General features: G+C 60.3%; 93 protein-coding genes, 1 other RNA gene and 1 pseudogene (2 of these 95 running past the window's edge). 40 read left to right on the top strand and 55 right to left on the bottom strand.

What is annotated here, in order from left to right:
• The 5 genes from AB4N73_RS03770 to AB4N73_RS03790 form a co-directional block, all read right to left on the bottom strand.
• Positions 1-144: the 5' portion of a DUF6896 domain-containing protein gene (locus AB4N73_RS03770; RefSeq protein ID WP_409037392.1), read on the bottom strand. The gene continues 15 nt to the left of window position 1, outside the view; 144 of the gene's 159 nt are visible here — the first part of the coding sequence; its start codon is at positions 142-144; its stop codon lies off the left edge, out of view.
• 300 nt (positions 145-444) lie between these two features.
• Positions 445-858, bottom strand: a complete 414-nt coding sequence (locus AB4N73_RS03775; RefSeq protein ID WP_217851032.1) for a DUF6896 domain-containing protein — start codon at positions 856-858, stop codon at positions 445-447.
• 170 nt (positions 859-1,028) lie between these two features.
• On the bottom strand, positions 1,029-1,424 hold the full coding sequence (locus tag AB4N73_RS03780) for an Imm50 family immunity protein (RefSeq protein WP_353956312.1): 396 nt from the start codon (positions 1,422-1,424) through the stop codon (positions 1,029-1,031).
• Positions 1,425-1,562: 138 nt separating this feature from the next.
• Positions 1,563-1,949, bottom strand: a complete 387-nt coding sequence (locus AB4N73_RS03785) for a hypothetical protein (protein WP_217851028.1) — start codon at positions 1,947-1,949, stop codon at positions 1,563-1,565.
• On the bottom strand, positions 1,946-6,802 hold the full coding sequence (locus AB4N73_RS03790; RefSeq protein ID WP_460142929.1) for an RHS repeat-associated core domain-containing protein: 4,857 nt from the start codon (positions 6,800-6,802) through the stop codon (positions 1,946-1,948). Before AB4N73_RS03790 ends, AB4N73_RS03785 begins: the two co-directional genes overlap by 4 nt.
• Before the next feature lie 239 nt (positions 6,803-7,041).
• Between AB4N73_RS03790 and AB4N73_RS03795 the strand changes: the two genes are divergently transcribed.
• On the top strand, positions 7,042-7,737 hold the full coding sequence (locus tag AB4N73_RS03795; RefSeq protein ID WP_056784114.1) for an HAD-IA family hydrolase: 696 nt from the start codon (positions 7,042-7,044) through the stop codon (positions 7,735-7,737).
• 62 nt (positions 7,738-7,799) lie between these two features.
• Here the strand turns inward: AB4N73_RS03795 and AB4N73_RS03800 are convergent, their stop codons facing one another.
• Entirely contained in the window at positions 7,800-8,546 is a 747-nt protein-coding gene (locus AB4N73_RS03800; protein ID WP_056784118.1) for a 3-oxoacyl-ACP reductase family protein, read from the bottom strand.
• A gap of 125 nt (positions 8,547-8,671) precedes the next feature.
• Between AB4N73_RS03800 and AB4N73_RS03805 the strand changes: the two genes are divergently transcribed.
• Entirely contained in the window at positions 8,672-9,595 is a 924-nt protein-coding gene (locus AB4N73_RS03805; protein ID WP_252885637.1) for a LysR family transcriptional regulator, read from the top strand.
• Positions 9,596-9,726: 131 nt separating this feature from the next.
• On the opposite strand, the gene AB4N73_RS03810 is transcribed toward AB4N73_RS03805, so the two are convergent.
• The 3 genes from AB4N73_RS03810 to AB4N73_RS03820 form a co-directional block, all read right to left on the bottom strand.
• Positions 9,727-10,455, bottom strand: coding sequence for an aspartate/glutamate racemase family protein (locus AB4N73_RS03810; protein ID WP_252879741.1), 729 nt, complete (start codon positions 10,453-10,455; stop codon positions 9,727-9,729).
• A gap of 53 nt (positions 10,456-10,508) precedes the next feature.
• Positions 10,509-12,047 carry an NCS1 family nucleobase:cation symporter-1 gene (locus tag AB4N73_RS03815; protein ID WP_460142930.1) on the bottom strand — a complete coding sequence of 513 codons (1,539 nt, stop codon included), beginning with the start codon at positions 12,045-12,047 and terminating at the stop codon, positions 10,509-10,511.
• Between the two features lie 574 nt (positions 12,048-12,621).
• Positions 12,622-13,362 carry a phosphoadenylyl-sulfate reductase gene (locus AB4N73_RS03820; protein ID WP_243241704.1) on the bottom strand — a complete coding sequence of 247 codons (741 nt, stop codon included), beginning with the start codon at positions 13,360-13,362 and terminating at the stop codon, positions 12,622-12,624.
• A 165-nt stretch (positions 13,363-13,527) separates the two neighbouring features.
• Here AB4N73_RS03820 and thrH point away from each other — a divergent pair, with 165 nt between their 5' ends.
• Positions 13,528-14,145 (top strand): bifunctional phosphoserine phosphatase/homoserine phosphotransferase ThrH, encoded by a 618-nt coding sequence (thrH, locus tag AB4N73_RS03825; RefSeq protein ID WP_252869072.1) that lies wholly within the window; start codon positions 13,528-13,530, stop codon positions 14,143-14,145.
• Between the two features lie 94 nt (positions 14,146-14,239).
• Here thrH and pabB read toward each other — a convergent pair whose 3' ends face one another.
• The 4 genes from pabB to rloA form a co-directional block, all read right to left on the bottom strand.
• Positions 14,240-15,583 carry an aminodeoxychorismate synthase component I gene (pabB, locus tag AB4N73_RS03830; RefSeq protein ID WP_460142931.1) on the bottom strand — a complete coding sequence of 448 codons (1,344 nt, stop codon included), beginning with the start codon at positions 15,581-15,583 and terminating at the stop codon, positions 14,240-14,242.
• A gap of 303 nt (positions 15,584-15,886) precedes the next feature.
• Complete coding sequence (locus tag AB4N73_RS03835) at positions 15,887-16,873, bottom strand: alpha-L-glutamate ligase-like protein (RefSeq protein WP_056784132.1); 987 nt, start codon at positions 16,871-16,873, stop codon at positions 15,887-15,889.
• Positions 16,873-18,408: an osmotic stress tolerance membrane protein RloB gene (gene rloB / locus AB4N73_RS03840; protein WP_125927626.1), complete on the bottom strand. Its 1,536-nt coding sequence runs from the start codon at positions 18,406-18,408 to the stop codon at positions 16,873-16,875. Before rloB ends, AB4N73_RS03835 begins: the two co-directional genes overlap by 1 nt.
• Before the next feature lie 5 nt (positions 18,409-18,413).
• Positions 18,414-18,950, bottom strand: coding sequence for a retropepsin-like aspartic peptidase RloA (gene rloA / locus AB4N73_RS03845; protein WP_016773819.1), 537 nt, complete (start codon positions 18,948-18,950; stop codon positions 18,414-18,416).
• A gap of 404 nt (positions 18,951-19,354) precedes the next feature.
• Here rloA and AB4N73_RS03850 point away from each other — a divergent pair, with 404 nt between their 5' ends.
• The 6 genes from AB4N73_RS03850 (at position 19,355) to prpD (ending at position 27,941) form a co-directional block, all read left to right on the top strand.
• Positions 19,355-20,077 carry a GntR family transcriptional regulator gene (locus tag AB4N73_RS03850; protein ID WP_177180867.1) on the top strand — a complete coding sequence of 241 codons (723 nt, stop codon included), beginning with the start codon at positions 19,355-19,357 and terminating at the stop codon, positions 20,075-20,077.
• Positions 20,074-20,967 carry a methylisocitrate lyase gene (gene prpB, locus AB4N73_RS03855; protein ID WP_024012298.1) on the top strand — a complete coding sequence of 298 codons (894 nt, stop codon included), beginning with the start codon at positions 20,074-20,076 and terminating at the stop codon, positions 20,965-20,967. Before AB4N73_RS03850 ends, prpB begins: the two co-directional genes overlap by 4 nt.
• A 138-nt stretch (positions 20,968-21,105) precedes the next feature.
• Positions 21,106-22,233: a bifunctional 2-methylcitrate synthase/citrate synthase gene (prpC, locus tag AB4N73_RS03860; RefSeq protein ID WP_122750984.1), complete on the top strand. Its 1,128-nt coding sequence runs from the start codon at positions 21,106-21,108 to the stop codon at positions 22,231-22,233.
• Positions 22,234-22,431: 198 nt separating this feature from the next.
• Entirely contained in the window at positions 22,432-25,026 is a 2,595-nt protein-coding gene (acnD, locus tag AB4N73_RS03865) for a Fe/S-dependent 2-methylisocitrate dehydratase AcnD (protein ID WP_016773823.1), read from the top strand.
• A 53-nt stretch (positions 25,027-25,079) separates the two neighbouring features.
• Entirely contained in the window at positions 25,080-26,270 is a 1,191-nt protein-coding gene (gene prpF / locus AB4N73_RS03870; RefSeq protein WP_460142932.1) for a 2-methylaconitate cis-trans isomerase PrpF, read from the top strand.
• Positions 26,271-26,456: 186 nt separating this feature from the next.
• Positions 26,457-27,941, top strand: a complete 1,485-nt coding sequence (prpD, locus tag AB4N73_RS03875; protein WP_460142933.1) for a 2-methylcitrate dehydratase — start codon at positions 26,457-26,459, stop codon at positions 27,939-27,941.
• Positions 27,942-28,052: 111 nt separating this feature from the next.
• On the opposite strand, the gene ppsR is transcribed toward prpD, so the two are convergent.
• A complete protein-coding gene (ppsR, locus tag AB4N73_RS03880; RefSeq protein WP_016773826.1) occupies positions 28,053-28,871 on the bottom strand; it encodes a posphoenolpyruvate synthetase regulatory kinase/phosphorylase PpsR in 819 nt (272 codons plus the stop codon).
• A 174-nt stretch (positions 28,872-29,045) separates the two neighbouring features.
• Here ppsR and ppsA point away from each other — a divergent pair, with 174 nt between their 5' ends.
• The 8 genes from ppsA to AB4N73_RS03920 all read left to right on the top strand — a co-directional run bounded on the left by ppsA (position 29,046) and on the right by AB4N73_RS03920 (position 37,184).
• The gene (ppsA, locus tag AB4N73_RS03885) at positions 29,046-31,415 is read left to right on the top strand and encodes a phosphoenolpyruvate synthase (RefSeq protein WP_039762994.1); all 2,370 of its coding nucleotides are present in this window, start codon (positions 29,046-29,048) and stop codon (positions 31,413-31,415) included.
• Between the two features lie 98 nt (positions 31,416-31,513).
• Complete coding sequence (locus tag AB4N73_RS03890) at positions 31,514-32,503, top strand: alpha/beta fold hydrolase (protein WP_252879746.1); 990 nt, start codon at positions 31,514-31,516, stop codon at positions 32,501-32,503.
• Between the two features lie 210 nt (positions 32,504-32,713).
• Complete coding sequence (rraA, locus tag AB4N73_RS03895) at positions 32,714-33,205, top strand: ribonuclease E activity regulator RraA (RefSeq protein ID WP_039762996.1); 492 nt, start codon at positions 32,714-32,716, stop codon at positions 33,203-33,205.
• A gap of 21 nt (positions 33,206-33,226) precedes the next feature.
• Positions 33,227-34,222, top strand: a complete 996-nt coding sequence (locus AB4N73_RS03900; protein WP_016773830.1) for a zinc transporter ZntB — start codon at positions 33,227-33,229, stop codon at positions 34,220-34,222.
• 63 nt (positions 34,223-34,285) lie between these two features.
• Positions 34,286-34,534 (top strand): hypothetical protein, encoded by a 249-nt coding sequence (locus tag AB4N73_RS03905; RefSeq protein ID WP_003223293.1) that lies wholly within the window; start codon positions 34,286-34,288, stop codon positions 34,532-34,534.
• A 2-nt stretch (positions 34,535-34,536) separates the two neighbouring features.
• Positions 34,537-35,361 carry a mechanosensitive ion channel family protein gene (locus tag AB4N73_RS03910; RefSeq protein WP_016773831.1) on the top strand — a complete coding sequence of 275 codons (825 nt, stop codon included), beginning with the start codon at positions 34,537-34,539 and terminating at the stop codon, positions 35,359-35,361.
• Positions 35,362-35,451: 90 nt separating this feature from the next.
• A complete protein-coding gene (gene sigX / locus AB4N73_RS03915) occupies positions 35,452-36,042 on the top strand; it encodes an RNA polymerase sigma factor SigX (RefSeq protein ID WP_016773832.1) in 591 nt (196 codons plus the stop codon).
• Between the two features lie 107 nt (positions 36,043-36,149).
• Positions 36,150-37,184, top strand: coding sequence for an OmpA family protein (locus AB4N73_RS03920; RefSeq protein ID WP_039762998.1), 1,035 nt, complete (start codon positions 36,150-36,152; stop codon positions 37,182-37,184).
• Between the two features lie 88 nt (positions 37,185-37,272).
• Here the strand turns inward: AB4N73_RS03920 and cobA are convergent, their stop codons facing one another.
• The 8 genes from cobA to AB4N73_RS03960 all read right to left on the bottom strand — a co-directional run bounded on the left by cobA (position 37,273) and on the right by AB4N73_RS03960 (position 49,059).
• Positions 37,273-38,025 carry a uroporphyrinogen-III C-methyltransferase gene (cobA, locus tag AB4N73_RS03925; RefSeq protein ID WP_460142934.1) on the bottom strand — a complete coding sequence of 251 codons (753 nt, stop codon included), beginning with the start codon at positions 38,023-38,025 and terminating at the stop codon, positions 37,273-37,275.
• A gap of 13 nt (positions 38,026-38,038) precedes the next feature.
• On the bottom strand, positions 38,039-40,750 hold the full coding sequence (locus tag AB4N73_RS03930) for a nitrate reductase (RefSeq protein ID WP_460142935.1): 2,712 nt from the start codon (positions 40,748-40,750) through the stop codon (positions 38,039-38,041).
• Positions 40,750-41,067: a nitrite reductase small subunit NirD gene (gene nirD / locus AB4N73_RS03935; protein WP_041479130.1), complete on the bottom strand. Its 318-nt coding sequence runs from the start codon at positions 41,065-41,067 to the stop codon at positions 40,750-40,752. The genes AB4N73_RS03930 and nirD overlap by 1 nt, the downstream gene beginning before the upstream one ends.
• A complete protein-coding gene (gene nirB, locus AB4N73_RS03940) occupies positions 41,064-43,517 on the bottom strand; it encodes a nitrite reductase large subunit NirB (protein WP_460142936.1) in 2,454 nt (817 codons plus the stop codon). Before nirB ends, nirD begins: the two co-directional genes overlap by 4 nt.
• A 418-nt stretch (positions 43,518-43,935) precedes the next feature.
• Positions 43,936-45,606 carry a protein kinase domain-containing protein gene (locus tag AB4N73_RS03945; protein ID WP_460142937.1) on the bottom strand — a complete coding sequence of 557 codons (1,671 nt, stop codon included), beginning with the start codon at positions 45,604-45,606 and terminating at the stop codon, positions 43,936-43,938.
• Positions 45,607-45,613: 7 nt separating this feature from the next.
• Positions 45,614-46,825, bottom strand: a complete 1,212-nt coding sequence (locus AB4N73_RS03950) for a nitrate/nitrite transporter (RefSeq protein WP_305382544.1) — start codon at positions 46,823-46,825, stop codon at positions 45,614-45,616.
• Positions 46,826-47,256: 431 nt separating this feature from the next.
• Complete coding sequence (locus AB4N73_RS03955) at positions 47,257-47,832, bottom strand: ANTAR domain-containing response regulator (protein WP_007916390.1); 576 nt, start codon at positions 47,830-47,832, stop codon at positions 47,257-47,259.
• Positions 47,833-47,847: 15 nt separating this feature from the next.
• The gene (locus tag AB4N73_RS03960) at positions 47,848-49,059 is read right to left on the bottom strand and encodes a CmpA/NrtA family ABC transporter substrate-binding protein (protein ID WP_460142938.1); all 1,212 of its coding nucleotides are present in this window, start codon (positions 49,057-49,059) and stop codon (positions 47,848-47,850) included.
• A 218-nt stretch (positions 49,060-49,277) separates the two neighbouring features.
• Between AB4N73_RS03960 and AB4N73_RS03965 the strand changes: the two genes are divergently transcribed.
• Positions 49,278-50,297: a quinone-dependent dihydroorotate dehydrogenase gene (locus AB4N73_RS03965; protein WP_460142939.1), complete on the top strand. Its 1,020-nt coding sequence runs from the start codon at positions 49,278-49,280 to the stop codon at positions 50,295-50,297.
• A gap of 298 nt (positions 50,298-50,595) precedes the next feature.
• Here AB4N73_RS03965 and rmf read toward each other — a convergent pair whose 3' ends face one another.
• Positions 50,596-50,811: a ribosome modulation factor gene (gene rmf, locus AB4N73_RS03970; RefSeq protein WP_003223300.1), complete on the bottom strand. Its 216-nt coding sequence runs from the start codon at positions 50,809-50,811 to the stop codon at positions 50,596-50,598.
• Positions 50,812-51,341: 530 nt separating this feature from the next.
• Between rmf and rlmKL the strand changes: the two genes are divergently transcribed.
• Both rlmKL and AB4N73_RS03980 read left to right on the top strand, forming a co-directional pair.
• Positions 51,342-53,612: a bifunctional 23S rRNA (guanine(2069)-N(7))-methyltransferase RlmK/23S rRNA (guanine(2445)-N(2))-methyltransferase RlmL gene (rlmKL, locus tag AB4N73_RS03975; RefSeq protein WP_024012311.1), complete on the top strand. Its 2,271-nt coding sequence runs from the start codon at positions 51,342-51,344 to the stop codon at positions 53,610-53,612.
• Between the two features lie 144 nt (positions 53,613-53,756).
• Entirely contained in the window at positions 53,757-56,141 is a 2,385-nt protein-coding gene (locus tag AB4N73_RS03980) for a sensor domain-containing diguanylate cyclase (RefSeq protein WP_460142940.1), read from the top strand.
• 159 nt (positions 56,142-56,300) lie between these two features.
• Here the strand turns inward: AB4N73_RS03980 and dacB are convergent, their stop codons facing one another.
• Positions 56,301-57,761: a D-alanyl-D-alanine carboxypeptidase/D-alanyl-D-alanine endopeptidase gene (gene dacB, locus AB4N73_RS03985; protein WP_041479117.1), complete on the bottom strand. Its 1,461-nt coding sequence runs from the start codon at positions 57,759-57,761 to the stop codon at positions 56,301-56,303.
• Positions 57,762-57,995: 234 nt separating this feature from the next.
• Between dacB and AB4N73_RS03990 the strand changes: the two genes are divergently transcribed.
• Positions 57,996-58,340: a YggL family protein gene (locus AB4N73_RS03990; protein ID WP_016773843.1), complete on the top strand. Its 345-nt coding sequence runs from the start codon at positions 57,996-57,998 to the stop codon at positions 58,338-58,340.
• A gap of 242 nt (positions 58,341-58,582) precedes the next feature.
• Here the strand turns inward: AB4N73_RS03990 and AB4N73_RS03995 are convergent, their stop codons facing one another.
• Positions 58,583-59,773 carry a benzoate/H(+) symporter BenE family transporter gene (locus tag AB4N73_RS03995; protein WP_056784186.1) on the bottom strand — a complete coding sequence of 397 codons (1,191 nt, stop codon included), beginning with the start codon at positions 59,771-59,773 and terminating at the stop codon, positions 58,583-58,585.
• A gap of 358 nt (positions 59,774-60,131) precedes the next feature.
• Here AB4N73_RS03995 and AB4N73_RS04000 point away from each other — a divergent pair, with 358 nt between their 5' ends.
• On the top strand, positions 60,132-60,896 hold the full coding sequence (locus AB4N73_RS04000; RefSeq protein WP_007918375.1) for a GntR family transcriptional regulator: 765 nt from the start codon (positions 60,132-60,134) through the stop codon (positions 60,894-60,896).
• A gap of 249 nt (positions 60,897-61,145) precedes the next feature.
• Here AB4N73_RS04000 and guaD read toward each other — a convergent pair whose 3' ends face one another.
• The 4 genes from guaD to xdhA form a co-directional block, all read right to left on the bottom strand.
• Positions 61,146-62,450: a guanine deaminase gene (guaD, locus tag AB4N73_RS04005; protein ID WP_056784189.1), complete on the bottom strand. Its 1,305-nt coding sequence runs from the start codon at positions 62,448-62,450 to the stop codon at positions 61,146-61,148.
• Between the two features lie 13 nt (positions 62,451-62,463).
• Entirely contained in the window at positions 62,464-63,321 is an 858-nt protein-coding gene (xdhC, locus tag AB4N73_RS04010; protein WP_024012316.1) for a xanthine dehydrogenase accessory protein XdhC, read from the bottom strand.
• Positions 63,322-63,439: 118 nt separating this feature from the next.
• Positions 63,440-65,839, bottom strand: a complete 2,400-nt coding sequence (gene xdhB / locus AB4N73_RS04015; protein WP_460142941.1) for a xanthine dehydrogenase molybdopterin binding subunit — start codon at positions 65,837-65,839, stop codon at positions 63,440-63,442.
• A complete protein-coding gene (xdhA, locus tag AB4N73_RS04020) occupies positions 65,832-67,286 on the bottom strand; it encodes a xanthine dehydrogenase small subunit (RefSeq protein ID WP_460142942.1) in 1,455 nt (484 codons plus the stop codon). Before xdhA ends, xdhB begins: the two co-directional genes overlap by 8 nt.
• Positions 67,287-67,554: 268 nt before the next feature.
• On the opposite strand from xdhA, the gene AB4N73_RS04025 reads away from it, so the two are divergent.
• The 8 genes from AB4N73_RS04025 to AB4N73_RS04060 all read left to right on the top strand — a co-directional run bounded on the left by AB4N73_RS04025 (position 67,555) and on the right by AB4N73_RS04060 (position 79,739).
• Positions 67,555-68,214 carry a GntR family transcriptional regulator gene (locus AB4N73_RS04025; RefSeq protein ID WP_039763015.1) on the top strand — a complete coding sequence of 220 codons (660 nt, stop codon included), beginning with the start codon at positions 67,555-67,557 and terminating at the stop codon, positions 68,212-68,214.
• A gap of 2 nt (positions 68,215-68,216) precedes the next feature.
• The gene (smc, locus tag AB4N73_RS04030) at positions 68,217-71,705 is read left to right on the top strand and encodes a chromosome segregation protein SMC (protein ID WP_016773850.1); all 3,489 of its coding nucleotides are present in this window, start codon (positions 68,217-68,219) and stop codon (positions 71,703-71,705) included.
• Positions 71,706-71,964: 259 nt separating this feature from the next.
• Entirely contained in the window at positions 71,965-72,828 is an 864-nt protein-coding gene (gene zipA, locus AB4N73_RS04035; protein WP_016773851.1) for a cell division protein ZipA, read from the top strand.
• A gap of 162 nt (positions 72,829-72,990) precedes the next feature.
• Positions 72,991-75,348 carry an NAD-dependent DNA ligase LigA gene (gene ligA / locus AB4N73_RS04040; RefSeq protein ID WP_460142943.1) on the top strand — a complete coding sequence of 786 codons (2,358 nt, stop codon included), beginning with the start codon at positions 72,991-72,993 and terminating at the stop codon, positions 75,346-75,348.
• Positions 75,349-75,623: 275 nt separating this feature from the next.
• Positions 75,624-76,787 carry a zinc-binding metallopeptidase family protein gene (locus tag AB4N73_RS04045; RefSeq protein WP_323621429.1) on the top strand — a complete coding sequence of 388 codons (1,164 nt, stop codon included), beginning with the start codon at positions 75,624-75,626 and terminating at the stop codon, positions 76,785-76,787.
• A 146-nt stretch (positions 76,788-76,933) separates the two neighbouring features.
• Positions 76,934-77,030, top strand: an RNA gene (gene ffs / locus AB4N73_RS04050) — signal recognition particle sRNA small type.
• A 204-nt stretch (positions 77,031-77,234) separates the two neighbouring features.
• On the top strand, positions 77,235-77,735 hold the full coding sequence (locus AB4N73_RS04055; protein WP_256810893.1) for a hypothetical protein: 501 nt from the start codon (positions 77,235-77,237) through the stop codon (positions 77,733-77,735).
• Positions 77,736-77,771: 36 nt separating this feature from the next.
• A complete protein-coding gene (locus tag AB4N73_RS04060; RefSeq protein ID WP_460142944.1) occupies positions 77,772-79,739 on the top strand; it encodes a hypothetical protein in 1,968 nt (655 codons plus the stop codon).
• Between the two features lie 16 nt (positions 79,740-79,755).
• Here AB4N73_RS04060 and AB4N73_RS04065 read toward each other — a convergent pair whose 3' ends face one another.
• Positions 79,756-80,505 (bottom strand): substrate-binding periplasmic protein, encoded by a 750-nt coding sequence (locus tag AB4N73_RS04065; protein ID WP_350567812.1) that lies wholly within the window; start codon positions 80,503-80,505, stop codon positions 79,756-79,758.
• A 145-nt stretch (positions 80,506-80,650) separates the two neighbouring features.
• On the opposite strand from AB4N73_RS04065, the gene dnaX reads away from it, so the two are divergent.
• The 5 genes from dnaX to AB4N73_RS04090 all read left to right on the top strand — a co-directional run bounded on the left by dnaX (position 80,651) and on the right by AB4N73_RS04090 (position 86,440).
• On the top strand, positions 80,651-82,732 hold the full coding sequence (dnaX, locus tag AB4N73_RS04070) for a DNA polymerase III subunit gamma/tau (RefSeq protein WP_460142945.1): 2,082 nt from the start codon (positions 80,651-80,653) through the stop codon (positions 82,730-82,732).
• A 66-nt stretch (positions 82,733-82,798) separates the two neighbouring features.
• Positions 82,799-83,137 carry a YbaB/EbfC family nucleoid-associated protein gene (locus AB4N73_RS04075; RefSeq protein WP_003223337.1) on the top strand — a complete coding sequence of 113 codons (339 nt, stop codon included), beginning with the start codon at positions 82,799-82,801 and terminating at the stop codon, positions 83,135-83,137.
• A gap of 260 nt (positions 83,138-83,397) precedes the next feature.
• Positions 83,398-84,432 carry an NADP-dependent oxidoreductase gene (locus AB4N73_RS04080; protein ID WP_460142946.1) on the top strand — a complete coding sequence of 345 codons (1,035 nt, stop codon included), beginning with the start codon at positions 83,398-83,400 and terminating at the stop codon, positions 84,430-84,432.
• A 66-nt stretch (positions 84,433-84,498) separates the two neighbouring features.
• Positions 84,499-85,101, top strand: coding sequence for a recombination mediator RecR (gene recR, locus AB4N73_RS04085; protein WP_016773861.1), 603 nt, complete (start codon positions 84,499-84,501; stop codon positions 85,099-85,101).
• 190 nt (positions 85,102-85,291) lie between these two features.
• Entirely contained in the window at positions 85,292-86,440 is a 1,149-nt protein-coding gene (locus AB4N73_RS04090) for an acyl-CoA dehydrogenase family protein (RefSeq protein ID WP_460142947.1), read from the top strand.
• A gap of 110 nt (positions 86,441-86,550) precedes the next feature.
• On the opposite strand, the gene AB4N73_RS04095 is transcribed toward AB4N73_RS04090, so the two are convergent.
• The gene (locus tag AB4N73_RS04095; protein ID WP_024012326.1) at positions 86,551-87,099 is read right to left on the bottom strand and encodes an adenine phosphoribosyltransferase; all 549 of its coding nucleotides are present in this window, start codon (positions 87,097-87,099) and stop codon (positions 86,551-86,553) included.
• Between the two features lie 75 nt (positions 87,100-87,174).
• The gene (gene fnr, locus AB4N73_RS04100; RefSeq protein ID WP_016773865.1) at positions 87,175-87,909 is read right to left on the bottom strand and encodes a fumarate/nitrate reduction transcriptional regulator Fnr; all 735 of its coding nucleotides are present in this window, start codon (positions 87,907-87,909) and stop codon (positions 87,175-87,177) included.
• A 154-nt stretch (positions 87,910-88,063) separates the two neighbouring features.
• On the opposite strand from fnr, the gene AB4N73_RS04105 reads away from it, so the two are divergent.
• Positions 88,064-88,546: a hypothetical protein gene (locus AB4N73_RS04105; RefSeq protein WP_150741395.1), complete on the top strand. Its 483-nt coding sequence runs from the start codon at positions 88,064-88,066 to the stop codon at positions 88,544-88,546.
• Here AB4N73_RS04105 and hemN read toward each other — a convergent pair.
• The 6 genes from hemN to ccoG all read right to left on the bottom strand — a co-directional run bounded on the left by hemN (position 88,543) and on the right by ccoG (position 95,667).
• Entirely contained in the window at positions 88,543-89,925 is a 1,383-nt protein-coding gene (gene hemN / locus AB4N73_RS04110) for an oxygen-independent coproporphyrinogen III oxidase (protein ID WP_236169137.1), read from the bottom strand. The genes AB4N73_RS04105 and hemN overlap by 4 nt on opposite strands.
• Before the next feature lie 197 nt (positions 89,926-90,122).
• Positions 90,123-90,806, bottom strand: a complete 684-nt coding sequence (locus tag AB4N73_RS04115; RefSeq protein ID WP_460142949.1) for a sulfite exporter TauE/SafE family protein — start codon at positions 90,804-90,806, stop codon at positions 90,123-90,125.
• Positions 90,799-91,011 (bottom strand): cbb3-type cytochrome oxidase assembly protein CcoS, encoded by a 213-nt coding sequence (ccoS, locus tag AB4N73_RS04120; protein WP_039763029.1) that lies wholly within the window; start codon positions 91,009-91,011, stop codon positions 90,799-90,801. The genes AB4N73_RS04115 and ccoS overlap by 8 nt, the downstream gene beginning before the upstream one ends.
• A gap of 23 nt (positions 91,012-91,034) precedes the next feature.
• Positions 91,035-93,485 carry a heavy metal translocating P-type ATPase gene (locus tag AB4N73_RS04125; protein WP_460142950.1) on the bottom strand — a complete coding sequence of 817 codons (2,451 nt, stop codon included), beginning with the start codon at positions 93,483-93,485 and terminating at the stop codon, positions 91,035-91,037.
• 213 nt (positions 93,486-93,698) lie between these two features.
• Positions 93,699-94,238: a FixH family protein gene (locus tag AB4N73_RS04130; protein ID WP_375123358.1), complete on the bottom strand. Its 540-nt coding sequence runs from the start codon at positions 94,236-94,238 to the stop codon at positions 93,699-93,701.
• Positions 94,239-94,251: 13 nt separating this feature from the next.
• The gene (gene ccoG, locus AB4N73_RS04135) at positions 94,252-95,667 is read right to left on the bottom strand and encodes a cytochrome c oxidase accessory protein CcoG (RefSeq protein ID WP_073474016.1); all 1,416 of its coding nucleotides are present in this window, start codon (positions 95,665-95,667) and stop codon (positions 94,252-94,254) included.
• Between the two features lie 483 nt (positions 95,668-96,150).
• Here ccoG and AB4N73_RS04140 point away from each other — a divergent pair, with 483 nt between their 5' ends.
• Positions 96,151-97,155 (top strand): metallophosphoesterase family protein, encoded by a 1,005-nt coding sequence (locus AB4N73_RS04140; RefSeq protein WP_460142951.1) that lies wholly within the window; start codon positions 96,151-96,153, stop codon positions 97,153-97,155.
• Between the two features lie 38 nt (positions 97,156-97,193).
• Here AB4N73_RS04140 and AB4N73_RS04145 read toward each other — a convergent pair whose 3' ends face one another.
• The 10 genes from AB4N73_RS04145 to ccoN (AB4N73_RS04190) form a co-directional block, all read right to left on the bottom strand.
• The gene (locus tag AB4N73_RS04145) at positions 97,194-97,613 is read right to left on the bottom strand and encodes a type II toxin-antitoxin system VapC family toxin (RefSeq protein WP_252869093.1); all 420 of its coding nucleotides are present in this window, start codon (positions 97,611-97,613) and stop codon (positions 97,194-97,196) included.
• Complete coding sequence (locus AB4N73_RS04150; RefSeq protein WP_056786773.1) at positions 97,613-97,867, bottom strand: type II toxin-antitoxin system Phd/YefM family antitoxin; 255 nt, start codon at positions 97,865-97,867, stop codon at positions 97,613-97,615. The genes AB4N73_RS04145 and AB4N73_RS04150 overlap by 1 nt, the downstream gene beginning before the upstream one ends.
• Before the next feature lie 526 nt (positions 97,868-98,393).
• Positions 98,394-99,377 (bottom strand): cytochrome-c oxidase, cbb3-type subunit III, encoded by a 984-nt coding sequence (ccoP, locus tag AB4N73_RS04155; RefSeq protein ID WP_150635810.1) that lies wholly within the window; start codon positions 99,375-99,377, stop codon positions 98,394-98,396.
• Entirely contained in the window at positions 99,374-99,559 is a 186-nt protein-coding gene (locus tag AB4N73_RS04160) for a CcoQ/FixQ family Cbb3-type cytochrome c oxidase assembly chaperone (RefSeq protein WP_016775513.1), read from the bottom strand. The genes ccoP (AB4N73_RS04155) and AB4N73_RS04160 overlap by 4 nt, the downstream gene beginning before the upstream one ends.
• Positions 99,560-99,564: 5 nt before the next feature.
• Positions 99,565-100,173, bottom strand: coding sequence for a cytochrome-c oxidase, cbb3-type subunit II (gene ccoO, locus AB4N73_RS04165; RefSeq protein ID WP_007917161.1), 609 nt, complete (start codon positions 100,171-100,173; stop codon positions 99,565-99,567).
• The gene (gene ccoN, locus AB4N73_RS04170; protein WP_024012334.1) at positions 100,173-101,615 is read right to left on the bottom strand and encodes a cytochrome-c oxidase, cbb3-type subunit I; all 1,443 of its coding nucleotides are present in this window, start codon (positions 101,613-101,615) and stop codon (positions 100,173-100,175) included. The genes ccoO (AB4N73_RS04165) and ccoN (AB4N73_RS04170) overlap by 1 nt, the downstream gene beginning before the upstream one ends.
• A 478-nt stretch (positions 101,616-102,093) precedes the next feature.
• Complete coding sequence (gene ccoP / locus AB4N73_RS04175) at positions 102,094-103,050, bottom strand: cytochrome-c oxidase, cbb3-type subunit III (protein WP_056784245.1); 957 nt, start codon at positions 103,048-103,050, stop codon at positions 102,094-102,096.
• A complete protein-coding gene (locus AB4N73_RS04180) occupies positions 103,047-103,244 on the bottom strand; it encodes a cbb3-type cytochrome oxidase subunit 3 (RefSeq protein WP_042608410.1) in 198 nt (65 codons plus the stop codon). The genes ccoP (AB4N73_RS04175) and AB4N73_RS04180 overlap by 4 nt, the downstream gene beginning before the upstream one ends.
• Before the next feature lie 3 nt (positions 103,245-103,247).
• The gene (gene ccoO, locus AB4N73_RS04185) at positions 103,248-103,856 is read right to left on the bottom strand and encodes a cytochrome-c oxidase, cbb3-type subunit II (RefSeq protein ID WP_003223389.1); all 609 of its coding nucleotides are present in this window, start codon (positions 103,854-103,856) and stop codon (positions 103,248-103,250) included.
• Between the two features lie 10 nt (positions 103,857-103,866).
• Positions 103,867-105,291, bottom strand: a complete 1,425-nt coding sequence (gene ccoN / locus AB4N73_RS04190; protein WP_024012337.1) for a cytochrome-c oxidase, cbb3-type subunit I — start codon at positions 105,289-105,291, stop codon at positions 103,867-103,869.
• A 92-nt stretch (positions 105,292-105,383) separates the two neighbouring features.
• Between ccoN (AB4N73_RS04190) and AB4N73_RS04195 the strand changes: the two genes are divergently transcribed.
• Together AB4N73_RS04195 and AB4N73_RS04200 are read left to right on the top strand one after the other, a co-directional pair.
• A complete protein-coding gene (locus AB4N73_RS04195; protein WP_460142952.1) occupies positions 105,384-106,064 on the top strand; it encodes an alpha/beta family hydrolase in 681 nt (226 codons plus the stop codon).
• 895 nt (positions 106,065-106,959) lie between these two features.
• Positions 106,960-107,314 (top strand): annotated as a pseudogene (locus AB4N73_RS04200) (DUF6124 family protein).
• 172 nt (positions 107,315-107,486) lie between these two features.
• Here AB4N73_RS04200 and AB4N73_RS04205 read toward each other — a convergent pair.
• From AB4N73_RS04205 to inhA, 4 genes are all read right to left on the bottom strand, one after another.
• On the bottom strand, positions 107,487-107,957 hold the full coding sequence (locus tag AB4N73_RS04205) for a hypothetical protein (protein ID WP_252869097.1): 471 nt from the start codon (positions 107,955-107,957) through the stop codon (positions 107,487-107,489).
• 328 nt (positions 107,958-108,285) lie between these two features.
• The gene (locus AB4N73_RS04210; protein ID WP_041479077.1) at positions 108,286-109,851 is read right to left on the bottom strand and encodes a methyl-accepting chemotaxis protein; all 1,566 of its coding nucleotides are present in this window, start codon (positions 109,849-109,851) and stop codon (positions 108,286-108,288) included.
• 102 nt (positions 109,852-109,953) lie between these two features.
• Positions 109,954-110,745, bottom strand: coding sequence for a CPBP family intramembrane glutamic endopeptidase (locus AB4N73_RS04215; RefSeq protein WP_460142953.1), 792 nt, complete (start codon positions 110,743-110,745; stop codon positions 109,954-109,956).
• 209 nt (positions 110,746-110,954) lie between these two features.
• Positions 110,955-111,641 carry an isonitrile hydratase gene (gene inhA, locus AB4N73_RS04220; RefSeq protein ID WP_460142954.1) on the bottom strand — a complete coding sequence of 229 codons (687 nt, stop codon included), beginning with the start codon at positions 111,639-111,641 and terminating at the stop codon, positions 110,955-110,957.
• Positions 111,642-111,730: 89 nt separating this feature from the next.
• On the opposite strand from inhA, the gene AB4N73_RS04225 reads away from it, so the two are divergent.
• Positions 111,731-112,753: a GlxA family transcriptional regulator gene (locus AB4N73_RS04225; RefSeq protein WP_460142955.1), complete on the top strand. Its 1,023-nt coding sequence runs from the start codon at positions 111,731-111,733 to the stop codon at positions 112,751-112,753.
• A gap of 2 nt (positions 112,754-112,755) precedes the next feature.
• Here the strand turns inward: AB4N73_RS04225 and AB4N73_RS04230 are convergent, their stop codons facing one another.
• The 3 genes from AB4N73_RS04230 to AB4N73_RS04240 all read right to left on the bottom strand — a co-directional run.
• Positions 112,756-113,388, bottom strand: coding sequence for a BRCT domain-containing protein (locus tag AB4N73_RS04230; protein WP_460142956.1), 633 nt, complete (start codon positions 113,386-113,388; stop codon positions 112,756-112,758).
• A 12-nt stretch (positions 113,389-113,400) separates the two neighbouring features.
• Positions 113,401-113,790 (bottom strand): hypothetical protein, encoded by a 390-nt coding sequence (locus AB4N73_RS04235; protein ID WP_041479072.1) that lies wholly within the window; start codon positions 113,788-113,790, stop codon positions 113,401-113,403.
• A 389-nt stretch (positions 113,791-114,179) separates the two neighbouring features.
• A protein-coding gene (locus AB4N73_RS04240; protein ID WP_460142957.1) for a glycoside hydrolase family 15 protein crosses the window boundary here: on the bottom strand, positions 114,180-115,343 show its 3' portion. 663 nt of this gene lie beyond the right edge of the window; only the last 1,164 of its 1,827 coding nucleotides appear in the window; the start codon falls outside the window, past its right edge — the gene reads right to left on this strand; the stop codon is at positions 114,180-114,182.

A 115,343-nucleotide genomic window follows, 5' to 3' on the forward strand; every position in this document is an offset into this window, starting at 1 on the left:
ATCAAAACCATCGATCCTGTTATTCGAACCGTAATCGAAATCCACTGATTCAGTGGGAAAATGAATAGCACAGCCTATGCCGTGTAGTTCATATTCAACGCCATCGATGACTTCTCCGCAACTTTCTATTTTGCCGCTCCCCAAAGTCTTAGGATGTTTCGAGTGCCAAATTTTTCTTGTAATAGCGTTGTTCCTTCTTCAACTTTGCTGGGGAAGTCTTTGATCAAGTCTTCGAGATGTATCATATTGTTACTCATGTTTTTCTATTGTCATCCAGTCGATCGATATCGAGTCTTTTTAGGCTGACATGTTTTATTCACTCTTGTCTCAAAAATGGTTTCCCAAATATTTCTAATGATTTTTACGTTGTGAATTTTGGTGTTTGTCTCACAAGCAGGTGCGGAAGTCAGGGGGATTTTATGTGTTTTGGTCTATTCGTTTTTTTCAGTTGGTCCATATATACAAGTTGCTAATTAAGGAAATTTTCTTGATTTTTTTTAGATCTATGTATTCGGCGAATTCTTTTTCGATTATTTTTTTGTCGCAGTATTTTCTATATTTAGATGGTCTTTCACAAGCAAAGAAGTATAAGCGGCGAATGTCAAACCCATTGATTTCACCATTAGGCCCATAGTCAAAATCTACAGTTCCTGTCGATAGATTAATGCGGCAGCCAATGCCGTGCAGTTCATATTTAACGCCTCGAGTGACTCTCCCGCGACGCTTTATCGCCCTGGTATGCCAAAGCCTTCGAATGTCCCGAGTGCCAAATTTTTTTTCAAATATAAGCGTGCTTGTCTCTACCATAGAAGTAAAGTCATGTATCAGGGTATCCAAAGTTTGATCTTGGTCACTCATTTTTTTCTCCGGTTTTGCGAAATATCTAGTCCAATGATTTGGCTGGCTGGATTGCATTTTTATTGTTTAAAAATTGCTGAGTGCTCTTTGGGGTGGTAGTGATTTTCAGCCTTGGTGATATTGCTTTTGGTCTTGCAGGCGATGCGCGAGGAGTGTTTGATGCGTGATGTTTAGAAAAGTGACTCTGTTAAGTAGACGCTAGGTTCTCTTAATCTCAATGATGATGTAATGAATTTTATCTCGGAAGTCTCTGATGCAACGCAAACTAAGTGCCTGCTCTCAATAGTTTGAATGGATAATTGAAATTTTTCCCGTGTGGGGAGATTGGATGTCGTCAAGCTTGTAACTTCACTGCACGTCATCCCTATGCGGCAAGCATTGTATTCTATGGATTCCCACGTCTTCGGAGGCGTGTCTGGAATTTCTCTGATGTCAAATGCCAGAGTCAGTGTTGAAAGATTATTGTCTATGTTTAGAGTGAAGAGCTTAATCTCTCCGATAGGTATATTTCGGCTGAAGACCATATTGAAGAATTTGCTGCCATTTATCTCATTCCAGTATTTCATGTGTTTCTTTTACTCTGTCGATCTATTTCTAGAAAGCGCCTTCATGTAGTGTTGGTTAATGCTCGGCCTGCGTTTTTCTAAATATTCACATGGGCGCCATTTGTCCATTCTGTCGTCACGAGATATGTCGTTCTTCCCCTAAGTCCCTATCCACTGTAAGAAAAATTCCCTCTGTAATTCTGGCGAGTTTGTTAGGTTTTCATTTTCGTAGTCAAATATCGACACTACGTCTTTTAGTGATGGTTCTGCTCCATTTGTCAATTCATAAGCTTTTAATCCAAGAGACATTTGTGATGATAAGCTCGAGGGGTGAACATTTAGCTTTGAGCCTTTGCAAAAAAAAGTTACTAGAGGGTTGTCCTTTCGGATCAAACCGAAACAATGATAAAAATTTTTGCCGGCATATGTTTTTGGCGATAAACCGTCCAGGTTTAGAGTTATGCTTATTTTCTCGCTATCGCAAATCAGAACTACATCTTTGATTGCATATTCTTTTTCTACGATAATTGTGAATTCCGAAATCATTTGTCAATTTTCCTATATGGATTCGGGATGGAGTAACCAAAGTCACGCCCATCATCAATAATTATCGTGGCGCCTAGAATATCTTCGTTTTTGATGATTTTTGGGACGGCGAATTCCTGTTCTCGGGAAAATTTGTATCGGTTTCCTAATTCTTGCTTCAAATCATAGCCATTGACTCTCTTCAAAGTATAAAGAAACCCGGTTTTTGTAAAAAAGCTGGTAGCAAACTCTTTTCCCACGTCTCGAGAGGGGGAGGTGCTGATAAAGCCGCTTGGAGGAAAATCGCTATCAATGGAGTGGAGGAATAAGTCCTCGCTGTCTCCCTTGCTTTTGAATCCGTTCACAAAAACATCGGACGGGTCTCTTGAATCTCCTCGGTACAGATATTCCTGCTTTTTCTTAGGCGCTGGTGCATCAGGCTCCCCCTCATCAACCTTAACCCCATCACTCGCCCCCGGAACCTCACACCCAGGCTTCTTCGGCGGTGGGCAATTGGACGTCAACCCCAATGGATCCACCCACCCCGTCGGATTCGGCACGTACTGGTACTGATTCAACCCACCCGCGAGCTTCACCGGGTCCGGCGTCAAATACCGCCCCAATCTCGGGTCGTAATACCGATGCCGGTTGTAATGCAGCCCACTTTCAACATCGAAATACTGCCCCTGAAAGCGCAGCGGTTGGTCGAGGTAGTCTTCGCCGGCCAAGGTGACGGCGGCGACTTTGCCGTAGGCGTCGTATTGCGCGGACCAGACGATTTCGCCGCTGTAGTCGGTGAGTTCCTGTGGGGTGCCGAGGTGGTCGAGTTGGTAGTAGAACGGGCAGGCTTTTTTCGGGCCTTTGCCGTCGAGCATCGCCAACGGGCGGAAGGTGCCGGGTTCGTAGAGGAAGCTGCGGTATTGCGTGGCGCTGCTTTCGGCGACGAGGTGTTCGCCTTGCCAGAAGAACTCGGTGATGGCGCCGTCGACGGTTTTGCGGATACGGCGGCCGAAGGCGTCGTATTGATAAGTGGCGGTCTGGCCGTCGGGGCGGGTCAGGCCGATCAGGCGGTGCTGGCAGTCGTAGCGGTATTCGGTGACCAGGGTCTGGCCGTGGCCTCGGCGTTCGCGGATCAGGTTGCCGAAGGCGTCGTAGTCGTAATGGCGGTCGCCTTGCATCAGCAGGCGGTTGCCCTTGATCTGCGCGGGACCGGGGCGGTCCTGCATCAGCAGGTTGCCCGCCGGGTCGTGGGCGAAGGATTCGGGCAGTTCGTCGCGCGAGTGACGTACGCGGATCAACCGGTCGAGGGCGTCGTAGCCGTAGGTGCGCTGGCCGTGGCGGCTGTCGGCGATGTGCTCGAGATTGCCGTTGGCGCTGTAGGCATAATCGCGGCGGTACAGCGAAGCGTGGCGATGACCTACAGCGTGGGCAAGCAAGCGGCCCTGATCGTCGTAGGAGTATTCGCTGAGCAGCAGACCTTGCTGGCGTTGCTGTTCGCGACCGGACTGATACACATGCCGGGTCAGCGGCGTGCCGTTGAGGTCGATGGCTGACAGCGCACCGCCCTTGGCGTAGTGATAATCGAGCTTGCTGTTGTCCGGCAGACGCAGGCGTTTGAGCTGACCGCAGGCGTCATAGGCGTAGCGCAAGGTGCCCCAGCCCTGATGCTCGGTGATCAGCCGATCCTGACGGTCGTACTCGAAGGCCAGCGGATGGTTTTGCCCGTCATCAACGGCAACCAAGCGCCCGAGGCGATCATAGTCGTAGCGGACTTTGAGCCCATCGGGCAGGGTTTTGACCCGCAAGCGCCCGGCCTTATCGCGCTGGTAGTGGGTGACCAGCGATAAACCCTGCTCGCCAAACTCGGTCTTCTCCAGCAGGTGCCCGTTGAGGTCGTAGGCATACGCCGTGCGCCGCCCATCAAACCCGGTTTCCTGTCGGATCAATCCGGTCGGCGTGTAATCCAGGCAGTATTTTTCCCCTGACTCGTTTTCAATTTCGGTCAGCAGCAACCGCGCATGGTCGTAGCGGTACTGCACGCGGGTGCCGTCGGGATTGATCCGTCGCGAGACCAGGTGCAAATCATCGTCATATTCGTAGCGGGTAATGCGCCCGAGTTCATCGCGCTCAGCGGTGATCTGGCCGTAGGCGCCGTAGCTGTAGGCGCGCGTGCTGCCCGTAGGAGAAGTCGTCAGGATCAGTCGGCCGGCCGCGTCCCACTGCTGACGACTGACAACACCAAATTCGTCCTGGGTGGTAATCCGCCGGCCCAGCGCATCGTAGGAAAAACGCCGCACGCCGCCGTCCGGCAGGGTTTCTTCGATGAGCTGGCCGAGCTCGTTCCACACCCAGCGGTGGCGGCTGCTGTCCGGATAGCGCAGCGACAGCAATTGGCCGCGCAGGTTGTAGTAGTAATGGGTGACCTGGCCGTCGGGATCGACCGCTTCGGTGACGGCGCCTTCAGCGTTGCGCCGGTAGATCCACACCGCATCACCACGGCAACGCTTGTAGAGAAAACCGTTGCGGTACTCGTAGGACGTTGGTGCATCGTCCGGCGGAATCAGCGCGATCAGCCGTCCGACCTCGTCGTAGCGGTATTCGGTAACCGCGCCCAACGCATCCTGCTCGGCGATCAACCGGCCCTGCTGGTCATAGGCCTTGAGCTGCTCGCCACCATCGGCCGCGACCTGCCGCACCAGCCGTGCGCGCTCGTCGTGGACGTAGACTTCTTCGGTACCGTCGACGTAATGCACGGTCACGCTGGCGTCGTCATCGTTCCAGACGTAACGGGTGTTCATCTGCGAGAACGACGCCCAGTGCCTCACGCAGCGCGCCGCTTTGCCCTCGCGCTGCCACTCCCAGAAGAAGCTCGCGCCGCCGGTCAGCTGGCGCTGGAGGATGACGTGATGGTCGTCGTAGTCGTAGCGTTCGCTGTCGCCGACCGCGTTGGTCGCGGTCAGCAGGCGTTGCCGGGCATCGAAGCTGTAGGTGGCGAGGGTTTGCTCGGTGGTCCACTCGCCCTGGACGAACACCTGATAATCAATCGCCACCAGCTGCGCGCGGTCATAACGCAACAGCAATGAGCGGCCGGCGCCGTTGTCCAGACGCTGAATGCGGTCGGAGCGATCACGTTGCAGGGTCAGACGATTGCCGTAGACATCGCTGATTGCGGTCAGCCGGCCGGCGCGAAAGTGGTAGAAGCGCGCGTTTTCCCCGGCCAGGGCGAGGATCAGTTCTTCCGGTTCATCACCGAGAAAGATCGCCGCCCGCGACAGGCTGTTGTGAATCGCCGGACGCGCGACGTTGGGCAGGGGAAAACGAGTGCGGCGGTTTTCGTGGTCGATCCAGATCACGCCATCGCCGTCGAAGGACAGGCGATGGGCCAGCGTGTGGCTCCAGCCAAAACCCAGGCCGATGTCGATCTCGACCGCGCTGCTGCGGTACAAGCGGGTGAACTCGAAGGGCAGCACGCCATCGAGCACCGCGTCGGTCAGGGTCAGCAGTTCTTCGCCGGTGACCATCGACACCGGGCAGCCGTTTTTGCAGGTATTGGGGACGCAGTCGGCGGCGTCGCCGTTGGGGTTTTTCGCTTGATCGGGGACGTCGTCGTGGGGCTCGTGGCGCTCAAGGCGCGCCATGCCCTGGGATTTTTCCCGCGCGAGCGGCGCCGGATTCGGCACGCGGAGCACCACCGCGTCGGCCTGACGAATGTTCAGCGGAATCGATGGCGTCGGCTTCAGCTCCACTTCGCGGGCATGGAACATCAGCGGCTTCAGCGTGCTCGCGTGCTGCTTAAGTTCCGGTGCCGAAGTCAGCTCAGCCAGACGCAAGGCTGAGGCGGCCAGCCACTCCCGCGCCCGTGGCGATTTGATCTTCGCCAGGACCTTGCTGCTCAAACGCAGCGATACGCCGGCACCGCCCGCCACGCGCATCAACAGGAAGCTGATCAGCAACTCGGTGCGAACTTCGGCCACCACCTCGGCGAGGTATTGCGGCGGCAGCATTTTTAGCCAACTGGTGAACGCGGCCAGATGAATGAACAACAACGGCTCGTCGCTGAGCATCAACAAGGCGTTGGCGATCGCTTCGTTTGAAGCGGCAAGCAGCGCCTCGAGTTCGACTTCGCTCAGGTATTCGAGGAGCTTTGCGCTGTGCTCCTGCAGATCGGCAAGTAGGGCGAACAGCTGTTGAATGTCATCCCAGACGCCATTCAGGGCTTTTTCCAGGCCGCGCCAATCGGCCCGCTGCAACTGCCCGTAACGATCAAGAAAACCGGCGCTGGAAAACTCCGTCCACTGCGGCTGGAAGCCTGTCCATTCGCTGCGCAGCCAGCCTTCAAGGCCGGCAATGACCCCTTCATATGAGGCATACAGGGCGCGGACATGGGCGGAGGAAACGTTGGGAAAGAAGGTGACGCGATAGCGCTGGCCACGCATGCAATCGGTCACCTCGAGGATCCCGCTCGGGCCAATGGTGTAGCGCTTTGGTTCGCCGAAGGTCAGCACGCCGTCGACGTCGCTGAGCAGCGGTTCGAGGGTCACCGGGGTGTCGCCGATCGGCACGAAGCGCGCTGCTTCAAACAGATGCACCAGGGTCAGCGGTCCGCTGGCCGAACACATGACCACCGATGAACTGACAGGTGCGCGCGAAGTGATCGGCGCGCTCAGTTGTACGTCATTGCCAACCTTGAACACCTGCTCGATGTCCAGCGCCGTCCCCGTCCAGAATTGCTCGGCCCAGGCGTCGTAGTTGTTCAGGCACAGGCGGAACTCGTCGATCAGCGCTTCAAAATCTGGCTGCTTCGGATTCAGGGCGGCCACCACCAGCAGTCCGATGCTGTTGTTCAGGGCCAGGAGCTGATCGGGTTGAAGCATTCGCAGTCGCTCGCGCATATGAAGAAACGGGAGCGCGGACTTTGCGGGGGATCAAAAAGGAAAGAAGTCGGGGAAGTAGGCAGTGTCTGTAGGAGTTTTCGCTAAATGCGAAAAGGCGTCGATGGCATTGCCCGTTGCTCAATGTCCATCGGCCTCGCTATGCTGCTGAACCCATTAATCAGATCCGCGTTGCGGCACGTTGCCTGTCGCCCGGGATGTCTTTGTTAACGGATCCGATGATGAATGCACCGCTGAAGACGTTCGGCCCGATCAAGGCCGTGATTTTCGATATGGACGGTTTGCTGCTCGACACCGAGGGCATTTACACCGAGGTCACCTCGCTGATTGCCGGGCGCTACGGGAAAACCTTCGACTGGAGCGTCAAGCAGAACATCATTGGTCGCGGTGCCAATGATCTGGCCAACTACGTGGTGCAGGCGTTGGAGTTACCGATCACTCCGGAAGAATTTCTGCAGATCCGCGAGCCGCTGATGCGCGAGCGTTTCCCCAAGGCGCAAGCGATGCCGGGGGCCGAAGCGCTGGTGCGTCACCTCAAGGCGCACAACATCCCGATCGCAGTCGGCACCAGTTCGTCGCGCCAGTCGTTCGGGCAGAAAACCACCTTGCACCGTGAGTGGTTTGCGCTGTTCGATTTCATCGTCACGGCGGACGATCCGGAAGTCGGCGCGGCCAAACCGGCGCCGGATATCTTCCTCACCGCCGCCCGGCGCCTGGGCATCGCGCCCGGGGATTGTCTGGTGTTCGAGGATTCGCCGTTCGGCGTCACCGCCGCGAAAGCGGCAGGCATGACCGCAATCGCCATCCCCGACGCAGCGATGGCTGATGAGAAATATGCTCACGCTGACGGCATTATCCGCTCGCTGAAAGCATTTATGCCCAGCGCCTTTGGCTTGCCGACGCTGGAACTGGCTTGACCGTCCGCACAAAAACGCCGCCCTTCCTATAAAGAAGAGCGGCGTTTTTTCTTGCCGGTCTGTCAGGCGCCGAAACCACCGTCGATGGTCAGGCTGGCACCGGTGATGTAGCCGGCTTCCGGCCCGGCCAGGTAGGCGACGAAGCTGGCGATTTCATCGGCGGTGCCGTAACGACCGACGGCCATCAGCGGGATCAGGCTGTCGGCGAATTCGCCGTGGGCCGGGTTCATGTCGGTGTCGACCGGGCCAGGTTGCACGTTGTTGATGGTGATACCGCGTGGGCCGAGATCGCGGGCCAGGCCTTTGGTCAGGCCGACCAGTGCCGATTTGCTCATTGCGTACACGCCGCCACCGCCGAAGGGCATGCGGTCGGCGTTGGTGCTGCCGATGTTGATGATCCGCGAGCCTTCGCCCATGTGTTTCGCCGCTTCCTGGGACGCAATGAACACGCTGCGCACGTTGATGGCCAGGGTCTGATCGAAGTCTTCGAGTTTGAAGTCTTCCAGCGGCGCGATGGCCAGCACGCCGGCGTTGTTGACCAGAATGTCCAGGCGCCCAAACGCTTCGACGGTGGCGCTGACGGCGTGGCGAATCGCGCTGGCGTCGGCGCTGTCAGCCTTGATCGCCAAGGCTTTGCCGCCGTTGCCGGTGATGCTGTTCTGTAGTTCTTCGGCTTTGGCGGCGGAGCTGACGTAAGTGAAAGCGACGGCGGCGCCTTCAGCGGCCAGACGTTTGACGATGGCTGCGCCGATGCCGCGCGAACCGCCTTGAATCAGAGCGACCTTGCCGCTGAGGTGTTGAGTGGTCATGTTCGATCTCCAAGTGTTCAAGGCGGAATGCCTTGGTGTTGGTGCCGAGTATCGGCCTGGCATCGACAACCGGGTAGACCATGATTGCTATAGTCTGTGTAAACCAGAAGTTTATAGTGGCGATCATGGAAACATTCAGCAGTATCGAATGCTTTGTGCGCAGCGCCGAAGTCGGCAGCTTTGCCGAAGCCGCGCGACGCTTGAGCCTGACCCCGGCGGCGGTCGGCAAAAGCGTGGCGAAACTGGAGGCGCGGCTCGGCGTGCGGCTGTTCCAGCGCAGTACACGCAGCCTGACCCTGACCGAAGCGGGGCAGCTGTTTTTGAGTGAAGTCAGCGCCAGCCTGACCACCATCCAGAATGCCGTAGCCAATCTGGCCAGTGCCGGCGGGCAACCGGCCGGCACGCTGAAAGTCAGCATGGGCACGGTGTTCGGTCGTCTGTATATCGTGCCGCTGCTCGGTGAGTTCTTGCGGCGCTATCCGGCGATCAACCCGGACTGGCATTTCGATAACCGCCAGGTCGACCTGATCGGGCAGGGCTTCGACGCGGCGATTGGCGGCGGCTTTGAGCTGCCACAAGGCGTGGTTGCGCGCAGGCTGACACCGGCGCATCGGGTGTTGGTGGCATCGGAGGACTATCTGCAAAAACATGCGCCGATCAGCCATCCCGATGACCTCAGGCAACACGACGGCATTCTGATTCGCTCACCGCAGACCGGGCGCGTGCGTTCCTGGCAACTGACTCACCGCGATCAGCAACACAGTCCGCTGACATTGCGGGCGCGGATGACCATGAGTGATTCCGAGGCTGCCTGTGCAACGGCGATGCAAGGTTTGGGCATTGCGCTGGTGAGCATGCCGTTTGCGGTCGCGTATCTTCACGCAGGGACGTTGCAGCGAGTGCTGCCTGACTGGTTTGTCGATGACGGCAACATTTCGATCTATTACGCCGAGCACAAATTGTTGCCGGGCAAGACCCGGGCGTTTGTGGATTTCGTGATTGAACAGTTTGCTGAGCAGGGACTGGGGCGTCGGTTTAGTGCTATCTGAGCCAGGCATCAAACCGAGTTGCGGCTATCGCGGGCAAGCCCGCTCCCACAAGTTTTGAGTTGTTCACACATCTTGCAAACAACACAAAACCCTGTGGGAGCGGGCTTGCCCGCGATGAACGATAACTCGGTCTATCGAGCAAAGCGCTGCGCCCAACCAACAATGTTCTTCGGCCGTGGCGTCGCATAAGTGCGCACCTTGGACGTCGACAACTTCAAACGCACCAGCGACTCGGCAATCGTCACCGCCGCTGTCACGCCATCCACCACCGGCACGCCGGTGCGCCGACGGATCTGTTCATCCAGCCCGGCCATGCCGCCGCAGCCCAGGCAAATCACCTCGGCCTTGTCCTGGGTCACCGCCAGTTCGGCCTGCTGCACGATCGCTTCCAGTGCGCGCTGCGGTTCGTGTTCAAGCTCCAGAACCGCCAGACCACTGGCGCGCACCGAGGCACAGCGATCCCACAGGCCGGACAATTTCAGCCGATCCTCGATCAGCGGCACGGTGCGATCCAGCGTGGTCACCACCGAGTAGGCATGGCCGAGAAACATCGCGGTGCTGGCCGCCGCGTCAGTGATATCTACTACTGGCACGTTGAGCAGTTCCTGCAAACCTTCGCGGCCATGTTCGCCGTAGCCGGCCTGGATCACCGCATCGAAGGGTTGATCGTAAGACATCACTCGATCCATCACGGCGATGGCGGCCAGGTAGCTTTCGAAATTGCCTTCAATCGATTCGGCGCCGAAGTACGGCGTCAGGCCGACGATTTCGGTACCGGGCGAAGCGACGGCCTGCGCCGAGCGGGCGATGGCGTCGGTGATGGATTCGGTGGTGTTGACGTTGACCACGAGAATACGCATGGAAAATCCTTATTGCGGGCAGTGGTGCGGCCCGAAACCGGGCCGCGAAGGGATCAGTGGCTGACGTTATCCACAGCGATGCACTCGCCGCTGACGTCGGCGTAATGCGTGTGGCGTTTGGCGACGATCAGGTAAAGCATGCCGGCGATGCCGGCACCGATCAGCCAGGAGAACGGCGAGACGCTGTGGAAACCGGGTACCAGCGCCAGGATGATGGCGATCAGCGCTGCAGGAATAAACGCCGCCACCGCGCGGAAATTGATGCCACGGCTGTAGTAATAAGCGCCGTTGGGGTCTTCGCTGTAGAGCTGCGGCACGTTGATCCGGCCTTTGCGGATCAGCCAGTAGTCGACCATGATCACGCCGTACAACGGGCCGAGCAGGGCGCCGAGGCCCGACAGGAAATACACGATCACCAGCGGGCTGTTGTAGAGGTTCCACGGCAGGATCAGCACGGCGATGGTCGCGCTGATCAACCCGGCGCGGCGGAAGGTCAGGTACTTCGGCGCCAGGTTGCTGAGGACGAACGCCGGGGCGACGAAGTTGGCCATGATGTTCACCGCAACGGTGACGATCAGAAAAGCCAGGCAGCCGAGCACCAGAAAGAACGTGTTGGGGATCGAAGCGATGATCTCGGTCGGACTTTCGATGATCCGCCCGTTGATCTGGAACTGCGCGCCACACAGCAACACGGTAATCGCGGCGAATACCAGAATGTTCACCGGCAAGCCCCAGAAATTTCCCACCTTGATGGTTTTGCGGCACGGCGAAGAACGGGCGAAGTCGCAGAAATTGAGGATCAGCGTGCCGTAGATCGCCAGCCACAACGCGCCGCCGGCAAAGATGTTGCGCCACATCTCGCCACCGGTCAGCGGCTCGCGGATCGACCAGGCAATGGTCGCGTTGGCCTGGAAGTACATCCACCCGGCGAGCGCAGCAACGGTCAGCAGAATCACCGGCCCGGCAAATGCCTCGTAACGGCGCACCATCTCCATGCCGTAGGCGAGGATCGCCAGTTGCACCAGCCAGATTGCTACAAAGCACACCCAGCCCAGACTCGACAGGCCCAGAATTGAGTCGTGATCGTATTCGGCAAAGCCGGGATGCACGGCGGTCAGCAGGACGCGGAATACCACCGAGGCGAGGTACGTCTGAATACCGAACCAGGCGATGGCGATAACCGCCCTGATCAATGCAGGAATTTGCGCACCGTGGATGCCAAAACTGATCCGGCTGATCACCGGAAACGGCACCCCGGTTTTCTGCCCCATGTACCCGGACAGGTTCATGAAGAAATACACCAGCGCCGCGCCGATCCCCAGCGACAACAGAATCTGCCAGCCGCCCAGACCCAGTGCATACAAGCCGATGGCGAACGAGTAGTTGGCGATGTTGTGCACGTCATTCGTCCACAGGGCGAAGATGCTGTACCGGCCCCAACGTCGGCCTTCGGCTTTGGTCGGCGCCAGATCGCTGTTGTGCAGACGCGGGCTCAGTTGCAGCGGCTCGCTCAGTCCGTCATCGGGCAACGGTTGATCAAGCGTGGAGGAGGGCAGATTCAGCACGATGTTATTCGAAAGACTTGTACGCATTCCGGCAGGCTCCTGACGTTCACTCCCGCGATGACTGTGCATGAGCGCTCAGGCTCGACAAATCTTCGTCGCGGCGGTGAAAACATCACTGGTTACGGGGCATCTGCAGCCTGTACGGGATAGGGCGCTTCAGGCTTGCGGATCGAAAGTGTGCATGTTTTGCAGTTTTGTATACAAAACATGTATGCGATAAAGCCAGATTTATGCCAGTTATGAATCTATGGGCAGCCACGTTCATTTCGAATAGTTATCGATGCAGCATAAGTCGCTGAAAAACCGGCGATATAAATTGATCGATTGGACAGGAATTTTTTTCAGGGGAGGGAGTTTGCAGACGGGCAAGCAGATGGGGATTCTGCTGGGGGATGTAACTTTTCAGGGCGTAAAAACAGAAAGTGCACACATAAATGGCACCGATGGTGACAACCTTGTGTACACCTTTTGCGTGCCTGGCACATATCAATGTGGGAGCGAGCCTGCTCGCGAATGCGGTGTATCAGGCAACTGAAACGTTGACTGGAACTGCGCTTTCGCGAGCAGGCTCGCTCCCACAGGTCTTTCTATAAATGGGGGATCAAGCCTTGCTCTTGCTGATGATATTCCCCGCATGCAGTCCGCATTCTTTCTGCGTGGCTTCTTCCCACCACCAGCGGCCTTCACGCTCGTGCTGGTTCGGCAGCACCGGGCGGGTGCAGGGTTCGCAGCCGATGCTGATGAAACCGCGCTCGTGCAGGCTGTTGTAGGGCAGTTCGAGCATGCGGATGTAACCCCAGATCTCCTCGCTGGTCATCTGCGCCAGCGGGTTGAACTTGTACAGGGTGCGTTCCGGTGTCGAGAAGGCTGTGTCGATTTCCAGCACCGCCACGGCGCTGCGGGTGCCCGGGCTCTGGTCGCGGCGCTGGCCGGTGGCCCACGCTTTGACGTCGGACAGCTTACGGCGCAGCGGCTCGATCTTGCGGATGCCGCAGCATTCGCCGTGGCCGTCCTTGTAGAAACTGAAAAGGCCTTTTTCCTTCACGAACGGTTCGAGTTTCGTGTAGTCCGGCGAGACGATTTCAATATCGATCTTGTAGTGCTCGCGCACTTGCTCGATGAAGCGGTAGGTCTCCGGATGCAGGCGGCCGGTGTCGAGGCTGAACACTTTGACGTTCTTGTTCAGCTTCCACGCCATGTCCACCAGCACCACGTCCTCGGCGCCGCTGAAGGATATCCACAAGTCATCGCCGAACTCGGCGAAGGCGAGCTTGAGGATGTCCTGGGCGGATTTGTTGGCATAGGTCGTGGCGAGTTCCACGACGTCGAACGTTGGGCTCATCAGGGCGGCTTCCTACAGGTCAATGGCGCTCGGGCGCTCTATAGGGGGCCGATGGTAACAAAAAGCTGCCGCGGCCGGGGCGTCCTCTGCGTTGCGCGCCTCGGGTGCAGACGCTAGAGTTCGGCCTCGCTTGACTCAAATAATCACTATAAACGGGAGTGTCTTGTGGAAATTGCTTGCCTGGATCTTGAAGGGGTACTGGTACCGGAAATCTGGATCGCCTTCGCCGAAAAAACCGGAATCGACGCCCTCAAGGCCACCACCCGGGACATTCCCGATTACGACGTATTGATGAAGCAGCGTTTGCGCATCCTCGATGAGCACGGCCTCAAACTCTCGGACATTCAGGAAGTGATCGCCACGCTGAAACCGCTGGATGGCGCAGTGGAGTTCGTCAACTGGCTGCGCGAGCGCTTTCAGGTGGTGATTCTCTCGGACACCTTTTATGAGTTTTCACAGCCACTGATGCGCCAGCTGGGCTTCCCGACTCTCCTTTGCCATCGCTTGATCACTGACGAAAGCGGGCGGGTGACCAGCTATCAACTGCGCCAGAAAGATCCCAAGCGTCAGTCGGTGCTGGCGTTCAAGAGCCTGTACTACCGGGTGATCGCGGCGGGGGATTCATACAACGACACGACCATGCTCGGCGAGGCGGACGCGGGGATTCTGTTTCATGCGCCGGACAACGTGATTCGCGAGTTTCCGCAGTTCCCGGCGGTGCATACGTTTGAAGAGCTGAAGCAGGAATTTCTCAAGGCCTCTAATAGAGAGCTGAGTTTGTAGTCGTCTGGAAGGACGTCTTCGCGAGCAGGCTCGCTCCCACATTTGGAATACATTTCCCTGTGGGAGCGAGCCTGCTCGCGAAGCTTTTAAGTTTTTAGAGGTTTTGCAGGGTATCGAGCAGGATCCGCACTTTGGTCATCGACTCCTGATACTCCGCCTGCCAGTCCGAATCGGCAACAATCCCGCCGCCGCCCCAGCAGCACACCTGGCCATCCTTGACCAACAGACTGCGAATAGCGATGGAGCTGTCCATCTCACCGCGCACGTCCAGGTACAGCAACGATCCGCAATACAAACCGCGCCGGGTTGGCTCCAGCTCGTCGATGATCTGCATCGCCCGTATCTTCGGTGCGCCGGTGATCGAGCCGCCGGGGAAGCTGCCAGCGATCAGGTCCAGCGCATCACGATCCGTCGCCAATTCACCGGTCACGCTGCTGACCAGATGATGCACATTCGGATAGCTCTCCAGGCTGAACAACTCCGGCACCCGCACCGAGCCGATGCGGCAGGTGCGCCCGAGGTCGTTGCGCAGCAGGTCGACGATCATCAGGTTTTCCGCGCGATCCTTGGGGCTGGCTAGCAGTTCGGCGGCGTTGGCAGCGTCTTCGGCTGGAGTCAGGCCGCGTGGGCGAGTGCCTTTGATCGGTCGGGTTTCGACTTGGCGCTGGCTGACTCTGACGAAACGTTCCGGTGACAGGCTCAGCACCGCGCCGCCGTCGGGCAGGCTCTGGAAGCCGGAGAACGGCGTCGGGCAGGCCTGACGCAAAGCGCAGTAAGCCAGCCACGGATCGCCCTGGCATTGCGCGCGGAAGCGTTGCGCGAAGTTGACCTGATAGCAGTCGCCGGCCTGGATGTATTCCTGAATGCGTTCGAACGCCTGACGGTAATCGTCGGCCGAAATATCAGCGGCCATCGGGGCGCTCAGTTTGAAGGGAGCCATCGCGTCAACTTGCGGCTGAGTGAACAGCGCGACCAATCGCTGCCGTTCACTGTCGACAAGCGAAGGATGAAAGACCAGTTGGCTGGTTTGCCCGTGGTGATCGCTGATCAGCGCCCAGTCGTACAGGCCAAAACGCGCATCGGGCAGTTGCAGGTCATCCAGTGCCTGACTCGGCAGGTTTTCCAGATGCCGGCCGAAGTCGTAGCTCAAATAACCGATCAGTCCGCCGGCGAACGGCAATTGGTACCCGGCAGGCAATTGTGCTTCGCCCAAGCGGCTGAGATTGTCACGCAGGCGCTGGAGGAAATGCGCGCCGCTCTCGTCCGGCAACACCGCCAGTTGTTCCAGCGGCCAGGCGCTGAGCAAGTCATAACGGCCGCGTTCAGCGCTCGGCCGGCCGCTGTCGAGCAGCACGGCGCCGGGTGCGTTGCGAATGGCCGCGAAATAGTCGGCCGGATTGGCGCGGTAGGGCAGTGGGTGTACGGAGCAGGTCAGCATGGGCGGGGCAGATCGGCCGTTGAGGCGGGGTGGGGATTGTAGTCCTCTGCGCTGCCAGATCAAAGTCAAAAGCCTCCCCCTCACCCCAACCCTCTCCCCCAAGGGGGCGAGGGGGAAAGGGAGCAGATCGGGGGCTTTTCAAAACTTGGGTTCGGCTCGATATCTTGGGGGAGGGAGCCGATCTTCATGCTTTTCAAAGCTTGAGTTCGACTCAAGACGTTCAGGTCGGCGTACCTCCAACATCCACCTCGGTCAGTCCCCTCTCCCTTTGGGAGAGGGTTAGGGTGAGGGGCTCTTGAGCTTTTAGCCTTCGACAGCTGGAATATGCCCAAACATCTCCTGGGTAAACGCCACCCGCTCTTCAACCGACTCCGTCACGCCCCGCGCCTTCAGCTCTTCCAGCCGCGCTTCAACCGCGTGGGTACGCAAGGTCAGGCCGCAATCGTTGGCGATCTGAATGTTCAGCCCCGGCCGCGCATTCAGCTCGAGGATCAGCGGGCCTTTTTCCTGATCGAGCACCATGTCCACGCCGATATAACCCAGCCCACACAACTCATAGCAGCCGGCGGCGAGTTTCATGAAACCGTCCCAGTAGGGCAGTTGCACGCCATCCACCGCGTTGGTGGTGTCAGGGTGTTTGGTGATGATGTTGTTCAGCCAGGTGCCGCGCAGCGTAAGGCCGGTGGCCAGATCGACGCCGACGCCAATGGCGCCCTGGTGCAGGTTGGCCTTGCCGCCGGACTGGCGGGTCGGCAGACGCAACATCGCCATCACCGGGTAACCCATCAGTACGATGATGCGGATGTCCGGCACGCCTTCGTAGCTGATGCTCTTGAAGATCTGATCCGGGGTCACGCGGTATTCGATCAGTGCGCGGTCGCGGTGGCCGCCCAGCGAGTACAGGCCGGTGAGGATGCTGGAGATGTGATGCTCCAGCTCTTCGTGGGCGAGGATCTTGCCCGACACCGTGCGATAACGGCCTTCGAAGCGGTCGGCGATGACGATGATGCCGTCGCCACCCGCGCCCTGCGCCGGTTTGATCACGAAGTCGCTGCGCCCGCCGATGATCTCGTCGAGCTTGTCGATTTCCTTCTCGGTGGAGATCACCCCGTACAGCTCCGGCACGTGAATGCCGGCGGCGATGGCGCGTTCCTTGGTGAGGATCTTGTCATCGACGATCGGGTACAGGCTGCGCTTGTTGTACTTGAGCACGTAGTCCGCGTTTCGGCGGTTGATGCCCATGATGCCGCGCGCCTCGAGGGCCTTCCACGTCTTCCAGAAACCGAACATCAGACGTCAGCCTTCTTCAGGAAGGCCTTGAAACGTACTAGTTCGGTCAGGCGGTAGCCGCGATAGCGACCCATCGCCAGCATGAAACCGACCAAAATCAGCAGGATCGCCGGGAAGGTAAACACGAAGTACACCAGCTCCGGCACGGTCATGATCAGGTGCGCGAGGGAGGCAGCGAACAGCGTGCCGATCGCGACTTTCAGCGCATGGTTGGCGCCGCGTTCTTCCCAGGTGATCGACAGACGTTCGATGGTCATGGTCAGAATCACCATCGGGAACAGCGCCACCGACAAGCCACGCTCAAGCCCCAGCTTGTGGCTGAACAGACTGATCGCCGCAATCAACACCACCACGAACGTCAGCACCACCGACAGGCGCGGCAGCATTTGCAGCTTTAGATGTTCGAGATACGAGCGCAGCGACAGGCCCAGCGCGGTGATCACCGTGAACAGCAGAATGCCGAAGCCCAGCTGCGTTTCGCGAAAGGCGAGGGCGATCAGGACCGGGGTGAATGTGCCCAGGGTCTGCAGGCCGACCAGGTTGCGCAGGATCAGGATCACCAGCACGCCGATCGGGATCATCACCATGATCATGAAGGTCTGCTGGGTCTGCAGCGGCAAGCCGTACAGCGAGTAATCGAGGAAGTTGGCGTCAGTGTTTTCGTCGGTCAGCTTGGCCAGACGAATCGCGTTCATCTCGCTGTTGTTCAGGCTGAAGGTCACGTTGGCTTTCTTGCCGCCGTCGACGGTGATCAGGTTTTCGTCACCGGTCCACCACAGCAGGCGATCGGTCGGCAGGCCTTGCTCACCGGTTTCCGGGTTGAAGTACAACCAGTCGTTGCCGTTGAAGCTGCGCAGCCACAGTTCGGGAGTCTGAGGCTGATCGGCGACGAGGCGGATGGTGTGGACTTTTTCTACCGGAACGTGGGCAATCGACAGCAGCAGTTCGACGATCTTGGCTTTGTGCGAAGTCGACGGATCGCCGGCCAGCAGCAATTTGACGTTGTCGTCGTTGACGTTGTTGACGCGCTTGATCGCCTCGCCAATAAAGGTTTCGACGTCGGCCGAATGTTGGCGGATCGGCGCGAGCAGGGCTTCGGCGGCGATTTTTTCCGGGCCTTCGATGACCATGCTGTCACGGAAGGTCGGGCCTTTGACCTTGGATTTTTCCGCGGTGTAGCGCTTGGTCAGCACCAGACGGTAATACAGCGTCTGATTGCCCTTGGCGCGACGGGCCGACCAGGTCACCTTGCGGTTGCCGTCGATGCGGTTGACTGCGACGCCGTAGTTATTGGAGATGAAGCTTTCGTTGAGGCTCACGTAATCGCGGCTCAACGGCGGCACGAACATCTGGATCTTCACCGGATCTTTGGTGCTGGCGACGAACTCGACCTTGGCGTCGATGTTCCACAGGTCGTCGGTGGCGTCTTCGGTCACCGGGATGCCGAGCACGAAAATCTGATAGGCCGTAACCGAAACGCCCAGCAGCACCAGCACGGCGATCAGGATTTTCAGGTGGAAGGTTAGAGAACGCATGGAAATTACTCGGCGGTGTGAGCGGCGATGGTGCAGGCAGGTTTGCCGGCAGCGTATTTAAGACTGGGGTCGACCAGCGCGTCGAAGCGTTTCAGCGCCTCGGAGCCGATCAAAAGCGGGTATTGGAACGCACTTCGGTCGGTGAGGTTCACTTCGATGCTGCGCATTGCCGAACCCATGCAGATATCCAGCTCGATCACCGGACGGGCGGTGTACTGCTTGCCTTCTTCCGGATCGTAGTCGCCGGCGCGGCGCTTGATCTTGCTGACCCGCGCCAGCGGCCGTTCGATGGGGTGCGAATGCGCGGTGTCGATCGCCAGGTAGAAACGTACCCAGGATTCACCGTTGCGTTTGAAGCGTTTGATGTCGCGGGCACTCAGCGAGGCGGTTTTCGCCCCGGTGTCGAGTTTGGCCGCAACTTCGAGATTGATGCCGTCAAGCGAAGCGTATTCGTTGAGGCCGTACACGGTTTTTTCCCCCGCGGCGGCGAGGCCGGGCAGGCAAAACAGAGCAAAAAAGGTGGGGAAAGGCTTGAGTCTCATAAATCCTGGTGCGCAGCGTTCCGTTATCGGTTCAGGTGCCCGCACAACCGTGCGCAAGCCCCCGCGTGTGCCTGGCAGCTTTTTATGGCAAGCCGTACAAAAGACCCGCAAATGCGGGCGGCATTCTAGCACGGTGGTTTTATGGCGCCAGCGCTTGCGCCGACCCATGAGCTGCAAGGGATGCCACTCTTGTGGGAGCGAGCCTGCTCGCGAAAGCGCTGTGTCATTCGATGCAGAAGCCGGCTGATGTGCCGCCTTCGCGAGCAGGCACGCTCCCACAGTAATAGATGATCGATTGGCTGCGGTTATTAGACGATTGTCGACAATACCTATTTATCCTTTGACTCATCGGGCCAGATTGGCTAGTTTTTGCCGCATTGGATTTAAAGGTGTCGACAATCATGCTGGATCAACTCGATCCCCCGGTCATCAGTGGCGACGATTCCGAGACGCTGTCGGAAAACGTCTTCCGGCGCATCCAGGCCGCAATCGTCAAAGGCGAAATCGCCCCGGGCAGCAAGATCTCCGAGCCGGAGCTGGCGCGCACCTATGGCATCAGCCGGGGGCCGCTGCGTGAGGCGATCCATCGTCTGGAAGGGCAGCGCTTGCTGGTGCGCGTGCCGCACGTCGGTGCGCGGGTGGTCTCGCTCAGCCATGCCGAATTGATCGAACTCTACGAAATCCGTGAATCTCTCGAAGGCATGGCCTGCCGCCTCGCTGCCGAGCGCATGAGCGTCGAGGAGATCGACGAACTGCGCCGGGTCCTGGAAACCCACGAGCGCGATGCGGCGTTTCAGGCCGGCGTCGGTTACTACCAGCAGGAAGGCGATTTCGACTTTCATTACCGGATCATCCAGGGCAGCGGCAATCGCACGCTGACGCAGATGCTCTGCGGCGAGCTGTATCAACTGGTGCGCATGTACCGCATCCAGTTTTCCACCACGCCGAATCGCCCGCACCAGGCCTTCGCCGAACACCACCGCATTCTCGATGCCATCGCCGACCGTGACGGCGAACTCGCGGAACTGTTGATGCGCCGCCACATCGGCGCCTCGAAACGCAACATCGCCCGTCACTACGAGGACGGCGCCCACAACAAGACAGCCACTGAACGAGGTGATGCATGACTTCCAACCTGAACACGCCGGGCCAGCGCTTCCGCGATGCGGTCGCCAGCGAGCATCCTTTGCAAGTGGTCGGCGCGATCAACGCCAACCACGCGCTGCTGGCCAAGCGCGCCGGTTTCAAGGCGATCTACCTGTCCGGTGGCGGTGTAGCCGCAGGTTCTCTGGGCGTGCCGGATCTGGGCATCACCGGGCTGGACGACGTGCTCACCGACGTGCGCCGCATCACCGATGTCTGCGACCTGCCGCTGCTGGTGGATGTCGACACCGGTTTCGGCTCGTCGGCGTTCAACGTCGCGCGTACGGTCAAGTCGATGATCAAGTTCGGCGCGGCGGCGATTCACATCGAGGACCAGGTTGGCGCCAAGCGCTGCGGCCATCGCCCGAATAAAGAAATTGTCAGCCAGCAGGAAATGGTTGATCGCATCAAAGCCGCCGTCGATGCGCGCACCGACGACAGCTTCGTGATCATGGCGCGCACCGATGCGCTGGCGGTGGAAGGTCTGGAGTCGGCACTCGATCGTGCGGCGGCGTGCATCGAGGCCGGCGCTGACATGATTTTCCCTGAGGCGATTACCGAGCTGGACATGTACAAGCTGTTCGCCAACCGCGTGAAAGCGCCGATCCTGGCCAACATCACCGAGTTCGGCGCAACGCCGCTGTACACCACCGAACAACTGGCCGGCGCCGACGTTTCTCTGGTGCTGTATCCGCTGTCGGCATTCCGCGCGATGAACAAGGCGGCGGAAAATGTCTACACGGCGATCCGCCGCGATGGCACGCAACAGAATGTAATCGACACCATGCAGACTCGCATGGAGCTCTACGATCGTATCGATTACCACACGTTCGAGCAGAAGCTCGATGCGTTGTTTGCACAGAAGAAAGGCTGAACAAAACCCTGTGGGAGCGAGCCTGCTCGCGAAGACGGACTGACATCCAACATTGATGTCGACTGATCCAGCGCTTTCGCGAGCAGGCTCGCTCCCACAAGTTTTCCCCATACAAATTCAAGAAGATTGGAGAACACAATGGCCGAAGCAAAAGTACTCAGTGGCGCCGGGCTCCGTGGCCAGGTAGCCGGGCAAACCGCACTGTCCACCGTGGGCCAGGCCGGAGCCGGGCTGACCTATCGCGGCTACGACGTGCGTGAACTGGCCGCCGACGCGCAATTTGAAGAAGTCGCGTATCTGCTGCTGTACGGCGAACTGCCGACCAAAGCGCAACTGGCCGACTATCAAAGCAAACTGAGCAAGCTGCGCGACCTGCCGCAGGCGCTTAAAGAAGTGCTTGAACGCATTCCCGCCGACGCGCATCCGATGGACGTCATGCGCACCGGTTGCTCATTCCTCGGCAACATCGAACCGGAGAAGGACTTCGCCGAACAGCGCGACAAGACCGACCGCCTGCTCGCCGCTTTCCCGGCGATCATGTGCTACTGGTATCGCTTCAGCCACGACGGCAAGCGCATCGACTGCGTCAGCGACGAGCCGACCATTGGCGGCCACTTCCTGCATTTGCTGCACGGCAAGAAACCGAGCGAACTGCACGTCAAAGTCATGAACGTGTCGCTGATCCTCTACGCCGAACACGAATTCAATGCCTCAACCTTCACCGCGCGAGTTTGCGCCTCGACCCTTTCCGATCTGTACTCGTGCGTGACGGCGGCGATCGGCTCGCTGCGTGGCCCGTTGCACGGCGGCGCCAACGAAGCGGCGATGGAAATGATCGAGCGCTTCTCGTCGCCGGAAGAGGCGATTAAAGGCACCCTCGGCATGCTCGAGCGCAAGGACAAGATCATGGGCTTCGGCCACGCGATCTATAAGGACAGCGACCCGCGCAACGAGGTGATCAAGGGCTGGTCGAAAAAACTCGCGGACGAGGTCGGCGACAAGGTGCTGTTCCCGGTTTCCGAGGCCATCGACAAGACCATGTGGGAGCAGAAGAAACTGTTCCCGAATGCCGACTTCTATCACGCCTCGGCTTACCACTTCATGGGCATCCCGACCAAGCTGTTCACGCCGATCTTCGTCTGCTCGCGCCTGACCGGCTGGGCCGCGCACGTGTTCGAACAACGCGCCAACAACCGCATCATCCGCCCAAGCGCCGAGTACACCGGCGTCGAACAGCGCAAGTTCGTGCCAATCGAACGTCGCTGAAATGGTGGGCTGACCCGGAACCAGAGAACACCGCTAGACCCTGTGGGAGCGAGCCTGCTCGCGAAGACGGACTGACATTCAACATTGATGTCGACTGATATACCGCTTTCGCGAGCAGGCTCGCTCCCATAGTGGACGGTGTGTAACTCAGGTTTCTGGCCCACCCTTTGCAATCACCGTGACCCGAGTCCTGACCCGATGAACACAGAATTCCGCAAGAACCTGCCCGGCACGCCGCTGGATTACTTCGACACCCGCGCGGCGGTCGAGGCGATTGCGCCCGGCAGCTACGACACCCTGCCGTACACCTCCCGCGTGCTGGCGGAAAACCTTGTGCGTCGCTGCGACCCGGCCACGCTCACCGACTCGCTCAAGCAACTGATCGAACGCAAGCGCGACCTCGATTTCCCGTGGTTCCCGGCGCGGGTGGTCTGCCATGACATCCTCGGCCAGACCGCGCTGGTCGACCTCGCCGGTCTGCGTGACGCCATCGCTTTGCAGGGCGGTGACCCGGCGCAGGTCAACCCGGTGGTGCCGACGCAACTGATCGTCGACCACTCGCTGGCCGTCGAGGCGGGCGGTTTCGATGCCCAGGCCTTCGAGAAGAACCGCGCCATCGAAGACCGCCGCAACGAAGACCGTTTCCACTTCATCAACTGGACCAAAAAGGCCTTCAAGAACGTCGACGTGATCCCGCCGGGCAACGGCATCATGCACCAGATCAACCTGGAGAAAATGTCGCCGGTGATTCAGGTGCGCGAAGGCGTGGCGTTCCCCGACACTTGCGTCGGCACCGACAGCCACACGCCGCACGTCGATGCGCTGGGTGTGATTGCCATCGGCGTCGGCGGCCTCGAAGCCGAGAGCGTGATGCTCGGCCGTGCGTCGTGGATGCGTCTGCCGGAAAGCGTTGGCGTCGAACTGACCGGCAAGTTGCAACCGGGCATCACCGCCACCGACATGGTCCTGGCCCTGACCGAATACCTGCGCAAACAGAAAGTCGTTGGTGCCTGGCTGGAGTTCTTCGGTGAAGGTGCAGCAGCGCTGACCCTCGGCGACCGCGCGACCATTTCCAACATGGCCCCGGAATACGGCGCCACGGCGGCGATGTTCTACATCGACCAGCAGACCATCGATTACCTGAAACTGACCGGCCGTGAAGACCAGCAGGTTCAATTGGTCGAGCAGTACGCCAAACTCACCGGCCTGTGGGCTGACAGCCTCAAAGGTGCGCAATACGAGCGCGGCCTGACCTTCGATTTGTCCTCGGTGGTGCGCAACATGGCCGGCCCGAGCAACCCGCACGCCCGCGTCGCGGTGTCCGATCTGGCGGCCAAAGGCATCTCCGGCCAGTGGGATGACGTGCCGGGGCAAATGCCCGACGGCGCGGTGATCATCGCCGCGATCACCAGTTGCACCAACACCAGCAACCCGCGCAACGTCATCGCCGCCGGCCTGTTGGCGCGCAATGCCAACAAGCTCGGCCTGACGCGCAAGCCATGGGTCAAATCCTCGCTGGCGCCGGGCTCGAAAACCGTGGCGCTGTACCTCGATGAAGCGGGGCTGACCACTGAACTTGAACAGCTCGGCTTCGGCGTCGTCGCGTTTGCCTGCACCACTTGCAATGGCATGTCCGGCGCGCTCGATCCGCTGATCCAGCAAGAGATCATCGACCGCGATCTGTACGCAACCGCCGTGCTTTCCGGCAACCGCAACTTCGACGGCCGCATTCACCCGTACGCCAAACAGGCATTCCTTGCTTCGCCGCCGCTGGTGGTTGCCTACGCGATCGCCGGGACCATCCGTTTCGATATCGAGAAGGATGTGCTGGGCGTGGTCGATGGCCGGGAAATCCGCCTCAAGGACATCTGGCCGAGCGACGAAGAAATCGATGCGGTGGTGAAGTCGTCGGTCAAGCCCGAGCAGTTCCGTCAGGTCTACATTCCGATGTTCGCCGTGCATGAAGACACCGGGCCGAAAGTCGCGCCGCTGTACGACTGGCGCGAGATGAGCACCTACATCCGCCGTCCGCCGTACTGGGAAGGCGCACTGGCCGGCGCCCGTCCGTTGAAGGGCATGCGCCCGCTGGCGGTGCTGCCGGACAACATCACCACTGATCACCTGTCGCCATCGAACGCGATCATGCTCGACAGCGCCGCCGGCGAATACCTGGCGAAAATGGGCCTGCCGGAAGAGGACTTCAACTCCTACGCCACCCACCGTGGCGACCACCTGACCGCACAGCGCGCGACGTTCGCCAATCCGAAGCTGTTCAACGAAATGGTCGTGGAAAACGGCAAGGTCAAGCAGGGTTCGCTGGCGCGTGTCGAGCCGGAAGGCCAGGTCATGCGCATGTGGGAAGCCATCGAAACCTACATGCAGCGCAAGCAGCCGCTGATCATCATTGCCGGTGCCGACTACGGTCAGGGTTCGTCCCGCGACTGGGCGGCTAAAGGCGTGCGCCTGGCCGGTGTCGAGGCGATTGCCGCTGAAGGTTTCGAGCGCATTCACCGCACCAACCTGGTGGGCATGGGCGTGTTGCCGCTGGAATTCAAACCTGGCACCAACCGCCACACCCTGGCCATCGATGGCAGCGAAACCTACGACGTGATCGGCGAGCGCAAGCCGCGTGCGGATCTTACGCTGGTGATCAATCGCAAGAATGGCGAGCGTGTCGAAGTGCCGGTGACCTGCCGTCTCGATACCGCTGAAGAAGTGTCGATCTACGAGGCCGGCGGCGTGTTGCAGCGCTTCGCGCAGGACTTCCTCGAAGGCTCGGCGGTCGCCGTTTAAATCAACTTGTGGGCATGGGATTTTCAAGTCCCATGCCTTCGGTAAGGAGCACCATGGCTCACGCACCACAAATAAAAATCCCTGCGACTTACATGCGCGGCGGCACCAGCAAAGGCGTGTTCTTCAGCCTGACCGATCTGCCCGAAGCCGCGCAGGTTCCTGGCCCGGCACGCGATGCGCTGCTGCTGCGGGTTATCGGCAGTCCCGACCCGTACGACAAGCAAATCGACGGCATGGGCGGCGCAACGTCGAGCACCAGCAAAACCGTGATCCTGTCGAAAAGCACCCGCGCCGATCACGACGTCGATTACCTGTTCGGCCAAGTGTCGATCGACAAGCCGTTCGTCGACTGGAGCGGCAACTGCGGCAACCTTTCGGCGGCGGTCGGTTCGTTCGCCATCAGCAACGGTCTGGTCGACGTCAGCCGCATTCCGCACAACGGCGTGGCGGTGGTGCGCGTGTGGCAGGCCAACATCGGCAAGACCATCATTGCCCACGTCCCGATCACCAACGGCGAAGTGCAGGAAACCGGTGATTTCGAACTCGACGGCGTGACCTTTCCGGCGGCGGAAGTGCAGGTTGAATTCATGGATCCGGCGGCGGAAGAAGAGGGCGGCGGTGGCTCGATGTTCCCCACCGGCAATCTGGTCGACGAGCTGGAAGTGCCGGGTGTCGGCACGTTCAAGGCGACGATGATCAACGCCGGGATCCCGACGATTTTCGTCAACGCCGAAGACATCGGTTACACCGGCACCGAACTCCAGGGCGCGATCAACGGCGATCCAAAAGCGCTGCTGATGTTCGAGACGATTCGTGCTTACGGTGCGTTGCGCATGGGCCTGATCGCCAATCTGGAAGAAGCCGCCAAGCGTCAGCACACGCCGAAGGTCGCATTCGTCGCCAAGCCTGCGGATTACGTAGCGTCGAGTGGAAAAGCGATTGCCGCTGGTGATGTGGACCTGCTGGTGCGCGCGTTGTCGATGGGCAAGCTGCACCACGCCATGATGGGCACGGCGGCAGTGGCGATCGGCACGGCGGCAGCGATTTCCGGCACGTTGGTGAATCTCGCTGCGGGAGGCATTGAACGCAACGCGGTGCGTTTCGGCCATCCGTCGGGGACTTTGCGCGTGGGCGCTGAAGCGACGCTGGAGAATGGCGAGTGGGTGGTGAAGAAAGCCATCATGAGCCGCAGTGCGCGCGTTCTCATGGAAGGTTACGTCCGCGTGCCCGGAGATTCCTTTTAAGCGACAGCAATATCCTTGTGGGAGCGAGCCTGCTCGCGAAAGCGATGCATCAGACATGCAAAGGTTGACTGACACTCAGCCTTCGCGAGCAGGCTCGCTCCCACAGTGGATTGCATTTCAATCATAAGAAATCGTTAGCCCTGAACCGAGGTCCCATCAACGAACCACTTTACGAGTGAATCGAACATGAGCGCCAACGTCGACCTGAACAACCGTCCCGATTACGACGCAGTCCTGCAGGACATCGCCGACTACGTCCTCACCTTCAAGCCCGAATCCGCCGAAGCGCTGAACACCGCGCGCAACTGCCTGATCGACACGCTGGGCTGCGGTCTGCTGGCTCTGCGTTTTCCCGAATGCACGAAACATCTCGGCCCGATCGTCGAAGGCACGGTTGTACCGTTCGGCGCACGAGTGCCGGGCACCAGTTATCGCCTCGATCCGGTCAAGGCCGCGTGGGACATCGGCTGTATCGTCCGCTGGCTCGATTACAATGACACCTGGCTTGCCGCCGAATGGGGACATCCATCGGACAACCTCGGCGCCATCCTCGCCGTTGCTGATCACCTGTCGCAGAAACGCGTCGCCCACGGTGAGGCGCCGCTGACGGTTCGTGATGTGCTGGAAGCGATGATCATGGCCCACGAGATTCAAGGCGTGATCGCTCTGGAAAACTCCTTCAACCGGGTTGGACTCGACCACGTCATTCTGGTGAAAGTCGCCTCGACCGCCGTCAGCGCCAGACTGATGGGTGCCAATCGCGAGCAGATGCTGTCGGCGCTGTCCCATGCCTTCGCCGACGGTCAGGCGCTGCGCACCTATCGCCACGCACCCAATGCCGGCTCGCGCAAATCCTGGGCGGCGGGGGATGCGGCGAGTCGCGGCGTGCGTCTGGCCGACATCGCCATGCGCGGTGAGATGGGCATTCCCGGCGTGTTGAGCGCGAAGCAGTGGGGCTTCTATGACGTTTCGTTCAGCCACACCAACAACGATCTGGCGCTGAAACCCGCGGACAAACGCGCTTTCAGCTTTTCCCGGCCGTTCGGCAGTTACGTGATGGAAAACGTGCTGTTCAAGATCAGTTTCCCCGCCGAATTCCATGCGCAGACGGCATGCGAGGCGGCGGTGACCCTGCATCCGCAGGTGCGCAATCGCCTGCACGAGATCGACCGCATTGTCATCACCACCCATGAATCGGCGATCCGCATAATTTCCAAGGTCGGCCCGCTGGCCAACGCAGCCGACCGCGACCACTGCCTGCAATATATGACCGCCGTGCCGCTGGCATTCGGCAATCTGGTGGCGGAGCACTACGAAGACGACTTCCACAAGGCGCATCCGATCATCGATGTGCTGCGCGAAAAAATGCTCATCGTTGAAGAACCGCGCTTCACCCGCGAATACCTTGAGCCCGACAAACGCTCGATTGCCAATGCCGTGCAGGTGTTTTTCAAGGACGGCAGCAGCACCGAGAACGTCGTGGTGGAGTACCCGATCGGCCATCGCCGCCGCCGCGCCGAAGGTATTCCGTTGCTGGAGGACAAGTTCAAGGCCAACCTGGCCACGCGGTTTGCCGGGCAGCGTTGCGCTGAGATATTTGCGCTCTGTGAGGATCAGGCGCGGCTGGAAGCCACAGCGGTGAATCGATTCATCGATCTGTTTGTGCTCTGACAGACCGCGTTATCGTTCTTCGCGGGCAAGCCCGCTCCCACAGTCGTTACGATGCAGGTCTACTGTGGGAGCGAGCCTGCTCGCGAAGGCGCCAGATCAGGCGACGCCGGACTACTTGAACCGCCGCTCAACCCCTTTCTCCACCAGAATCTTCGCCGAAATCTCTTCCACCGAGAAATGCGTGGAATTGATGTGCGGAATGTTCTCGCGGCGGAACAGGTTCTCTACTTCGCGCACTTCGAATTCGCACTGGGCGTAGCTCGAATAACGGCTGTTGGGCTTGCGCTCGTTGCGAATCGCAGTGAGGCGGTCCGGGTCGATAGTCAGGCCGAACAGCTTGTGCTGATGGGCGCGCAGGGCCGTCGGCAGGGTCAGGCGCTCCATGTCGTCTTCGGTCAGCGGATAGTTGGCCGCGCGGATGCCGAACTGCATGGCCATGTACAGACACGTCGGCGTTTTGCCGCATCGCGACACGCCCACTAGTATCAGATCGGCTTTGTCGTAATAGTGGGTGCGCGCGCCGTCATCGTTGTCGAGGGCGAAGTTCACCGCCTCGATGCGCTCCATGTAATTGGAGTTGTGCCCGATGGAATGGGACTTGCCGACGGTGTAGGAAGAGTGCTCGGTGAGCTCCTGTTCGAGCGGCGCGAGGAAGGTCGAGAAAATGTCGATCATGAAACCATTGGACGTTGCGAGAATCTCACGAATGTCCTGATTGACGATGGTGTCGAAGATGATCGGCCGAAAGCCGTCGGTTTCAGCGGCTTTGTTGATTTGTTGTACCATGGCCCGCGCTTTTTCCACGCTGTCGATGTAGGGCCGCGTGAATTTGCTGAAGGTAATGTTTTCGAACTGCGCCAACAGGCTTTGACCCAGGGTTTCGGCGGTAATGCCGGTGCCATCGGAGATGAAGAAAGCAGATCGTTTCATTTGCACCTTGGGCCTTAAGCTGATGAGCATTTCTGGATATGATAGGCGCGATTTGCCGGCCGCCATTGGCCCGCATTCTCACTTATTTTCCAGGTCCAGGCCATACAACCGGCCAAGGCTCCCCCGGGCCGCCGGTTTCTGAGCTTTTCCAACACAGTTAGTGGAGAGATCACCTTGGTAGAGTACGTAGTTTCCCTCGATAAGCTCGGCAAACACGATGTTGAGCATGTGGGGGGCAAGAACGCATCCCTGGGCGAGATGATCAGTAACCTGGCAGGCGCCGGTGTTTCGGTCCCCGGCGGCTTCGCCACGACGGCTCAGGCCTATCGTGACTTCCTCGAACTGAGCGGCCTGAACGAGCAGATCCACAAGGCCCTCGACGCGCTTGACGTCGACGACGTCAATGCCCTGGCCAAGACCGGCGCGCAGATCCGCCAATGGATCATGGACGCCGAATTCCCGGAAAAACTCAACACCGAGATCCGCACCGCGTTCGCCGCGCTGTCGGCGGGCAACCCTGACGTAGCCGTGGCCGTGCGTTCTTCTGCTACCGCCGAAGACCTGCCGGACGCCTCGTTCGCCGGTCAGCAGGAAACCTTCCTGAACATCCGTGGTGTGGAAAACGTAATCCGCGCCGCCAAAGAGGTGTTCGCTTCGCTGTTCAACGACCGTGCGATTTCCTACCGCGTGCACCAGGGCTTCGACCACAAACTGGTCGCCCTGTCGGCTGGCGTGCAGCGCATGGTGCGTTCGGAAACCGGCACCGCCGGCGTGATGTTCACCCTCGATACCGAATCGGGTTTCCGTGACGTGGTGTTCATCACCGGCGCTTACGGCCTGGGCGAAACCGTCGTACAAGGCGCGGTCAACCCGGATGAGTTCTACGTACACAAAGGCACACTGGAGGCCGGTCGTCCGGCGATCCTGCGTCGCAATCTGGGCAGCAAAGCCATCAAGATGATCTACGGCGACGAGGCCAAGGCCGGTCGTTCGGTCAAAACCGTCGATGTCGACAAGGCCGAACGCGCGCGTTTCTGCCTGACCGACGCCGAAGTCAGCGAGCTGGCCAAGCAGGCGATGATCATCGAGAAGCACTACGGCTGCCCGATGGACATCGAGTGGGCCAAGGACGGTGACGACGGCAAGCTGTACATCGTCCAGGCGCGTCCGGAAACCGTGAAAAGCCGCACCCAGGCCAACGTCATGGAACGTTACCTGCTGAAAGAAACCGGCACCGTGCTGGTGGAAGGCCGGGCGATCGGCCAGCGCATCGGCGCCGGCAAAGTACGCATCATCAAAGACGTCTCGGAAATGGACAAAGTCCAGCCGGGCGACGTGCTGGTTTCCGACATGACCGACCCGGACTGGGAACCGGTGATGAAGCGCGCCAGCGCCATTGTCACCAACCGGGGCGGGCGTACCTGCCACGCGGCGATCATCGCCCGTGAGCTGGGCATTCCGGCGGTGGTCGGTTGCGGCAACGCCACCCAGCTGCTGAAGGATGGCCAGGGCGTGACCGTGTCCTGCGCCGAAGGCGACACCGGCTACATCTTCGAAGGCGAACTGGGCTTCGACATCAAGAAGAACTCCGTCGACGCCATGCCGGAGCTGCCGTTCAAGATCATGATGAACGTCGGCAACCCGGACCGCGCCTTCGACTTCGCCCAATTGCCGAACGCCGGCGTCGGTCTGGCGCGTCTGGAATTCATCATCAACCGCATGATCGGCGTGCACCCGAAAGCGCTGTTGAACTACGACGGCCTGCCGCAGGAAATCAAGGACAGCGTCGACAAGCGTATTGCCGGTTACAGCGACCCGGTCGACTTCTACGTCGACAAACTGGTGGAAGGCATCAGCACCCTGGCTGCAGCGTTCACGCCGAAAAAAGTCATCGTGCGTCTGTCGGACTTCAAGTCCAACGAATACGCCAACCTGATCGGCGGCAAGCTCTACGAGCCGGAAGAAGAAAACCCGATGCTGGGCTTCCGTGGCGCTTCGCGTTACATCAGCGAATCGTTCCGCGACTGCTTCGAACTCGAATGCCGCGCGCTGAAACGCGTGCGCAACGAGATGGGCCTGACCAACGTGGAAATCATGGTGCCGTTCGTCCGTACTCTGGGCGAAGCCAGCCAGGTGGTCGATCTGCTCGCCGAGAACGGCTTGAAGCGTGGCGAGAACGGTCTACGCGTAATCATGATGTGCGAACTGCCATCCAACGCGATTCTGGCTGAGGAATTCCTCGAATTCTTCGACGGTTTCTCGATCGGCTCCAACGACCTGACCCAACTGACGCTGGGTCTGGACCGTGACTCGGGGATCATCGCGCACCTGTTCGACGAACGTAATCCAGCGGTCAAGAAGCTGTTGGCCAACGCCATTCAGGCCTGCAACAAGGCTGGCAAGTACATCGGCATCTGCGGTCAGGGTCCTTCGGACCACCCGGATCTGGCCAAGTGGCTGATGGAACAGGGCATCGAAAGCGTGTCGCTGAACCCGGACACCGTGCTGGAAACCTGGTTCTTCCTCGCCGAAGGTCAGGCTTGATCAGTATGTAATTGGCCCGCGCCCCATGTGGGAGCGGGCCTTGAGATTGAAGTAGGGCGGGCTCCAGCGGATGCCGCCCTTTTTTGTGCAAGAGCATTATGCAAAGCAGCAGCAACCTGTTTCCTGTCGCGCTGATCAGCGCCGAGCGGCGCGGCGATCTGAGCGAAGACGTCTATCGATTGAAACCCGGCAACAGCCCGGACTGGTCCGTGGAAATCGCCGTCACCCGTTTGGGCATGGCCGATGACACGGCGCCACGCGGCGTGCCGGTGATTCTGTTGCACGGCAGCTTTTCCAATCGGCGCTTCTGGTTTTCCCCCAAAGGCCTCGGTCTCGGCGCGTATCTGACCCGGCTTGGCTTCGACGTGTGGATTCCGGAAATGCGCGGTCACGGCCTGTCCCAGCGCAACGAAGACTATCGGCGCAACCGCGTGGCCGACTACGCCCGTTACGATCTGCCGGCGATTGCCGCGTTCGTGCGTGAGCAGAGCGGACAGATCCCGCACTGGATCGGCCATTCGCTCGGCGGCATCACCCTGGCGGCGGCGCTCGGTGGCGAATATCTCGGCGAACCGGCCGTGGCCTCGGCGGCGTTTTTCGGCACGCAGGTCAGCCGCACCTACTGGCCGTTGAAAATCCCACCGGTGGAGTGGGGCGGGCGCTTCATTCTCAAGCGGTTCGCGCAGCTGTCCGGCTCACGCCTCAAACGCGGTCCGGAAGACGAGCCGATCGGCCTGGCCATCGAAAGCATGCGCTGGTACGGCTTGTTCGGACGCTTCGGCGACAAGGACAAGGACTGGTGGGCCGGGCTTGCCGAGGTTCAGGTACCGGTGCTGGCGGTGACGGCAGCGGGCGATCATCAGGATCCGGCGTGGGCCTGCCGCAAGCTGTTCGAGCAGATCGGCTCAGAGTGCAAGCAGTTCATCAACCTGGGCCGCGAGCAGGGCTTCTCGGATAATTTCGGCCATGTCGAAATGCTGGTGAGCAAAGCAGCGCAGGCTGAAGTGTGGCCGCTGGTGGCGCGCTGGTTGAAGGATCAACAGACACCGTTGCTTGCGCAGCCAGCGAATCTGGCCGCCGCAGTGTGAGGGGCGTTCCGTTCAGCCTGGCTTGCGGCTAAGATATGACGCATTGTGCGGTTCTGGTCATATTTCGTGACTGTTTAGCTATTACGTTTCAGGGTTTGTTCAGGTTGCGTCAGCGACCATGGCATGGACTAAGGTAAACAGCGACCGCCGGAACTCGTCTCATCAGAATGCGGCATCCTTGATCGTCTTCCTTGTTACAGGAGTTTTTCGATGGAACATTACCTTACGCCTGATCTGTGCGACGCCTACCCGGAGCTGGTGCAGGTGCTGGAACCGATGTTCAGCAATTTCGGCGGCCGGGATTCCTTCGGCGGCGAAATCGTGACCATCAAATGCTTCGAAGACAATTCGCTGGTCAAGGAGCAGGCCGAACTCAACGGCAAAGGCAAAGTGCTGGTGGTTGATGGCGGCGGTTCGCTGCGCCGCGCCCTGCTGGGCGACATGATCGCCGCCAAGGCCGCGCAGAACGGCTGGGAAGGGCTGGTGATCTACGGTTGCATCCGTGACGTCGACGTCATTGCCCAGACCGATCTCGGCGTGCAGGCGCTGGCCAGTCACCCGATGAAAACCGACAAGCGCGGCATTGGCGACCTCAACGTCCCGGTGACTTTCGCCGGTGTGACTTTTCACCCGGGCCAGTACATTTATGCGGACAACAACGGCGTGATCGTTTCGCCGACTCCGCTGAAAATGCCTGAATAAGGTTTTCGACAAGGGATGCGGATGTTCGAGGAAGAAAACGCGCAATGGGGGCTGGTACATGCCCTGGTACTGGACGGCAAGGGCGGTGCGCGTTCGATAGCCCGGACTGAGCTCGACGATTTGCAGCTGCAGGCCCATGAAAGCCTGTGGCTGCACTGGGATCGCAGCCATCCGCAGACCCAAACCTGGCTGCGCAAATCCAGCGGGCTCAACGAATTCACCTGCGATCTGCTGCTGGAAGAGAACACCCGCCCGCGTCTGTTGCCATTGCCCGACTCCGAGCTGCTGCTGTTTCTGCGCGGGGTCAATCTCAACCCGGGCGCCGAGCCGGAAGACATGGTCTCGGTGCGGATTTTTGCCTCCGCTCAGCGCGTGATTTCCCTGCGCTTGCGTCCGTTGCGCGCTACAGATGAGTTGCTGGCGCTGCTGGGGGAGGGCAAAGGTCCGAAAACGTCTTCTGAATTGATGCTGTATCTGGCGCAGTTCCTCACCAATAAAGTGCAGGATCTGGTCACGTGCCTGTCGGAAGTGGTCGATGAAGAGGAAGAAAAACTCGACGCCGACGAACGGTATACGCCCGAGCACGGGGCCATTTTGCACATCCGCCGCAGAGCGGCCGGGCTGAAGCGTTTTCTCGCGCCACAGCGGGATATTTTTGGACAGCTGACGCGGATAAAATTGCCGTGGTTCGTCGAAGACGACGCCGACTACTGGAACGAATTGAACAACAGCCTGACCCGTTATCTGGAAGAGCTCGAATTGACTCGAGAGCGTGTGGGGCTTGTGCTGGAGGCCGAAGATCGGCGTTTGAGCGTGCACATGAATCGCACCATGTACCGCTTCGGCATCATTACCTGCATCTTTTTGCCGATGAGTTTCATCACCGGTCTGCTCGGGATAAATGTCGGCGGTATTCCGTTTGCCGAAAGCCCGTATGGTTTCCTGATTGCCTGCCTGACGGTACTCGCCCTGGCGTTCGGTCAGTGGTGGTTGTTCCGTCGATTGCGCTGGGTGTGAACATGGCGCATGTGACCCGAGTAAAACTGCCCGCGTCTTTCACAGACATCACGAGAGGTGCGTATGCACGATCCGTTTGAACAGTCTTTGCGCGACATGCTCAACGCTTCGCCGTCCAGCCGCGACGACGATGCGTGCCTGGGCCGCGTACTCAAAACCGCCAACCGCCAGGTCGGCGCCGGTGATCTGTTCAGCTTGCTGGGCCGCTGGCTGCCCGCGCTGATGATCGCCCTGAACAATGGCTCGGCGCATGTCTCGCCGGTTTCCCGTCTTCGTAAAACCACTGCTCGCACTGCTGATAAGGCTGATTGAATATGGAACTTGATCTCTGGACTCAGAGCCTCGTCACTGCAATGACTGCGTTGTGGACCAAAGTCGCTAATTTCATTCCGAACCTGTTCGGCGCACTGGTTGTGCTGCTGTTGGGTTTCGTCGTGGCCAAGCTGCTCGACACCTTGCTCTCCAAATTGCTCGCCAAACTCGGCCTTGATCGTCTGATGGGCGGCACCGGGCTGACCAAGCTGATGTCGCGCGCCGGGCTGCAAGTGCCGATCTCGACGCTGATCGGTAAAATTGTCTATTGGTTCGTTCTGCTGATTTTTCTGGTTTCTGCGGCAGAATCCCTTGGCCTCGAGCGAGTTTCAGCTACGCTGGACATGCTGGCGTTGTATCTGCCGAAAGTATTCGGCGCCGCGCTGGTGCTGCTGGTCGGTGTCCTGCTGGCGCAACTGGCCAACGGGCTGGTGCGCGGCGCAGCAGAAGGCGTAGGGCTGGACTACGCTTCCGGGTTGGGGCGGATCGCGCAGGGGCTGGTGATCATCATCAGCATCTCGGTGGCGATCAGCCAGCTCGAGGTCAAGACCGACCTGCTGAACCATGTAATTGTCATCGTTTTGATTACCGTTGGTCTGGCAGTTGCGCTGGCCATGGGTTTGGGAAGCCGGGAAATCGCCGGTCAGATTCTTGCGGGAATCTATGTGCGTGAGCTGTATGAGGTTGGGCAACAAGTGCGTGTTGGCGAGGTCGAAGGCCAGATCGAAGAGATCGGCACGGTTAAAACCACATTGCTGACCGATGAGGGTGAGCTAGTCTCTCTCTCCAATCGGATCCTGCTGGAACAGCATGTGAGTAGCCGCTAAACCGGCAAACCCTGCTAATGTATGCCGCCGCAAAATGCCAGCCGAGGCTGGTTGTGGCGGACATTGACCTGACTGTCGGCACGACTTGTTTTGAATAAAGCCCAACCGCTATCCACGCGCTACGACCCCCGCGAGCTCTCTGATGAGGAGTTGGTCGCGCGCTCGCATACCGAGCTGTTTCACGTAACGCGCGCCTACGAAGAGTTGATGCGGCGTTACCAGCGAACATTATTTAACGTCTGCGCGAGATATCTTGGGAACGATCGCGACGCAGACGATGTCTGTCAGGAAGTGATGCTGAAGGTGCTGTACGGCCTGAAGAACTTCGAGGGGAAATCGAAGTTCAAAACCTGGCTTTACAGCATCACTTACAACGAATGCATCACGCAGTATCGGAAGGAACGGCGTAAGCGTCGCTTGATGGACGCTCTCAGTCTGGACCCTCTTGAAGAAGCGTCTGAAGAAAAGGCGCCGAAGCCGGAGGAGAAGGGTGGGCTTGATCGCTGGCTGGTGTATGTGAATCCGATTGACCGCGAAATTCTGGTGCTACGATTTGTCGCAGAGCTGGAGTTTCAGGAGATCGCAGACATCATGCACATGGGTTTGAGTGCGACAAAAATGCGTTACAAACGCGCTCTAGATAAATTGCGTGAGAAATTTGCAGGCATTGCTGAAACTTAGTTCAGCGCAAATATCTCTTACGTGTAGGCAAGTTCTGATAGACTTGCCGCCGAGTTGTCCCCCGGTTTGCGGGACTGCTTCACAATCACCAGATGGGGATTTAACGGATGAAACTGAAAAACACCTTGGGCTTGGCCATTGGTTCTCTGATTGCCGCCACTTCGTTCGGCGCTCTGGCACAAGGCCAAGGCGCAGTTGAAATCGAAGGCTTCGCTAAGAAAGAACAATTCGACAGCGCTCGTAACTTCAAGAACAACGGCAACCTGTTCGGCGGTTCGATCGGTTACTTCCTGACCGACGACGTTGAACTGCGTCTGGGCTACGACGAAGTGCACAACGTACGTGCCGACGATGGCAAGAACGTCAAAGGCGCTAACACCGCTCTGGACGCTCTGTACCACTTCAACAACCCAGGCGACATGATTCGTCCATACGTTTCGGCCGGTTTCTCTGACCAGAGCATCGACCAGAACGGTTCGAACGGTCGTAACCGTTCCACCTTCGCCAACGTTGGCGGCGGTGCCAAGCTGTACTTCACCGAGAACTTCTACGCCCGTGCCGGCGTTGAAGCTCAGTACAACATCGACCAGGGCGACACCGAGTGGGCTCCTAGCGTCGGTATCGGTGTGAACTTCGGTGGCGGCTCCAAGCCAGCTGCTGCTCCAGTTCCAGCACCTGCTGAAGTCTGCTCCGACAGCGACAACGATGGCGTTTGCGACAACGTTGACAAGTGCCCGGACACCCCAGCCAACGTAACCGTTGACGCTGATGGCTGCCCAGCAGTTGCTGAAGTTGTTCGTGTTGAGCTGGACGTGAAATTCGACTTCGACAAGTCGGTAGTCAAGCCTAACAGCTACGGCGACATCAAAAACCTGGCTGACTTCATGAAGCAGTACCCATCCACCACCACTACTGTTGAAGGTCACACTGACTCCGTCGGTCCTGACGCTTACAACCAGAAACTGTCCGAGCGTCGTGCAAACGCCGTTAAGCAAGTTCTGACCAACCAGTACGGTGTTGAATCGTCCCGCGTTCAGTCTGTTGGCTACGGCGAATCCCGCCCAGTTGCTGACAACAAAACTGAAGCTGGCCGCGCTGTAAACCGTCGCGTAGAAGCGCAGGTTGAAGCTCAAGCTAAGTAATTAGCTGCCGCTGATGGAAAAGCCCGGCTCAGGCCGGGCTTTTCTTTGTCTGCGATTTGGCTTCGCCGCTTAAAAGCGCGTGCGCGCGTTACGCCGTGCAGGAGCTGCCGAAGGCTGCGATCTTTTGCTCTTGCACGACACCAGCCACCGCACCAATCACCAGAATCGCCGGACTTTTCAACTCAAACGTCGACGCATCCTCAGCCATCGCACTCAGGTCACTGCGACATTCACGCTGATGCGCCAAAGAAGCGTTTTCGATCATCGCCACCGGCGTATCCGCCGCCATTCCTCCCGCCAGCAGCTGATCACGAATCTCGCCCAGCTTGGCCACGCCCATGTAAACCACCAGCGTCGTCCCGCCTTGCGCCAGCGCCTGCCAGTTCAACTGGCTGTCATCCTGGGTGTGCGCAGTCACCAGCGTTACCCCGCGCGCGACGCCACGCAACGTCAGCGGAATATCGCACTGCGTCGCCCCGGCCAGCCCGGCGGTAATGCCATTGACCAATTCCACTTCAACCCCGCGCTCGCGCAACCACTGCGCTTCTTCGCCACCGCGGCCGAAAATGCACGGATCGCCGCCCTTCAGGCGCACTACGCATTTGCCTTGGCGTGCATAACGCAGCATCAGCCGATGAATGAATGCCTGCGGCGTCGAGCGGCAGCCGCCGCGTTTGCCGACGGGGATAACCCGCGCAGTCGGGCAGTGTTCCAGCACGGCGTCGTTGACCAGATCATCGATCATCACCACATCGGCCTCGCGCAACGCCCGCACCGCTTTGAGCGTCAACAACTCCGGATCGCCAGGGCCTGCGCCCACCAGCCAGACTTTCGCATTCATGGTGTTGTCCTCGTTAAATGACCGCGATCGGCCGCGCTTCGGCAGCCAGCAGACGCTTGATTTCCGGCACGCAGGAACCGCATTGCGTGCCGCATCGGAGATTGTTTTTCAGGCCTTGCAGATCCAGTCCCTGGCGAATGCCGGCGCAGACTGCGTTGAGACTGACGTTTTCGCAATTGCACAAGGTCTTGTCGCTCGCAATGGCGCCGACAGCGCCCGGCGGCGCGCTCATCGGCGCGAGCAGCCAGCGCCGCAGTTGTTGGTCGGCGCGGCCCTCCAGCCACAGGCTTTGCAGCCAGTGTTGCGCAAGGGTTTCGCCGGCCAGGCGAATCGCGGTGATACGTTCGTTTTCGATACGCACCCGCTTGCCGATGGCTCGGCGAGGGTCGTCATAGGCCAGAACCGGGCCATCCTGCAGTGACAGACACTGGTCGATCTCACCCAGCAGCTGTGGATCCGGCGCCTGGCCGTGTGCAGCGCGTATCAGCAACGCAGGCCGCTCACGACCGACAAGGCTGAGGCTGACGTAGGAAAACGCCTCACACAGCGGCCGTAGCGTCTCGAAATGCCGTTGAACATCACCCTCGATCAAGGCGAACAGTTGCCACGGCAGGTTGACTGCCTCCAGACGCACGCCGCTGTGCTTGAGCTCCGGTTGCTTGGACAGCGGATCAAACGCCGGCAAGGTCAGCTTGTTAACACCGCCCTTAAGATAGCGATCGCCCCAGTGCATCGGCAGAAACGCCTGGCCCGGACGCACGCTGTCGTCGCTGCCGACCGCAACAATCAGGGCGCCACGGCGGCTTTTCAGATTGACCAGATCACCGGGCTGCAAGCGGTGCCGACGCATTTCGTCAGGGTGCAGGCTCAGCACGGCTTCGCTGACGTGGCCGAACAATTGCGCGGCGGTGCCGGTGCGGCTCATGCCGTGCCACTGGTCACGCAGGCGACCGGTGATCAACGTCAGCGGGAAGCGCGCGTCGCGTTGTTCCTTGGCGGCGCGGTACGGATCGGCAATGAATTGCGCGCGACCATTGGCTGTAGGGAAAATGCCGTCGCCGTACAAGCGTGGCGTGCCTTGGCGGGCGCCGGCAGGGAAGGGCCATTGCTGCGGACCGATCTCGTCGATCAAGGCATGACTGATTCCGCACAGATCCAGGTCTCGCCCTTGGGTCAGCAGTTTGAATTCATCAAACAACTGCGAAGGCTGATCGAAAGCGAACAGACTTGGCTGCCGAGGACGCAGACGTTTCTCCAGACGCTGTGCGAAATCCACCGTGATGGCCCAGTCCGGCCGCGCTTCGCCCGGTGCGACAACCGCTTTGCGCACGTGGGAAATGCGCCGTTCGGAGTTGGTCACCGAACCTTCTTTCTCGCCCCAACTGGCGGCGGGTAACAGCAGGTCGGCAAATGCAGCGGTTTCGGTGGTCCGAAAGGCTTCCTGCAACACTACAAAAGGGCAGGCCTCAAGCGCTGCGCGGACTGCGCTCTGGTCTGGCATCGATTGCGCCGGGTTGGTACAGGCGATCCACAGTGCTTTGATTTTGCCGCTGCGCAGGTTTTCGAACAGTTCGATGGCGCTCAGGCCCGGCGCCTCGGGCAAGCTCTCGACGCCCCAGTACGCCGCCACTTCGGCGCGATGTTTCGGGTTGGCGGCATCGCGATGGCCCGGCAACAGATTGGACAGACTGCCGGTTTCCCGCCCACCCATGGCATTTGGCTGACCCGTCAGGGAGAAAGGTCCTGCACCGGGTCGGCCGATTTGCCCGGTGGCCAGGTGCAGATTGATCAGCGCACTGTTTTTTGCGCTGCCGGCGGTGGACTGATTCAGGCCCATGCACCACAGCGACAGGAAGCTCGGCGCAGTGCCGACCCATTCTGCGCATTGCTGCAGTTGTTCGATGCTGATGCCGCACAGTTGCGCAACCATCTGCGGGGTGTAATCGCGGACCAGCGTCTTGAGTTCGGCGAGGCCGTCGGCGTGCGCCTTGATGAAATCGCGATCGATCCAGTCTTCCCACAACAGCAGATGCAAAATCCCATGGAACAAGGCGACATCGGTGCCCGGAAGAATCGCCAGATGCAGGTCAGCCAAATCGCAGGTATCGGTACGACGCGGGTCGATTACGATGACTTTCATCTGCGGGCGACGGGATTTGGCTTCCTCCAGCCGACGGAAAAGTACCGGATGGGCGTAGGCCATGTTACTGCCGACGATCATCACGCAGTCGCTCAGCTCCAGGTCTTCGTAACTGCACGGCGGTGCGTCGGCGCCGAGGCTGCGTTTGTAGCCGACCACCGCCGAGGACATGCACAGCCGCGAATTGCTGTCGATGTTGTTGGTGCGGACCAGCGCCCGCGCCAGTTTGTTGAAGGCGTAGTAGTCCTCGGTGAGCAACTGCCCGGAGATGTAGAACGCCACGCTGTCCGGGCCGTGTTCGGCGATGGTTTCGGCAAACACGTTGGTCGCGTGGTCGAGGGCGGTATCCCAGTCAGTACGGCTGCGCGCCAGGCCTTTGCCCAGGCGCAGTTCCGGGTACAAGGCGCGGGCGGCGAGGTCGCCGGTCAGGTGCAGCGTCGAGCCTTTGCTGCACAGTTTGCCGAAGTTGGCCGGGTGCGCCGGATCGCCGCTGACGCCGAGGATGCGCTCGCCGTCATGCTCGATCAGTACGCCGCAGCCGACCCCGCAGTAACAGCAGGTCGAGGCGGTCGTCTGGCGGTTCATCAGATGGCGTCCCGCAGGGCCAGTTGCACCCGGCCATTCTCGACCCGCGCCGGATGATGGTGCGCACAGCCGATGTCCGGCGCCTGGGCTTCGCCGGTTGCGAGGTCGATCTGCCAGTTGTGGAGCGGGCAGGCCACGCGCTTGCCGTAGATCAGGCCTTGCGACAATGGCCCACCCTTGTGCGGGCAGCGATCATCGAGGGCGAAAACCTCGTCGTCGCTTGTACGAAAAATCGCGATGTCTCCTTTCGGCCCGGCAATGATCCGCGAACCGAGGGCGTTGATCTCTTCCAGCGCACAGATGTCGAGCCAGTTCATGCCGGCACCTCCAGGTTTTTCACGGGGATCACGTCGAATTCTTTCTTCAGTTGCGGCTGCGCCAGGCGCTCTTTCCATGGGTCCTGTTCGAACGACAGGGAGAATTGCAGGCGCTCGTTGAGGGCCTTGCGCCGCTCGGCGTCTTCGAGCACGTTCTTCTTGATGTGCTCCATGCCGACCCGTTGCAGGTAGTGCACGGTGCGCTCAAGGTAGAAGGCTTCTTCGCGGTAGAGCTGGAGGAATGCGCCGTTGTATTCACGGACTTCCTCGGCAGTCTTGAGCTTGACGAAGAACTCGGCGACTTCGGTCTTGATCCCGCCGTTGCCACCGATGTACATCTCCCAGCCGGAGTCGACGCCGATAATTCCTACGTCCTTGATGCCCGCTTCCGAGCAGTTCCGTGGGCAACCGGACACCGCCAGCTTCACTTTGTGCGGCGACCACATGTTGAACAGGTCGTGCTCGAGTTCGATGCCCAGTTGCGTCGAGTTCTGCGTGCCGAAGCGGCAGAACTCGCTGCCAACGCAGGTTTTCACCGTGCGGATGGATTTGCCGTAGGCGTGGCCGGACGGCATGTCGAGGTCTTTCCAGACGCCGGGCAGATCCTGTTTCTTGATCCCCAGCAAGTCGATGCGCTGACCGCCGGTGACCTTGACCATCGGCACGTTGTACTTGTCGGCCACATCGGCGATCCGCCGCAGTTCCGATGGGTTGGTCACGCCGCCCCACATGCGCGGCACCACCGAATAGGTGCCGTCCTTCTGAATGTTGGCGTGTGCGCGTTCGTTGATCAGGCGCGATTGCGGATCGTCCTTGGCCTCGCCCGGCCAGGTGGAAATCAGGTAGTAGTTGAGCGCCGGGCGACAGGTCGCGCAGCCATTCGGTGTGCGCCAGTTCAGGTAACTCATGGTCTCGGCGATGGTCAGCAGGTGTTCCTGGCGGATCGCCTGACGAATCTGCCCGTGGTTGAGGTCGCTGCAACCGCAGATGGCTTTTTCGCTTTTCGGTTTGACGTCCGCCGCGCCGCCCACGGTATTGATCAGAATTTGCTCGACCAGACCGGCGCAGGAACCGCAGGAGCTGGCAGCCTTGGTGTGTTTCTTCACTTCATCGACGCTGAACAGGCCGTGTTCCTGGATCGCCTTGACGATGGTGCCCTTGCACACACCATTGCAGCCGCAGACTTCGGCGCTGTCGGCCATGACCATGGCTTTGTCCTGGCCCTGATGTCCTACGTCGCCTAATGCATGTTCTCCAAACATCAGGTGATCGCGGATTTCGCCGATGGCGTGATTCTCACGAATCTGCCGGAAATACCAACCGCCATCTGCCGTATCGCCGTACAGACAGGCGCCGACCAGCACGTCATCCTTGATCACCAGTTTTTTGTACACACCGCCGATCGGGTCGGAGAGGGTGATGGTCTCGGTGCCTTCGCCGCCCATGAAGTCGCCGGCGGAGAACAGGTCGATGCCGGTGACTTTCAATTTGGTCGAGGTCACTGAACCCTGATAGCGAGCGAAACCCAGTTGCGCGAGGTGATTGGCGCAGACCTTGGCCTGTTCGAACAGCGGTGCAACCAGACCGTAGGCGATGCCGCGATGGCTGGCGCATTCGCCGATTGCGTAGATGCGCGGGTCGTAGGTTTGCAGGGTGTCGTTGACCAGAATCCCGCGATTGCACGGAATGCCGGCCTTTTCTGCCAGTTCAGTGTTGGGACGGATGCCGGCGGCCATCACCACCAGATCGGCAGGGATGATGTCGCCGTTCTTGAACTGCACCGAGCCGACCCGGCCATTACCGGCGTCGTGCAGGGCTTGGGTCTGTTCGCACAGGCGAAAATGCAGGCCACGGGATTCCAGCGCCGATTGCAGAAGCTGGCCGCTGGTCTTGTCCAGTTGCCGCTCCAGCAGCCATTCGCCGAGGTGCACCACGGTCACGTGCATGCCGCGCAGCATCAGGCCGTTGGCCGCTTCGAGGCCGAGCAGACCGCCGCCGATGACCACGGCGTGCTTGTGGGTCCTGGCGGTGTCGATCATGGCCTGGGTGTCGGCGATGTCGCGGTAACCGATCACGCCCTGCAAAGTGTTGCCGGGGATTGGCAGGATGAACGGAGTCGAGCCGGTGGCGATCAGCAGACGGTCGTACTCGGCTTCGGTGCCGTCCTCGGCGATCACTCGGCGTTTGACCCGGTCGATCTCCACCACTTTGCGGTTGAGCAGCAACTTGATGTTGTTTTCCAGGTACCAGTCGAGGTCGTTGAGGACGATCTCTTCGAAGGTCTGCTCACCGGCCAGCACCGGCGACAACAGGATGCGGTTGTAGTTGGTGTGCGGTTCGGCGCCGAAGACGGTGATGTCGTAGAGCTCGTCGCTCAGCTTGAGCAGTTCTTCCAGGGTACGGACCCCGGCCATGCCATTGCCGATCATCACCAGTTTGAGTTTTTTCATCAGGTTCTCCGGGAGCTGCGGCTGGCCTCTGGTGGGCCGTCGGGCCTTGCTCGACAAATTTTGCGCAAACAAAAAAAGGCGTCCCGCTAGTTGCCTAGCGAGGACGCCTTTGTCCTGGTCCCGTTCTCTCGGGAAGCGCAGCCTTCGTCGTTGAAGGATGGGCTGTATGTATGGTGAAAAGGGTAATGCAGTGGTTGTGCCAACTCGGGGGGACGCGGATTTATTGGGGATTGGGGTTGTGACAGGAGATTTTTTTGCACCGAATCGAGGCGTGTTGCTCGTTCGTGGCGCGTTAATTCTTGGGGTTATGCGGTGTGAAGCCGAATGCCTTCGCGAGCAGGCTCGCTCCCACAAGGTGTCTGCGAACGACACAAATTCCCTGTGGGAGCGAGCCTGCTCGCGAATGGCGCGGTGCGGTTCAACTGTGAAACAACAAAACCAGCAGCACCACATTCCCGAGCAATGCCAGAAGCGCCATGGTCCGCCAGACCTTCAACGGCTCCCGCTCCAACAAAGGCCGGGGCCGCACACTCAAACTTTGCCGCTCACCCTGTTCCAGCACCAGCAGCCACTCTTCAGCGGTTTCGAAGCGTTGCTGCGGATCGGCGGCGACGCCGCGTTCCAGACTTTGCGCCAGCCAGTCCGGCAGGTCCGGGCGATAGCGACTGGCACTCACCGGCACGCCAAATCGGGGCCGTTGGAACGCTTCGATCTCGCCATAAGGGAAATGCCCGGTGAGCAGGTAATAGAGAGTGACGCCGACTGAATACAAATCCTGCTGCGCATTCGGTGGTTCGCCACGAAACGCTTCGGGGGCGATAAAGCTTGGCGTTCCCGGCAGGGTCGACGGCGCGTCTTCCGACAGCCCGGGGCAGTAAGCCAGACCGAAATCCAGCAGGCGCAGCTCGCCGTCGTCACCTGACAGCAGGTTTTCCGGTTTGATGTCGCGGTGCAGAATCTGCCGCCGATGCAGCAGCCCGACCGCGCGCAATAGCCGCTCGGCGATGTCCTGCCACTGCGCCAGTGGCAACGGGCCGCTGTGTTGAAACACGTCGGCCAGCGTCGTCCCGGCGTATTCGCGCATCACGTAGTACAAATGCTGACGCTGAGTGCAGGCATGGATTTGCGGAAAATGCCGGCCGGCCACGCGCTTTAGGAACCATTCTTCCGACAGCAGCGCCTGCCCGGCTTGCGGATCGTCGGCCAGGCGCGTCGGCAAGGTCTTCAACAGCCAAGGCTGGCCCTGACTATCGAGCACGCGATACAGCAATGATTGCTGGCTCTGGCCGATGCCGCCTTGCACCTGCCAGCCTTCAAACGCTTGCCCGGGTTTCAGCGTTGGCGGCAGTGGCCATTGCTGCAATTGCACCAGCGCATCGCCGATGCTCGCTTCGCCCAGCGCATCGACGCGCACCAGCAGGGCACTGGCGTTGTCCTGACTGCCGGCCATATGCGCGGCGTTGACCAAGGTTTGCGCCGCGCTGGGCAGATCCGCTTGATCACGCAGAATCGCGGCGATCGCGGTATCGCCCAAGGTCGACCAGACGCCGTCGCTGAGCAGCACGAAGCTTTCGCCCTCACGCAGTTCGCCGTCGAGGAAATCCAGGACCAGATGCTGATCGAGCCCGAGCGCACGCTTGAGCACGTGTTGCATGCCCGGTTGCTCCCAGACGTGATCCTCGCTGATGCGCTGCAAGCGCTCGGCGTGCCAGCGATAGACCCGGCAATCGCCGACATGGGCGAGGGTGAAGCGTCGACCACGCATCACCAGCGCGCTGACCGTGGTCAGCAGCGGTTGCCCGCCGCCGTTGGCCTGCAGCCAGCGATTTTGCGCGAGCAGCAGGCGATCCAGCGCCTGGGCCACGCTCCAGGTTTCCGGCGTCGCGTAGTAGTCCAGCGCCAGGGCCTGCAAGGTCGAACGCGCGGCGAGGCCGCCATCGGCGCACTGGCTGACGCCGTCGGCGATGGCGAACAGATAACCCTTGCTCACCGCCAGTGCCGGCGCCGGTGTCACTGAACGCAGGGCGTCCTGATTCTCCGCGCGCGGGCCGGTGGCGCTGGCTTCGGCGAAACTCAGTTGCAGGGCCATTCGAGCCTCAGACCCGCGCCGCTGTCACCGCCGCCGAGCCCCAGGTGGTTCTCCAGCGACGCTTGACGCCGTGCAGGCCAAACCATGCCAGCACGCCGAGGCTGGCGAACAACCACAGCGCCAATTGATAGCTGCCGGTGCTTTGCTTGATCGCGCCCATACCGGCGGCGAGGGCGAAGCCGCCGATGCCGCCGGCCATGCCGATCAGCCCGGTCATCACGCCGATCTCCAGACGAAAACGCTGCGGCACCAATTGGAAAACCGCACCGTTGCCGGCGCCCAAGCCGAGCATGGTGCAGACGAAAAGCGCCAGCGCCGCGTAGGAACTTGGCAGATTGAAGCCCACCGCTGCGATGCAGATCGCAGCGACGGTGTACATCGCCAGCAAGGTGCGGATGCCGCCGAAGCGATCGGCCAGCGCGCCACCCAGCGGCCGCATCAGGCTGCCGCCGAACACGCAGGCAGCGGTGTAATAGCCGGCGGTCACCGGGCTCAGACCGTATTGATCGTTGAAGTAACCGGGCAGCGCGCTGGCCAGGCCGATGAAGCCGCCGAAGGTGACGCTGTAGAAAAACATGAACCACCAGCTGTCGCGATCACCGAGGGCCTTGAAGTAGTCGGCCATGGCTTTCGGTTTTGGCCGCTGCGGGGCGTTTTTTGCCAACAGGGCGAACAGCACCAAGGTCAGAACCAGCGGGATCAGGGCGAAACCGAAGACATTGCTCCAGCCGAACGCGGCGGCAATCACTGGCGCCAGCAGCGCGGCGAACACGGTGCCGGAGTTCCCCGCACCGGCGATGCCCATGGCTTTGCCTTGATGTTCTGGTGGATACCACTGCGAGGCCAGCGGCAGGGCCACGGCAAACGACGCGCCGGCCATGCCGAGGAACAGGCCGAGGATCAGCGCCTGTTCATAACTGTGGATGCCGAGTTTCCAGGCGCCGAACAGCGCGCAGATGACGATGACCTGGCCGATCAGTCCGGCGGTCTTCGGCGACAAGCGATCGGCGAGCATGCCCATGGCGAAGCGCAACACCGCGCCGGCGAGAATTGGCGTGGCGACGACGAGGCCGCGCTGCTGGGTGGTCAGGTGCAGGTCGGCGGCAATCTGCACCGCCAGCGGGCCGAGCAGGTACCAGACCATGAAGCTCAGGTCGAAATACAGGAAGGCCGCGAACAGGGTCGGGGTATGGCCGGATTTCCAGAAGTTTGAATTCATCGCGCACCTCGGCTGAAAAGAGTCTCGAAAGGAGTCATGCACAGCAGGTGGAGCGCCTCACGGCCGCACCACCGGCCCCGTTCTGTGGGGCCAAAACGCAAAAACGCCGCTACCTGATTCGCCGAGGGGCGAACGGGGTGAGCGACGTCTTTGTCGTAGGTGGGGCAACCGCCGTTGGTTACCTGTGCGGTTTACTTAGCGAGATTTGTGCCAACAGCTGAAAAGCGAAAGCCCCTCACCCTAGCCCTCTCCCAGAGGGAGAGGGAACCGAGCGGGGGATGGCCGAATCATTTGCCGATCTGAACGATTTCGAGTGAATCCATAATCGACTCGGTCGTTCAGGTCGGCGGACAGCGCCAGACAACGCGGTCGGTCCCCTCTCCCTCCGGGAAAGGGCTAGGGTGAGGGGCTCTTGATTTGCAGCGAAAACTTCAGCCCAGCAACTCGCTCATGGCAATGATCTGCTCCGCCACCTGAATCAGCTTCTGCTGGCGGCTCATCGCCTGGCGGCGCATCAGCGTATAGGCCTCTTCCTCGTTGCAGTCCTTCATCTTCATCAGCAACCCCTTGGCCAGTTCGATGCGCTTGCGCTCGGCCAGTTGCTGATCGCGCGCCTGCAATTGCGCGCGCAAGGCCTGGTCACTCTCGAAGCGCGCCATCGCCACGTCGAGAATCGGCTGCAACCGTTGTGCGTGAATGCCTTCGACGATGTAGGCACTGACCCCGGACTTGATCGCCTGACGCATCACCCCCGGGTCATGTTCGTCGGTAAACATCACAATCGGCCGGGGCTGGTCGCGGCTGACCAGCACTACTTGCTCCATAACATCGCGGCTCGGTGACTCGGTATCGATCAGGATCACGTCCGGGCGCACTGTTTCGACGCGCGCCGGCAGGTCGATGGTCAGGCCGGACTCGTCGATTACCTCGAAGCCGGCCTCGGTCAGCGCCGCTTTCAGGCGTCCGACTTTTTTCGCGGTGTCGTTGATCAGCAGAATGCGCAACATGTTCGCGGTCTCCTGTCAGCGCTGGGCGAGAAGGGGGGCGGTGTCGCTCAGGGCATGCAGCTTGAAACTGCGCGCATAGCCCGCCGGGTCGCTGCCGTCCCAGACCTTGCCGTCGAGCAACTGGCTGCTGCGCAGGTCTGCGTACGAAGTCGCAACGCCGACCGCGCTGGCGGCCTCGCGATACAGATCCAGGCGCTGAACCTGACGGGCGACGGCCAGATAATCCGGATCCTCGCGCAACAGACCCCAGCGACGAAACTGGGTCATGAACCACATGCCGTCGGAGAGGTACGGCAGATTGACCTCGCCACCGCCGTGAAAACGCAGCGCATGCGAGTCCTGCCAGCGATTGCCGAGGCCGTCGGCGTAATCCCCCATGAAACGCGGCTCGATGCACGGGGTGGGGGTGTCGAGGTATTCGGCGGCACTGAGCAATTGCGCGGTGCTGCGGCGGTTCTCCGGGCTTTCTTCGATGAAGCGGCTGGCCTCAAGGATGGCCATGACCAGCGCCCGCGCGGTGTTGGGGTATTGCTCGACAAATTCCCGGGTGCAACCGAGGACTTTTTCCGGGTGGTCGGGCCAGATGCTCTGGCTGGTCGCCAGGGTGAAACCGAGATTCTGCTGCACGGCGCTGGCCGCCCACGGTTCGCCGACGCAAAAGCCGTCGATGCGCCCGGCTCGCAGGTGCGCGACCATTTGCGGCGGCGGCACTACCACGCTGTCGACGTCCTGCAACGGATGAATGCCCTGGCTCGCCAGCCAGTAATAAAGCCACATCGCATGGGTGCCGGTGGGAAAGGTCTGGGCGAAGGTCAGTTTTGCGCGGCTTTGGTGCACGTGCCGATCGAGCGCTTCAGGACTGTTCACGCCAGCCTGTTGCAAGCCATGGGACAGGTTCAGGCTCTGGCCATTCTGGTTCAGGCCCATCAGCACCGCCATGTCGGTCGGGGCAACGCCGCCGATGCCCAGGTGCACCGCATAAATCAGCCCGTACAGACTGTGCGCGGCATCCAGTTCGCCGCTGACCAGTTTGTCGCGCAGGTTGGCCCATGAGGCCTGACGTTTGAGGTTCAGCGTCAGGCCGTAGGGTTGGGCGAAGCCCTGGGTGGCGGCGACCACCACCGAGGCGCAGTCGCTCAGCGCCATGAAGCCGAGATTGATCGCGCTCTTTTCCGGCGCATCGCTGCCATTGACCCAGGCCAGAGGCCCCAAGGACGTTTCGTTCATACGCTACCTCAAAAAAAACGTCGTCCCGGATTCTGCGCAGGCAAAACCCGGGGACGACGCCATTGTCCTGGCCTGCGCGCCGTCATTGGTCGGCAGACTGATGAGCAGGGTGGTGCAAGGCATATGCCAGTCGCCTGATTCGCGCAGGCGCCTCGCGCCGGGGGACGATGCCCGGCTATAATCGCCGCCTCTTTTCGCCGCCCGAGTCATTGCCGCCCATGTACACCCTGGCCCGTCAGCTGTTGTTCAAACTTTCCCCGGAAACCTCCCACGATCTGTCGCTGGATCTGATCGGCGCGGGTGGACGTTTGGGCCTCAACGGCTTGCTGTGCAAGGCACCGGCGAAAATGCCGGTGACCGTCATGGGCCTGCAGTTCCCGAACCCGGTAGGGCTGGCGGCAGGTCTGGACAAGAACGGCGCGGCCATCGACGGCTTTGCGCAGTTGGGTTTCGGCTTTGTCGAAATCGGTACCGTGACCCCGCGTCCGCAGCCGGGTAACCCGAAACCACGGATCTTCCGCCTGCCGGAAGCCGAGGCGATCATCAACCGCATGGGCTTCAACAACCTTGGCGTGGATAACCTGCTGGCGCGGGTCGCTGCGGCGAAATACCAGGGCGTGCTGGGCATCAATATCGGCAAGAACTTCGACACCCCGGTCGAGCGCGCGGTCGACGATTACCTGATCTGCCTGGACAAGGTTTACGCCCACGCCAGCTACGTCACCGTCAACGTCAGCTCGCCAAACACCCCGGGCCTGCGCAGCCTGCAGTTCGGTGACTCGCTCAAGCAATTGCTCGCTGATCTGGCCACGCGTCGCGCCGAACTGGCCCTGCGTCACGGCAAGCATGTGCCGCTGGCGATCAAGATCGCGCCGGACATGACCGACGAAGAAACTGCGCAGGTCGCCCAGGCGTTGATCGAAACCGGCATGGATGCGGTGATCGCCACCAATACGACTTTGAGCCGTGTCGGCGTCGAAGGCATGGAGCATGGCGACGAGGCGGGCGGTCTGTCGGGTGCGCCGGTGCGTGAAAAGAGCACCCATACCGTGAAGGTGCTGGCGGGCGAATTGGCCGGGCGTTTGCCGATCATTGCTGCGGGCGGGATTACCGAGGGCAAGCACGCGGCGGAGAAGATCACGGCCGGTGCAAGCCTGGTGCAGATCTATTCGGGCTTCATCTACAAAGGCCCGGCGCTGATTCGTGAATCGGTAGACGCCATCGCCGCGTTGCGCTGAGGATTGCCGAGGCCTTGGGGAGCCTTTGTGGCGAGGGGATTTATCCCCGCTGGGCTGCTCAGCAGCCCCAAACCTTCCACAGTGATATGCCAGGTAGATTGAAGTTCGGACTTCGCGACTGCTGCGCAGCCGAGCGGGGATAAATCCCCTCGCCACGTGGATCCCGGTTAACCCTTTTTGCAGGCATAAAAAAGGGCTCCTCGAAGGAGCCCCTGGGCCGTAGCCCGCCGTCCGGGAAGGACGTGCGTGGTTAATTCAATGCAAATTCAGATTGTCGTGTCGGAATAAATGCCCTGTGTCAGCCGACGGCGTGAAGTTCGTTGAGTCTGTGGATTCCCGCAGTGCCGGTCATACCGTCCCAGTTGTCGCCGCGTCCTTCTCGCCAGCCGTTGATCCAGGCTTGACGTACCGACGGTAGAGTAAATGGGCAAAGCTCACGGGATTTGCCACCAACGCCATATTGATATCCGCGCAAAAATGCTCTTTCCAACGGATCACGCTTAAGTCTTCTCATAGGGTGTTTCCCTCACTTGTTGACTGTAGTGTCGCGTTGACCTCAATTGAGGTCTGGCAGAAAAAACCTGCCATCGTGCGGCTCGCTGCCGGCGTGGCGAGCCAAGGTGTTGACGCCGTTGCGACGTCAACCTGTGCTCAGTTCTAACCAATGAGTCACACCGAGGGAATGATCGTTTTGTCATAAGCACGTAACGTAAAGGATGCTATGGCGATAAGTAACCGCGTATTTATTCAACGTTCATTGCGCAAACCCCGGTATGATCGGCGCCCCGCTGACTCAGGGGGTTAATCCTTTAGTGAGAATGACCCACGTTTGCGCTTGGGTAATATTCGACGAAGGGTCGCTTTCAGTCTTTTTGTTTCACCAACTTTTTTATCTGTCCCGGCATCTAAGCTCTTTTAACCCGAGCAGCGGGGATGGAACGGCACACCTTCGTGCCACGCGGGCGCTCTTTCAGAAAAGCGCCTGATTGAAAACCGGGTCGGCAATGCGTTGCCGGCCCACTAGCCAAAGGCTCTGGAATTACCATGTCCGATCGTTTCGAACTCTTCCTCACTTGCCCCAAAGGCCTTGAAGGCCTGCTCATCGAGGAAGCCGTCGGGCTTGGCCTTGAAGAAGCGCGCGAGCACACCTCCGCCGTGCGTGGCATGGCGACCATGGAAACCGCTTATCGCCTGTGCCTCTGGTCGCGTCTGGCCAACCGTGTGTTGCTGGTGCTCAAGCGTTTCCCGATGAAGGACGCCGAAGACCTCTACCACGGCGTGCTCGACATCGACTGGCAGGATCACATGCTCAGCGACGGCACCCTGGCCGTCGAATTCAGCGGCCACGGCTCGGGCATCGACAACACCCACTTCGGCGCGCTGAAAGTCAAAGATGCCATCGTCGACAAACTGCGCACGCCACAGGGCGATCGTCCATCCATCGACAAACTCAACCCGGACCTGCGCATTCACCTGCGACTGGATCGCGGCGAAGCGATTCTGTCCCTCGACCTGTCCGGCCACAGCCTGCACCAGCGTGGCTATCGCTTGCAGCAGGGTGCGGCGCCGCTGAAGGAAAACCTCGCGGCGGCAATCCTCATTCGTTCCGGTTGGCCGCGCATTGCCGCCGAAGGTGGCGCACTGGCTGACCCGATGTGCGGTGTCGGTACGTTCCTCGTCGAAGCGGGGATGATCGCTGCCGACATGGCGCCGAACCTGCGTCGCGAGCAGTGGGGCTTTACCGCGTGGCTCGGTCATGTGCCGGCACTGTGGAAAAAACTCCACGAAGAAGCCGTCGAGCGTGCCGCCGCCGGTCTGGCCAAACCGCCGCTGTGGATTCGCGGTTACGAAGCCGATCCACGACTGATTCAGCCAGGCCGCAATAACGTTGAGCGCGCCGGCCTCAGCGAGTGGATCAAGATCTACCAGGGCGAAGTGGCGACCTTCGAGCCGCGCCCGGACCAGAACCAGAAAGGTCTGGTCATCTGCAACCCGCCGTACGGCGAGCGTCTCGGTGACGAAGCCAGCCTGCTGTATCTCTACCAGAATCTCGGCGAGCGTCTGCGTCAGGCCTGCCTGAACTGGGAAGCGGCGGTGTTCACCGGCGCCCCGGATCTGGGCAAGCGCATGGGTATCCGCAGCCATAAGCAGTATTCGTTCTGGAACGGCGCGCTGCCGTGCAAACTGCTGCTGATCAAGGTTCTGCCGGATCAGTTCGTCACTGGCGAACGTCGCACCCCGGAACAGCGCCAGGCCGAGCGCGAGCAAGCGGCTTACGACCAGACCCCGGACGAGCCGCAAGAGCGCAAGTTCAACAAGAACGGCAACCCGATCAAGCCGACGCCAGCCCCGGCGCCAGTGATCGAACAGCCGCGCCTGAGCGAAGGCGGGCAGATGTTTGCCAATCGCTTGCAGAAAAATCTCAAGGCAATGGGCAAGTGGGTCAAGCGCGAAGGCATCGATTGCTACCGCGTTTACGATGCCGACATGCCGGAATACGCGATGGCCATCGACCTGTACCACGACTGGGTGCACGTTCAGGAATACGCCGCGCCGAAATCCATCGACCCGGAAAAAGCCTCGGCGCGCATGTTCGATGCGCTGGCGGCCATTCCGCAGGCGTTGAACGTCGACAAGAACCGCGTGGTGGTCAAGCGCCGCGAGCGCCAGAGCGGCACCAAGCAGTACGAGCGTCAGGCTGCGCAGGGCAAGTTCGTCGAGGTCAATGAAGGTGGTGTGAAGTTGCTGGTCAACCTCACCGACTACCTCGACACCGGCCTGTTCCTCGATCACCGGCCGATGCGCATGCGTATCCAGAAAGAGGCGGCCGGCAAGCGCTTCCTCAATCTGTTCTGCTACACCGCGACCGCCAGCGTACACGCGGCCAAGGGCGGCGCGCGCAGCACCACCAGCGTCGACCTGTCGAAAACCTATCTGGACTGGGCGCGCCGCAACCTGTCGCTGAACGGCTTCTCGGACAAGAACCGTCTGGAGCAGGGTGATGTGATGGCGTGGCTGGAAAGCAGCCGCGACGAATACGACCTGATCTTCATCGACCCGCCGACGTTCTCCAACTCCAAGCGCATGGAAGGCATCTTCGACGTACAGCGCGATCAGGTGCAGTTGATCGACTTGGCGATGGCGCGGCTGGCACCGGGTGGCGTGCTGTATTTCTCCAACAACTTCCGCAAGTTCCAGTTGGAGGAAAACCTCGCCGAGCGTTATGCGGTCGAGGAAATCAGTGCGCAGACCATTGATCCGGATTTCGCCCGCAATACCAAGATCCACCGCGCCTGGAAAATCACGGCTCGTTGACGCTTTCACTGGTTGGATCCACAGAGCCTTGATTTTTAACGGCTCGGTGGATCCAGCGGTGCTGGCTAAATTAGTGGCTAATAGCTATAACTCACACACCGCCAATGGGGTTTTCCCGTGAATCTGGCGGAGTGAGTCGTGCTTATGCCGTTGCACCCCGTGCGCCCGAAAATCCTCGGTTTCATCAGTGAAGACGTCTCAGCCTGGCTGGTCGCTTTGCTGGTGTTGCTTGCCGGCGGGATTCTCACCGGGCTGCTCGCGTGGGGCACCTTCAACCAGTTTCAGCAACAATCGCGTCAGCGCTTTCAACTGCTGGCCAACGAACGCTACAGCCGTATCGCCGAACGTTTTCACGACCAGGAGCAACGTCTCGATAGTCTGCGCCGGTTCTTCGCCAACTCCGAATCGGTGTCCCGCGCCGAATTCGACGGCTACTCCCGCCCTTTATTGCTGCGCACCCAAGCCTATACCTATGCCCCGAGAGTCAGTGGTGCCGAACGCGCCGCGTTCGAACAGCAGGTGCGTGACGAAGGCCTGAGCAACTTCACCATTCGCGAGCTCGACGCCAATGGCGAGCTGCAACTGGCGGCAGCGCGCGACGCATATGTGCCGGTGCTGTACACCCAGACCCAAAGCCGATTGGCGCCACCACTGGGTTATGACTTGCTCGCCCAACCCTTGCGCCGCGAAACCCTGCAACGCGCCGACCAGCTCGGCAGCATGGCGGTGTCGCAACCGATGCACCTGGTCGGGATTGAGCCGTCCTACGCGCGTGGGGTGTTGCTACTGGCGCCGGTCAGTCGCGCCGGAGAATCGCAGCCGTTCGGCTATGTGATGGCGGTGATCAGCATGCGCCAGTTGCTCGCCGATGGTTTGCCCGATGCCCTGCACGATTACCTGTCGGTGCGCATTCTCGACCTGTCGACCCAAGATCAGCACGAGGCGCTGTTCGAATCGAGCAACGAGGCGGTGCCCGGCGATCTGGCGGCGACGCGCTTGCTGCGCATGGCCGACCACGACTATCAGGTCGATATCCTTCCGAGCGAGGCGTTCATGCAGGCCAACCATTCGTCGGTGGGCAGCGTGATCATTCTTGGCGGCTTGCTCAGCGCATTGCTCAGCGCCTTGCTTTACGTGCTGGTCAGCCAGCGCCAGCGCGCGGTGCGGCTGGTCGAGGTGCGCACCCAGGAATTGCACGAGCGCGAGCAGGAACTGCGCGGCACCCACGGTCAGTTGCGCGGCGTGCTGAATGCCGCCACTCAGGTCGCGATCATTGCCACCGACCTGCGCGGCGTGATCAACACTTTCAATCCCGGTGCCGAGCAAATGCTCGGCTACAGCAGCGCCGAAGTGGTCGGGCGCATGACCCTGGAGAACCTGCATTTACCCAGGGAACTGGCGGCGCGTTCGGCCGAGTTGAGTGCGCGCTACGGCAAAAGCATCCCGACTTGCCACGCGATGCTGGTCGAGGGCGGCGAAGTCGGCGGCCATGAAGCACGCGAATGGACCATGGTGCGCAGCGATGGCAGTCATCTGCCGGTGAACATGCTCGCCACGCCGGTGCTTGACGAGCAAGGCCTGTGGGTCGGTCATCTGGCGATCTGCATCGACATCACCGAGCGCAAACGCGTGCACGAAGTGCTGGCAGCACGCGACACGTTGCTGAAGAAGCTCAGCGCCCATGTTCCGGGCGGCATTTACCAATTCAAAATGGAATTCGACGGACGCTTCAGCGTGATCTACGCCAGCGATGGCATCCGCGAAATCTACGAGCTGGAGCCGGATGTGCTGCTGCTCGACTCCGAGGCGATTTTCAGCCGCATTCACCCGCAGGACGCGATTCGCGTGCGCTCATCAATCCGCGAATCGGCGGAAAATCTCAGCCCGTGGCGCGAGGAATACCGCGTGCAACTGCCCGAGCGCGGCCTGCGCTGGGTGCGCGGCGAGGCGACGCCTGAAGAACTGCCGGGCGGCGGGGTGCTGTGGCACGGTTATATCTCGGATATCTCCGATCTCAAGCGCGTGGAAGAAGAATTGCGCGCGTTGTCGATCACCGATTCGCTGACCGGCATTCACAACCGTCGCTATTTCCAGGAACGCCTGACCACGGAGATGGCCCGGGTCGAGCGGGGCGGCGGCGAGTTGTCGGTAATCATGCTCGACATCGACCACTTCAAACGCATCAACGACCATTACGGCCACGCCGTCGGCGACCGTGTGCTGCAAGCAGTCTGCGAGCGAATTGGCCATCGTCTGCGTCGCACCGATGTGTTCTGCCGTTTGGGCGGCGAAGAGTTCATGGTGCTGTGCCCGGACATCGACGGCGAGCACGCGTACATGCTGGCGATGGAGTTGTGGGAAGGCCTGCGCAGCGCGCCGGTGGATGTGGTTGGCGTGGTCACCGCCAGTTTCGGCATCGCCAGCTGGCGGCCGGGGGAGGGCGCGGATGCGTTGTTGCTGCGCGCTGACTCAGGGGTTTACGCAGCGAAGCAGAATGGCCGGGATCGGGTTGAGCGGGAGATGAGCTGATTCGAACCTGACACCTGACCCTGTGGGGCAGAGGGGATCTGGCGCTGATTTTCTGTGGGAGCGAGCCTGCTCGCGAAAGCGGTGTGACAGTCACTGAACATGCTGACTGAACCGACGCCTTCGCGAGCAGGCTCGCTCCCTCAATTGCATCTGCTGCGCCTACAGCACCGAAGCGGTCTGCGGCAGTTTCGGCTGTTTGTACAGATCCAGCAGCACCTGATCGAGCACCGACGAGGCGCCGAACGGGGCCTTGTCGTTGAGGATCGCTACCACCGCCCAGGTATTGCCATTCACATCACGGCTGAAACCGGCGATCGCGCGCACGGTGTTCAGGGTGCCGGTCTTGACGTGGGCTTCGCCGCGCATCGCCGTGGTTTTCAGACGTTTGCGCATGGTGCCGTCGGTGCCGGCAATCGGCAGCGAGCTGATGTATTCGGCGGCGTACGGGCTGTGCCAGGCGGCCTGCAGCATGTTGGCCATTTCCCGCGCACTGACCCGCTCGGCCCGCGACAGACCAGAACCATTCTCCATCACCAGATGCGGCGCGGTGATGCCTTTCTTCGCCAGCCACTGACGCACCACGCGCTGCGCAGCCCGGGCGTCGTCACCGTCGGCATCGTTGCGGAAACGCTGGCCAAGGCTGAGGAACAGCTGCTGGGCCATGGTGTTGTTACTGTATTTGTTGATGTCGCGGATGATCTCGGCCAGATCCGGCGAGTACGCGCGGGCAAGCAGTTTGGCGCTGCTCGGCGTCGGCGCCAGACGATCCTTGCCCTGAATGCTGCCACCCAGTTCCTTCCAGATCGCCCGCACGGCGCCGGCGGTGTAGGTCGCGTGGTCGAGCAGTGACAGATAAGTCTGCGAGCTGCAGCCTTCGCCCAACTGGCCGCCGACGGTTACGGTCACGCTGCCATCGGCCTGCGGCACCGGGTTGTAGCGCACGCCGCCGGTGCATTGCTTGGACGGCAGGGCTTTGACGGTGTTTTCGATGCGGATGTTCGCGATCGGCGGCTCCACGGAAATCAACACGCGGCCACCGTCATTGCGCGCAACAAAGCGCAGGGCCTTGAGGTTGACCAGCAGCGAGTCGGGCTTGACCAGGAACGGCTTGTTGTCGTCGTTGCCGTCATCGTTGAATTCCGGCAATTGCGGCTGCACGAAGAAGTTGCGGTCGAGGATCAGATCGCCGGTGATCTGGGTCACGCCGTTGGCGCGCAGGTCGCGCATCAACAGCCAGAGTTTCTCCATGTTCAGCTTCGGGTCACCGCCGCCCTTGAGGTAGAGGTTGCCGTTGAGAATGCCGCCGCTCAGGGTGCCATCGGTGTAGAACTCGGTTTTCCACTGATGGTTGGGGCCGAGCATTTCCAGCGCCGCGTAAGTGGTGACCAGTTTCATCGTCGAGGCCGGATTGACCGAGACGTCGGCGTTGAACACGGTCGGCGTGCCCGGACCGTCGAGCGGCACCATCACCAGCGACAGCGCAGTGGGCTGCAGCTTGCTGGCTTTGAGGGCTTTTTCGACGTTCGGGGTGAGGGAAGTGTTGATGGTGGCAGCGGAGACAGGCAGGGCCAGAGGCAGAAGAAGGCCGGCGAGAAACAGTGGACGCAACGATTTGATCATATGCAATAAAACCCTGCAAAAGAGGGGAAAAAAGACGAGGACATGGATGAAAAGGCCCTCAGTGGTCATGAAAGTGTCGGCATTATGCCCCAAGCTGTAACAGCTTGTGCCGTGTCGCGACCGGCCAATCGCTTATTTTTTTACAGGCGGTCGGCCGCAGCGACCAGAGAGTCGGGCAATCGCCGGCTTAAACTGGTAAAGTGCCGGCCGTTATTACTTAAGAGGATTGTTCCAATGGCGACTAACCGTTCCCAGCGTCTGCGCAAAAAACTGTGCGTAGATGAATTTCAAGAGCTGGGTTTCGAACTGAACCTGGACTTCAAAGAAGACTTGTCCGAAGAAGCCATTGACGCTTTCCTCGAAGCATTCATCAAAGAAGCCATGGAAGCCAACGGTCTGGGTTATGTTGGCGGCGACGACTTCGGTCTGGTGTGCCTGCAGAAGCGTGGCTCGGTCAACGAAGAGCAGCGCGCTGCCGTTGAAGCCTGGCTGAAAAACCGCTCCGAGCTGACCAAGTACGAAGTCAGCCCGCTGCTGGATGTGTGGTATCCGGAAAAGCCGATCAACGCGGCTAAGTGATACTGAAAAAACGGCGACCTGAGGGTCGCCGTTTTTTTTCGTCTGGTGTTTAGGTGATACGGCTTGGATTTGATGGTGGACTCGCCCCTCACCCCAGCCCTCTCCCGAGGGAGAGGGAGCCGATCTGTGGGCTTTTCGGGATGTGAGTTCGACTTGATATCCCTCGTCGGCGTATATCTTCCGAGCACCTTGGTCAGTCCCCTCTCCCTTTGGGAGAGGGTTAGGGTGAGGGGCTTTTGATCTTAAGCTCTGCGCCAATTCAAAATCACCAGCGTCAAAACCCCCGCCACGATCCCCCAAAACGCCGAACCAATGGAAAACAGCGTCAGCCCGGACGCCGTGACCATGAAGGTGATCAACGCCGCTTCCCGTTCTTTCACCTCGCTCATGGCAATGCTCAAGCCATTGATGATCGAGCCGAACAGCGCCAGCGCCGCAATCGACAGCACCAGTTCTTTCGGCAACGCGGCAAACAACGCCGCCAACGTGGCACCGAACACCCCGGCAATCCCGTAGAACACCCCGCACCACACCGCTGCGGTGTAACGCTTGTTGCGATCTTCATGAGCATGCGGACCGGTGCAGATCGCCGCGCTGATGGCCGCGAGGTTGATGCCGTGGGAGCCGAACGGCGCCAGCAACAGCGAGGCGATGCCGGTGGTGGTGATCAGTGGCGAGGCCGGGACGTTATAGCCATCGGCGCGCAGCACGGCGATGCCGGGCATGTTCTGCGAGGTCATCGCCACCACGAACAGCGGAATGCCGATGCTGATGGTAGCGGCCAGGGAGAAGTGCGGCGTGGTCCACACCGGGGTGGCCACTTCCAGGTGAAAGCCGCTGAAATCCAGCAGCCCCATGAAGCCCGACAGCGCAGTGCCAATCAGCAGCGCTGCGAGCACCGCATAGCGTGGCGACAGGCGCTTGACCAGTAGATAAGTGAAGAACATTCCCAGCACCAGCCCGGTACGGTGTTGCGCGGCGACGAAGATTTCGCTGCCGATCTTGAACAGAATCCCTGCCAGCAGAGCTGCCGCCAAAGAGGCCGGGATCTTTTTCACCAGCCGTTCGAAGCTGCCGGTCAGGCCGCAGATCGTCACCAGTACCGCGCACGTGATATAGGCGCCGATCGCCTCGCCGTAACTGACGCCGCCCAGGCTGGTGATCAGCAACGCTGCGCCGGGGGTCGACCAGGCGATGGTGATCGGCGTGCGATAGCGCAGCGACAGGCCGATGGAACACACCGCCATGCCGATCGAAATCGCCCAGATCCACGAAGAAATCTGCCCGCTGCTCAGGCCGGCGGCTTGCCCGGCCTGAAACATCAGCACCAGCGAACTGGTGTAACCGGTCATCATCGCGATGAAACCGGCAACGATGGCGGAAGGCGAAGTGTCGGCCAGAGGGCGCAGGCGGGCGTGGGTGGCGTCGGTCATGACGGCGGTGTTCCTTATAGCAATGGAGATGTCCGCCACAACACAGAACCTCTGTGGGAGCGAGCCTGCTCGCGAAAGCGCTATGTCAGTCAACATTCATAGTGAATGTGAAATGGCTTTCGCGAGCAGGCTCGCTCCCACGGGGGATTGCGGTCATGCAGCGGATTCTGCGATCAAGCCTAAACTCAAACCTGACAAACCGTTGCAATACAGCCGCAGGCGCAAATAGCCGTACAGTCGTGTTGCCACCATTCATTGTGTACAATCGCGCTGTTTTTTACGCGATACTTGCCAGCGACCTACTGTGCCGTATTACAGTCACGGTCTATTCGCCGCAGTTTTCCCGACTCGAGTGCCCATGAACGAACAGTTGCAACCCCTCAAGAAACAACCGCGAGCAGGCAAAGCCGGTCGCAGCGGAACCCAGGACGATATTGTCTACGCGCATATCTTCGAGGCCATCCTCGAACAGCGTCTGGCGCCCGGTACCAAGTTGAGCGAAGAGGCGCTGGGGGAAATCTTCGGGGTCAGCCGCACCATCATTCGCCGCGCGCTGTCGCGTCTGGCCCATGAAGGCGTGGTGCTGTTGCGGCCGAATCGTGGCGCCGTGGTCGCCAGCCCGAGCGTTGAAGAGGCGCGACAGGTGTTCCTCGCCCGCCGTCTGGTTGAGCGTGCGATCACTGAATTGGCCGTGCAGCACGCCACGGCCGAGCAGATCGCCGAATTGCGGCAGATGGTCAACGATGAGCGCGACAGCTTCTCGCGCGGCGATCGCGGTGCCGGTATTCGTCTGTCAGGCGAATTCCACCTGAAACTGGCGGAAGCGGCGATGAACGCACCGTTGATCAGCTTCCAGCGCAGCCTGGTTTCGCAGACCTCGCTGATCATCGCCCAGTATGAAAGCGGCAACCGCTCGCACTGCTCGTACGATGAACACACGCAGTTGATCGACGCCATTGAAAAGCGCGACGGTGAACTGGCGGTGAACCTGATGATGCATCACATGGATCACATCGACAGCAAGCTCAACCTCGACGAGGAAGGCGCGTCGGATGATCTGCATGCGGTGTTCTCGCACTTGTTGCAGACCAAGAAGCCGGGGCGTCCAGCGGCCAAGCTCTAAGCTGAAACCGAGTCGCGGCTTTCGCGAGCAGGCTCGCTTCCACAGGGGAATGCATTTCAAAGGTGGGAGCGAGCCTGCTCGCGAAGACAACCTGACCGGCAACAAAAATCCTCCGTGGTAAACACCACCGGGGATGATCGTTCCCACGCTCTGCGTGGGAACGCCTCTAGGGACGCTCCGCGTCCAGTGACGCGGAGCGTCACGGGCTGCATTCCCGCGCAGAGCGTGGGAACGATCAGTGCGAAGAGGTTAGCGCTGATGCACCAGCGCCCCCGCAGCGTAAGTCTGCTGCACCGTCCGGTCATCGCCCAAGGTCATCAACACAAACAATGTCTCGGCAATGTTATTCGACTGCTTTAAGCGATAACTCAGCAGCGGCGTGGCGTTGTAATCCAGTACCAGGAAGTCGGCATCGGAGCCCGGTTGCAGATTGCCGATCCTGTCTTCCAGACGCAGCGCCCGCGCACCACCCAGGGTCGCCAGATACAGCGACTTGAACGGACTCAGACGCGCACCCTGCAACTGCATGACCTTGTAGGCTTCGTTGAGGGTTTGCAGCAGGGAGAAACTGGTACCGCCGCCGACGTCGGTACCGAGGCCGACATTGAGCTTGTGCTTCTCGGCCATCGGCAAATTGAACAGGCCGCTGCCGAGGAACAGGTTCGAGGTCGGGCAGAACGAGATCGCCGAGCCGGTTTCCGCCAGTCGCGCGCATTCTTCGTCACACAGGTGCACGCCGTGGGCGAATACCGAGCGTTCGCCGAGCAACTGGTAATGATCGTAGACGTCGAGGTAGCCCTTGCGCTCCGGAAACAGCTCCTTGACCCACTCGATTTCCTTGAGGTTTTCGCTGATGTGGGTCTGCATGTACAGATCCGGGTATTCAGTCAGCAGTTGCCCGGCGAGGGTCAGTTGTTCCGGGGTGCTGGTGGGGGCGAAGCGCGGCGTCACCGCATAGTGCAAGCGGCCCTTGCCGTGCCAGCGCTCGATCAGCGCCTTGCTGTCGACGTAACTGGATTCGGCGGTATCGACCAGATAGTCCGGGGCATTGCGGTCCATCATCACCTTGCCGGCGATCATGCGCAGATCAAGCTTTTCCGCCGCTTCAAAAAACGAATTGACTGACTGCGGGTGCACGCTGCCGAACACCAGCGCCGTGGTGGTGCCGTTGCGCAGCAGTTCCTTGATGAAAATGTCCGCCACTTCGTCGGCGTGGGCCTTGTCGCCAAACTGGCTTTCGCAGGGGAAGGTGTAGGTGTTCAGCCAGTCGAGCAGTTGCTCGCCATAGGAGCCGACCATGCCGGTTTGCGGCAGGTGAATGTGCGTGTCGATAAAGCCGGGGGTGATCAGCGCATCCTGATAATGGTTGATCTCGATATCCGCCGGCAGGGTTGGCAGCAGTTCGCTGGCGTGGCCGAGGGCGCTGATCTTGCCGTCGTCGACCACCAGCAGGCCATCCTCGAAATATTCATACGAGGCTTCGATGCCGACTTCGGCAGGGTCGGCGATGCTGTGCAGGATGGCGGCGCGGTAGGCTTTGCGAGTCAGAGGCATGAGGGTTCTCTAATCAGTTTGAGGCTTTGAGTTTGGCGGCCTGACTGCGGCGCGAGGCGGGCAGCAATCGGGCAATCGGTTCGGCGCGGGCGCTGTGCTGGCCGAAATTGGCGTTGTAAGTGGCGATGATTTCGCCGGCGATGGAGATGGCGATTTCCACAGGCAGTTTGCCTTTGACTTCGCCGATGCCCATCGGGCAGCGCATGCGCTGCACCACGCTCGGGTCGAAACCACGATCACGCAGGCGGTGTTCGAATTTGGCGCGTTTGGTTTTCGAGCCGATCAGGCCGAACCAGGTGAAATCGTTGCGCTTGAGAATCGCCGCGGTCAGTTCCAGATCAAGCTGATGGTTGTGGGTCATGACGATGCAGTAGCTGCCGGCGGGCAGGTCATCGACTTCATCCACCGGTTCTTCGCTGACGATTTTACGCACGCCGTGGGGGATGTGTTCAGGGAACTCGGCCTCGCGCGAATCGATCCAGCGCACCCGGCAGGGCAGGCTGGCCAGCAGCGGGACGAGGGCGCGACCGACGTGGCCGGCACCGAACACGGCAATCTGCGCCTGGACTTGGCCCATTGGTTCGAACAGCAACACCGTGGCGCCGCCGCAGCACTGGCCGAGGCTGGCGCCGAGGCTGAAGCGCTCCAGATGGGTGTCCTGCTTGCCGCTGGCGAGCATCTCGCGGGCGATCTGCATGGCTTTGAATTCCAGATGCCCGCCACCGATGGTGTCGAACAGGCGGTCGGCGCTGACGACCATTTTCGAGCCGGCGTTGCGTGGCGTCGAACCGAGTTCTTCGATGATCGTCACCAGCACACAGGGCTCGCCCTGGTTCTGCAGGTCGGCGAGGGCGTCGATCCAGTTGTACATGTTCACCTCGACATCTTCGTTGTCTGTGCCGGCCTCTTCGCGAGCAGGCTCGCTCCCACATTTGGAATGCATTGCCAATGTGGGAGCGAGCCTGCTCGCGAATGGCCGCGCCTCGGTCCTAGAGCGGAGCCAGCTCGGTTTCAGCTTCGACAGCCTTCACCGCTTTGAGCTGGCGCATCTGCTCGCAACCCCACAACACCCGCTCCGGCGTGGCTGGCGCGTCGATTTTCGGCTGATGCTGATAATCACCGAGGCTCGCCACCGCGTCCTTGATCGCGCACCAGGCGGCGATGCCGAGCATGAACGGCGGTTCACCGACAGCTTTGGAATGGAACACCGTGTCTTCCGGGTTCTTGCGGTTTTCCACCAGTTTCACCCGCAGATCCAGCGGCATGTCGGCCACCGCCGGGATCTTGTAGCTGGCCGGGCCGTTGGTCATCAGCTTGCCCTTGTTGTTCCATACCAGCTCTTCCATGGTCAGCCAGCCCATGCCTTGCACGAAACCACCCTCGACCTGACCGATGTCGATCGACGGGTTCAGCGAGGCGCCGACGTCATGCAGGATGTCGGTGCGCAGCATCTTGTACTCGCCGGTCAGGGTGTCGACGATCACTTCGCAGCAGGCTGCGCCAAAGGCGAAGTAATAGAACGGACGGCCCCGCGCCTGACTGCGGTCGTAATAGATTTTCGGGGTCTTGTAGAAGCCGGTGCTGGACAGCGAGACCTGATTGAAATACGCCTGCTGGATCAGCGCTTCGAAGGTCAGAATCTGCTCGCGCACCCGCACGTGGCCGTTGCGGAATTCGACGTCTTCTTCGCTGACCTTGTAGTGCCGCGCGGCGAACTCGACCAAGCGTTGCTTGATGGTCTGTGCTGCGTTCTGCGCGGCTTTGCCGTTCAGGTCGGCGCCGCTGGAGGCAGCGGTCGGCGAGGTGTTCGGCACTTTGTCGGTGTTGGTCGCAGTGATCTGCACACGATCGATTTCGACCTGGAACACTTCCGCCACGACCTGAGCGACTTTGGTGTTCAGGCCCTGACCCATTTCCGTACCGCCGTGGTTCAAGTGGATGCTGCCGTCGGTGTAGATGTGGATCAGCGCACCGGCCTGATTGAGGAAACTGGCGGTGAAGGAAATGCCGAATTTCACCGGGGTCAGCGCCAGGCCTTTTTTCAGGATCAGGCTGTTGGCGTTGTAGCGACGGATCGCTTCGCGGCGCTCGGCGTACTGGCTGCTTTCTTCCAGTTCGGCGGTCATCTCTTCGAGCATGTTGTGCTCGACGGTCTGGTAGTAGTGGGTGACGTTGCGCTCGGTCTTGCCGTAGTAGTTGGCCTTGCGCACCGCCAGCGGGTCGAGCTTCAGATGCCGGGCAATCGCGTCCATCACTTCTTCGATGGCGACCATGCCTTGCGGGCCGCCGAAGCCGCGATAAGCGGTGTTCGACGCTGTGTTGGTTTTGCAACGGTGACCGTTGATGGTTGCATCGCCGAGATAGTAGGAGTTGTCCGAGTGGAACATCGCCCGGTCAACGATCGAGGCGGACAAGTCCGGCGAGCAGCCGCAGTTGCCGGCCAGCTCCATATTGATCCCGTGCAGACGGCCGCTGCTGTCGAAGCCGACGTCGTATTCAACGTAGAACGGGTGGCGCTTGCCGGTCATCAGCATGTCTTCGACACGCGGCAGGCGCATCTTGGTCGGTTGGCCGGTGAGGTGCGCGACCACTGCGCACAGGCACGCCGGACTCGCGGCCTGGGTTTCCTTGCCACCAAAACCACCGCCCATGCGGCGCATGTCGACGACGATCTTGTTCATCGACACGTCGAGCACTTCGGCGACCAGTTTTTGCACTTCGGTCGGGTTCTGCGTCGAGCAGTAGACGATCATGCCGCCGTCTTCAGTAGGCATCACCGAGGAGATCTGTGTCTCCAGATAGAAGTGCTCCTGGCCGCCGATGTGCAGCGTGCCCTGAATGCGGTGTTCAGCCGTGGCCAGCGCCGAAGCCGAGTCGCCGCGCTGATGGGTGTGGCTGTCGAGCACGAAGTGGCGTTTGCGCAGGGCTTCGACCACGTCGAGCACCGGTTCGAGGTCTTCGTATTCGATGATTGCGGCCATCGCTGCTTTGCGCGCGGTCTCCAGATCTTTCGCTGCGACTGCCAGCACTGGCTGGCCGACGAACTGCACGTCATCGATGGCCAGCAGCGGGTCACCCGGCATCAGCGGGCCGATGTCCTTCAGGCCCGGCACGTCTTCGTGGGTGATGACAATGCACACGCCTTCGAAGGCGTAGCACGGCGACGTGTCGATGCTGAGGATTTTCGCGTGGGCACGGTCCGACAGGCGCGCATACAGGTGCAGCTGGTTGGGAAATTCCAGCCGATCATCGATGTACTGCGCTTCACCGGACACATGCTTGGCGGCGCTGTCGTGCTTGACGCTGCGGCCGACACCGGTGGTCAGATCCTTGGCGAACAATTCGGCCAATTCAGCCTGGGTCTTCTCTACGGCGTGATGGTTAGACATAAGCGGTCACCCGAGTCTCGATGTGCGGTGTTTGCAGTTCGATGAAGTATTTGCGCAGCAGGTTCTGCGCGCTGAGCAGGCGATATTCCTTGCTGGCGCGGAAGTCCGAGAGCGGCGTGAAGTCTTCGGCCAGCGCGGCGCAGGCGCGTTCGATCACCGCGTTGTTGAACGGCGCGCCTTGCAACACGGCTTCGCAGTGCGCAGCGCGTTTCGGAATCGCCGCCATGCCGCCGAAGGCCACGCGCGCGTCGCTGATCACGCCATTTTCCACGCGCAGATTGAAGGCAGCGCAGACGGCGGAGATGTCGTCATCCAGGCGCTTTGACACTTTATAGGCACGGAACAACTGCTCGGCGCTGGCGCGCGGGACGATGATTTTTTCGATGAACTCGCTTTCCTGGCGCGCGGTGACGCGGTAGTCGATGAAGTAGTCTTCCAGGTCCAAGGTGCGGCGGGTTTCGCCTTTGCACAGCACGAGCTGCGCGCCAAGGGCGATCAGCAGCGGTGGCGAGTCACCGATCGGCGAGGCGTTGCCGATGTTGCCGCCGAGGGTGCCTTGATTGCGGATCTGCAACGAGGCGAAGCGGTGCAGCAGTTCGCCGAAGTCCGGGTACTCGGCATTCAACGCCTCGTAGCAGTCGGAGAGGGCAGTGGCGGCGCCGATTTCGATGCGGTCATCGAAGGTTTCGATGCGCTTCATCTCGGCGACGTTGCCGACATAGATCATCACCGGCAGAGTGCGGTGGAACTGGGTGACTTCCAGCGCCAGATCGGTGCCGCCGGCGAGCAGCCGCGCTTGTGGATAAGCGTCGTAGAGGTCGGCCAGGTCAGCGACGGTCAGCGGCACCAGGCAGCGTTTGTCGCCGCTGTTGAGTTCACCGATATCGGTCGGCGCGATGGCCTTGAGGCGGGCAATGGTTTCGGCTTCGCGGGCGTCGAACTGATCCGCTGGCTTGGCGCAGCAGGATTGTTCGGCAGCGGCGAGAATAGGCCGGTAGCCGGTGCAGCGGCAGAGGTTGCCGGCCAGCGCTTCGTGGGCCTTGGCCTGATCCGGCGCATCGCTGTTCTTTTGCAGGGCGAACAACGACATCACAAAACCGGGGGTGCAGAAACCGCACTGCGAGCCGTGGCACTCGACCATGGCTTTCTGCACGCTGTGCAGTTCGCCCTTGTGCTTGAGGTCTTCGACGCTGATCAGTTGTTTGCCGTGCAACGACGAAACGAAGGTCAGGCACGAGTTGAGGCTGCGATAGCGAATATGTTCACGCCCGGTGTCATCGGTCTGCAACTCGCCAACCACCACGGTGCAGGCGCCGCAGTCGCCACTGGCACAACCTTCTTTGGTGCCGGGCTTGCCCACGTGTTCACGCAGGTAATTGAGCACAGTCAGATTCGGGTCCAGGGCGTGCTCGCTACGGAGTTCCTGGTTAAGTAAAAACTGGATCACGGAAGGCCTCGCAGACTCATTATTGTTGTTAACCGACGTGAACCGAATTTAGCAGGTCTGACTTTTCGGTCAATGGTTTTCTGACTTAAAGGTCAGGAAAATCCGTTTCGTCGATCAACAGCGTGTCTATTCAGTATTGACCTTCATCGGTCACTGCGCTTTTTTGCGGGATTCGTGCCAAAAACCGCTGAGTGGGCACTCCGCCATGACCGCGCATTTGCGCTACACTGCGCCGCTTGTGCAGATCGATAGAGTTTGAAGGACAACCATGACGTTCAAGGCGCCGGACAGCCTCGCCGAGCAAATCGCTCACCACCTCGCCGAACGCATCATTCGTGGCGAAATGAAGCCGGGAGAGCGCATCCAGGAACAGAAGGTCACGCTGGCGCTCAACGTCAGCCGCGGTTCGGTCCGCGAAGCCTTGCTGATCCTCGAGCGCCGTCACCTGATCGCGATCCTGCCGCGTCGTGGCGCCCACGTTACCGAGCTCACGCCGCACAAGGTGCAGAGCCTGTGCACGCTGATGAGCGAGCTGTACATCCTGCTCGGCAATTCCGTGGCCAATGGCTGGCAAGTGCAGTCGGACATGGCGCCGTTCGTGCAGATCCAGCAGCGCCTGACCGCCAATTACGAACGCGGCGATATCCGCAGCTTCGTCGATGACAGCTTCGCGGTGATGCGCGCCGCCTATCCGTTTGCCAACAATCCGTACCTGCAAGAAACCGTCGAGAACCTCCAGCCGGCGATGAGCCGCGCGTATTTCCTCGCCCTCGAACAGCGCAAGGCGGAAATGAGCGAGTTCCTCGAACTGTTCGAACGCTTGCTCGCCGCCGTACTCGCCCGTGATTTGCCGCAGATCCGCATCGTGCTCACGGCGTATGCCCAGCGCAGCTGCGATCTGGTGGTGTCTGCGCTGACGGTTGCCTGAGCGTGCGGCTGAAGTGCATCAAACTGGCGGGGTTCAAATCCTTCGTCGACCCGACCACGGTGAACTTCCCCAGTAACATGGCGGCGGTCGTCGGGCCGAACGGTTGCGGCAAGTCGAACATCATCGACGCCGTGCGCTGGGTGATGGGCGAAAGTTCGGCGAAGAACCTCCGTGGCGAGTCGATGACCGATGTCATCTTCAACGGCTCGACCAGCCGCAAACCGGTGAGCCAGGCCAGCATCGAACTGGTGTTCGACAACTCCGACGGCACGCTGCTCGGCGAATACGCCGCCTACGCGGAAATTTCCATCCGCCGCAAAGTCACCCGCGACAGCCAGACCACCTATTACCTCAACGGCACCAAATGCCGTCGGCGCGACATCACCGATATTTTCCTCGGCACCGGCCTCGGTCCGCGCAGCTACTCGATCATCGAACAGGGGATGATCTCCAAGCTGATCGAATCCAAGCCCGAAGACCTGCGTAACTTCATCGAAGAAGCCGCCGGCATCTCGAAATATAAAGAGCGCCGCCGCGAGACCGAGAACCGCATCCGCCGCACCCACGAAAACCTCGCCCGCCTCACCGACCTGCGCGAAGAACTGGAGCGCCAGCTCGAACGTCTGCACCGTCAGGCCGAGGCGGCGAAAAAGTATCAGGAACTCAAGGCTGAAGAGCGTCAGCTCAAGGCGCAACTGTCGGCGCTGCGCTGGCAGGATCTTAACGAGCAGGTCGGCCAGCGCGAGTCGATCATCGGCAACCAGGAAGTCAGCTTCGAAGCGCTGGTCGCTGAACAGCGTAACGCTGACGCCGCCATCGAACGCCTGCGTGACGGTCACCACGACCTGTCCGAACGCTTCAATCTGGTGCAGGGGCGCTTCTATTCGGTCGGCGGCGACATCGCCCGGGTCGAGCAGAGCATCCAGCACGGCCAGCAGCGTTTGCGTCAGTTGCAGGACGATCTGAAAGAAGCCGAGCGCGCGCGTCTGGAAACCGAATCGCACCTTGGCCACGACCGCACGTTGCTGCTGACTCTCGGCGAAGAACTGGACATGCTCACCCCCGAGCAGGAAGTCACCAGCGCCGCCGCCGAGGAAGCCGCCGCTGCGCTTGAAGAAGCCGAAACCACCATGCACGGCTGGCAGGAGCAGTGGGACGCTTTCAACCTGACCGCTGCCGAACCGCGCCGTCAGGCTGAAGTCCAGCAATCGCGGATCCAGCAGCTGGAAAGCAGCATGGAGCGCCTGGCCGACCGGCAGAAACGCCTCGCCGAAGAACGTGCGTTGCTGTCCGCCGACCCGGAAGACGCGGCGATCATGGCGCTCAATGAGCAGCTCGCCGAGTCCGAAGCGACTCTCGAAGATTTGCAGACCAGCGAAGAAGCGCAGGTCGAAAAGCTCGAACAACTGCGTCAGGAATTACAGCAGGCGTTGACTGCGCAGCAGCAGGCGCAGGGCGATCTGCAGCGGCTCAACGGTCGTTTGGCGTCGCTGGAAGCCTTGCAACAGGCCGCGCTCGACCCGGGCACCGGCACCGCCGAATGGTTGAAGGAACACAATCTCGCCGAGCGTCCGCGTCTGGCCGAAGGCCTTAAGGTCGAGGCCGGTTGGGAGCTGGCGGTGGAAACCGTGCTCGGCGCCGATCTGCAAGCGGTGCTGGTCGACGATTTCAGCGGTTTTGATCTGTCCGGTTTCACCCAAGGCGATTTGCGCCTGCTCAGCCCGGCCAGTGATGGCGTGCGGGTGGCTGGCAGCCTGCTGGACAAGGTCGAGGCGCAGATCGATCTGTCGCCGTGGCTCGGTCAGGTCAAACCGGTCGACAGCCTTGAACAGGCGCTGGCGTTGCGCGGTCAGTTGAGCGCCGGGCAGAGCCTGATCAGCCGCGATGGCTATTGGGTGGGTCGACACTTTTTACGCGTACGTCGCGCCAGCGAAGCGGAAAGCGGCATGCTCGCCCGTGGCCAGGAAATCGAAGACTTGCAGCTTGAACGCGAAGAGCGCGAAGCCACCGTCGAGGCCATGGAAACCCGCCTGCAAACCTTGCGCGCGCAACAGCGCCAGCAGGAAAACGGCCGCGAACATCTGCGCCGCTTGCTGCAGGACGAAGCGCGCCAGCAAGGCGAACTGAAAGCGCAGTTGTCCGCCGGTAAGGCCAAAGCCGAACAGCTGACATTGCGCCGCACCCGTCTCGATGAAGAACTGGTCGAACTCGCCGAACAGCGCGAGCTTGAGCACGAACAGGTCGGCGAAGCGCGCATGCAATTGCAGGAAGCGCTGGACGCCATGGCGCTCGACACCGAGCAGCGCGAGTTGCTGCTGGCCCAGCGCGACAGCCTGCGCGAACGCCTCGATCGCGTGCGTCAGGAAGCGCGGCAGCACAAGGATCATGCCCACCAATTGGCCGTGCGTCTTGGCTCGTTGCGTGCTCAGCACGACTCCACGCGCCAAGCGCTGGAACGTCTGGAAATGCAGGCCGAGCGCCTGACTGAAAAGCGCGAACAGTTGAGTCTGAATCTGGAGGAGGGTGAGGCGCCGCTGGAAGAGCTGCGTCTGAAACTTGAAGAACTGCTCGACAAGCGCATGACCGTCGATGAAGAACTCAAGACCGCGCAGATCGCCCTGGAAGACGCCGATCGTGAATTGCGCGACGCGGAAAAACGCCGCACCCAGGCCGAGCAGCAATCGCAGTTGATTCGCGGCCAGCTCGAACAACAGCGCATGGAATGGCAGGCGCTGACCGTACGGCGCAAGGCTTTGCAGGATCAATTGCTCGAAGATGGCTACGATCTCAACGGCGTGCTCGCCACATTGACCGCACAAGCCAGTGAACGCGAGGCCGAAGAAGAACTCGAACGCATCAACGCGCGGATTCAGCGCCTGGGTGCGATCAACCTCGCGGCCATCGATGAATACACGCAACAATCGGAGCGTAAACGTTATCTGGATGCGCAGGACGCCGATCTGGTCGAGGCGCTGGAGACGCTGGAAAACGTCATCCGCAAGATCGACAAGGAAACCCGCAACCGTTTCAAAGATACCTTTGATCAGATCAACGGCGGTTTGCAGGCACTTTTCCCGAAAGTTTTCGGTGGCGGGCGCGCGTATTTGGAACTGACGGGCGAAGATCTACTCGATACAGGGGTGACGATCATGGCGCAGCCGCCCGGGAAGAAGAACAGCACCATCCATTTGCTCTCCGGCGGCGAAAAGGCCCTGACTGCACTGGCCCTGGTTTTTGCCATCTTCAAGTTGAACCCGGCGCCGTTCTGCATGCTCGATGAGGTTGACGCGCCACTGGATGACGCTAACGTTGGACGCTACGCACGCCTGGTCAAAGAGATGTCGCAGACCGTGCAGTTCATCTACATCACCCACAACAAGATCGCCATGGAAATGGCCGAGCAGTTGATGGGTGTGACGATGCATGAACCGGGCTGCTCGCGACTGGTGGCGGTGGATGTCGAGGAGGCGATGGCGATGGTGGATGCCTGAGTCGGTGTGGTGTCGGAATAGTTTTGGAGGTCTGTAGGACTTTTTACTGACATCGGCGGGATGGCCAATCGACATATTCGCGCAAGCCAAATGAGACAGACGGTGTAAAGTTGTCTTTGGTCGTGCTAGTTTAATGTCAATTTTTCGTATACGTGGGCAAAACGCCTGTCAGAACATAGAGTTGGCGCCACGTTTTAAAGCGGTTTACGCAGTGTAAACCCCTTATTTTTCAGCATTTTTTATAGAGGCACGGGATTACATGGAAATCGGTCTGCGCGAGTGGCTGATCGTCATCGGCATCATTGTGATAGCCGGTATTCTTTTCGATGGCTGGCGCCGTATGCGTGGCGGCAAGGGAAAGCTGAAATTCCGTCTCGACCGGAGCCTGTCCAATCTGCCGGACGAGGACACCAGCGCCGAGCTGTTGGGCCCGGCCCGCGTCCTGGATACGCACAAAGAGCCGCAACTGGACGAGCACGATCTGCCGTCGGTGAGCATGCCCAACCGCGAAGCCCGCGAGCCGCGTGAATCCGGTTCGAAACGTGGCAAGCGCGGCAGCAACGGCCCGGCGCAGGGCGACTTGAACCTCGACCTCGATCTGGACGGCGGCCCGAGCTTCAGCAGCCGTGACGACGATTTCGCCGAAGACAGCAAGCCTGCAGCGGCCGTGGCGGAAAAAGATCAGCCACAAGCCGAAGAAGTCCTGGTGATCAGCGTGATCTGCCGCGACCCGGCCGGCTTCAAAGGCCCGGCGCTGCTGCAGAATATTCTCGAAAGCGGCCTGCGTTTCGGCGAGATGGACATTTTCCACCGCCACGAAAGCATGGCCGGCAACGGCGAAGTGCTGTTCTCCATGGCCAACGCGGTCAAGCCGGGTATCTTCGATCTGGACGACATTGACCACTTCAGCACCCCGGCGGTGAGCTTCTTCCTCGGTCTGCCAGGCCCGCGTCATCCGAAGCAGGCCTTCGACGTGATGGTCGCGGCAGCCCGCAAGCTGTCCCAGGAATTGAACGGCGAATTGAAAGACGATCAGCGCAGCGTACTGACCGCCCAGACGATTGAGCATTACCGTCAGCGCATCGTCGAATTCGAACGCCGCGCATTGACCCAGAAGCGCTAAGGCCGGATCAAAAGATCGCAGCCTTCGGCAGCTCCTACAGAGGATCGCGATACTGTAGGAGCTGACGAGTGCAACGAGGCTGCGATCTTCTGGCCCCGCTGCCGATAATGGAATAAAACTGGAGCAGCCTCGGCTGCTCTTTTGCTTTATGAGAGAACACCCATGACCGCCGCCAAAACCCGCATTCTAGAGCTGCGCGCTGAGCTGGATCAGCACAACTATCGCTATCACGTTCTCGACGAGCCGAGCATTCCCGATGCCGAATACGACCGCTTGTTTCACGAGCTCAAGGCACTGGAAGCGGCCAACCCGGAACTGATCACCAGCGATTCGCCGACCCAGCGCGTCGGTAGCATGGCGTTGACTGCGTTCACTCAGGTGCGTCACGAAATCCCGATGCTCAGCCTCGGCAACGCCTTCGAAGAATCCGACATGCGCGAGTTCGATCGCCGCGTCAACGAAGGCCTCGACGTGCCGGCCGGCGATCTGTTTGGTGGCGGCGCGGCGGTGGAATACAGCTGCGAGCCGAAGCTCGATGGCCTGGCGGTCAGCCTGCTGTATCAGGATGGTCTGCTGGTGCGCGGCGCCACCCGTGGCGATGGCACCACCGGCGAGGACATCAGCGTCAACGTGCGCACCGTGCGCAATATTCCGCTGAAGCTGCACGGCGAAGGCTGGCCGGCAACGCTGGAAGTGCGCGGTGAAGTGTTCATGTCCAAGGCCGGTTTCGAGCGCCTCAATGCTTCGCAACTGGAAATCGGCGGCAAGACCTTTGCCAACCCGCGCAACGCGGCAGCAGGCAGCCTGCGCCAGCTCGACTCGAAGATCACCGCCAACCGGCCGCTGGAATTCTGTTGCTACGGCATTGGCCAGGTGTCCCACGATATTGCCGACACTCACATCGGCAACCTCAAGCAGTTGCAGAAGTGGGGCATGCCGATCAGTCACGAACTGAAGCTGGCCAAGGGCATCGACGAGTGTCTTGAGTATTACCGCGACATCGGCGCGCGCCGTAACTCGCTGGCCTATGAAATCGATGGCGTGGTGTTCAAGGTCAACAGCATTGCCGACCAGCGTGAACTGGGCTTCCGCGCCCGCGAGCCGCGCTGGGCGATCGCGCACAAATTCCCGGCGATGGAAGAACTCACCGAGCTGCTCGACGTGGAATTCCAGGTCGGCCGCACCGGTGCGGTAACTCCCGTGGCGCGCCTGAAACCGGTGAAAGTCGCCGGCGTCACCGTGGCCAATGCCACGTTGCACAACATGGACGAAGTGGCGCGGCTGGGCTTGATGATCGGCGACACGGTGATCATTCGCCGCGCCGGCGATGTGATTCCGCAAGTGGTGCAAGTGATCACCGAGCGTCGCCCCGATGACGCGCGCCCGGTTGCCATTCCTCAGAGCTGCCCGGTGTGCGGCTCCCACGTTGAACGCACGCAACTGGTCAAGCGCAGCAAGGGCAAGGAAACCTTCAGCGAAGGTGCGGTGTATCGCTGCGTCGGCCGACTGGCCTGTGGTGCGCAATTGAAGCAGGCGATCATCCACTTCGTCTCGCGCCGGGCCATGGACATCGAAGGTTTGGGCGACAAGAGCGTCGAGCAACTGGTCGACGAAGGTCTGGTCAGTTCGCCGGCCGATCTGTATGCGTTGAAGTTCGACGACATCGTCGATCTGGAAGGCTTCGCCGAGGTATCGAGCAACAAGCTTCTGAAAGCCATCGAAGACAGCAAGCAACCGAGCCTGGCACGTTTCATCTACGCCCTCGGCATTCCCGATGTCGGTGAAGAAACGGCGAAAGTGCTGGCGCGTTCGCTGGGTTCGCTGGAACGCGTGCAACAGGCCCTGCCGCACGTGCTGACCTACCTGCCGGATGTCGGCCTGGAAGTGGCGCACGAGATTCACAGTTTCTTTGAGGATGCGCACAACCAGCAGGTCATCAGCGAATTGCTCGGCCATGGTTTGCAGATTCAGGATCAGGGCGAGTTGGGCGCCGAATTCGCCGCCAGTACCACGCTGGGCGGCTTGCTCGACAAACTGCACATTCCCTTCGTCGGCCCCGGTGGTGCGCAGAAACTCGCCGATCGCTTTGGCTCGCTGGAAGCGGTGATGAACGCTGACTGGCTGGATATGCGCCAGGCATTGCCAGAGAAGCAGGCCAACTCGGTGCGCGAGTTCTTCGCCTCGCCTGACCATCGGCAACTGGCCGAGCGGGCCGAGCAGCAGTTGCGCGATTTCGGCATGCATTGGCAGAGCGAGAAGAAAGTCGTCGAAGGTCTGCCGCTGTCCGGGGAAACCTGGGTGCTGACCGGCAAGGTCGAACTGATGAGCCGGGATGTGGCCAAGGATCATCTGGAAAGCCTGGGTGCCAAGGTCGCCGGTTCGGTGTCGGCGAAAACCCATTGCGTGGTCGCAGGCCCGGGTGCCGGCTCGAAACTGACCAAGGCCAACGAGCTGGGTGTGAAGGTCATGGACGAGGAAGCGTTTATCGCCTTCCTCAAAACCCACGGCGTCGCCGTCTGACCGGATGAACCCCTGTGGTGAGGGGATTTATCCCTGTCCGGATGGACACCTGTGGCGAGGGGATTTATCCCCGCTGGGTCGCGCAGCGACCCCAAAACCCTGCGACCGATCATTTCATCTGTATCGCGTGTACGGTTTTTTGCGACTGCTGCGCAGTCGAGCGGGGATAAATCCCCTCACCACAATGGTGCTATCACCCGCCTGCGCGGTTATGGGTGGGAACGATGTTGTCTTCAGAATGATCTAGTCTTGGCCAGTCCCAGGGAGAGATCGCCATGCACCGTTTTTTCGAGCAGCTCAGTTCCCGCATCATCGCGCCGTTCGTGGCCGGATCCTCGCGCAACAGCAAAGTCTGGCCGTGCCGTTGCGGCCAGTCGCTGTTCTTTCGCAACAGTCAGTGCCTGGCCTGTAACGCCTTGCTTGGCTATCAACCTGAACAAAGTCGACTGACCTCGCTGCAGCCGGGGCCGGAAGAGGGCACCTGGACGCTCGACGTCGATCCCGACGCCGGACTGTTCCGCCGCTGCGCCAACCTCGACATGCCCGCCGCGTGCAACTGGCTGCTGCCGGCCAACGATCACGACACCTTGTGCATCGCTTGCAGCCTTAACCGCACCATCCCTGATCTCTCCGTCGCGGAAAATCCCGAACGCTGGCGCAAGGTCGAAATCGCCAAGCGTCGACTGGTCGCGCAACTGATCACCCTCGGCTTGCCGGTCATCCCGAAAACCACGGATGAAGAAACCGGGCTGGCGTTCGACTTCATCGGTGTCGACCTTGAAGGCAACGCGCCGATGACCGGCCACGCCAATGGCCTGATCACCCTCGATATCAAAGAGGCCGACGACGCTCACCGTGAGCAGGTCAGGGCGGCGATGCACGAACCTTACCGCACGCTGCTCGGGCATTTTCGCCATGAGGTCGGCCACTACTACTGGGATCGCCTCATCGCCAACGGCCCTTGGCTGGAGGCGTTTCGTAACCTGTTCGGCGACGAGCGCGCCAGTTACGCCGACGCGCTGGACCGGCATTACCAGCAAGGCGCACCGCTGGACTGGCCGCAGCACTACGTCAGTGCCTACGCGACCATGCACCCGTGGGAAGACTGGGCGGAAACCTGGGCGCACTACCTGCACATGATGGACGCCGTGGATACCGCGCTTGGCTTCGGCATGAGCGCGCGGGAAATGGACTTTGACTATCAGCCGTTTCCGACCAGCACCCTGTACGACCCGGAGCACCCCGGCGGTGGCGCTTTCCTGTCATTCGTCAATGCGTGGATCGAGCTGGCGGGCATGCTCAACGAACTGTCGCGCAGCATGGGCCAGCCGGATTTCTATCCGTTCGTACTGCCGGCAGCGGCGATCGCCAAGCTGCATTTCATTCATCTGGTGATCCAGGATGCGGGCGGTCGCGCAGACGAAGTCCTGGCCCTGTAGAAGCTGCCGCAGGCTGCGATCTTTTGGCGTCACCGCATGTCCTTGAACCTGTTGGTATTTTTTATCTGCAACCAACGGTTGTAACTTCATCTCAGACAGGTACAATGGCGCGGCTCGCCGACAGGCAAGCGTCGTTATGGTGACCCCATCGGTCCCCCCGCAACGATTACCCGTGAACCTGGTCAGATCCGGAAGGAAGCAGCCACAGCGGGAACATTGTGTGCCGGGGTGTGGCTGGTGGGGGCACCACCTTAACGAACCAGCCAAGGCTTCAGACAGAACTGCATGGGTTTCGCCCACTGCGGTTTTTTTATGCCTGCGATTTGGCTAGTGGCGTTGCTCCGCCAGCAAAAATGCTCGGATCAGCCGGGCAGCTTCCAGTGCCCGTGCGGCTGTCGACAGCGAACAGTGGCATACTCCCCCGCCTGGCAACGAGAGGTAAGGCAAGTGGGTGAAATTGACGATCTGACCCGGGAAAAGCTGCGCGAATGGCAGTTACGTCGTCTGGAAGTCAAAGCGCAGATGCAGGATCAGCCCGAGCGCACGCTGGAACTGTCGCGAGTGCTCGATCTGATGGATGAAGAACACGCTGCGATTCTGGCGGCATCTGCTGTTTTCAACGCGGCAGACGAGCCTGAACAGTCGGTCCCGGTCGAGGCACAATCGGCGATCGTCGAGCACGCATCAGCCTCGCTGACCGCAAAGTACGACCTGCAACTGCACGCCACCGCTCAAAACCCTGAACACCTGCGCAAACTGCTCGAAATGGCCCTCTACGAAGTGCAGGCGCAGATCGATGCGGCGGCGGTGGCCAGCGGCACTGAACGACGCGGCATGTCCGGCACGCTCGGCGACTACTCCTTCGAGCTGCGGATCAACCCCGAGGCCGGCAGTGAAGGAAACTTGCCGCAGTCCCATGAAATGCACGACGAGAATGACCAGGACTGATCTGGTGTTGTATTAAGGCCCAGGCGGCGAGGTTGTATGCACCCGGAACATTTTGATTTGGCCACCCCGGTATTTCTGCCCATCACCCATGATGTATGTACGGCGCTGTTGCAGCCCGAGGGTGACGCGGCACTGGCCAACCTGAGCGACCCGGAACTGGCGGCGGTGCTGGTCATCCAGAACCTTGCCCAGGCCACGGAAAAGGACCTGAGTGCCAGCGCAGCGGAGAAAATTCTCGCCAGACTCATTGACTGGTCTGTCACCTCCCGGCGCTCCGGATCGGCGGGATTGCTTGCAGAGGCGCGGCGTCTGTTCGATTCGCGCAAATTGTATTTCGGCCTCAATGCGCTCAAAGGCCTGAACCTGCGCTTTCTCATGGCCGATGAAGTCGCCGCACAGGAATATCTGTTACCCGGCGGGCAATGGGATGTGGACTACAAAGTCCGCCACCAGCAACAGAACAACCCGTTTCGGCAGCAAATGGTCACGCCACGCGAGCGCGAGCACTGGTTGAGCGCGGCGCAGGACAAGCTGCTGCGAACCTTTCGCGCCAACCTCGACGAAGACCTGCACGTGCAGGGTTATGCGGGCATCGGCAAGAGTTACATGCTCAGCGCGCTGATCGAATGCCTGCGCTCGAAACGCACCCTGGTACTGGCGCGCACCCCGGCGAAACTGGCGACGTTGCGCAAGCACATCGTGCAGGTGCACGACACGGAAATTGGCCAGACCTTCTACGATTTTGCCCAGGCCCAGTTGCTTGGCCCCCGATCGCACATGGCCAGGACGCCAGCGCGGATCCCGAGCAGGCAGGCGCTGGCGCAGGAACTGAATATGTTCGGCTTTCGCCACCACGATGGGCAGGGCACTCTGGAGGTTTGTCTGCGCGTGCTGGAGCTGTATTGCGCCTCAAGAGATCACACGCTATCCGCCAGGCACCTGCCGCATTTTCAGCAGCCGTTGACCGGCGCAGACTCACAGGCGCTGCTGGAATATTCCAGTCGCCTGTGGGTATATCTCGAGGCCAATCCGGCCTGGGCCAGCCAGAGCGGTTTTCCCACGTTGCTCATGATCAAACGCGCCAGTCTCGCCGGTTGCCGCGTCCCGCCGCGCTACACCCATGTGATCATCGACGAAAGCCAGGATGTGCCGGCGTCGTTGCTGCAAATCATCGAGCGCGGGCAGCAGGTGCTGATCACCCTCGGCGATGAGTATCAGCAGGCCACGGGCGAGGCGCCCAAGCGCAAGCGTGAAGTTCGTCAGAGCGATATCTGCTATTCGGTGCGCTCGGGGCGCAATGTCGAGCGCCTGGTCAATCCGCTGATCTCGCGCCATACGCACAAGAGCAAAGTGCCGTTCGAAGGCGCTCGTCACGCCGACGTCGATATCGAGTACTACCCGCAAGCCTTCGTGCCGCCCGAAGGTTGCGTGGTGCTGACCGCTTCACCGTGGGACACGATGATGTGGGCCATCCATCTGCACGACTCCAGTTGCGCCTTCAGTTTCCCCGACCGGGAAGCGCAGGACGACATCAAGCATTTCATGACAACCGCCATCGAGCTGTTCCGCCGCGATTTCTACAATGCCGGGTCCAGCGAGAAAGGACCGCACCCGTATTTCAGCGACATGGCTGATTGGCAGCAGGTGCGCGCCGCCAACCAGTTCGATGAAGCTTTCTTGTGGATCGAGGCGCAGTTGCAAAACGGCTTCATGATTGCCGACCTGACGCGACTGAGCCAAAAGATCATCGAGCCGGGCAAGGCCTGTCTGTTGATGATGGCCGAGCGGGCTGGCGGCATGGAGTTCAGGCGCGTGCTCTTGACCCGGACGTTGCTCAGTAACGAGAAATTCAAGGATGCCTACGAGTTCGATCAGCGCATCTGCGCGGTGTACATCGCCGTGTCCCGTGCCCGGCAGCAGCTCTATCTGCCTTACGACGTGGTCGAGTGGATCGATTATCACCACAGCCGTGAGCCGAAATTCCGCGAATCGCACGGTTATTGACCCGGCCCACATGGGGTTAGGGTGTGGTTGAAGAGGCGCCGGTGTACAACCGGATAATGTCGTCGATCTCGCCGGACATTTTCATCCGCAGCAACGTGCGCAGGATCCGCTGCACCGGCACGTTCGGGTCGTTCCTCACATAGCAGCCGATATTCTGTTCTTGCAGCACCGCGACCCCTTGCAGCTGCTGCTCCGGCAGCAGGCGCTGATTGATCCAGTCCAGCGTCCACTGATTGCTCACCGCATAGCGATATCGCCCGGCTAGGAGCTTTTCCAGTACCTGTTCCTGATTGCGCGCGTCTTCGCGTTGCAACTGGTCGGCGTCGAACAGCGGTTGCAGGGTAGGGTAGCTGTAACCGAGGACGGTGCCGATGGCCTGGCGCGGCAGTTGGGCGGGATCGATCTGCGCCGGTTGCTCCTTGCGGCTGACCAGCAGGTCGCGCTGGAACCACAATGGCACGCTCCAGATGTAATCGCCGGACTGATTCGGCAGCCACGACTGTGCGGCATAGCAGCGCACGTCGATGTCGCCGTGCTCCATGGCGCTCTGTACCCGCGCGCGCGGCAGGACGACGAATTGCGCTGGCGCGCCGACCTGGGTCGCCAGGCTGAGCAGGACGTCATGCAGGATGCCCTGGGTCGGTCTGCCGCCTTGCAGTTGCACCATCGGCATCGCCCAACTGTCCGGCACGGCGAAGCGCAACGGCGCTTGCGCTGCCATCGCGTTGAGGCTGATACCCAGCAATGCCGCCACGGCCCACCGCATAGACGCTCCGGTAATTCCCCATCCCGAGCTGATAAAAGCCTCTGCTGATGCAGCTTAGCCATATTAGACGAGGACACCGGATGCAATTTTGCCCTTGCTCCGCTAGCATTAGCCGCTTCTGCTTCCTTCGCTGCGACGGTTTTCGATGAGTTATCAGGTTCTTGCACGTAAATGGCGTCCACGCTCGTTCCGCGAAATGGTCGGCCAGACCCATGTGCTCAAGGCTCTGATCAATGCCTTGGACAGCCAACGGCTGCACCACGCCTACCTGTTCACCGGGACGCGCGGGGTCGGCAAGACCACCATCGCGCGGATTATTGCCAAGTGCCTGAACTGCGAGACAGGTATCACCTCCAGTCCCTGCGGCGAGTGTTCGGTGTGCCGCGAGATCGATGAAGGCCGTTTTGTCGACCTGATCGAGATCGACGCCGCCAGCCGCACCAAGGTCGAAGACACCCGCGAACTGCTCGATAACGTGCAGTACGCGCCAAGTCGTGGGCGCTTCAAGGTCTACCTGATCGACGAAGTGCACATGCTTTCCAGCCATTCCTTCAATGCGCTGTTGAAAACCCTCGAAGAGCCGCCGCCCTACGTCAAGTTCATCCTGGCGACCACCGATCCGCAGAAACTTCCAGCAACGATTCTTTCGCGCTGCCTGCAGTTCTCCCTGAAGAACATGACGCCCGAGCGTGTGGTCGAGCACTTGACCCATGTGCTGACCGCGGAAAACGTACCGTTTGAAGACGATGCACTGTGGCTGCTCGGCCGCGCTGCTGATGGCTCGATGCGTGACGCCATGAGCCTGACCGATCAGGCCATCGCGTTCGGTGAAGGCAAGGTCCTCGCGACCGACGTGCGGGCCATGCTCGGCACGCTGGATCACGGTCAGGTCTATGACGTGCTGCATGCGCTGATCGAAGGCGACGCCAAGGCGTTGCTCGAAGCCGTGCGTCATCTGGCCGAGCAAGGCCCGGACTGGAACGGCGTGCTCTCGGAAATTCTTAACGTGCTGCACCGCGTGGCCATCGCTCAGGCGTTGCCGGAAGGCGTCGACAATGGCCACGGCGACCGTGATCGCGTATTGGCCCTGGCCCAGGCGTTGCCGGCCGAAGACGTGCAGTTCTATTACCAGATGGGCCTGATTGGTCGCCGCGACTTGCCGCTGGCGCCGGACCCGCGTGGCGGTTTCGAGATGGTCTTGCTGCGGATGCTCGCGTTCCGCCCGGCGGATACGGCGGACGCGCCGAGGCAACCGCTAAAGCCAGTGGGGATCAGCCAGGCCACAGTTGATTCCGCAAACTCAGTGGCTGCCGCGCCGAAGCCTGCGCCGGTGGTCGCTGCGGCTGCGGCTGCTGCGGCTGCTGCGCCAGCACCCGCGCCCGCTGCCGAGCCAGAACCGGTTGTGCCGGTTGTCGAAGCGCACCCGCAGCCTGAGCCAGTCGCCGTCGAAACCGTGGTCGATCTGCCGTGGAACGACCCGGTGGAAGCCGAGGCCGAGCCTGCGCCCGTTCAACAACCCGCCGTCGAGCCGGTATTGGAAACCGCTGGCGAGCAGCCCGAGCTGCCGCCGATGCCGCTGCCGACCCCGGACAGCGTGGTGCCGGATGCGCCGGAGTGGGCCGCTGCGCCAATTCCCGAGCCGTCCGTCGCCGAGGTCGATGCCGCTACGCCGGGCATGGACATGGACGACGAACCGCCGCTGGATGAAGACTACATCGAGCCGGACATGGATTCGGCCTACAGCTACCTCGACGAACTGGCCAGCGAACACGCCGCCGATCCCGAGCCTGAGCCTGAGCCGGAACCTGCCGCCGCGCCGGCCACCGGCCTGGCCCTGCAATGGCTGGAGCTGTTCCCGAAGCTGCCGATTTCCGGCATGACCGGCAGCATCGCCGCCAACTGCACGTTGATTGCGGTCGACGGCGATCATTGGTTGATGCACCTCGATCCGGCCCACAGCGCGCTGTTCAACGCCACGCAACAGCGTCGTCTCAACGACGCGTTGAACCAGTTCCACGGGCGCACGCTGACGCTGACCATCGAGCTGATCAAGCCCGAGCAGGAAACCCCGGCCCAGGCCGCCTCGCGCCGCCGCGCCAATCGCCAGCGCGAGGCCGAGGAATCGATCCACGGTGATCCGTACATCCAGCAGATGGTTCAGCAGTTCGGCGCGGTGGTGCGAAGCGATACTATTGAACCTGTCGACGCCTTGGTCACCCAAGGCTAATAACTGAAGGTGCTCGGCCTCGATGGCCGGGCGCTGTTTTATCCAAGTACGTTTGAGGTGATTCCCATGATGAAAGGTGGCATGGCCGGCCTGATGAAGCAGGCGCAGCAGATGCAGGAAAAAATGGCCAAGATGCAGGAAGAACTGGCCAACGCCGAAGTCACCGGCAAGGCCGGCGGCGACATGGTCACCGTGGTGATGACCGGTCGTCACGACGTTAAAAGCGTGAGCATCGACCCAAGCCTGGTCGAAGGCCTGAGCGAAGACGACAAAGAAATGCTGGAAGCCGTGGTCGCTGCCGCCGTCAACGACGCCGTGCGCAAGATCGAAGCAAACAGCCAGGAAAAAATGGGCAGCATGACCGCCGGCATGAACCTGCCGGCGGGTATGAAACTGCCGTTCTGATTCGCCATTGCGCGGCAGATGAGCTACACAAAATGCCAGGCATTGCGCCTGGCATTTTTGTTTCTGCCTGATGGGCATGTGCCGCAGACTGACGCTTTCGCGAGCAGGCTCGCTCCCACAGGGATTGCATTTCCAAGTGTGGGAGCGAGCCTGCTCGCGAATGAAGTCACCTCGGCACAACTGAAGAAACATCGAACACACCACCGCTACCAAGGTCTGCTCCCTATACACCGAATTCCTCATTCACAGGAGACGCTGACATGTCCGACCCTCTCACCCTCAATCAACGCTTCGTCCTCGCCTCGCGCCCGAGCGGCGCGCCGACCCCGGAGAACTTCCGTCTGGAGCGCGAGGCGCTGCCGGATCTGCAGGACGGTCAAGTCCTGCTGAAAACCCTGTACCTGTCACTCGACCCGTACATGCGCGGGCGCATGAGCGACGCTCCGTCCTACGCTGCGCCAGTGCAAATCGGCGAAGTCATGACCGGTGGTGCGGTCAGCCGGGTCGAGCAGTCCAATCATCCGAAATTTCACGTAGGTGATCTGGTGGTTGGCGCCACCGGTTGGCAGAGCCACAGCATCAGCGACGGTCGCAACATCATGCCGATCCCGGCCGGCCTGCCGAGCCCGTCGATGGCCCTCGGGGTGCTGGGTATGCCGGGCATGACCGCCTACATGGGCCTGATGGACATCGGCCAGCCGAAAGAGGGCGAAACCCTGGTGGTGGCCGCGGCGTCCGGCGCCGTCGGCTCGGTGGTCGGGCAAGTGGCGAAGATCAAAGGCCTGCGCGTGATCGGTGTGGCCGGTGGGGCCGAGAAGTGCAAATACGTGGTCGAGGAGCTGGGTTTTGATGCCTGCATCGACCACAAGGCCGATGACTTTGCCGAGCAACTGGCCAAAGCCTGTCCCAACGGCATCGACATCTATTACGAGAACGTCGGCGGCCATGTCTTCGACGCGGTCTTGCCGTTGCTCAACCCCAAGGCGCGCATCCCGTTGTGCGGCCTGATCGCCGGCTACAACGCCGCCGAGGCGCCGACCGGCCCGGATCGTCTGCCGATGCTGCAACGCACTTTGCTCACCAAGCGTGTGCGGATTCAGGGCTTCATCGTCTTCGACGATTACGGTGATCGTCAGCCGGAATTCATCAGCCACATGGTGCCGTGGGTACGCGACGGCAAGGTGAAGTTCCGCGAGGACGTGGTCGAAGGCCTGGAGCAGGCGCCCGAGGCGTTCATCGGTCTGCTGGAAGGGCGCAACTTCGGCAAACTGGTGGTCCGGGTCGCCCAGGACTGAGGATTTGACGCTGGCCAGAGGCGCGGGTATAAACCGCGTCTCGTTGTTTAGTCGGACTGTTTACCCATGAGCTTCAGCCCTTTGATTCGCCAACTGATCGACGCTCTGCGCACCTTGCCAGGCGTGGGTCAGAAAACCGCTCAGCGCATGGCGTTGCAGTTGCTCGAACGTGATCGCAGCGGCGGTACGCGTCTGGCCCAGGCCTTGAGCCAGGCCATGGAAGGCGTTGGCCATTGCCGCCAGTGCCGCACGCTGACCGAAGACGACCTCTGCCCGCAATGCGCCGACCCGCGCCGCGATGACACGCTGCTTTGCGTTGTCGAAGGGCCGATGGACGTTTATGCGGTGGAGCAGACCGGTTTCCGTGGCCGCTATTTCGTGCTCAAGGGGCACTTGTCGCCGCTGGATGGCCTGGGGCCGGAAGCGATCGGTATTCCGCAACTGATGGCGCGGATAGAAGAGGCGGGGACCTTTACTGAAGTCATCCTCGCCACCAACCCGACAGTGGAAGGCGAGGCGACGGCGCACTACATCGCGCAGTTGCTCAACAACAAAGGCCTGGTCGCCTCGCGGATTGCCCATGGCGTGCCGCTGGGCGGTGAGCTGGAGCTGGTCGATGGCGGCACGCTGGCGCATTCGTTTGCCGGGCGTAAACCGATTTCCCTCTGAATGCGGCGTCTGAACTGACGCCTTCGCGAGCAGGCTCGCTCCCACAGGGGATTTGTGAACGACACAAAACCAATGTGGGAGCGAGCCTGCTCGCGAATGGCGCACCACGGTCCATCTGATTCACACAATTTCATTGATAACCAAGCAAGCGCTCGGTTAACGTCGGCGAACCCCTCCGTGGAGCTCGCCCATGCCTGCCATTCAGGAATACTTCGACCCCAGCCACCAATTGGTCCGTGACAGCGTCAGACGTTTTGTCGAACGTGAGATCCTGCCGGACATTGATCAGTGGGAAGAAGCCGAAAGCTTTCCCCGTGAGCTGTACCTCAAGGCCGGTGCGGCGGGCATTCTCGGTATCGGCTATCCCGAGGCGCTCGGCGGCAGCCATGAAGGCGATCTGTTCGCCAAGGTCGCCGCCAGTGAAGAGTTGATGCGCTGTGGCTCAGGCGGGCTGGTGGCGGGGCTGGGTTCGCTGGATATCGGCCTGCCGCCGATCGTCAAATGGGCGCGGCCTGAGGTGCGAGAGCGGGTCGTCCCCCAAGTGCTCAGCGGCGAAAAGATCAGCGCCCTGGCGGTGACCGAGCCCGGCGGCGGCTCCGACGTCGCCAACCTGCAAACCCGCGCCGTGCGTGACGGTGACTTCTACCGGGTCAGTGGCAGCAAAACCTTCATCACCAGCGGTGTGCGCGCCGATTTCTACACGGTCGCGGTGCGTACCGGTGCGCCGGGGTTTGGCGGCATCAGCTTGTTGCTGATCGAGAAGGGCGCGCCGGGGTTCAGTGTCGGTCGGCAGTTGAAGAAAATGGGCTGGTGGGCGTCGGACACCGCTGAGTTGTTCTTCGACAATTGCCGCGTGCCGGCAGGCAACCTGATCGGCGCCGAGAACATGGGCTTCGCCTGCATCATGGGCAATTTCCAGAGCGAACGCCTGGCGCTGGCGCTGATGGCCAACATGACGGCGCAATTGGCGCTGGAGGAGAGCCTGAAGTGGGCGCGCGAGCGTGAGGCGTTCGGCAAACCCATCGGCAAGTTTCAGGTGATCAAACATCGCCTCGCCGAAATGGCCACGGCGCTGGAAGTGTCGCGGGAGTTCACATATCGGCAAGCAGCGAAAATGGCGGCGGGGCAGAGCGTGATCAAGGAGATTTCCATGGCGAAGAACTTCGCCACCGACACCTCGGACCGGATCACCACCGAAGCCGTGCAGATTCTTGGCGGGCTCGGTTACATGCGTGAAAGCCTGGTGGAGCGGCTGTATCGGGATAATCGTATTCTGTCGATTGGCGGCGGGACGTGGGAAGTGATGAACGAAATCATCAGCAAGCAGATGGGGCTCTAAGTCCTGCGGTGTAGCTGCCGGCCCCTTCGCGAGCAGGCTCGCTCCCACAGTTGAAATGCATTCCCCTGTGGGAGCGAGCCTGCTCGCGAAAGCGGCCTGTCAGACGCTGCTTATTTATCAGTCAACGCAAACTGCGTCAGGCAGAACGTCGGAATGCCCATGTCCTGCAAGCGCTGCGAGCCTTGCAGCTCTGGCAGGTCAATGATCGCCGCCGCTTCATGCACCCGCGCGCCCATGCGGCGAATCAGGTTGGCTGCTGCGATCAGCGTGCCGCCGGTAGCGATCAGGTCATCGAACATCACCACCGAATCGCCTTCACACAGGCTGTCGGCGTGCACTTCCAGAAACGCTTCGCCGTACTCGGTGGCGTAACCTTCGGCCAGTACGTCCGCCGGCAGTTTGCCTTGCTTGCGGAACAGCACCAGCGGCTTGTTCAACTGATAGGCCAGTACCGAACCGATCAGAAAACCACGGGCATCCATGGCGCCGATGTGGGTGAAGTCGGCTTCGACGTAGCGATGGGCGAAGCTGTCCATCACCAGGCGCAGGGCCGTCGGCGACTGGAACAGCGGGGTGATGTCGCGAAAGATCACGCCCGGTTTCGGGAAGTCGATCACGGGGCGGATCAGGGATTTGATGTCGAAGGAGTCGAAGACCATCGGGGTGTCCTGGCAGGGCTGCAAACGGCGCAGTATACCCGCGGCTGAAACGATTCGCTCAACCGCGGGTCGTGATCAGCCTTCGATCGAACCGCCGGCCAACGCGCACAGCTGGATCGGGTCGAGGATGTGGATTTCTTTGCCCTCGGCGGCGATCAATTCGTTCTGCTGAAAACGGGTGAACACCCGCGACACGGTTTCCACCGCCAGGCCCAGATAGTTACCGATTTCATTGCGCGACATGCTCAGGCGGAACTGGTTGGCCGAGAAGCCGCGAGCGCGGAAGCGTGCCGACAGGTTGACCAGGAAAGTAGCGATGCGCTCGTCAGCGGTTTTCTTCGACAGCAGCAGCATCATTTGCTGGTCGTCACGAATCTCGCGGCTCATCACCCGCATCAACTGGCGGCGCAGTTGCGGCAATTGCAGCGCGAGTTCATCAAGGCGCTCGAAGGGGATTTCGCAAACCGAAGTGGTTTCCAGCGCCTGGGCCGAGACCGGGTGTTTTTCGGTGTCCATGCCCGACAGTCCTACCAGTTCGCTCGGCAGGTGGAAACCGGTCAGTTGTTCTTCGCCGGCATCGCTCAGGCTGAAAGTCTTCAGGGCACCAGAGCGGACTGCATAAACGGAATCAAAGGTGTCGCCCTGGCGGAACAGGAATTCGCCTTTCTTCAGCGGGCGGCCGCGTTTAACGATTTCGTCGAGCGCATCCATGTCTTCCAGATTCAGAGAAAGTGGCAGGCAGAGCGGGGCCAGGCTGCAATCCTTGCAGTGGGCCTGGTTGTGAGCGCGCAGTTTGACTGGCTCGGACATTTCTTCAATCCTTGTGGGAAAACACACATAAGCCGTAAGGGTAACCCACGGGAGGACATTCAGGCCAGCACGTGGCGGCGTTGTCCTACAGACATAAAGCCGCAGCACCGGCGGCCGATAACCCGCTATCAGCATTCAACCAAGGAAGGCCCCGATGACCGCCATTGGTACGCTAAGCCCCGGCAGCAGCGGCGTTGCCGCTTCGCCGGAGATGACCAGCACCGACGCTGCAATCGATCGCGATGAAGACTTGTCGCACACGGCAACCCCGACCTTGGTCGAGGGCGTCAAAGTGTCGCTCTCCGGCGCGGCCATCGCCAAATCCGCCGCTGTCGGTGGCGAAAACAGTGACATCGACAACAGTGGCTTACCGGAGAACATCCAACAGTTGCTGAAGATGATTCGCAAGATTCAAAAAGAAATCATCGAGAAAAAAGCGCGCATGGCGGCGGTCATGTCAGACAGAACCCTCTCCACCGAGGAAAAGATCAACAAGCTCGCCGCACTGCGGGGCGCCATCGCCGCCCTCAACAGTGGCCTGATCACCGCCAACCTCGCCCTGTCGAAAGTCATGAACCAGTCGGCGCTCAACCCTGACCAGAACCTCAAAGTCGGCTCGTTGCTGACCAAGCCTTAAATCACCCGCGAGAAACGCTGGCGGTTCTGCTGCTCCAGGTACGCATCGAAAACCATGCACACCGAGCGCACCAGCAATCGGCCCGCTGGCAACACCTCGATGCGCTCGCGCTCGAGTCTGATCAGGCCATCCTCGGCCATACCTTGCAACTGCGGCCAGAGCGCGCCGAAGTAGCCTTGAAAATCGATGTTGAACTGCTGCTCGATCTCGGCGAACTCGAGTTTGAAATTGCAGATCAGCTGCTGAATCACTGCGCGGCGCAAGCGGTCGTCGGCGTTGCACACCAGACCGCGACTGGTCGCCAGCTGCGCGCTGGCCAGGCTGTTCTGATACGCGTTGAGGTCGCTGCTGTTCTGGCAGTACAGATCGCCGATCTGGCTGATCGCCGACACGCCCAGGCCAATCAGGTCGCAATGGCCGTGGGTGGTGTAACCCTGGAAGTTGCGTTGCAGGGTGTGCTCTTCCTGCGCAATCGCCAGTTCGTCATCAGGCAGGGCGAAGTGGTCCATGCCGATGTAACGGTAGCCGGCAGCGGTCAGTTGCTCGATGGTGCGCTGGAGCATTTCCAGCTTGTGCGCCGGGCTCGGCAGTTCGCTGCTGTTGATTCGCCGTTGCGGCATGAAGCGTTCCGGCAGGTGCGCGTAATTGAATACCGAGAGGCGATCCGGTTGCAGGCTGATCACTTCCTCGACGGTGCGGGCGAAATTGTCGGGCGTCTGCTTGGGCAGGCCATAAATCAGATCGATGTTGATCGAGCGAAATTGCAGGGTTCGCGCCGCATCGATCACCGCGCGGGTTTCTTCCAGGCTTTGCAGGCGATTGACCGCGCGCTGCACCGCCGGGTCAAGATCCTGCAGGCCAATGCTGACCCGGTTGAAACCCAGTTCGCGCAGCAGGCCCATGGTCGACCAGTCAGCCTCGCGCGGGTCGATTTCAATGCCGTAATCGCCCGAGTCATCGTTGAGCAAATTGAAATGCTTGCGCAGGTGCGCCATCAGCTGGCGCAATTCGTCGTGGCTGAGAAAAGTCGGCGTGCCGCCACCGAAATGCAGCTGCTCGACGGTTTGCGCCGGGTCGAGGTGGCAGGCAATCAACTGGATTTCCTGCTCGAGCCGTTGCAGATACGGCTGCGCACGGCCGCGATCCTTGGTGATGACCTTGTTGCAAGCGCAGTAGTAACAAATGTTCGCGCAGAACGGCACATGCACGTACAGCGACAACGGCCGCTGGGCCTTACGGCTGTCGCGTAGGGCGTGGAACAGGTCGAAAGTGCCGACCTGACCGTGAAATTGCACGGCAGTCGGGTACGAGGTGTAGCGTGGCCCCGCCAGATCGTAGCGGCGGATCAGATCAGAGTCCCAACGAATGGCGTCGAGCATGCGGGCATTCCCCCGGATAGGCTGGCAGTGTGGCGAGTCTAGGGGAGTGCGTTACAGGGCATCTTGATTTGCATCAACGGCGAGGATTTGTGTTGTTCGTGCGGGCGTCTTCGCGAGCAGGCTCGCTCCCACATTGGATTTGCAGCGTACTCAAGACCTGTGGGAGCGAGCCTGCTCGCGAAGGCCGCGCCACACATTTAATGGCCCATAAGCCAATGCTGATGCGGGCCGGGAAGGGTCCACAGGCCAAACAGGATCACCAGCAAGCCACCCGCCATGCGCACGCTGCGTTTGCGCAGGATCGCGGTGACCCGCTCAGCCGCCAGCCCGGTGGCGAGCAGCACCGGCCAGGTGCCGAGGCCGAAAGCGAGCATCAGCAACGCACTGTCCAGCGCATTGCCCTGACTCGCGCTCCACAGCAAGGTGCTGTAAACCAGTCCGCACGGCAGCCACCCCCACAGCGCACCGAGCAGCAAGGCACGCGGCAGGCTGTAAACCGGCAGCAAGCGATTCGCCACGGGTTGAATAAAACGCCACAAGCCACGCCCGAGCGCTTCGATACGCGTCAACCCGCTCCACCAACCGGCCAGGTACAAACCCATGGCGATCAGCAGCAAACCGGCCAGCACGCGCATGAACAGCGCCGCCGGGCTGTTGGCGACGGCCCAGCCGGCCAGACCGATGAGCAGTCCCGCCGTGGCATAGCTGAGAATCCGCCCGAGGTTGTACGCCAGTAACAGGCGAAAGCGCCGGCTGCGCTGCTCCTTGGGGATCGCCAGGGTCAGCGCGCCCATCAGACCGCCGCACATACCCAGACAGTGGCCGCCACCGAGCAGGCCGAGGATCAGCGCCGAGACCAGCAGCGGCGCCAGTTCAAGCATGGGGTGGCGCCTTGTCGTCCGGTTTGCCGGCGTTGGCTTCGTCCACCGCAGCGGTATGGTTGGGGTCCTGATCGTCAAAAAGGATGCTGTGTGCCGGGCCGTCGAGGTCGTCGTACTGACCGCTGTCCACCGCCCAGAAGAAGATGTACACGGCGATGGCGACGATGAGCAAGGCAGCGGGAATCATCACATAGAGAGCTGGCATCGGTAACTCCAGGCCCGCGCGGCTCAGGCCGGCAGCGGGCGGGTTTGGGTCGGGCTGCCGGCGGCCGGCGCGCTCGGCAGACGAGTCAGGCGCAGGGCGTTGAGCACCACGGTCAGCGAACTGATCGACATGCCGACCGCCGCCCACACCGGAGTGATCCAGCCGAGGGCGGCGAACGGCAACATGAGGCCATTGTACAGCGCCGCCCACAGCAGGTTTTCGATGATTACCCGGCGCGTGCGTCGCGCCAGCGTGAAGGCTTGCACCAGAGCGTCAAGGCGATTGGACAGCAACACTGCATCGGCGCTGGTTTTCGCCAGATCGGTGGCCGAGCCCATGGCCACGCTGATATCGGCCGCAGCCAGCACCGGCACGTCGTTGACGCCGTCACCGAGCATCAACACTTTGCGACCTTCGCGATGAAGTTGCTGCAGCACTTGCAGTTTGTCATCCGGGCGCAAGCCGCCACGGGCCTCGTCGATGCCCAGTTCGGCGGCGACACTGGCGACCATCGGCGAACTGTCGCCGGACAACAGCAAGGTGCGCCAGCCCCGCGCTTTGCAGGCCGCGAGCAGGGCGGGGGCATCGTCACGCAGGCGATCGTCGAGGACGAACCATGCCAGCGGCCCCTGAGTGTCGGCGAGCAGTAACCATTGTCCGGCCTCATCAGGCATTGACGGCAGTGCCGCGCCGCTCAGGGCACAGGCGAACGGCGCCTGACCGATGCGCAAGCGTTGCTCACCGACCACGCCTTCCAAGCCCAGGCCTGGTGTGCTGTGCACGTCCTCAGCGGCCAGTGGCGCACGCCCGAAAGCGCGGGCGATCGGGTGTTCCGAACGGTTTTCCAGCGCAGCGGCGAGGCTCAGGCATTGCTCGCTGTCGAGCGCGCCGAGCGGGCGAATCGAGCGCAGCACCAAGCGGCCTTCGGTGAGCGTACCGGTCTTGTCGAAAATCACCGTGTCGATCTGGTTCAAGCCTTCCAGCACATGGCCGCGGGTCAGCAGCAGGCCGAGTTTGTGCAGGGTGCCGGTGGCGGCGGTGAGGGCGGTCGGCGTCGCCAGTGACAGCGCGCACGGGCAGGTCGCCACCAGCATGGCGAGGACGATCCAGAACGCCCGCGCTGAGTCCAGTTGCCACCACAGCACGCCGATCACTGCTGCGGCAATCAGCGAGAGCATCAGGAACCATTGCGCGGCGCGGTCGGCGATTTCTGCCAGACGCGGTTTCTCCGCCTGAGCGCGGTCGAGCAGGCGCACGATCGCGGAGAGACGCGTGTCCTGTCCCAGCGCCTGCACTTGCACGGTCAATGCGCCTTCGACGTTGAGCGTGCCCGCAGTAACAGCATCGCCCAGCGTGCGTGGCTGCGGCAGGTATTCGCCGGTCAGCAGCGATTCGTCGATGCTCGACTGGCCATCGATGATCTTGCCGTCAGCCGGCAGAATCGAGCCCGGCTGCACCAGAATCCGCTCGCCGACCTGCAATTCGCTGAGCAGGATGCGTTCACTCTGGCCATCGCTATCCAGGCGCAGGCACGAGGCCGGTAACAGGTTGACCAATTGCGCGGTGGCAGCAGCGGTGCGTTCGCGGGCGCGGCGTTCCAGATAGCGTCCGGCGAGCAGAAACAGCGCGAACATGCCGACCGCATCGAAGTACAGCTCGCCGACCCCGGTGATCGATGTCCAGATCCCGGCGATGTAAGCGCTGCCGATCGCCAGTGAAACTGAAACGTCCATGGTCAGGTGGCGCGTACGCAAATCGCGCATCGCGCCTTTGAAGAACGGCGCGCAGCTGTAGAACACGATGGGTGTGGTCAGAAACAGCGCGACCCAGCGCAGGATCGTGTGCAGCTCGGGACTGAGGTCGATGTTGAATTCCGGCCAGGTGGCCATGGTCGCCATCATCGCCTGAAACCACAGCAACCCGGCGACGCCGAGCTGGCGCAGGGCCAGGCGATTCTCGCTGGCCAGCTGTTCGCTGGCGCGGTCGGCCTGGTACGGGTGGGCGGCGTAACCGATGTGGCGCAGCTCGGCGAGGATCTGGCTCAGCGGCAATTGTGCGTCGGCCCAGCGCACGTGCAGGCGATGGTTGGACAGGTTCAACCGCGCTTCGGCGACGGCGGGCAGGGTGCGCAGGTGTTTCTCGATCAGCCAGCCGCAGGCGGCGCAACTGATGCCTTCCATCAACAAGGTGGTTTCGGCCAGATCGCCTTCATGGCGGACGAAGGGTTGCTGCACGTCGGCGCGGTCGTACAGCGCCAGTTCATCAGTCAGTTGCACCGGCAGCGCTTCGGGATTGGCCGACGCTTCGCTGCGATGCTGGTAATAGCTTTCCAGACCCCCGGCGACAATGGCTTCGGCCACCGCCTGACAGCCCGGGCAGCAGAACTCCCGGGCCTGCCCGAGGACGACGGCGGTGAAGCGGCTGCCGGACGGGACGGGCAGGGCGCAGTGGTAGCAGGGAACTGGGGTGGTCATGGCATTGATGAGGGTATGAGCCCTTGCATTGGGGGTGTTCGCTTGCCCTCACCCCAGCCCTCTCCCGGAGGGAGAGGGAGCCGATCGGTGTAAGCCTGAAGAGCGGCTTCAGTCGCTGACATTGTCACTGTCATACGCCCCGCTTCCAAGCAACCGAGATCAGTCCCCTCGCCCTCCGGGAGAGGGCTAGGGTGAGGGGCTCTTGATTTTGATTCACTTCTTCAGATCTTCCGCACCCTGCAATGGCTCATCACCCAGCAGCAGTTCCTTGTCATGACTGACCAGTTCTTCTTCAAACATGCGCCACACGTGCTCGTCCTGGCTGCCGAGCAACTCGACAAAGCGCCGCCCTTCGACCTTGTCGCTCAACTGGCCGATGTAGCGCCCGCTCTCGCTGCCACTGCGGGTCAGAACGATCTTGCGATCCTTCTCCGGCTGGGTTGGCGAGATCAGGTTCAGCTCCAGCGTTTGCGGCTGGCTTTCACCGTTCAAGCGCAAGTCGACTTCCCCGGTCACATCATCCAGATGCACCGCTGCACGCAGCTTCAGGGTTTGCGCCAGCAGCTCGCGATCCAATGAACGGTTGATGCCTTTGCCCGCCTCGTAGTAGTTGTCGTTGACCAAGTTGTCCGGGTTGTTCACCGCGATGGTCACCATGGACAGGGTCAAGGCCACCGAGCAGGCCAGAATCGCGATGATGATCCACGGCCAGAGGTGCTTGTACCAGGGACTTGCGGCGTTTGCAGCGGGCATGTTCAAAATTCTCTCAACGGATTTGTGGGCCGATGAATCGGCTCTTGGCTTCAACGTGGACGCTGTCGTCATCGGCGTCCTTGAGGATGAATTTCACCTCGTTGGTGCTCGATGGCAGTTGTTCCGGTGCGCTGGACAATTCGACCGGCATGCTGACGATATCCCCGGCGGCAACCTTGATCTCGCGCTTGCCTTGCAGGCGCAGGTCCGGCAGACCCTCGGCTTGCAGCAGGTAAGTGTGGTCGCGCTGATCCTTGTTCATGATCTTCAGGCTGTAGACGTTCTCGATCCGGCCTTCAGCGTTTTCGCGGTACAGCACGCGGTCTTTGCTGACGTCGAAGCCGACCAGCGAACGCATGAAGAACGCAGCGACCAACAGGCTGATCATCGCCAGCAGCACCACGGCGTAGCCGATCAGGCGCGGTCGCAGTTTATGGGTTTTCTGCCCGGAGAGGTTGTGTTCGGTGGTGTAGCTGATCAGCCCGCGCGGGTAATCCATCTTGTCCATGATGCTGTCGCAAGCGTCGATGCACGCCGCGCAGCCGATGCATTCGATCTGCAGGCCATCGCGGATGTCGATGCCGGTCGGGCAGACCTGCACGCACATCGTGCAGTCGATGCAATCGCCCAGCCCCAGGGCTTTGTAGTCGATGCCTTTCTTGCGCGGCCCACGGCTTTCGCCACGGCGCGGGTCGTAGGAAACGATCAGCGTGTCCTTGTCGAACATCACGCTCTGGAAGCGCGCATACGGGCACATGTAGATGCACACCTGCTCACGCAACCAACCGGCATTGCCGTACGTGGCGAGGGTGAAAAAACCGACCCAGAAATACGACCAGCCATCGGCCTGGCCGGTGAAGAACTCGATGACCAGTTCGCGAATCGGCGAGAAGTAGCCGACAAAGGTCATGCCGGTGACAAAACCGATCAACAGCCACAGCGAGTGCTTGGCCAGTTTGCGCAGGAATTTGTTGGCGCTCATCGGCGCCTTGTCGAGCTTGATGCGCTGGTTGCGGTCGCCTTCGGTGACCTTTTCGCACCACATGAAAATCCACGTCCACACGCTCTGCGGGCAGGTATAACCGCACCAGACACGCCCGGCATAGACAGTGATGAAGAACAGGCCGAACGCGGCAATGATCAACAGGCCCGAGAGCAGGATGAAATCCTGTGGCCAGAAAGTCGCGCCGAAGATGAAGAACTTGCGCTCCGGCAGGTTCCACCACACCGCCTGATGACCGCCCCAGTTCAGCCACACCGTGCCGAAATACAGCAGAAACAACGCCGCACCGCCAAGCATCCGCAGATTGCGGAACAGGCCTGTGAAGGCACGGGTGTAGATTTTTTCTCGTGAGGCATAAAGATCGACGCTGTTGTTCGCGTTCTTGCTCGGTGGCGTGACGTCGTGTACCGGAATCTGATTGCTCATCATTGCATCCCACGGCAGTGGAAAAATGCCTCGGTCGATACGTGCCAACCGAGGTCAAAAAGGCTGTTGCAGTAGCGCGATGATACGCCTGCCGCTCTGGCTCAAGGGTGCGACCTTTGGTCGCGTTGGGTAAAAAATGCGGATGGTGTAGCGATTGCGCAAAAGCCTGACGCAGATCAATTGACTTGTTGAGTATGGACGCTTTTGCCGAAGTGGCTAGTTCATCCTTTCAATTGTTTGTTCACGCCACTGCCGTTGATTTCGCAAGTTGAATAACACCCGTGATTGTTTTCGTCCAGGCGACAACTCAGGCCGGACGCTACGGGTTTCTATTGATTCGTATGTTGTAAGTTGTTGGGTCTGAAATATATTCACTCGATTGTTGTAGGTGAAGGCTTTGAAGTTTTCGCTGTATTCGAATAAGTTCTGTTCGCGCGAAACTTCTTTTGCGTACCGAAAATTAATTGAAATGGAATTTCAAGCATGGCTTTGAATAAATTCATGAGCATCTTTATGGGTGCTTGTCTGGTAGCTTCGGCTATTACCGCTCAGGCTACAGCTGGTATGCCGAAACATATGGTCTTTACTTCGGATACTCAATATCCATGGACAGACAAGACCGATATCCGCGAGCCCGAATCGGATTCAGAATTCACGGCGCGCTCGAAATGGCTGATTGAAACCCAACTTGCGAGCATTGCCGAATTCAGAAATCAACACGGCTCTCAAGCGCAGGTTCCTTTGATGATCAATGGCGATATAACCGCTTTTGGTCATGGCTGGCAGCGCTCGTTCATGAAGGATTCGCTGAACAGGCACTTCAATGGTGAATATCTTTACGGCTTGGGTAATCACGACTATGAAAACAATGTTGATGATTGCTTTACCAATAACTGTGCTGCAGGAAGTATTGTCGAGTTCAAAGAACATCATGAAGGTAAAGTCGATAACTTTGATCTGAAAATCACTGACGGTTTTCTGAGCAGGACGTATTCCGGTAGTCTCGCCTATTCGAAAAATATCGGCGAAGTGCATATGGTTCAGCTCAATAACGAGCCGACCTACACTACCCGGATTGCTCATCCGTTGAACCCGACGACGTTCGAAATCAACGACGCACTGGACTGGCTCGAGACCGATCTGCGACTGGCGCGAGCGTCGGGCTACGCCATCATTATCAATATGCATAAACCCTTGCGGCACCAGGGCAGCCCCGAGCAAAAGAAGCGTTTCCATGACATGGTCAACAAGTACCAGGTGACGGCCATTTTCGCCGGCCACCTGCATACCGAGGGAGGAAGTTCCTACTGGGAGGGCAGCGTCCCCATGTATCTCAGCGGAAGCACCTCTCAGCAAACCTACCTGACTGCGAATTTCACCGAGGATCGCAAGCATTTGCAGATCTATCTGGTGAAGAACAACCAGTGGCGTGAGCGGACGCTGATCGATACCACGGTTGTGCATTCAATCTTTGCCCAACGCCCATGAAAAAAGCCCCGCCGGTGATAGGGCGGGGTGTTCAGCAGTCAGTTATTGGCAGCGATCCATGGGTTGATCAGATTGACGCCGCTGAGTTGAAAGTCCGCAATGTTGCGAGTTACCAGCGTAAGCCCGTGCACAAGCGCGGTGGCGGCGATCAAGGCGTCGCATTCACTGCTGCGGTCGGGAACATGCAATCGTGCGCACCGGGTGGCGACGCTGGTATCGACAGGCAGGATTCTTCCAGAGAACGCCGGTTTGACGTGATGTTCCAGCCAGTTGCGCAGCAGCTGGCCTTGTGAAGGGTCACGACGTTCGATACGCAGGGCGCCCGTTTCCAGTTCCAGCACAGTGATTGCAGATAGATACAGGCTGGCTGGGGAAACGCTGTTTGCCCATTTCACCACATGCCTGTCGGCTTGTTTTTTCCGCAGCTCGGAAACTACATTGGTATCCAGTAGGAACATCAGGAAAGGTCCACGCTGCGAGGAGTGATTACAGCGCGCTCGGGTTCGAATTCGATTTCAAGCGCATTCGGCATCGCCAGTAGCTCAACGATGCTGGTCTCGCAACCGGTCAGTTTCTGGTACTCCTCAATGCTGAGCAATACGTGGGCAGGCCTGCCTCGGTCAGTAATGATTACTGGACCTTGACGCGTGGCTTTTTTGGCTGCACTGGTGTCCTGATTGAACTCGCGGCTGGAAATGGTGGTGATGGCCATCATGTTTGGCCTCCAGAAATTCTGATGTAGGAACGTTACTATTTTGAGGTTTTCACCGCAATCGAAAAGGCAGGTCGGGGACGATCGGTTTGTCAATTTCATAAGGGCACCGGCGAAGGCGCCTCCCGCCAAGGCGTGAGGCACTGGATACAGGGCGTAAATTCGGTGTTTTTGCTGCCCTTGTCAGAGCAATCTACCGCCGCCGAGGCCGTCGAGTCCGCCACCGTCGCCGGGGCTGTTCATGGTTTGCTGCGATACCTCGAGTAACGGTTTCACAGATGTTCGTTCGAACCCTGCCCTATGGGTAGAGCCGGGTTGAGGCTGATTTTGCAGTGCGCTTTGGTGATCTTTCGACATTGGGCTTCATCCTTGAAGTGGACCCGATATGGATTATCGGGGCGAAAAAAACCTACCGTGCATCGCAGCTCAGGTCCATTGAGCAAGCGTTTCGAATCATGAATGCCAGCATGAAAAAAGGCCCCGCCAATTCCCATTGGCGGGGCCTTTTTTGCTTCAAGCGTTGGCCTTACTCAGCCTTCGCCTCCGGTGCTTTTTCACCGTGAGACAGGCTGTAAACATACGCCGCCAGCAGGTGCACCTTGTCATTGCCCTGCAGTTGTTCCTGCGCAGGCATCTGGCCCTGACGACCGTAACGGATGGTCTGCTGCAGTTGCGCGAAGCTCGAGCCGTAGATGAATGCGCCCGGATGGGTCAGGTCGGGCGCACCCATGGCCGGCGTGCCTTTGCCGGCAGGGCCGTGGCAAGCCACGCAGTTGGCGGCGAAGAGTTTCTGGCCGTTGGCCGGGTCGGCCTTGGTGCCTTCCGGCAATTTACGGCCGTCGAGATTGGTCACCACGTAAGCAGCCACATCGGCCACGCCTTGCTCACCGATCACTTCCGCCCACGCCGGCATCACCGCGTGGCGGCCGCCCATGATGGTGGTCTTGATGGTTTCCGGCTCACCGCCCCAGCGCCAGTCGGCGTCGGTCAGGTTGGGGAAGCCATAGGCGCCCTTGGCGTCGGAACCGTGGCACACCGAGCAGTTGGACGCGAACAGACGGCCGCCCATCTTCAGTGCTTGCGGATCCTTGGCGACTTCCTCGATCGGCATCGCCGCGAACTTGGCGAAAATCGGACCGAAGCGCGCGTCCGAACGGGCCATTTCCTTTTCCCACTCGTGGACGCCGGTCCAGCCAGTCTGGCCGTTGGCGAACGCGGTCTGTTTCTCGGTATCCAGATAGTTGTAGCCCGGCAGCAGACCTTTCCAGTTGCCCAGACCCGGGTACAGCACCAGGTAGCCCAGAGCGAACACGATAGTGCCGACGAACAGCATGAACCACCATTTCGGCAGCGGGTTGTCGTACTCCTCGATCCCGTCGAAGGAGTGGCCGACCGTCTCGTCCGTCTGTTCGCTGCGTTGGCCCTTGCGGGTCGACAGCAGCAGCCAGGTCAGGGCGAAGATCGTACCGAGACTGAGGACTGTGACGTACAGACTCCAGAATGTAGTCATTCTTTGTTACTCCTAGAAGCTTGCTCGACGTGCTTGATGGCTTCGGGATCATCCGCAAAAGGCAGCATGGTCGCGTCGTCAAACTCCGACTTGCGCTTGGGGCTGAACACCCACAAGGCCAGACCGATGAAGGCCACCATCACGACCACGGTGCCCAGGCCTCGAATCATCCCGATATCCATCAGATTCACCGTTTGCTTTTGATGATGGTGCCCAGGCCTTGCAGATAGGCCACCAGCGCGTCCATTTCGGTTTTGCCCTTCACGGCATCCTGTGCACCGGCGATGTCTTCGTCGGTGTACGGCACGCCGAGGGTGCGCAAGACTTCCATTTTTTTCGCGGTTTCCTTGCCGTCGAGCTTGTTTTCCACGAGGAACGGGTAAGCCGGCATTTTCGACTCGGGGACCACGTTGCGCGGGTTGTACAAGTGCGCACGCTGCCAGTCATCGGAGTAACGACCGCCCACACGGGCCAGATCCGGGCCGGTACGTTTGGAGCCCCACAGGAACGGGTGGTCCCAGACGCTTTCACCGGCGACCGAATAGTGGCCATAGCGTTCAGTTTCAGCGCGGAACGGGCGGATCATCTGCGAGTGGCAGCCGACACAACCGTTGGCGATGTAGACGTCGCGGCCTTCCAGTTCCAGCGCCGAACGTGGCTTCATGCCCTCGACCGGCTTGTTGGTGACGTCCTGGAAGAACAGCGGAACAATTTGGGTCAGGCCACCGACGCTGACGGCGATGACCATGAAGAAGGCCAGCAGGCCAATATTCTTCTCGACAGCTTCATGCTTCATCAGTGAGCTCCAACGACGGCAATCTTGGCGGCGGCTTCGGCTTCAACCGGATCCGACGCACGGACAGTGCGGTACACGTTGTAAGCCATCAGCAGCATGCCGCTGGCAAAGAAAGCACCGCCCAGCGCGCGGACGATGAAGCCCGGGTGGCTGGCCTGCAGCGCTTCGACGAACGAGTAGGTGAGGGTGCCGTCATCGTTGATTGCACGCCACATCAGGCCTTGGGTGATGCCGTTGACCCACATCGACGCGATGTAGAGCACGGTGCCGATAGTGGCAAGCCAGAAGTGCGCATTGATCAGCCCGGTGCTGTGCATCTGCGCGCGGCCGAACAGTTTCGGGATCATGTGGTAGATCGCGCCGATCGAGATCATCGCTACCCAACCGAGGGCGCCGGCGTGTACGTGGCCGATGGTCCAGTCGGTGTAGTGCGAGAGCGAGTTGACGGTCTTGATCGCCATCATCGGCCCTTCGAAGGTCGACATGCCGTAGAACGCCAGCGACACCACGAGGAAGCGCAGGATCGGGTCGGTGCGCAACTTATGCCAGGCGCCCGACAGGGTCATCATGCCGTTGATCATGCCGCCCCAGCTTGGCGCCAGCAGAATTATCGACATCGCCATGCCCAGCGATTGTGCCCAGTCCGGCAGGGCGGTGTAGTGCAGGTGGTGCGGGCCGGCCCAGATGTACAGGGTGATCAGCGCCCAGAAGTGCACGATCGACAGACGATAGGAATAGATCGGGCGTTCGGCCTGTTTCGGCACGAAGTAGTACATCATCCCGAGGAAACCGGTGGTCAGGAAGAAGCCCACCGCGTTGTGGCCATACCACCACTGGATCATCGCGTCAGTGGCACCGGAGTAAGCCGAATACGACTTGAACAGGCTGACCGGCAGCGACATGTGGTTGACGATGTGCAGCATCGCGGTGACCACGATGAACGCGCCGTAGAACCAGTTGCCCACATAGATGTGCTTGGTTTTGCGCTTGGTGATGGTGCCGAAGAACACCAGACCGTAAGTGACCCAGACAATCGCCAGCAGAATCGCGATCGGCCATTCCAGTTCGGCGTATTCCTTGGTGGTGGTGTAACCCAGCGGCAAGGTGATGATGGCGCCGACGATGACCGCTTGCCAGCCCCAGAAGGTGAAGGCCGCGAGGCTGTCGGAAATCAGTCGCGTCTGGCAGGTTCGCTGCACGACATAGTAGGAAGTGGCAAACAGTGCACAACCGCCGAAGGCGAAAATCACCAGGTTTGTGTGCAACGGGCGCAAGCGTCCAAAGCTCGTCCACGGCAGACCGAAGTTCAGTTCCGGCCAGACCAGTTGCGAGGCGATGAAGACACCGAGCCCCATGCCAAGGATCCCCCAGACCACCGTCATGATGGCGAACTGGCGGACTACCTTATAGTTATAAGCAGTCGGACTGATTGCTGTGCTCATTCTAAGGTTCCACGGTTTGGGTATTTTTATAGGGATAAAATCGGCCGCAAGTATGTATAAAGCAGGGGGTCATTGCAACGCGCCATGACCTGGGTCAATGCTTTCCAACGCTGATTCTGCGGCCTTTCCATGCGCCGCGTAGGGTCAAAAATGGCCTCTGAAAAAATGTCGCAGTGCGCGTAAAAAGCTCGCAATCCGGATCGCCGTCAACGGTGCCCGTTCACAGGTCGTGATCGGGAAATTGCGGGCAATCGGCGCAACAGCCGTTATCTACCTGCGTTTGCGGCGAATCCATCAACCGGATCACGGCGCGCATCGTTCGGGATTGATCTGGAAACCGACTTCAGCCGGTCCGCTTCGATGAAGCGTAGACCCGAATCCGGGGTTCCGAAAGGAGAGGATCCAAGGGGTGCGACAATGCGTCGCAAAGGGGCGGGAAACTGCCGCAGCGAGAAAGCTGCGGCAGTGGTGTACGCAATTACTGTTTCTTGGTGTCTTCAGTTATCAGTTTTTCTGTGTTCAATCCGTGGCTCAGGCTGTACACATAAGCGGCTAGCAATTGCACTTTATCGTTGCCCAGCAATTCGTTCTGCGCTGGCATATGCCCCTGACGACCATGGCGAATGGTCTGCTCCAGTTGGGTCAGGCTGGTGCCATAAATGAAGCCGGCCGGGTGGGTAAGATTCGGTGCGCCCATGGCAGGGGTGCCTTGGCCAGTTGCGCCGTGGCAAGCCACGCACGTGGTGCTGAACGCCTGCTGTCCGGCTTGCAGGTCTGCCTTGCTGTCGGCGGGTAGCGGCAGGCCGGCGAGTTCGTGGCGCACGTAGGCGGCAACGTTTTTCACCCCGGCCTCACCGAGCACTTCGCCCCAGGCCGGCATGGCCGCCATGCGGCCGCCCATGATGGTGGTCTTGATCGTCTCGGCATCGCCGCCCCAGCGCCAGTCGCTGTCGGCGAGGTTAGGGAAGCCGAACGCGCCCTTGGCATCCGAGCCGTGGCACACCGAGCAATTGGAGGCGAACAGACGACCACCCATTTTCAGCGCCTGCGGATCCTTGGCCACTTCTTCCAGCGGCATCGCCGCGAATTTGGCGAAGATCGGGCCGAACCGGGCGTCCGCCTTGTTCATTTCCTTTTCCCATTCGTGCACGCCGGTCCAGCCATCCTCATAGCCGGGCAGGATGCCTTTCCAGTTGCCCAGGCCCGGATAGAGAATCAGATAACCCACCGAGAACACCAACGTGCCGGCGAACAGCATGAACCACCACTGCGGCAGCGGATTGTCGTACTCCTCGATGCCGTCGAAGCTGTGGCCCATGGTCTGGTCGACGCTGCCCTTGGTCTCGCCCCGGCGCGTGCCGATCAGCAGCCACGTCAGGCCGATCAGGCTGCCGATGGTCAGTACGCAGATCCACGTACTCCAGAAGGTGGTCATGGCCGGGTACTCCTTGTTTCAGGTGCTTGGGTAGTGTCGGGTTGCGGTTCATCGGCGAACGGCAGCAGACGTGCTTCGGCAAACTCCGGGGTGCGCTTGCGGTTGAACACCCAAAGCGTCAAACCGACGAAGGCGACGAACACCACGACCGTGCCGAGACCGCGAATCAGGCCTGCACTCATTTCAATGACCATGGCTCACCTCTTGCTCTTGATTGCAGTGCCGAGCACTTGCAGGTAGGAAACGAGGGCGTCCATTTCAGTCTTGCCCTTGAGGCTGGCGACCGCGCCGCTGATGTCGTCATCGGTATACGGCACGCCGAGGGTACGCATGGTTTTCAGCTTGGTTTCAGTGTGGCTGCTGTCGACCGCTTGGGTGACCAGCCACGGGTAGGCCGGCATCTTCGACTCCGGCACGACGTTGCGCGGGTTGTACAAGTGCGCGCGGTGCCAGTCATCCGAGTAACGCGCGCCGACCCGGGCGAGGTCCGGACCGGTACGTTTCGAGCCCCACAGGAACGGGTGATCCCAAACGCTTTCGCCGGCCACCGAATAGTGCCCGTAGCGTTCGGTTTCGGCGCGGAACGGACGGATCATCTGCGAGTGGCAACCGACGCAGCCTTCGCGGATATAGATATCGCGACCTTCCAGTTGCAGCGCGGTGTATGGCTTCATGCCCTCCACCGGTTTGTTGGTGACGTCCTGGAAGAACAGCGGGACGATCTGGGTCAGGCCGCCGATGCTCACGGCGAACACCATCAGCAGCATCAGCAGGCCGACGTTCTTTTCAATCGTTTCGTGTTTCATGGCGGACTCCTCAGGCCATCTGCGCGGCAGCGACGACGTCGGCAGGCTGCGAGGCCCGCACGGTGCGCCAGGTGTTGTAAGCCATCAGCAACATGCCGCTGAGGAAAATCGCCCCGCCGATCAGTCGCACGACGAAGCCCGGATGGCTGGCCACCAGGGTTTCGACGAAGGAATACGTCAGCGTGCCGTCCTCGTTGACCGCGCGCCACATCAGGCCCTGGGCGATGCCGTTGACCCACATCGAGGCGATGTAGAGCACGGTGCCGATGGTCGCCAGCCAGAAGTGCGCATTGATCAGGCCGACGCTGTGCATCTGCGCTTTGCCGAAGATTTTCGGGATCATGTGGTACAGCGCGCCGATCGAGATCATCGCCACCCAGCCGAGTGCGCCGGCGTGTACGTGGCCGATGGTCCAGTCGGTGTAGTGGGAGAGGGCGTTGACAGTCTTGATGGCCATCATCGGACCTTCGAAGGTCGACATGCCGTAGAACGCCAGCGACACCACGAGGAAGCGCAGGATCGGGTCGCTGCGCAACTTATGCCAGGCGCCGGAGAGGGTCATCATGCCGTTGATCATGCCGCCCCAGCTCGGTGCCAGCAGGATCAGCGACATCACCATGCCCAGTGACTGTGCCCAGTCCGGCAGCGCGGTGTAGTGCAAGTGGTGCGGGCCGGCCCAGATGTACAGGGTGATCAAGGCCCAGAAGTGTACGATCGACAGGCGATACGAATACACCGGACGTTCGGCCTGTTTCGGCACGAAGTAATACATCATCCCGAGGAAACCGGCGGTGAGGAAAAAGCCCACAGCGTTGTGGCCGTACCACCACTGCACCATGGCGTCGGTTGCACCTGCGTACACCGAGTAGGACTTGGTGAAACTCACCGGCAACTCAAGGTTGTTGACGATGTGCAGGATCGCCACGGTGATGATGAACGCGCCGAAGAACCAGTTGCCCACATAGATGTGCTTGGTCTTGCGCTGCATGATCGTGCCGAAGAACACGATCGCGTAGGCGACCCAGACGATGGTGATCAGGATGTCGATCGGCCATTCCAGTTCGGCGTATTCCTTGGAGCTGGTGTAACCCAGCGGCAGGCTGATCGCCGCCAGCAGGATCACCAGTTGCCAGCCCCAGAAGCAGAACGCGGCGATTTGCGGCGCAAACAATTGCGTCTGGCAGGTGCGTTGCACCGAATAGAAAGAGCTGGCGAACAGCGCGCAGCCACCGAAGGCGAAGATCACCGCGTTGGTGTGCAGCGGGCGCAGACGGCCGAAACTGGTCCAGGGCAAATTGAAGTTGAGTTCCGGCCAGACCAATTGCGCCGCGAGAAAAACCCCGAGGCCCATGCCGACGATGCCCCACACCACCGTCATAATGGCGAATTGGCGGACCACCTTGTAGTTGTAGGCGGTACTGATAGAAGTGTTCATGGTTCCCCATCCACGGTTCAGCCGAAGTGAGCGCGCGCAAACGACGCGAATCCTTCGCCTGGAGTTATAGGCAGACTAAAAGCGAGGCAAGCATGGACAAACAGCACAAGGCCAGTATTGACGGGGATCAATGGGCGCAGTGTGTGCTCGATCATGGATGGTTGTGGGATGTCGCTGTTGGTGAGGCTTCGGCAACGCTGATTCTGGCGCACGGGGCGGGGGCGCCGATGGATAGCGACTGGATGAACGACATGGCTGGGCGCCTTGCCGGGCTTGGGGTCAACGTGTTGCGCTTTGAGTTTCCGTATATGGCGCAGCGGCGGGTGGATGGGGTTAAGCGGCCGCCGAATCCTGCTGGCAAGTTGCAGGAATGTTGGCGGGAGGTGTTTGCGGTTGTGCGGCGTCATGTCGCTGGGCCGTTGGCGATTGGCGGCAAGTCGATGGGCGGGCGGATGGCGAGTCTGGTGGCGGATGAGTTGGGGGTGGATGCGTTGGTATGTCTGGGGTATCCGTTTTATGCGGTGGGGAAGCCGGAGAAACCGCGGGTTGAGCATTTGGCTTCGTTGCGCACGCGGGCGTTGATTGTGCAGGGAGAGCGGGACGCTCTGGGGAATCGCGAGGCGGTTGAGGGCTATTCGTTAGCGCCGGGGATTGAGGTGTTTTGGTTGGTGGCGGGGGATCATGATTTGAAGCCGCTCAAGGCTTCTGGCTTTGCGCATTCCGATCATTTGGCGGGTGCTGCGCAGAAGGTGGCTGAATTTCTCGGTGACTGATTTTGAGCCGGGCCGGGATTTTGCCTTGCATGAAGATCTGCTCCCTTTCCCTTCGCCATCTTTGGGGTGAGGGGGTAGTTGTTGATCTTGCTTTTGGGGGCATATCCGTTGCTTCGGGAGCTGCGGCTGGCGGTTTCGCCTGACGGCGACTTACTTTTTTACAAGCGCCAAAAAAAGTAAGCAAAAAACGCTAGCTCCTGCGTTCGGCCCTCGCAAGCTCGGGTCCCTTCGCTCCGGGATCGATCCGGGCGCAGCGGCTCCGGTTTGCTTCGCTGCACCTCCTTCCGCTGTGTCTGGCTGCGCCAGACGGTCGCTGCGCTCCCACGCCCGGATCAATCCCTCCACTCAGCCTTCCGACGTCGCCGGTGGATCAAGATCAAGAGCACTCGAGCTTGCGCTCATTGTTGAGTGGTGCGGCTTCGCCGCGGGCAGCTGCGCTGCCTTGCTTTTCTGTGGGAGCGAGCCTGCTCGCGAAAGCTCCCTTCCAGACGACATCAAACCACCTGCCTGTCAGAGGCAATCTCTGAACTTAAACATCATCAAATACCAATGTTTAAACTACACGACCCGTTACGCCATCCCGGCTACAACTCCTTGCGCCATTGCCTACGCCTACGCCAGAATCCGCCGGCTTACGCGTCTAGGCGGCGGGCTATATCGTTTGTCTGTCACTGAGAAACAGTGATGGGGTTTGGTAGCCCGCGTCGAAACCGTTGTATAGCGTCACCGTATGCAGTCCCGTTTCGGGGCTCGACTTTTATGGTGGGCATGCGTGGGGCTCCTTTGTGAGCGCCGGGTTTCCTGTTTCGACCGGTCTACCAACCTGCGTATGACCACCACCTTTCGTTTGGTAGCGAGGGTGTTGGCTCCCAATATTCGAAACCGGAGTACGCCCATGTTCAAAGTCACCCCCAACCCGCCACCCCCCCCACGACCGCGCTCTCGATCCGCAAAAAATCCAGGAAGCCACCGACCGCGCCCTCGATTACTACCTCAAACCCGAAGATCTGGCCGCTCCACCAAGCTCTCCAAAATATCGCCCGGTCTATGTCGTGGACCCCACGCTGGATGACGAAACCCTGTTGGTCGAGGCCTGCGAGTCGCTTTCATACGCGCATGCCATGGCCGGTAACATCGCCAACTCGATAGGCGGCCCGGAACGCAAACCACTGCTGGCGCTGCAACAGGTGATCATGCTCAACGAACTGTTGGTCAATCGACTGCTGGATAAGCTGAAGTTGCCTCAATAATTTCGCTGGCTGTTATGGCCTCTTCGCGAGCAGGCTCGCTCCCACAGGGGATTGGTGTCTGGCACCTAATCTGTGATCAGCGCAGATCCAGTGTGGGAGTGAGCCTGTTCGCGAAGCGCCATACGGCTAAAAGGGCGGGGATGCAATCTGATCGAAACGTTGTCGCGAAAAATCACAAATCATCCCTAAGCAAGTTGAAAGTACCTATAGGCTGCGTTCGGTATCCATGGCTTTTGAACTTTGCTTCAAATGTACCTTTAGCAATCCCCTTGGTGGGATGGATGTCGATAGTGACCGTGGCTTCATCAGCATCAACATAAGTAAATCCATAAAACCCAGAGGGTCCAGGTGACGAGTGGCCGTGCTGGAATGTCAGCCCGTCTTCTAACGTATAAGTTTTATGGAACGGGGCGTCACTGGTATAGGGGATCGAGAAAGAGTAGAGAAAGATGTTCTTCTCCTCCAGCGTTCCTGTAGATCCTGAGATTGACCAGCTCTTTTCGCCCGTCGGAATAAAATGACGTAGTTCAAAAGAAATTATATTGGCCGTTGTTTCAGGGTTGGTGCCGAATTGCCAAGTGAAAACATTAGACTGTTTTGGAATGGCACCTGGTTTTGGGATGAGGATGCTATGTTTGCTCATTTTTTAGCTCCTTGGTCATATCGTGATAATGAAAACCATCTGTTCAACGATTTATAGATATGCCCCTGAAACTTGAATGTCTACTGTAAGACCTGACAGTAGACATACGCTGTGTTCTGTGGATTTCCGCCAGGATTTCCGAATGTGCAGCGCAAAACTTTCTGATGAAGTTCAATATTAGATGTCTGGGTTTGGCAGGCGGCGCAATGCATGACTGAACTACTCAAGCACAGTCTCAACCTACTCAAATCCTATTGAGTAGTTCATTGACACAAGAAAAAACCCGGAAGGCTCACGCCATCCGGGTTTTTTCATTCCAGCCTTCCAATCAGCGGTTAAACCGCGCCACCAACGAATACTGCGTGTTGGCCGTCTTCGTCAGTTCTTCACTGAGCAACGCCGAGTTGTGCGCTTGTTCCGAGGTCTGATCGGCCAGTTCCGAGATATTGCTGATGTTGCGGCTGATCTCTTCAGCCACGGCACTTTGCTCTTCGGTCGCGGCGGCGATCTGGGTGGTCATGTCGGTGATGTTGGCCACCGCTTCGCTGATGCCGACCAGTGCCTGATCCGCTTCCAGGACCCGCGCCACGCCTTCTTCAGCCTGGCGATGCCCGGCTTCCATGGTTTGCACGGCGCTGGAGGCAGTCTGCTGCAACTTGGCGATCAGGGCGTGAATCTGCCCGGTGGATTCGCTGGTGCGTTGCGCCAGTTGGCGGACTTCGTCAGCCACGACCGCAAAACCACGGCCCATTTCACCGGCACGCGCTGCTTCAATCGCAGCGTTGAGGGCGAGGAGGTTGGTCTGGTCGGCGATGCCTTTGATCACGTCGACCACGCCGCCGATTTCGTCGCTGTCCTTGGCCAGTTGCGTCACGGTCAGGCCGGTTTCGCCGACGACCACCGACAGACGCTGGATCGCTTCGCGGGTTTCGCCGGCGATGTCGCGGCCGCGGCCGGTCAGGCGGTTGGCTTCCTGGGTGGCGTCAGCGGTGCGCTGTACGTGGCTGGCGACTTCCTGGGTGGTGGCGGCCATCTGGTTGACGGCGGTGGCGACCTGTTCGGTTTCCACGCGCTGGCGTTCCAGGCCGGTTGAGCTGTTGTGTGCCAGGGCGTCGGACTGCTTGGCCTGTTCGGTCAAGTGCTCGGCGGTGTCCTGCAGGCGGGTCAGACAGGTTTTCAGGCGTGCTTCCTGGCTGAGGATCGACATTTCCAGACGCGCCTGGGCGCCACGGCTGTCGGTGTACATCTGCGCGATCAGCGGGTCGGAGGTGGTCTGTTCGGCCAGGCGCAGCAGGCGCTTGAGCCCGCGTTGCTGCCATTGCAGGCCCATCAGGCCCAACGGCACCGAAAGACCGGCGGCGAGGGCGAAGCCCCACTGCGAGTTCAGCGTCGCGCCGATCATGAAGCTCAGCTGGCTGACCAGAATGAACGGCAGCCAGTCCTGCAGGAGCGGCAGCCATTTGTCCGTCGATGGAATCGCCGACTTGCCCTGGTTGATGCGTTGGTAGAGCGCTTCGGCGCGGCGGATCTGTTCGGCGGTGGGCTTGACGCGCACGGACTCGTAACCGATCACCTGGCTGCCGTCGAACACCGGTGTGACATAGGCGTTAACCCAATAGTGGTCACCGGATTTGCAGCGATTCTTGACGATGCCCATCCATGGCAAGCCTTGTTTCAGTGTGCCCCACATGTGCGAGAACACCGCCGATGGCACGTCAGGGTGGCGGACCAGATTGTGCGGCGCACGGATCAGTTCCTCCCGCGAAAACCCGCTGATCTCGACAAAATCGTCGTTACAGTAGGTGATCATGCCCTTGGCATCGGTGGTGGAAATCAACCGTTGCTGAGCTGGAAAGGTCCGCTCGCGTTGTGTAATGGGCTGGTTGTTACGCATGGTTTTTCAATCCGCAAGGCTTTGAATGGTTGTCGGCGCCGACAGGTTTTTATTGAAGTTTTTTTTCAGATTTAAGTACGCCGTCGCAAAACCGCGCTTGCGTCAACTGGCCAGCATCGGATAGGTGAACAGGCCGAAGTGCAACAGATTCAGGCCGAAATGGGTGGCGATCGCCGCGCCCAGTCCGCCGAAACGGTAGGCCAGACCATAGCCGACCCCGGCCAGTCCCGCCAGCAACACCCAGGTCCAGCCAGCACCGACATGCACCAGACCGAACAATAGCGATGCCGACAGCAGTGCGAGGTTGTCGCCGTAGGGCAGGTGCTTGAGGCGACGGCTGAGTCCGCCCTGTATATAGCCGCGAAACAGCGCTTCCTCGACCAGCGTCACCAGCAGCAGATTGTTCAGCACCCACAGCCAGGCCTGATCCGGCCATTTCGGTGCCCAGGCGATCACGCCGAGTAAAAGCGCGCCGCCGAGGGCGAGAATCGCGCACAGCGTCAGGGCGAGGGCGGTGGCATAGACCGTCAGGCGCAACGAACGCCGCGCGACGATCCACGGACAAACCAGCAGCAACCAGAAGCCCACCAGCGGTTTGTCGAGATTGAAGTACATCGCGAACGGCACGGCGTTGTCAGTGAAACGTTGCGGATTGATCACCCGGCCGTTGGCGAAGCCCGGCAGCCAGTGCATCGCCAGTGCCACGGCCAGAACGATGAACAGGCCATGGCCGAGCCAACGCGCGACCGGCACCTCTTGCTGACGCACGGCGAACGCGGCGAACAGCAAAAGCCCCACGGAGATCAATGCCAGCCAACCGAGCTGGCCGTAGCTCAGGGCCAGTCCGTAACCGAGGCCGAGCAGCGCGAGATAGAGCCAGGGCAGCGCCTTCATCGAAAGTCCTTGTGCGAGATTTCTGGAAGGGGCTTTCTACACGGGCGAGGGAGGTGGGACAAGTGAAGGTGTGGCAGTCATGCCAGACACAAATCAAATGTGGGAGCGAGCCTGCTCGCGAATGCGGTCTTCCAGATGACGTCACTGGCGCCTGACACTCCGCCTTCGCGAGCAGGCTCGCTCCCACAGGTTTTGCATTCGGCTGGATATCAGCGCAGGCCCAGTTTGGCCGCTGCGCGTTCGGTAATCTCGGTACGCAGCTTCAACGACGGCGCCACGCGCAACCGCGCTTCATCGACCACCGCACTCGGTGCCACGTCCGGGCTGCCGGCATTGAACGGCGGTGCCGGGGCATATTCCAGTTGCAACTGCACCAGTTGCGCCGTGTCGGCATCGACCAGTTCCGCCGCCAGCACCAAGGCGAAATCGATCCCGGCGGTGATTCCGCCACCGGTAAACAGATTGCCGTCGCGCACCACCCGATCTTTCACGGCAACCGCGCCCAGCGTCGGCAGCAACTCGTGATAGGCCCAGTGCGTGGTCGCACGTTTGCCCTGCAGCAGGCCCGCCGCGCCAAGCACCAGCGAGCCGGTGCACACCGAGGTCACGTAACGTGCCTGGGCGGCCTGATGTTTAATGAAGTCCAGCGTCTGCTGATCTTCCATCAACGGCCCGACGCCACTGCCGCCGGGCACGCAGATTACGTCCAGATCCGGGCAATCCTCGAAAGTCGTAGTCGGTTTCAGCAGCAGCCCGGTGCTGGATGTCACTGGCATCAGATCCTTCCAGATCAGGTGGACCTGCACGCCGGGCAACGAGGCGAGGACGTCGTAGGGGCCGGTGAGGTCGAGTTGCTGGACCTGCGGGAATAACATAAAACCGATCTGCAGCGTCATCGTTCTTGCTCCGTTGAAAGAAGTGGACGACTTCACTGTAGGCGGGTAGGTTCTGGCGCATACGCCAATAACCCCACGAATTACGCCAAATGCCTAAAGCCATTCACGTCCTCGCGTTTGCCAATATGCAGATTCTTGATGTCACCGGGCCGTTGCAGGTGTTCGCCTCGGCCAACGATCTGGCCCGCCAGCGCGGTTTGCCCACGCCCTATGCGCCGAGCGTGATCGCCAGCGGCGGCGGGGCGGTGATGTCATCGGCGGGGTTGGCGGTGCTCGCCGAACCCTTGCCAAAAACGCCCAGCGACACCTTGATCATCGCCGGCGGCTGGGGCATTTATCCCGCCGCCGAAGACTCGCAACTGGTCGACTGGGTGCGCGAGCACGGCACTCACTGCCGGCGCGTGGCTTCGGTATGCACCGGGGCCTTTCTGCTCGCCGCCAGCGGCTGGCTTGATGGCCGCCGCGTGGTTACCCACTGGACGCGCTGCGAGCAACTGGCCGCGCAACATCCCAATCTGCACGTGGAAGCCAATCCGATTTTCATCAACGACGGCCCGGTGTGGACTTCCGCCGGTGTCACGGCAGGCATCGATCTGGCGTTGGCCATGGTCGAAGAAGACCTCGGCCGCGATATCGCCCTCGACGTCGCCCGGCACTTGGTCGTCTTCCTGAAACGCCCGGGCGGACAGTCGCAGTTCAGCGTGACGCTGTCGCTGCAACAACAGGGCAACCGCTTCGATGAACTGCACGCCTGGATCGCCGAGAACCTGACCTGCGACCTCGGCATCCCGACCCTCGCCGAACAGGCCGGCATGAGCGAACGCAGCTTTATCCGCCACTACCGCGCCGACACCGGCCAGACCCCGGCGCGGGCGATCGAATTGATCCGCGTCGAAACCGCCCGCCGACTGCTCAGCGATACCGGTTTGCCGGTGAAACGCATCGCCGCCAATTGCGGGTTTGGCAGTGAAGAGACGCTGCGGCGCAGTTTTCTGCGAGCGATTGGCGTGACGCCGCAGGCTTATCGGGAGCGGTTTTCGGTCAGCGTTGTAACAGATCCAATGCCTTCAGGCGTTTTGGGTCCTATTGATGAAGATCGACCAATGACCTAAGGCTATCCAAACAACACTTTTTGCCAATGGTCTTCACTGATGATTGCTATCGGTACGCCGCTGTCCCGAAGTTCGACGGCTTTTTTGATCTTGGTGCCATAAGTACTGTGAAGCCATTGCTCATTACCGATGCTGCCTACCACCAGATAATGAATTTTTTTGCTGACGGCGCCACTGATCAGTCCTCCTCGCTCAGTCACGCGCAATTCGCATTCCTTGCGCGGCCCGTAAGCCATGACGCCGGTAAAAAGAAAGACGCGATCCATCCAGCTCAAGGTTGGGAAAGGATTATCGAAGGGTAGGGCATTTGGCGCTGTAAAGGTTTGGATTGACCCTACGGGCAGCCCGGCAAACTGATGAAGCATTCCCAAAAGCTCCACTGATTCATCCGAATCCAGCACGCCATCGCTGAGCATCTCCGCAAGGCGCTTGTAAAGGATGTTAACCACCGGATCGCTTAGATGAACCAGATGAGTTTCAATCCATGTCTTGAGAAATTCTGCTTCCTGCTGGTTGATCTTACCGTCGGCGGCAAGTCCCGCTGCGACACCAACCAAGGCATCCGCAGAGCGACGATCAATACGCGCTTCGTGAAAGAAACCGCTGCTTTGAAACTCCTGATGCAAATCGACCATCTCTGCTTCTCCTTAAGCCTCAACTTCCGCCACCTGATTGAAATACTTCGTCCGATCCGGCGTAAACGTCACCTTCATCTTCGTCCGCGAACACATCAGAGAACGCTCCTGCGCAAGATCAATATCCAGATCCTCACCGCGCAGACCCTGCCACTGCGCCAGATATTTCAGTGAGCCGTACTTCTCGTTTTTTTTCAGGCTGCGACTGACGCCACCCTTCCAGCCAAGCACCGGCAGTTCATCGGCCAGGCAGCGCTGGGCCAGTTCGGGAAAGCGTTCGGCGCGCTGGCGGCCGATTTCCCAGCATTTGATCAAGCCCTTGTCGGCGGCTTCCCAGAGCTGGGTGCGGCTCAGCCCGGTGCGAAGAGGGGAGTCGATGGTGCGCTGGACGTGATGAGGCATTCCGCTTCCTTGAATTCGGGTGTGGTTGGACAGCTCCGCTGTGCCCGTAAAAGATCAAAAGCCCCTCACCCTAGCCCTCTCCCAGAGGGAGAGGGAACTGACTGAGGTATTGGCTTCTTATCTCGACCATTGCGTTGGATGGTAGGTGTGGATGTAACGGCTGGCAACAAGGTATTTCGGCGTGTAAGCGTACGTAGCGGGAAGCGTTTCAACGTAACGTGTGTGGCTTTTGTAGGCGCAGTTTTTACACAGACTGTCGCCAGACATAACCGCCGTGCAGGTTTCACGTTGGGTATGGGCCTGTTGCCGTTGGCTGGCATGCAGGCCCGTTGTGGAAAAATCCCGTCCAGTCAGGGATCGGTCTGACATGCGCTGACGAAAAAACAGCCCTACGGCTGCCAGGAACTCTTCTCGCCACTCAGCTTGCGGTCAAGAAAACTCGCTGCACTGATCAACGCCAGATGCGTCAGCGCTTGCGGCGTGTTGCCCAGGTGCCGCCCATGGCTGTCGAACTCTTCGGCGTACAGCCCAAGCGGATTGGCATATCGCAGCAATTGCTCGAACTCCAGGTGGGCTTTTTCCACCTGGCCGGCGCGGGCCAGGCATTCGACGTACCAGAACGAACACGCGGCGAACGCGCCTTCGGTGCCGCTGAGGCCATCGATGTTGGCGTCTTCGTTGCGATAGCGATAGACCATGCCGTCACGCACCAGGGTTTTTTCGATTGCTTCCAGAGTCGACAGCCAGCGCGGATCCTTGGCGCTGACGAAGCGCACCAGCGGCATCAGCAGCATCGAGCCATCCAGTGCGGTACCGCCCTTGTACTGAACGAAATGCCCGCGTTCTTCGTCCCAGAAGTTTTCCCAGATGTCGGTGTAGATCGCTTGCCGGGTGTCATCCCAACGGGCGAACGGCGCCGGCAGCGAACGCTTGGAAGCCAGACGGATCGCCCGGTCCAGCGCCACCCAACACATCAGCCGCGAGTGCAGGAAATGATGGGTCTCACCGCGCATTTCCCAAATGCCGACATCTTCGCTCTGCCAGTTTTCGCAGACCTGATCGACCACTTCGCCGACATGCCGCCAGCCTTCGTGGGAGATCGCATCACCGTACTTGTTGACCAGATACACCGCGTCCATCAGCTCGCCGAAGATATCCAGCTGGATTTGGTCATAAGCGCCGTTACCGATGCGCACCGGTTGCGCGCCGCCGTGGCCGGCCAGATGCGTCAGCTCGGTTTCCGGCAATTCCTGCTGGCCATCGATGGCATAGAGGATGTTGAGTTTCATCGGTTTGCCACAGCAATCGCTCACCCGTCCGCGCAGCCATTGCATGTAGTGGTTGGCTTCATCGACAAAGCCCAGGCGCATGAACGCGTAAACGGTGAACGAGGCATCTCGGATCCACGTGTAGCGGTAATCCCAATTGCGCTCGCCGCCGGGGGTTTCCGGCAGGCCGAAGGTGGCGGCGGCGAGGATCGCACCGTGGCGACGCGAGGTCAGCAGTTTCAGGGCGAGGGCGGAGCGATTGACGATTTCCCGCCAGCGCCCGCG

The sequence above is a fragment of the Pseudomonas sp. S3_B08 genome (genome assembly GCF_054667725.1).

What these genes read in the sequence shown, in the direction of transcription:
- AB4N73_RS03920 (WP_039762998.1), top strand. Translation starts at nt 36,150, where the DNA reads ATGAAACTGAAAAACACCTTGGGCTTGGCCATTGGTTCTCTGATTGCC.
- AB4N73_RS04195 (WP_460142952.1), top strand. Translation starts at nt 105,384, where the DNA reads ATGGACAAACAGCACAAGGCCAGTATTGACGGGGATCAATGGGCGCAG.
- AB4N73_RS04125 (WP_460142950.1), bottom strand. Translation starts at nt 93,485, where the DNA reads ATGACCACCCCAGTTCCCTGCTACCACTGCGCCCTGCCCGTCCCGTCC.
- ccoS (WP_039763029.1), bottom strand. Translation starts at nt 91,011, where the DNA reads ATGCCAGCTCTCTATGTGATGATTCCCGCTGCCTTGCTCATCGTCGCC.
- AB4N73_RS04235 (WP_041479072.1), bottom strand. Translation starts at nt 113,790, where the DNA reads ATGCCTCATCACGTCCAGCGCACCATCGACTCCCCTCTTCGCACCGGG.
- AB4N73_RS03905 (WP_003223293.1), top strand. Translation starts at nt 34,286, where the DNA reads ATGCACGATCCGTTTGAACAGTCTTTGCGCGACATGCTCAACGCTTCG.
- ligA (WP_460142943.1), top strand. Translation starts at nt 72,991, where the DNA reads ATGACCGCCGCCAAAACCCGCATTCTAGAGCTGCGCGCTGAGCTGGAT.
- ccoP (WP_150635810.1), bottom strand. Translation starts at nt 99,377, where the DNA reads ATGACTACATTCTGGAGTCTGTACGTCACAGTCCTCAGTCTCGGTACG.
- AB4N73_RS04230 (WP_460142956.1), bottom strand. Translation starts at nt 113,388, where the DNA reads ATGGTCGATTTGCATCAGGAGTTTCAAAGCAGCGGTTTCTTTCACGAA.
- ccoG (WP_073474016.1), bottom strand. Translation starts at nt 95,667, where the DNA reads ATGAGCAATCAGATTCCGGTACACGACGTCACGCCACCGAGCAAGAAC.
- AB4N73_RS03805 (WP_252885637.1), top strand. Translation starts at nt 8,672, where the DNA reads ATGGAAACATTCAGCAGTATCGAATGCTTTGTGCGCAGCGCCGAAGTC.
- ccoN (WP_024012334.1), bottom strand. Translation starts at nt 101,615, where the DNA reads ATGAGCACAGCAATCAGTCCGACTGCTTATAACTATAAGGTAGTCCGC.
- fnr (WP_016773865.1), bottom strand. Translation starts at nt 87,909, where the DNA reads ATGTCCGAGCCAGTCAAACTGCGCGCTCACAACCAGGCCCACTGCAAG.
- inhA (WP_460142954.1), bottom strand. Translation starts at nt 111,641, where the DNA reads ATGACGCTGCAGATCGGTTTTATGTTATTCCCGCAGGTCCAGCAACTC.
- AB4N73_RS03950 (WP_305382544.1), bottom strand. Translation starts at nt 46,825, where the DNA reads ATGAATTCAAACTTCTGGAAATCCGGCCATACCCCGACCCTGTTCGCG.
- AB4N73_RS03890 (WP_252879746.1), top strand. Translation starts at nt 31,514, where the DNA reads ATGCAAAGCAGCAGCAACCTGTTTCCTGTCGCGCTGATCAGCGCCGAG.
- zipA (WP_016773851.1), top strand. Translation starts at nt 71,965, where the DNA reads ATGGAAATCGGTCTGCGCGAGTGGCTGATCGTCATCGGCATCATTGTG.
- AB4N73_RS03955 (WP_007916390.1), bottom strand. Translation starts at nt 47,832, where the DNA reads ATGTTGCGCATTCTGCTGATCAACGACACCGCGAAAAAAGTCGGACGC.
- ccoP (WP_056784245.1), bottom strand. Translation starts at nt 103,050, where the DNA reads ATGACCACCTTCTGGAGTACGTGGATCTGCGTACTGACCATCGGCAGC.
- recR (WP_016773861.1), top strand. Translation starts at nt 84,499, where the DNA reads ATGAGCTTCAGCCCTTTGATTCGCCAACTGATCGACGCTCTGCGCACC.
- rloA (WP_016773819.1), bottom strand. Translation starts at nt 18,950, where the DNA reads ATGAGACTCAAGCCTTTCCCCACCTTTTTTGCTCTGTTTTGCCTGCCC.
- prpC (WP_122750984.1), top strand. Translation starts at nt 21,106, where the DNA reads ATGGCCGAAGCAAAAGTACTCAGTGGCGCCGGGCTCCGTGGCCAGGTA.
- AB4N73_RS03930 (WP_460142935.1), bottom strand. Translation starts at nt 40,750, where the DNA reads ATGAACCGCCAGACGACCGCCTCGACCTGCTGTTACTGCGGGGTCGGC.
- AB4N73_RS04090 (WP_460142947.1), top strand. Translation starts at nt 85,292, where the DNA reads ATGCCTGCCATTCAGGAATACTTCGACCCCAGCCACCAATTGGTCCGT.
- rloB (WP_125927626.1), bottom strand. Translation starts at nt 18,408, where the DNA reads ATGCGTTCTCTAACCTTCCACCTGAAAATCCTGATCGCCGTGCTGGTG.
- AB4N73_RS04000 (WP_007918375.1), top strand. Translation starts at nt 60,132, where the DNA reads ATGAACGAACAGTTGCAACCCCTCAAGAAACAACCGCGAGCAGGCAAA.
- AB4N73_RS03820 (WP_243241704.1), bottom strand. Translation starts at nt 13,362, where the DNA reads ATGAGCCCAACGTTCGACGTCGTGGAACTCGCCACGACCTATGCCAAC.
- prpD (WP_460142933.1), top strand. Translation starts at nt 26,457, where the DNA reads ATGAGCGCCAACGTCGACCTGAACAACCGTCCCGATTACGACGCAGTC.
- AB4N73_RS03800 (WP_056784118.1), bottom strand. Translation starts at nt 8,546, where the DNA reads ATGACCACTCAACACCTCAGCGGCAAGGTCGCTCTGATTCAAGGCGGT.
- AB4N73_RS03810 (WP_252879741.1), bottom strand. Translation starts at nt 10,455, where the DNA reads ATGCGTATTCTCGTGGTCAACGTCAACACCACCGAATCCATCACCGAC.
- nirD (WP_041479130.1), bottom strand. Translation starts at nt 41,067, where the DNA reads ATGAACTGGCTCGACATCTGTGCGCTGGAAGAGATCAACGCCCTCGGT.
- xdhB (WP_460142941.1), bottom strand. Translation starts at nt 65,839, where the DNA reads ATGTCTAACCATCACGCCGTAGAGAAGACCCAGGCTGAATTGGCCGAA.
- ccoN (WP_024012337.1), bottom strand. Translation starts at nt 105,291, where the DNA reads ATGAACACTTCTATCAGTACCGCCTACAACTACAAGGTGGTCCGCCAA.
- dnaX (WP_460142945.1), top strand. Translation starts at nt 80,651, where the DNA reads ATGAGTTATCAGGTTCTTGCACGTAAATGGCGTCCACGCTCGTTCCGC.
- AB4N73_RS03775 (WP_217851032.1), bottom strand. Translation starts at nt 858, where the DNA reads ATGAGTGACCAAGATCAAACTTTGGATACCCTGATACATGACTTTACT.
- rraA (WP_039762996.1), top strand. Translation starts at nt 32,714, where the DNA reads ATGGAACATTACCTTACGCCTGATCTGTGCGACGCCTACCCGGAGCTG.
- AB4N73_RS03835 (WP_056784132.1), bottom strand. Translation starts at nt 16,873, where the DNA reads ATGTTCGGTTTCTGGAAGACGTGGAAGGCCCTCGAGGCGCGCGGCATC.
- AB4N73_RS03900 (WP_016773830.1), top strand. Translation starts at nt 33,227, where the DNA reads ATGTTCGAGGAAGAAAACGCGCAATGGGGGCTGGTACATGCCCTGGTA.
- hemN (WP_236169137.1), bottom strand. Translation starts at nt 89,925, where the DNA reads ATGCTCGACGCCATTCGTTGGGACTCTGATCTGATCCGCCGCTACGAT.
- AB4N73_RS03960 (WP_460142938.1), bottom strand. Translation starts at nt 49,059, where the DNA reads ATGAACGAAACGTCCTTGGGGCCTCTGGCCTGGGTCAATGGCAGCGAT.
- AB4N73_RS04160 (WP_016775513.1), bottom strand. Translation starts at nt 99,559, where the DNA reads ATGGATATCGGGATGATTCGAGGCCTGGGCACCGTGGTCGTGATGGTG.
- ccoO (WP_003223389.1), bottom strand. Translation starts at nt 103,856, where the DNA reads ATGAAACACGAAACGATTGAAAAGAACGTCGGCCTGCTGATGCTGCTG.
- AB4N73_RS04075 (WP_003223337.1), top strand. Translation starts at nt 82,799, where the DNA reads ATGATGAAAGGTGGCATGGCCGGCCTGATGAAGCAGGCGCAGCAGATG.
- rmf (WP_003223300.1), bottom strand. Translation starts at nt 50,811, where the DNA reads ATGAGAAGACTTAAGCGTGATCCGTTGGAAAGAGCATTTTTGCGCGGA.
- pabB (WP_460142931.1), bottom strand. Translation starts at nt 15,583, where the DNA reads ATGCTGACCTGCTCCGTACACCCACTGCCCTACCGCGCCAATCCGGCC.
- AB4N73_RS04150 (WP_056786773.1), bottom strand. Translation starts at nt 97,867, where the DNA reads ATGGCCATCACCACCATTTCCAGCCGCGAGTTCAATCAGGACACCAGT.
- ccoO (WP_007917161.1), bottom strand. Translation starts at nt 100,173, where the DNA reads ATGAAGCATGAAGCTGTCGAGAAGAATATTGGCCTGCTGGCCTTCTTC.
- AB4N73_RS03815 (WP_460142930.1), bottom strand. Translation starts at nt 12,047, where the DNA reads ATGCGTACAAGTCTTTCGAATAACATCGTGCTGAATCTGCCCTCCTCC.
- guaD (WP_056784189.1), bottom strand. Translation starts at nt 62,450, where the DNA reads ATGCCTCTGACTCGCAAAGCCTACCGCGCCGCCATCCTGCACAGCATC.
- AB4N73_RS04095 (WP_024012326.1), bottom strand. Translation starts at nt 87,099, where the DNA reads ATGGTCTTCGACTCCTTCGACATCAAATCCCTGATCCGCCCCGTGATC.
- AB4N73_RS03780 (WP_353956312.1), bottom strand. Translation starts at nt 1,424, where the DNA reads ATGAAATACTGGAATGAGATAAATGGCAGCAAATTCTTCAATATGGTC.
- acnD (WP_016773823.1), top strand. Translation starts at nt 22,432, where the DNA reads ATGAACACAGAATTCCGCAAGAACCTGCCCGGCACGCCGCTGGATTAC.
- AB4N73_RS03785 (WP_217851028.1), bottom strand. Translation starts at nt 1,949, where the DNA reads ATGATTTCGGAATTCACAATTATCGTAGAAAAAGAATATGCAATCAAA.
- AB4N73_RS04140 (WP_460142951.1), top strand. Translation starts at nt 96,151, where the DNA reads ATGGCTTTGAATAAATTCATGAGCATCTTTATGGGTGCTTGTCTGGTA.
- AB4N73_RS04080 (WP_460142946.1), top strand. Translation starts at nt 83,398, where the DNA reads ATGTCCGACCCTCTCACCCTCAATCAACGCTTCGTCCTCGCCTCGCGC.
- AB4N73_RS04210 (WP_041479077.1), bottom strand. Translation starts at nt 109,851, where the DNA reads ATGCGTAACAACCAGCCCATTACACAACGCGAGCGGACCTTTCCAGCT.
- AB4N73_RS03965 (WP_460142939.1), top strand. Translation starts at nt 49,278, where the DNA reads ATGTACACCCTGGCCCGTCAGCTGTTGTTCAAACTTTCCCCGGAAACC.
- AB4N73_RS04180 (WP_042608410.1), bottom strand. Translation starts at nt 103,244, where the DNA reads ATGGTCATTGAAATGAGTGCAGGCCTGATTCGCGGTCTCGGCACGGTC.
- AB4N73_RS03945 (WP_460142937.1), bottom strand. Translation starts at nt 45,606, where the DNA reads ATGGCCCTGCAACTGAGTTTCGCCGAAGCCAGCGCCACCGGCCCGCGC.
- xdhC (WP_024012316.1), bottom strand. Translation starts at nt 63,321, where the DNA reads ATGTACAACTGGATCGACGCCCTCGCCGACCTGCAGAACCAGGGCGAG.
- AB4N73_RS04065 (WP_350567812.1), bottom strand. Translation starts at nt 80,505, where the DNA reads ATGCGGTGGGCCGTGGCGGCATTGCTGGGTATCAGCCTCAACGCGATG.
- AB4N73_RS04060 (WP_460142944.1), top strand. Translation starts at nt 77,772, where the DNA reads ATGCACCCGGAACATTTTGATTTGGCCACCCCGGTATTTCTGCCCATC.
- AB4N73_RS04105 (WP_150741395.1), top strand. Translation starts at nt 88,064, where the DNA reads ATGACCGCCATTGGTACGCTAAGCCCCGGCAGCAGCGGCGTTGCCGCT.
- ppsR (WP_016773826.1), bottom strand. Translation starts at nt 28,871, where the DNA reads ATGAAACGATCTGCTTTCTTCATCTCCGATGGCACCGGCATTACCGCC.
- AB4N73_RS03980 (WP_460142940.1), top strand. Translation starts at nt 53,757, where the DNA reads ATGCCGTTGCACCCCGTGCGCCCGAAAATCCTCGGTTTCATCAGTGAA.
- cobA (WP_460142934.1), bottom strand. Translation starts at nt 38,025, where the DNA reads ATGAATGCGAAAGTCTGGCTGGTGGGCGCAGGCCCTGGCGATCCGGAG.
- AB4N73_RS04045 (WP_323621429.1), top strand. Translation starts at nt 75,624, where the DNA reads ATGCACCGTTTTTTCGAGCAGCTCAGTTCCCGCATCATCGCGCCGTTC.
- AB4N73_RS04225 (WP_460142955.1), top strand. Translation starts at nt 111,731, where the DNA reads ATGCCTAAAGCCATTCACGTCCTCGCGTTTGCCAATATGCAGATTCTT.
- AB4N73_RS04115 (WP_460142949.1), bottom strand. Translation starts at nt 90,806, where the DNA reads ATGCTTGAACTGGCGCCGCTGCTGGTCTCGGCGCTGATCCTCGGCCTG.
- rlmKL (WP_024012311.1), top strand. Translation starts at nt 51,342, where the DNA reads ATGTCCGATCGTTTCGAACTCTTCCTCACTTGCCCCAAAGGCCTTGAA.
- nirB (WP_460142936.1), bottom strand. Translation starts at nt 43,517, where the DNA reads ATGAAAAAACTCAAACTGGTGATGATCGGCAATGGCATGGCCGGGGTC.
- AB4N73_RS04205 (WP_252869097.1), bottom strand. Translation starts at nt 107,957, where the DNA reads ATGAGCAAACATAGCATCCTCATCCCAAAACCAGGTGCCATTCCAAAA.
- AB4N73_RS04025 (WP_039763015.1), top strand. Translation starts at nt 67,555, where the DNA reads ATGACGTTCAAGGCGCCGGACAGCCTCGCCGAGCAAATCGCTCACCAC.
- AB4N73_RS04215 (WP_460142953.1), bottom strand. Translation starts at nt 110,745, where the DNA reads ATGAAGGCGCTGCCCTGGCTCTATCTCGCGCTGCTCGGCCTCGGTTAC.
- dacB (WP_041479117.1), bottom strand. Translation starts at nt 57,761, where the DNA reads ATGATCAAATCGTTGCGTCCACTGTTTCTCGCCGGCCTTCTTCTGCCT.
- AB4N73_RS04130 (WP_375123358.1), bottom strand. Translation starts at nt 94,238, where the DNA reads ATGCCCGCTGCAAACGCCGCAAGTCCCTGGTACAAGCACCTCTGGCCG.
- prpF (WP_460142932.1), top strand. Translation starts at nt 25,080, where the DNA reads ATGGCTCACGCACCACAAATAAAAATCCCTGCGACTTACATGCGCGGC.
- AB4N73_RS03790 (WP_460142929.1), bottom strand. Translation starts at nt 6,802, where the DNA reads ATGCTTCAACCCGATCAGCTCCTGGCCCTGAACAACAGCATCGGACTG.
- AB4N73_RS03910 (WP_016773831.1), top strand. Translation starts at nt 34,537, where the DNA reads ATGGAACTTGATCTCTGGACTCAGAGCCTCGTCACTGCAATGACTGCG.
- AB4N73_RS03795 (WP_056784114.1), top strand. Translation starts at nt 7,042, where the DNA reads ATGAATGCACCGCTGAAGACGTTCGGCCCGATCAAGGCCGTGATTTTC.
- AB4N73_RS03990 (WP_016773843.1), top strand. Translation starts at nt 57,996, where the DNA reads ATGGCGACTAACCGTTCCCAGCGTCTGCGCAAAAAACTGTGCGTAGAT.
- AB4N73_RS04145 (WP_252869093.1), bottom strand. Translation starts at nt 97,613, where the DNA reads ATGTTCCTACTGGATACCAATGTAGTTTCCGAGCTGCGGAAAAAACAA.
- AB4N73_RS03995 (WP_056784186.1), bottom strand. Translation starts at nt 59,773, where the DNA reads ATGACCGACGCCACCCACGCCCGCCTGCGCCCTCTGGCCGACACTTCG.
- prpB (WP_024012298.1), top strand. Translation starts at nt 20,074, where the DNA reads ATGACTTCCAACCTGAACACGCCGGGCCAGCGCTTCCGCGATGCGGTC.